97 protein-coding genes and 2 pseudogenes (2 of these 99 running past the window's edge) are annotated in these 115343 nt (G+C 49.6%); 28 read left to right on the top strand and 71 right to left on the bottom strand.

What is annotated here, in order from left to right; translation table 11 throughout:
* Nucleotides 1–762, bottom strand: the 5' portion of a protein-coding gene (locus tag ACYUJT_RS15945; RefSeq protein WP_460323921.1) for a glycosyl hydrolase family 8. It extends 393 nt beyond the left edge of the window; 762 of the gene's 1155 nt are visible here — the first part of the coding sequence; it begins with the start codon at nt 760–762; the stop codon falls past the left edge of the window.
* Nucleotides 763–933: 171 nt separating this feature from the next.
* Here ACYUJT_RS15945 and ACYUJT_RS15940 point away from each other — a divergent pair, with 171 nt between their 5' ends.
* Nucleotides 934–1995: an endonuclease/exonuclease/phosphatase family protein gene (locus ACYUJT_RS15940; protein WP_460323919.1), complete on the top strand. Its 1062-nt coding sequence runs from the start codon at nt 934–936 to the stop codon at nt 1993–1995.
* A 53-nt stretch (nt 1996–2048) separates the two neighbouring features.
* Here ACYUJT_RS15940 and ACYUJT_RS15935 read toward each other — a convergent pair whose 3' ends face one another.
* Together ACYUJT_RS15935 and rlmN are read right to left on the bottom strand one after the other, a co-directional pair.
* Entirely contained in the window at nt 2049–2288 is a 240-nt protein-coding gene (locus tag ACYUJT_RS15935) for a hypothetical protein (RefSeq protein ID WP_460323917.1), read from the bottom strand.
* 64 nt (nt 2289–2352) lie between these two features.
* Nucleotides 2353–3423: a dual-specificity RNA methyltransferase RlmN gene (gene rlmN, locus ACYUJT_RS15930; RefSeq protein ID WP_460323915.1), complete on the bottom strand. Its 1071-nt coding sequence runs from the start codon at nt 3421–3423 to the stop codon at nt 2353–2355.
* A 199-nt stretch (nt 3424–3622) separates the two neighbouring features.
* Between rlmN and ACYUJT_RS15925 the strand changes: the two genes are divergently transcribed.
* Both ACYUJT_RS15925 and ACYUJT_RS15920 read left to right on the top strand, forming a co-directional pair.
* Nucleotides 3623–4528, top strand: a complete 906-nt coding sequence (locus ACYUJT_RS15925; protein ID WP_460323913.1) for a TIGR01777 family oxidoreductase — start codon at nt 3623–3625, stop codon at nt 4526–4528.
* Nucleotides 4529–4561: 33 nt separating this feature from the next.
* Nucleotides 4562–5542: a glycerophosphodiester phosphodiesterase family protein gene (locus ACYUJT_RS15920; protein WP_460323911.1), complete on the top strand. Its 981-nt coding sequence runs from the start codon at nt 4562–4564 to the stop codon at nt 5540–5542.
* A 78-nt stretch (nt 5543–5620) separates the two neighbouring features.
* Here ACYUJT_RS15920 and ACYUJT_RS15915 read toward each other — a convergent pair whose 3' ends face one another.
* The 4 genes from ACYUJT_RS15915 to ACYUJT_RS15900 form a co-directional block, all read right to left on the bottom strand.
* The gene (locus ACYUJT_RS15915; RefSeq protein ID WP_460324194.1) at nt 5621–6409 is read right to left on the bottom strand and encodes an ABC transporter permease; all 789 of its coding nucleotides are present in this window, start codon (nt 6407–6409) and stop codon (nt 5621–5623) included.
* A 17-nt stretch (nt 6410–6426) separates the two neighbouring features.
* The gene (locus ACYUJT_RS15910; RefSeq protein WP_460324192.1) at nt 6427–7221 is read right to left on the bottom strand and encodes an ABC transporter permease; all 795 of its coding nucleotides are present in this window, start codon (nt 7219–7221) and stop codon (nt 6427–6429) included.
* A 79-nt stretch (nt 7222–7300) separates the two neighbouring features.
* Nucleotides 7301–8359, bottom strand: coding sequence for an ABC transporter ATP-binding protein (locus tag ACYUJT_RS15905; RefSeq protein WP_460323909.1), 1059 nt, complete (start codon nt 8357–8359; stop codon nt 7301–7303).
* A gap of 671 nt (nt 8360–9030) precedes the next feature.
* Nucleotides 9031–9528 carry a GyrI-like domain-containing protein gene (locus ACYUJT_RS15900; RefSeq protein ID WP_460323907.1) on the bottom strand — a complete coding sequence of 166 codons (498 nt, stop codon included), beginning with the start codon at nt 9526–9528 and terminating at the stop codon, nt 9031–9033.
* Between the two features lie 248 nt (nt 9529–9776).
* Between ACYUJT_RS15900 and ACYUJT_RS15895 the strand changes: the two are divergent.
* Nucleotides 9777–10201 (top strand): annotated as a pseudogene (locus ACYUJT_RS15895) (GyrI-like domain-containing protein).
* A 58-nt stretch (nt 10202–10259) separates the two neighbouring features.
* On the opposite strand, the gene ACYUJT_RS15890 reads toward ACYUJT_RS15895, so the two are convergent.
* The gene (locus ACYUJT_RS15890) at nt 10260–11021 is read right to left on the bottom strand and encodes an AAC(3) family N-acetyltransferase (protein ID WP_460323905.1); all 762 of its coding nucleotides are present in this window, start codon (nt 11019–11021) and stop codon (nt 10260–10262) included.
* A gap of 155 nt (nt 11022–11176) precedes the next feature.
* Here ACYUJT_RS15890 and ACYUJT_RS15885 point away from each other — a divergent pair, with 155 nt between their 5' ends.
* On the top strand, nt 11177–12007 hold the full coding sequence (locus tag ACYUJT_RS15885; RefSeq protein WP_460323903.1) for a GNAT family N-acetyltransferase: 831 nt from the start codon (nt 11177–11179) through the stop codon (nt 12005–12007).
* Here the strand turns inward: ACYUJT_RS15885 and ACYUJT_RS15880 are convergent.
* Nucleotides 11973–13007: an alpha/beta hydrolase gene (locus ACYUJT_RS15880; protein ID WP_460323901.1), complete on the bottom strand. Its 1035-nt coding sequence runs from the start codon at nt 13005–13007 to the stop codon at nt 11973–11975. The genes ACYUJT_RS15885 and ACYUJT_RS15880 overlap by 35 nt on opposite strands.
* Nucleotides 13008–13259: 252 nt before the next feature.
* On the opposite strand from ACYUJT_RS15880, the gene ACYUJT_RS15875 reads away from it, so the two are divergent.
* Both ACYUJT_RS15875 and ACYUJT_RS15870 read left to right on the top strand, forming a co-directional pair.
* Entirely contained in the window at nt 13260–14072 is an 813-nt protein-coding gene (locus ACYUJT_RS15875) for an AAC(3) family N-acetyltransferase (RefSeq protein WP_460323899.1), read from the top strand.
* 102 nt (nt 14073–14174) lie between these two features.
* Nucleotides 14175–15998: an S-layer homology domain-containing protein gene (locus tag ACYUJT_RS15870; RefSeq protein WP_460323897.1), complete on the top strand. Its 1824-nt coding sequence runs from the start codon at nt 14175–14177 to the stop codon at nt 15996–15998.
* Between the two features lie 54 nt (nt 15999–16052).
* Here the strand turns inward: ACYUJT_RS15870 and ACYUJT_RS15865 are convergent, their stop codons facing one another.
* The 3 genes from ACYUJT_RS15865 to ACYUJT_RS15855 all read right to left on the bottom strand — a co-directional run bounded on the left by ACYUJT_RS15865 (nt 16053) and on the right by ACYUJT_RS15855 (nt 19207).
* Entirely contained in the window at nt 16053–16469 is a 417-nt protein-coding gene (locus tag ACYUJT_RS15865; protein WP_460323895.1) for an alpha/beta fold hydrolase, read from the bottom strand.
* Nucleotides 16470–16664: 195 nt separating this feature from the next.
* Nucleotides 16665–17015: an ASCH domain-containing protein gene (locus ACYUJT_RS15860; protein WP_460323893.1), complete on the bottom strand. Its 351-nt coding sequence runs from the start codon at nt 17013–17015 to the stop codon at nt 16665–16667.
* An 83-nt stretch (nt 17016–17098) separates the two neighbouring features.
* Entirely contained in the window at nt 17099–19207 is a 2109-nt protein-coding gene (locus ACYUJT_RS15855; RefSeq protein WP_460323891.1) for a S41 family peptidase, read from the bottom strand.
* A 160-nt stretch (nt 19208–19367) separates the two neighbouring features.
* On the opposite strand from ACYUJT_RS15855, the gene ACYUJT_RS15850 reads away from it, so the two are divergent.
* Nucleotides 19368–20066 (top strand): 4'-phosphopantetheinyl transferase family protein, encoded by a 699-nt coding sequence (locus ACYUJT_RS15850; protein WP_460323889.1) that lies wholly within the window; start codon nt 19368–19370, stop codon nt 20064–20066.
* Between the two features lie 84 nt (nt 20067–20150).
* On the opposite strand, the gene ACYUJT_RS15845 is transcribed toward ACYUJT_RS15850, so the two are convergent.
* The 6 genes from ACYUJT_RS15845 to deoB form a co-directional block, all read right to left on the bottom strand.
* On the bottom strand, nt 20151–21437 hold the full coding sequence (locus ACYUJT_RS15845) for an NCS2 family permease (RefSeq protein ID WP_460324190.1): 1287 nt from the start codon (nt 21435–21437) through the stop codon (nt 20151–20153).
* 107 nt (nt 21438–21544) lie between these two features.
* Nucleotides 21545–22498, bottom strand: a complete 954-nt coding sequence (locus tag ACYUJT_RS15840) for an ABC transporter permease (protein WP_460323887.1) — start codon at nt 22496–22498, stop codon at nt 21545–21547.
* Between the two features lie 3 nt (nt 22499–22501).
* Nucleotides 22502–23572 carry an ABC transporter permease gene (locus ACYUJT_RS15835; protein ID WP_460323885.1) on the bottom strand — a complete coding sequence of 357 codons (1071 nt, stop codon included), beginning with the start codon at nt 23570–23572 and terminating at the stop codon, nt 22502–22504.
* Nucleotides 23565–25100 carry an ABC transporter ATP-binding protein gene (locus tag ACYUJT_RS15830; protein WP_460323883.1) on the bottom strand — a complete coding sequence of 512 codons (1536 nt, stop codon included), beginning with the start codon at nt 25098–25100 and terminating at the stop codon, nt 23565–23567. Before ACYUJT_RS15830 ends, ACYUJT_RS15835 begins: the two co-directional genes overlap by 8 nt.
* 63 nt (nt 25101–25163) lie before the next feature.
* On the bottom strand, nt 25164–26207 hold the full coding sequence (locus ACYUJT_RS15825) for a BMP family lipoprotein (protein ID WP_460323881.1): 1044 nt from the start codon (nt 26205–26207) through the stop codon (nt 25164–25166).
* 54 nt (nt 26208–26261) lie between these two features.
* On the bottom strand, nt 26262–27452 hold the full coding sequence (gene deoB / locus ACYUJT_RS15820) for a phosphopentomutase (protein ID WP_460323879.1): 1191 nt from the start codon (nt 27450–27452) through the stop codon (nt 26262–26264).
* Nucleotides 27453–27641: 189 nt separating this feature from the next.
* Between deoB and ACYUJT_RS15815 the strand changes: the two genes are divergently transcribed.
* From ACYUJT_RS15815 to ACYUJT_RS15805, 3 genes are all read left to right on the top strand, one after another.
* Entirely contained in the window at nt 27642–28358 is a 717-nt protein-coding gene (locus tag ACYUJT_RS15815) for a Crp/Fnr family transcriptional regulator (protein ID WP_460323877.1), read from the top strand.
* Between the two features lie 186 nt (nt 28359–28544).
* The gene (deoD, locus tag ACYUJT_RS15810) at nt 28545–29249 is read left to right on the top strand and encodes a purine-nucleoside phosphorylase (RefSeq protein ID WP_460323875.1); all 705 of its coding nucleotides are present in this window, start codon (nt 28545–28547) and stop codon (nt 29247–29249) included.
* Nucleotides 29250–29396: 147 nt separating this feature from the next.
* The gene (locus tag ACYUJT_RS15805) at nt 29397–30917 is read left to right on the top strand and encodes a serine hydrolase domain-containing protein (protein WP_460323873.1); all 1521 of its coding nucleotides are present in this window, start codon (nt 29397–29399) and stop codon (nt 30915–30917) included.
* On the opposite strand, the gene ACYUJT_RS15800 is transcribed toward ACYUJT_RS15805, so the two are convergent.
* Together ACYUJT_RS15800 and ACYUJT_RS15795 are read right to left on the bottom strand one after the other, a co-directional pair.
* Nucleotides 30898–32097, bottom strand: coding sequence for a stalk domain-containing protein (locus ACYUJT_RS15800; RefSeq protein WP_460323871.1), 1200 nt, complete (start codon nt 32095–32097; stop codon nt 30898–30900). The two genes, ACYUJT_RS15805 and ACYUJT_RS15800, sit on opposite strands and share 20 nt — an antisense overlap.
* A 178-nt stretch (nt 32098–32275) precedes the next feature.
* Nucleotides 32276–33331, bottom strand: a complete 1056-nt coding sequence (locus ACYUJT_RS15795) for an NAD(P)/FAD-dependent oxidoreductase (RefSeq protein WP_460323869.1) — start codon at nt 33329–33331, stop codon at nt 32276–32278.
* Nucleotides 33332–33453: 122 nt separating this feature from the next.
* Between ACYUJT_RS15795 and ACYUJT_RS15790 the strand changes: the two genes are divergently transcribed.
* Genes ACYUJT_RS15790 through ACYUJT_RS15780 form a run of 3 tightly spaced genes read left to right on the top strand, consistent with a single transcriptional unit; the run spans nt 33454 to nt 36434 of the window.
* On the top strand, nt 33454–34398 hold the full coding sequence (locus ACYUJT_RS15790) for an iron-hydroxamate ABC transporter substrate-binding protein (RefSeq protein ID WP_460323867.1): 945 nt from the start codon (nt 33454–33456) through the stop codon (nt 34396–34398).
* 21 nt (nt 34399–34419) lie between these two features.
* The gene (locus ACYUJT_RS15785; RefSeq protein ID WP_460323865.1) at nt 34420–35430 is read left to right on the top strand and encodes a FecCD family ABC transporter permease; all 1011 of its coding nucleotides are present in this window, start codon (nt 34420–34422) and stop codon (nt 35428–35430) included.
* Complete coding sequence (locus ACYUJT_RS15780; RefSeq protein ID WP_460323863.1) at nt 35427–36434, top strand: FecCD family ABC transporter permease; 1008 nt, start codon at nt 35427–35429, stop codon at nt 36432–36434. The genes ACYUJT_RS15785 and ACYUJT_RS15780 overlap by 4 nt, the downstream gene beginning before the upstream one ends.
* 85 nt (nt 36435–36519) lie before the next feature.
* On the opposite strand, the gene ACYUJT_RS15775 is transcribed toward ACYUJT_RS15780, so the two are convergent.
* Entirely contained in the window at nt 36520–37536 is a 1017-nt protein-coding gene (locus ACYUJT_RS15775) for an SDR family oxidoreductase (RefSeq protein ID WP_460323861.1), read from the bottom strand.
* Nucleotides 37537–37607: 71 nt separating this feature from the next.
* Nucleotides 37608–37979, bottom strand: coding sequence for a winged helix-turn-helix transcriptional regulator (locus ACYUJT_RS15770; protein ID WP_460323859.1), 372 nt, complete (start codon nt 37977–37979; stop codon nt 37608–37610).
* Nucleotides 37980–38279: 300 nt separating this feature from the next.
* Between ACYUJT_RS15770 and ACYUJT_RS15765 the strand changes: the two genes are divergently transcribed.
* Nucleotides 38280–39032, top strand: a complete 753-nt coding sequence (locus ACYUJT_RS15765; RefSeq protein ID WP_460323857.1) for an SDR family NAD(P)-dependent oxidoreductase — start codon at nt 38280–38282, stop codon at nt 39030–39032.
* 130 nt (nt 39033–39162) lie between these two features.
* Here the strand turns inward: ACYUJT_RS15765 and ACYUJT_RS15760 are convergent, their stop codons facing one another.
* From ACYUJT_RS15760 to ACYUJT_RS15730, 7 genes are all read right to left on the bottom strand, one after another.
* Entirely contained in the window at nt 39163–40173 is a 1011-nt protein-coding gene (locus ACYUJT_RS15760; protein ID WP_460323855.1) for an endo-1,4-beta-xylanase, read from the bottom strand.
* A 52-nt stretch (nt 40174–40225) separates the two neighbouring features.
* Nucleotides 40226–41185, bottom strand: coding sequence for a carbohydrate ABC transporter permease (locus ACYUJT_RS15755; RefSeq protein WP_460323853.1), 960 nt, complete (start codon nt 41183–41185; stop codon nt 40226–40228).
* 2 nt (nt 41186–41187) lie between these two features.
* Entirely contained in the window at nt 41188–42147 is a 960-nt protein-coding gene (locus ACYUJT_RS15750) for an ABC transporter permease (protein WP_460323851.1), read from the bottom strand.
* Nucleotides 42148–42233: 86 nt separating this feature from the next.
* Nucleotides 42234–43922, bottom strand: coding sequence for a type 2 periplasmic-binding domain-containing protein (locus ACYUJT_RS15745; protein ID WP_460323849.1), 1689 nt, complete (start codon nt 43920–43922; stop codon nt 42234–42236).
* 135 nt (nt 43923–44057) lie between these two features.
* The gene (locus ACYUJT_RS15740; protein WP_460323847.1) at nt 44058–45593 is read right to left on the bottom strand and encodes a response regulator transcription factor; all 1536 of its coding nucleotides are present in this window, start codon (nt 45591–45593) and stop codon (nt 44058–44060) included.
* A 20-nt stretch (nt 45594–45613) separates the two neighbouring features.
* Complete coding sequence (locus ACYUJT_RS15735; protein WP_460323845.1) at nt 45614–47410, bottom strand: sensor histidine kinase; 1797 nt, start codon at nt 47408–47410, stop codon at nt 45614–45616.
* Nucleotides 47403–48968: a response regulator transcription factor gene (locus tag ACYUJT_RS15730; RefSeq protein WP_460323843.1), complete on the bottom strand. Its 1566-nt coding sequence runs from the start codon at nt 48966–48968 to the stop codon at nt 47403–47405. Before ACYUJT_RS15730 ends, ACYUJT_RS15735 begins: the two co-directional genes overlap by 8 nt.
* Nucleotides 48969–49166: 198 nt before the next feature.
* Here ACYUJT_RS15730 and ACYUJT_RS15725 point away from each other — a divergent pair, with 198 nt between their 5' ends.
* Nucleotides 49167–49808 carry a polysaccharide deacetylase family protein gene (locus ACYUJT_RS15725; RefSeq protein ID WP_460323841.1) on the top strand — a complete coding sequence of 214 codons (642 nt, stop codon included), beginning with the start codon at nt 49167–49169 and terminating at the stop codon, nt 49806–49808.
* 162 nt (nt 49809–49970) lie between these two features.
* Here ACYUJT_RS15725 and ACYUJT_RS15720 read toward each other — a convergent pair whose 3' ends face one another.
* The 6 genes from ACYUJT_RS15720 to ACYUJT_RS15695 form a co-directional block, all read right to left on the bottom strand.
* On the bottom strand, nt 49971–50444 hold the full coding sequence (locus tag ACYUJT_RS15720; RefSeq protein WP_460323840.1) for an SRPBCC family protein: 474 nt from the start codon (nt 50442–50444) through the stop codon (nt 49971–49973).
* 83 nt (nt 50445–50527) lie between these two features.
* Nucleotides 50528–55717, bottom strand: coding sequence for a bacterial Ig-like domain-containing protein (locus tag ACYUJT_RS15715; RefSeq protein WP_460323839.1), 5190 nt, complete (start codon nt 55715–55717; stop codon nt 50528–50530).
* A gap of 199 nt (nt 55718–55916) precedes the next feature.
* Complete coding sequence (locus ACYUJT_RS15710; RefSeq protein ID WP_460323837.1) at nt 55917–56243, bottom strand: type II toxin-antitoxin system RelE/ParE family toxin; 327 nt, start codon at nt 56241–56243, stop codon at nt 55917–55919.
* Nucleotides 56227–56499 (bottom strand): type II toxin-antitoxin system Phd/YefM family antitoxin, encoded by a 273-nt coding sequence (locus ACYUJT_RS15705; RefSeq protein ID WP_460323835.1) that lies wholly within the window; start codon nt 56497–56499, stop codon nt 56227–56229. The genes ACYUJT_RS15710 and ACYUJT_RS15705 overlap by 17 nt, the downstream gene beginning before the upstream one ends.
* 37 nt (nt 56500–56536) lie before the next feature.
* Nucleotides 56537–57367, bottom strand: coding sequence for a GNAT family N-acetyltransferase (locus ACYUJT_RS15700; protein WP_460323833.1), 831 nt, complete (start codon nt 57365–57367; stop codon nt 56537–56539).
* 236 nt (nt 57368–57603) lie between these two features.
* Nucleotides 57604–57978, bottom strand: coding sequence for a YxiJ family protein (locus tag ACYUJT_RS15695; protein WP_460323831.1), 375 nt, complete (start codon nt 57976–57978; stop codon nt 57604–57606).
* Nucleotides 57979–58775: 797 nt separating this feature from the next.
* Here ACYUJT_RS15695 and ACYUJT_RS15690 point away from each other — a divergent pair.
* Nucleotides 58776–58862 (top strand): IS3 family transposase, encoded by an 87-nt coding sequence (locus ACYUJT_RS15690; RefSeq protein ID WP_460324189.1) that lies wholly within the window; start codon nt 58776–58778, stop codon nt 58860–58862.
* A 60-nt stretch (nt 58863–58922) separates the two neighbouring features.
* Here ACYUJT_RS15690 and ACYUJT_RS15685 read toward each other — a convergent pair whose 3' ends face one another.
* From ACYUJT_RS15685 to ACYUJT_RS15645, 9 genes and pseudogenes are all read right to left on the bottom strand, one after another.
* Complete coding sequence (locus ACYUJT_RS15685; RefSeq protein WP_460323829.1) at nt 58923–59549, bottom strand: hypothetical protein; 627 nt, start codon at nt 59547–59549, stop codon at nt 58923–58925.
* A gap of 387 nt (nt 59550–59936) precedes the next feature.
* On the bottom strand, nt 59937–60455 hold the full coding sequence (locus ACYUJT_RS15680; RefSeq protein WP_460323827.1) for a hypothetical protein: 519 nt from the start codon (nt 60453–60455) through the stop codon (nt 59937–59939).
* Nucleotide 60456: 1 nt separating this feature from the next.
* Nucleotides 60457–60636: pseudogene (locus ACYUJT_RS15675) on the bottom strand (toxin C-terminal domain-containing protein); the annotation flags it as partial.
* A 29-nt stretch (nt 60637–60665) separates the two neighbouring features.
* Entirely contained in the window at nt 60666–60851 is a 186-nt protein-coding gene (locus ACYUJT_RS15670; RefSeq protein WP_460324187.1) for a polymorphic toxin-type HINT domain-containing protein, read from the bottom strand.
* 323 nt (nt 60852–61174) lie between these two features.
* Entirely contained in the window at nt 61175–61396 is a 222-nt protein-coding gene (locus tag ACYUJT_RS15665; protein WP_460323825.1) for a hypothetical protein, read from the bottom strand.
* Nucleotides 61397–61909: 513 nt separating this feature from the next.
* Nucleotides 61910–62227 carry a hypothetical protein gene (locus tag ACYUJT_RS15660; RefSeq protein ID WP_460323823.1) on the bottom strand — a complete coding sequence of 106 codons (318 nt, stop codon included), beginning with the start codon at nt 62225–62227 and terminating at the stop codon, nt 61910–61912.
* A 13-nt stretch (nt 62228–62240) separates the two neighbouring features.
* Nucleotides 62241–69278, bottom strand: a complete 7038-nt coding sequence (locus ACYUJT_RS15655; RefSeq protein ID WP_460323821.1) for an RHS repeat-associated core domain-containing protein — start codon at nt 69276–69278, stop codon at nt 62241–62243.
* Nucleotides 69279–69319: 41 nt separating this feature from the next.
* Nucleotides 69320–71458, bottom strand: coding sequence for an S-layer homology domain-containing protein (locus ACYUJT_RS15650; RefSeq protein ID WP_460323819.1), 2139 nt, complete (start codon nt 71456–71458; stop codon nt 69320–69322).
* Nucleotides 71459–71746: 288 nt separating this feature from the next.
* A complete protein-coding gene (locus ACYUJT_RS15645) occupies nt 71747–73858 on the bottom strand; it encodes a pullulanase-associated domain-containing protein (RefSeq protein WP_460323817.1) in 2112 nt (703 codons plus the stop codon).
* 270 nt (nt 73859–74128) lie between these two features.
* On the opposite strand from ACYUJT_RS15645, the gene ACYUJT_RS15640 reads away from it, so the two are divergent.
* From ACYUJT_RS15640 to ACYUJT_RS15620, 5 genes are all read left to right on the top strand, one after another.
* Nucleotides 74129–75217 (top strand): stalk domain-containing protein, encoded by a 1089-nt coding sequence (locus ACYUJT_RS15640; protein ID WP_460323816.1) that lies wholly within the window; start codon nt 74129–74131, stop codon nt 75215–75217.
* Nucleotides 75218–75742: 525 nt separating this feature from the next.
* Nucleotides 75743–76438: a response regulator gene (locus tag ACYUJT_RS15635; RefSeq protein WP_460323814.1), complete on the top strand. Its 696-nt coding sequence runs from the start codon at nt 75743–75745 to the stop codon at nt 76436–76438.
* Nucleotides 76431–77435 (top strand): sensor histidine kinase, encoded by a 1005-nt coding sequence (locus ACYUJT_RS15630; protein WP_460323812.1) that lies wholly within the window; start codon nt 76431–76433, stop codon nt 77433–77435. The genes ACYUJT_RS15635 and ACYUJT_RS15630 overlap by 8 nt, the downstream gene beginning before the upstream one ends.
* 114 nt (nt 77436–77549) lie before the next feature.
* Entirely contained in the window at nt 77550–78311 is a 762-nt protein-coding gene (locus tag ACYUJT_RS15625) for an ABC transporter ATP-binding protein (RefSeq protein ID WP_460323810.1), read from the top strand.
* A complete protein-coding gene (locus ACYUJT_RS15620; protein ID WP_460323808.1) occupies nt 78301–80244 on the top strand; it encodes an FtsX-like permease family protein in 1944 nt (647 codons plus the stop codon). The genes ACYUJT_RS15625 and ACYUJT_RS15620 overlap by 11 nt, the downstream gene beginning before the upstream one ends.
* Before the next feature lie 86 nt (nt 80245–80330).
* Here ACYUJT_RS15620 and ACYUJT_RS15615 read toward each other — a convergent pair whose 3' ends face one another.
* The 4 genes from ACYUJT_RS15615 to ACYUJT_RS15600 all read right to left on the bottom strand — a co-directional run bounded on the left by ACYUJT_RS15615 (nt 80331) and on the right by ACYUJT_RS15600 (nt 84689).
* Entirely contained in the window at nt 80331–82025 is a 1695-nt protein-coding gene (locus tag ACYUJT_RS15615; protein WP_460323806.1) for an AAA family ATPase, read from the bottom strand.
* Nucleotides 82026–82048: 23 nt separating this feature from the next.
* Nucleotides 82049–82966 (bottom strand): ComEA family DNA-binding protein, encoded by a 918-nt coding sequence (locus tag ACYUJT_RS15610; RefSeq protein WP_460323804.1) that lies wholly within the window; start codon nt 82964–82966, stop codon nt 82049–82051.
* 207 nt (nt 82967–83173) lie between these two features.
* On the bottom strand, nt 83174–83314 hold the full coding sequence (locus ACYUJT_RS15605) for a hypothetical protein (RefSeq protein WP_460323802.1): 141 nt from the start codon (nt 83312–83314) through the stop codon (nt 83174–83176).
* Nucleotides 83301–84689 (bottom strand): transcriptional regulator, encoded by a 1389-nt coding sequence (locus ACYUJT_RS15600; RefSeq protein WP_460323800.1) that lies wholly within the window; start codon nt 84687–84689, stop codon nt 83301–83303. The genes ACYUJT_RS15605 and ACYUJT_RS15600 overlap by 14 nt, the downstream gene beginning before the upstream one ends.
* 224 nt (nt 84690–84913) lie before the next feature.
* Here ACYUJT_RS15600 and ACYUJT_RS15595 point away from each other — a divergent pair, with 224 nt between their 5' ends.
* Both ACYUJT_RS15595 and ACYUJT_RS15590 read left to right on the top strand, forming a co-directional pair.
* A complete protein-coding gene (locus ACYUJT_RS15595) occupies nt 84914–85258 on the top strand; it encodes a helix-turn-helix domain-containing protein (RefSeq protein WP_460323798.1) in 345 nt (114 codons plus the stop codon).
* 195 nt (nt 85259–85453) lie between these two features.
* Complete coding sequence (locus tag ACYUJT_RS15590) at nt 85454–85972, top strand: Abi family protein (protein WP_460323796.1); 519 nt, start codon at nt 85454–85456, stop codon at nt 85970–85972.
* Between the two features lie 15 nt (nt 85973–85987).
* Here the strand turns inward: ACYUJT_RS15590 and ACYUJT_RS15585 are convergent, their stop codons facing one another.
* Nucleotides 85988–86566 carry an NAD(P)H-dependent oxidoreductase gene (locus ACYUJT_RS15585; protein WP_460323794.1) on the bottom strand — a complete coding sequence of 193 codons (579 nt, stop codon included), beginning with the start codon at nt 86564–86566 and terminating at the stop codon, nt 85988–85990.
* A 133-nt stretch (nt 86567–86699) separates the two neighbouring features.
* Between ACYUJT_RS15585 and ACYUJT_RS15580 the strand changes: the two genes are divergently transcribed.
* The gene (locus ACYUJT_RS15580; RefSeq protein WP_460323792.1) at nt 86700–87128 is read left to right on the top strand and encodes a MarR family winged helix-turn-helix transcriptional regulator; all 429 of its coding nucleotides are present in this window, start codon (nt 86700–86702) and stop codon (nt 87126–87128) included.
* 119 nt (nt 87129–87247) lie between these two features.
* Here ACYUJT_RS15580 and csaA read toward each other — a convergent pair whose 3' ends face one another.
* The 6 genes from csaA to ACYUJT_RS15550 all read right to left on the bottom strand — a co-directional run bounded on the left by csaA (nt 87248) and on the right by ACYUJT_RS15550 (nt 93763).
* Nucleotides 87248–87577: a chaperone CsaA gene (gene csaA / locus ACYUJT_RS15575; protein WP_460323790.1), complete on the bottom strand. Its 330-nt coding sequence runs from the start codon at nt 87575–87577 to the stop codon at nt 87248–87250.
* Between the two features lie 136 nt (nt 87578–87713).
* Nucleotides 87714–88481, bottom strand: a complete 768-nt coding sequence (locus ACYUJT_RS15570; RefSeq protein WP_460323788.1) for a TerC family protein — start codon at nt 88479–88481, stop codon at nt 87714–87716.
* A 355-nt stretch (nt 88482–88836) separates the two neighbouring features.
* Complete coding sequence (locus tag ACYUJT_RS15565) at nt 88837–89898, bottom strand: LLM class flavin-dependent oxidoreductase (protein WP_460323786.1); 1062 nt, start codon at nt 89896–89898, stop codon at nt 88837–88839.
* A gap of 178 nt (nt 89899–90076) precedes the next feature.
* Complete coding sequence (locus ACYUJT_RS15560; RefSeq protein ID WP_460323784.1) at nt 90077–91009, bottom strand: pentapeptide repeat-containing protein; 933 nt, start codon at nt 91007–91009, stop codon at nt 90077–90079.
* Between the two features lie 119 nt (nt 91010–91128).
* Nucleotides 91129–93198 (bottom strand): methyl-accepting chemotaxis protein, encoded by a 2070-nt coding sequence (locus ACYUJT_RS15555; protein WP_460323782.1) that lies wholly within the window; start codon nt 93196–93198, stop codon nt 91129–91131.
* Between the two features lie 226 nt (nt 93199–93424).
* Complete coding sequence (locus tag ACYUJT_RS15550) at nt 93425–93763, bottom strand: zinc ribbon domain-containing protein YjdM (protein WP_460323780.1); 339 nt, start codon at nt 93761–93763, stop codon at nt 93425–93427.
* Nucleotides 93764–94145: 382 nt separating this feature from the next.
* Between ACYUJT_RS15550 and ACYUJT_RS15545 the strand changes: the two genes are divergently transcribed.
* On the top strand, nt 94146–98102 hold the full coding sequence (locus ACYUJT_RS15545; RefSeq protein WP_460323778.1) for a glycosyl hydrolase family 18 protein: 3957 nt from the start codon (nt 94146–94148) through the stop codon (nt 98100–98102).
* A 101-nt stretch (nt 98103–98203) separates the two neighbouring features.
* Here the strand turns inward: ACYUJT_RS15545 and ACYUJT_RS15540 are convergent, their stop codons facing one another.
* Nucleotides 98204–100114 (bottom strand): family 20 glycosylhydrolase, encoded by a 1911-nt coding sequence (locus ACYUJT_RS15540; protein WP_460323776.1) that lies wholly within the window; start codon nt 100112–100114, stop codon nt 98204–98206.
* A 316-nt stretch (nt 100115–100430) separates the two neighbouring features.
* Between ACYUJT_RS15540 and ACYUJT_RS15535 the strand changes: the two genes are divergently transcribed.
* Both ACYUJT_RS15535 and ACYUJT_RS15530 read left to right on the top strand, forming a co-directional pair.
* Nucleotides 100431–101165 (top strand): hypothetical protein, encoded by a 735-nt coding sequence (locus tag ACYUJT_RS15535; RefSeq protein WP_460323774.1) that lies wholly within the window; start codon nt 100431–100433, stop codon nt 101163–101165.
* A gap of 43 nt (nt 101166–101208) precedes the next feature.
* Nucleotides 101209–102483, top strand: coding sequence for a polysaccharide deacetylase family protein (locus tag ACYUJT_RS15530; protein ID WP_460323772.1), 1275 nt, complete (start codon nt 101209–101211; stop codon nt 102481–102483).
* Between the two features lie 133 nt (nt 102484–102616).
* Here ACYUJT_RS15530 and ACYUJT_RS15525 read toward each other — a convergent pair whose 3' ends face one another.
* The 15 genes from ACYUJT_RS15525 to ACYUJT_RS15455 all read right to left on the bottom strand — a co-directional run.
* A complete protein-coding gene (locus ACYUJT_RS15525) occupies nt 102617–102850 on the bottom strand; it encodes a hypothetical protein (protein ID WP_460323770.1) in 234 nt (77 codons plus the stop codon).
* A gap of 195 nt (nt 102851–103045) precedes the next feature.
* Nucleotides 103046–103699 carry a ThuA domain-containing protein gene (locus ACYUJT_RS15520; RefSeq protein ID WP_460323768.1) on the bottom strand — a complete coding sequence of 218 codons (654 nt, stop codon included), beginning with the start codon at nt 103697–103699 and terminating at the stop codon, nt 103046–103048.
* 26 nt (nt 103700–103725) lie between these two features.
* Nucleotides 103726–104427 carry an SDR family NAD(P)-dependent oxidoreductase gene (locus tag ACYUJT_RS15515; RefSeq protein WP_460323766.1) on the bottom strand — a complete coding sequence of 234 codons (702 nt, stop codon included), beginning with the start codon at nt 104425–104427 and terminating at the stop codon, nt 103726–103728.
* Between the two features lie 39 nt (nt 104428–104466).
* The gene (locus ACYUJT_RS15510) at nt 104467–104922 is read right to left on the bottom strand and encodes a VOC family protein (protein ID WP_460323764.1); all 456 of its coding nucleotides are present in this window, start codon (nt 104920–104922) and stop codon (nt 104467–104469) included.
* Between the two features lie 68 nt (nt 104923–104990).
* Nucleotides 104991–106031, bottom strand: coding sequence for a LacI family DNA-binding transcriptional regulator (locus tag ACYUJT_RS15505; protein ID WP_460323762.1), 1041 nt, complete (start codon nt 106029–106031; stop codon nt 104991–104993).
* A gap of 251 nt (nt 106032–106282) precedes the next feature.
* Entirely contained in the window at nt 106283–107944 is a 1662-nt protein-coding gene (locus ACYUJT_RS15500) for a glycoside hydrolase family 9 protein (RefSeq protein ID WP_460323760.1), read from the bottom strand.
* A gap of 106 nt (nt 107945–108050) precedes the next feature.
* On the bottom strand, nt 108051–109424 hold the full coding sequence (locus ACYUJT_RS15495) for an amino acid permease (protein WP_460323758.1): 1374 nt from the start codon (nt 109422–109424) through the stop codon (nt 108051–108053).
* A gap of 188 nt (nt 109425–109612) precedes the next feature.
* Nucleotides 109613–110314: an urease accessory protein UreH domain-containing protein gene (locus ACYUJT_RS15490; RefSeq protein WP_460323756.1), complete on the bottom strand. Its 702-nt coding sequence runs from the start codon at nt 110312–110314 to the stop codon at nt 109613–109615.
* Between the two features lie 81 nt (nt 110315–110395).
* The gene (locus ACYUJT_RS15485; protein WP_460323754.1) at nt 110396–111220 is read right to left on the bottom strand and encodes an urease accessory protein UreD; all 825 of its coding nucleotides are present in this window, start codon (nt 111218–111220) and stop codon (nt 110396–110398) included.
* Complete coding sequence (gene ureG / locus ACYUJT_RS15480; RefSeq protein ID WP_460323752.1) at nt 111221–111832, bottom strand: urease accessory protein UreG; 612 nt, start codon at nt 111830–111832, stop codon at nt 111221–111223.
* A gap of 37 nt (nt 111833–111869) precedes the next feature.
* On the bottom strand, nt 111870–112553 hold the full coding sequence (locus tag ACYUJT_RS15475) for an urease accessory protein UreF (protein ID WP_460323750.1): 684 nt from the start codon (nt 112551–112553) through the stop codon (nt 111870–111872).
* Nucleotides 112546–113001: an urease accessory protein UreE gene (gene ureE, locus ACYUJT_RS15470; protein WP_460323749.1), complete on the bottom strand. Its 456-nt coding sequence runs from the start codon at nt 112999–113001 to the stop codon at nt 112546–112548. Before ureE ends, ACYUJT_RS15475 begins: the two co-directional genes overlap by 8 nt.
* Before the next feature lie 13 nt (nt 113002–113014).
* A complete protein-coding gene (gene ureC / locus ACYUJT_RS15465) occupies nt 113015–114727 on the bottom strand; it encodes an urease subunit alpha (protein ID WP_460323747.1) in 1713 nt (570 codons plus the stop codon).
* Entirely contained in the window at nt 114724–115047 is a 324-nt protein-coding gene (locus ACYUJT_RS15460; RefSeq protein ID WP_460323745.1) for an urease subunit beta, read from the bottom strand. The genes ureC and ACYUJT_RS15460 overlap by 4 nt, the downstream gene beginning before the upstream one ends.
* A 30-nt stretch (nt 115048–115077) precedes the next feature.
* Nucleotides 115078–115343 carry the 3' portion of an urease subunit gamma gene (locus ACYUJT_RS15455; protein WP_460323743.1) on the bottom strand. The gene runs 37 nt beyond the window's last position, so only the last 266 of its 303 coding nucleotides appear in the window; its start codon lies beyond the right edge, outside the window — the gene reads right to left on this strand; it ends in the stop codon at nt 115078–115080.

Genomic DNA, 115343 nt, shown 5'->3' with positions numbered 1-115343 from the left:
ATCGAAGGTTACTGGATAGAACACGCCGTCATCCGGCATTTCGGATAGCAAACGAACGTATTGCTCGTAAGTGCCTGAATCGATAAGCTGGTGATCCTTCATTAGCTTAAGCACACCTATATCCACATAAGCCAGGCTCAGCGTCGTTGGAGATTCATCCCTCGCGAAATCATGGAAGTCGACGAAGTAGCCTTCATTCTGCCCGTACATCTGCAGCGTATCCGAGATTTCTCTTGCTGTAGCCAAATATTCGTCCTTCTTCCAAAGCCGTGATGCCTCCAGCAGACTGCCGATAATACGAAAATCATCACCGAGCGCATTCGTATTTACCTTCACCCGGCCATCTGACTCTACCTTCCAGACAATATAGTTCTCCGACGTCAAAAATCGGCTATTCAGAACTTGGTAGCTGCGCTCAAACAACGTTTGATTCCGCTTCTTTACGGCATATTGCATCCAAAATCCCAACGACTCGGAAAGCGCCTCGCGCCCAGCCACGATATCCGGATCGGTTGAGGTTCCCGGCTTTAAATAGGTGGCTATAGTTCCATTCGCATTCGTCATATGCTTCGTAATGAACTTCTCTGTGGATGAGCCTGTATTCTTCACGGCCTCCTCCTTGGAATACGCGCCGACGGCAGCGGATAATCCTAATACAACTATCGTTAATACAATCAGCAGCTTTGTCCAGCTATAGCGCCGTACGGTCATTATTCTCACCTTCTCGCGTTTGGGTACAAAATCCTTTTTAGCCAATTTCACTATAACCAATGACCTAAATCTTGGATTTCCACTTTCATTCTATCCTATATTCTCTAAACACGCTGTAAGTATTTATAACTAAGTCTGGAACCTCATCTGACTTCATGGTAAGTTTTCAGTAGTATGAAGAGGAATGGCATAAATACATAGAAATAACGAGGAGGAGAAGCAGTGGCAAAACGCTGGAGACTGTGGATTGGTATGGCCGCTCTGCTGCCTGTGTTGATCATCGGCGGTTTTTTGCTCTATATTACGATAACAGACTATAAGCCTGATGAAGTGACCCCGTTGAATGTGCAGCGGAACCAGGAGCGGAAGCTGAAGCCCGGCGAGGCGTTTACGATTACTACCTTCAATATCGGGTATGCGGGTCTCGACAAGGATCAGGATTTCTTCATGGATGGAGGAAGGCAATCCCGCTCCCGCAGCGAAGCACAGACAAAGGCGAATATGGACGCCATCGCTGCGTTCATGACCGAAGCCGCTTCCGACATATTCCTTCTACAGGAGGTGGATATAGCTGCTTCCCGCAGCTATCATCTGAATGAAGCCGGCTACTTGACGGGCCAGCTGCCTGGCTACGGCCATACATTTGCACTGAATTACAAGGTGCCATGGGTTCCGGTTCCCCTTTTTAAACCTATGGGATCCGTAAACAGCGGCCTATTAACGCTGGCAGCAGTGCATAGCACGAGTGCCCGTAGGCTCGATTTGCCGGGCAAGGAGAGCTGGCCGCGCCAGCAGCTTGATTTAGACCGGGCCTATATGGAGATCCGGCTCCCTGTAGACAACGGACGGGAATTGGTTCTCGTTAATTTGCATCTATCCGCCTTTGACGAAGGGGGACGAATTCGCCAGCAGCAATTGGACTATTTGTTGAACTATCTTAAGACCGAGCAGAAGCAGGGCAATTATATCATATTGGGAGGAGACTGGAACCACTCCTTGCCGGGTACGGACCCCGGTGCATTCCCGGCATCCCAACCCTGGCCCGAATGGCTGCAGAAATTCCCGGACGACTTCCGCCCCGACGGCTTTAAATGGGCCGTGGACCCAGAAACACCGACCGTCCGTACGCTGGATATCCCTTATCAGGACGGCGTGAACTTTCTTGCGATTATCGACGGCTTTCTCGTGTCTCCTAACATCGGGGTGGTGTCGGTACAAGGCCATGAGCTTGGTTTTGCACACAGCGACCATAACCCGGTCTCAGTGACCCTCACTTTGGAGTAACCCGGAGCATACAAAAAAACTCTCCTTAGAAAGGAGAGTCTTGATGGTCATATTTAAATCAGTGCGATCGCGAGCAGCGTGAACAGGCTTAACGTCAGAATCTGATTGCCGTAAAATCCCGGGCGAAATGCCGAGGTTCTGACGACGCCCCTAGCATCGGGACGCAAATAAACATTTTGGTAGTCTACATTCGTAATTGTCCCTGTATACCACTGTCCGCCGGTAGTCAGAATGCGAACCCTCTTATCTTTGCAGTGCAAACAAGTATAATAGGTTTCAACCACAACCCTCATCCTCCTTTTTAGGTCACATATTAGTCTATGAGGAGAATGAGGGACGGTAACGGCATAGGTCTACTTATGATATTCTTCTGTCCTTCTTAATTTGCTTGCTCCGCAGTTGGCCGCAGGCCGCATCGATGTCCGTACCGTGCTCCAGGCGAACGCTGCAGTTGATTTGCTGCTTCTTCATCACATCGTAGAAGGCCAGGATCGACTCCTTGCGGCTTCTCTGGTACTGGCCGTGTTCATCGACCGGATTATATGGAATGAGGTTGACTGTGACCCCGTTTCGGCGGTCGCCAATCAGTTCGGCAAGTTCCTGAGCATGCTCCGTTCCATCGTTAACGTCTCTTAGCAAAATGTATTCCAAGGTAACCTTCCGATTCGATTTTGCCAAATAGTAATCTATCGCCTCCATCAGCTCTTCGATCGGGATGGCCTTGTTGATCTTCATGATGCGCGTCCGCAGCTCATTGTTGGGGGCATGCAGTGAAATCGCCAGATTGACCTTCAGGTCGGAATCGGCAAACTCAATAATTTTGCCCGCGAGGCCGCTTGTGGATACGGTAATGCGCCGCGGCCCGATAGCCAAGCCCTTGTGATCCTTCACCGTACGAATAAAGTTGGATACATTCGTAAAGTTATCAAACGGCTCGCCGATGCCCATAATCACAATATGGCTTACCCGCTCCTCTTGTCCGGCTTGATCCAAATGGAACTGTACTTTCATAATTTGTTCCACGATCTCGGCACTCGTTAAATCACGGCTCTTCTTCAACAAGCCGCTCGCGCAGAAGCTGCAGCCGATATTGCAGCCGACCTGAGTAGTAACGCAGACGGAAAGACCGAATTTATGCCGCATTAAGACCGTCTCGATCAGGTTGCCATCCGCCAGTTTAAAGAGGAACTTAACCGTTCCGTCCGCAGATTGCTGCTTCACCTGCTCCGTCAGTGTCTCCATCACGAAATGCTCTTCCAGCAATGCAAGAACCTCCGGTTTGACGTCATTCATATCTGCAAAGCTGTGTACCCGCTTACGGTAAAGCCAATCCCATACCTGGAGCGCGCGTGATTTTCTGTGTCCCCGCTCCTCCAGCCAGGCGACTAGCTGATCTAGCGTAAATCCATAAATGGATGATGTATTCATAATATTTATCCTCTTTTCAGAACTTCAAATTCTGTTTATTATTGTCCCAAATTTTTTTTATGAAAACAAGGCTCTATTAATGAGAAATATATCCGAAAGTGTAACTTTGTGAGCCTGTTAACGTCTACATAGTTAAATGGACGGCGATTTAGTCAATTTCAAGGGACCTTTCAGGGTAGAAATGGAGTTGTTTGCGCTTATGACCGGAAAAATCGTCTTGGCCGGAGGAACCGGCTTCATCGGAACTTATCTTAGTAAGAAGTATCAACAGCAAGGGTATGAAATCATACATATTTCAAGGCAGCCAGACCATATTTCGTGGCAGGACCACAAGGGAATCGTCAAGGCATTGGAGCAAGCGGACATTCTGATCAATCTGGCGGGAAAATCCGTCGACTGCCGTTATACCGACAAAAACAAAAAGGCCATCATGGACTCGCGCACGGAGACAACCCAGCTTCTCGGCGCTGCGGTGCTTGCCTGCAAGCAGCCGCCTGCCCTCTGGATCAATTCCAGCACGGCCACGATTTACAGGCATGCCGAGGATCGGCCCATGACGGAAGCTGGCGGCGAGATAGGAACCGGCTTCTCCGTCGAGGTAGCCCAAGCATGGGAGCAGACCTTTTTTGCCTTTAAATTGCCGGCAACAAGACAAGCGGCGCTGCGGATCTCCATCGTCCTTGGAGAAGGCGGGGGCGTCATGACACCGTACAAAAATCTCGTCCGGTTCGGACTTGGCGGTATCCAAGGTCCGGGAACTCAGCGCTTCAGTTGGATTCATATCGAGGACATTTACGGAATTATTTCGTTTCTGCAGACCAGGGAGGATTTGAGCGGCGTGTTCAACTGCGCTTCTCCGAACCCCGTCACCAACCGGGAGCTCATGAGCGAATTGCGGCGGACGATGAACCGCAAGTTCGGCCTGCCTTCGCCGAAATGGCTGCTGGAGCTCGGCGCCGTCATGATTCAGACGGAAACCGAACTCATCCTAAAGAGCCGCTGGGTGATTCCGGAGCGATTAGAGCAGGAAGGTTATGAGTTTAAATTTCCTCGTCTCGATCAGACGCTGAGCAGCATATTGCATTCAACGACGGATCGAGCTTAAGCGGTCAATTTTATAGAGGGAAGGAATGCGAGGATGAAACTTAAAAAGGGGTGGAAACGCACTTTTGTAGTTCTGCTTATTTTGTTGGCATTCATCTATTTGAACAATACCTCCCTGCTGACTAAGGAGCGCAGTGGATCACCTTTCCTGCTGGCGCACCGCGGTCTGGGGCAGACGTTCAGCATGGAGGGCATCGAGAGTGATACTTGCACGGCCACCCGAATTTTCGAGCCGGAGCACCCTTACCTGGAGAACACCATCCCTTCGATGCAGGCTGCTTTCGATGCCGGAGCGGACATGGTGGAACTGGACATTAAGCCGACCAAGGATGGCCGGTTCGCCGTGTTCCACGACTGGACGCTGGAATGCCGAACGAACGCCCAGGGTATGGTCGGTGATTACACGATGGACGAGCTGAAGGAAATCGATATCGGCTACGGCTATACGGCGGACAATGGCGCGACATACCCTTTTCGCGGGAAAGGCATCGGACTGATGCCGTCGCTGGATGAGGTGCTGGAGCATTTTCCGAAAGGAACTTTCCTGATTCATATTAAAAGCAATGATTCGGCGGAGGGCCGCCAGCTCGCGCAATATCTTGCGGATCTGCCAGAGGATCGTTTGCATGAACTGACAGTTTATGGAGGCGATGAACCTATAGCTGCTTTGCATGAGGAATTGCCCGGGCTGAGAGTGATGTCGAAGGCTACGCTCAAAAGCTGTCTTCTTGCGTACGAAGGGGTAGGCTGGAGCGGCTATATGCCTTCAGCATGCAGGAACACACAGCTGCATATCCCCGAGAAATTTACCCCGTGGCTATGGGGCTGGCCGAATAAATTCCTTAACCGGATGGATGCCGCCGGCACGCGCGTGATTGTTGTAGCAGGCAGCGGAGAGTGGTCGGAGGGCTTTGACACTATAGAGGACTTAACGCAGCTTCCCAAAGGTTATACTGGCGGAATATGGACGAACCGCATCGACCGGATCGCACCGGCTTTACTGTACAATAAATGAAACAGGATACGATGACATAGTAAACACCCCGCTAATTGCTTAGCGGGGTGTTTATGCGTAATGGATTTACTCCGGCCACTAGGAACCTGCACCTTTATAGCGTTTGACCCCCATGTTCCATGCCAGCAGGCCGATAGCCAGAAAAATTGCCCCCATCACCGGGGTGAGCAGTGCCATGCCCGTCATCTCTTCGCGATGAAGGAATAGCGCCGCTGGATAAATGCCGACGAAGGCGAACGGGATAACCCAAGTCAGCAAAATTTGGATCGCCCGGTTATAAATCGTCACGGGATAGCGCCCATAGTTCTGGATGTTGAACATGAGGGGCAGAATCCCGGTCGGTGCGTCCGAATAGAACGACAACGAGGTGAGCGCGGTATAGATCCCTGTATAAATTGCGACCGCGCTAAGCGTCAGAATAATCAGAGCCGGAATGGTCCACCATTCAAACGGCAGCCCGAGCTGCCCGCCGCTGATCGCCATAATAATGATGCCGACGAGGCCGCCGATCAGGGCTGGCGGATCGATATTTTCCAAGAAAATTTGAAATAAATGATGCGCCGGACGCGTCAGTACGCGGTCCATCTCCCCCTTGACGATGTAGCGCTCGCTAAAATTCCACATGTTAACGAAGCAGCTGAATACGGCATATGGCACCATGAAGAAGCCATAGACAAAAATAACCTCGTTCTGGCTCCAGCCGCCCAGGCTGTCGGTGTGCATAAACACAACCACGATGAAAATAAAATTCGTCGCCTGGAACAGCAAATCCGAGATGACCTCAACCCAGAAATCGGCGCGATAAGTGAGCCGGGTTTTCATATAATTTTTGAAGTATTCCATAATTAATCCCAAGTAATACAACATCCTCGTCATGCCTCTCGTTAACCTCCTTGCACGAACAGGCGCTGCCGCGCCGCCCGGTATAACAGAATCATCGGGATGATTAAAGCCGCGAACCAGAACACCTGAATGCCCAGTACGTTCCAGATACCTACGCCTTGCACCCTGCCCGTAAAGACAGAGCCTGGCAAATAGGTGATCGCCTGAAAAGGCAGCATCTCAAGCACTTTGGACAGCCAGCCAGGGAACAGGCTGATCGGCACAATAAGCCCTGAGAAGAGATCGACAAGCACTCGCTTCATCCGCATGACGCCTTCATTATTCTCGATGAAGAAGGCCGAGAGACCCGTAATGACATTAATCTGCGAATTGATCAGGAAGCTGAAGAGCAGCATCACAAGAAAGCCGGCCCATGCCGACGGGGCAGTTGGCAGCTGCACCGGGAACAGGAGCATGGCGATAGCCATGCCGGGAATCATGAACAATAGGAAGCGGAACATGCCCTCCCCGAGCCCCTGCATCATTTTGGCGAATACATAGTTATAAGGACGTATGAATTGGATGGCAATGCTGCCGTCGCGGATGTCGGACGAGATTTCACGGTCCAAATTGTTGAAATAAAATGCCCTGGCCATCCAGGATACCGCAACATACGTCGTCATCTGTACGGCGGTAAAGCCGCCCAAGGAATCACCATCGCCGTAAATGGCTTTCCAGGTGAAATAGTTGACCCCGATATTGAGGGTGTAGATTAGAATGCCGGTGTAGTAATTAATTCGATAAGCAAGCATCGTCAGGAAGCGGATGCGGATAAAATCCAAATACGCGTCGAGCAGCAGGCGCTTTCCGCTATTACGTGGCTTCCGTCCTTCCGGGCGGGTCGGTCTGGAAGAAGCCTGCTCGGACGAAAGACGTTTAGACATGGCTGACCTCTTTTGTTTCAGCCGTCAGGGAACTTGCCGATTCTTCGGCCTTCTCCGCCGAACCGGATTGGTATATGCTGCGCACAATTTCATCGGTATTCGTCTCAATGATTTTGATATCCGTAATATCTGCTTGTCCCACCACCCGGCTGAGCACATCGGATACGTTGAGCTCCAGCGGAATCCAGACCTTGGCATTGAGATCGTTCTCGGCTGACCATTCCACCGCCAGCCCCGTGGTCCACTGCCGCAACGTCTCCAGCTTCGTCGCTCTCCCGAATTGGAACAGCACTTCGCGCCCCGTTCCCCAGCGCTGCTTCAGCTCCTCCAGTCCGCCGTCGTAAATGATCCGCCCGTCATCCAGCATGATGACACGAGAGCAAAGCGCCTCGATATCCTGCAAATCATGCGTCGTCAGCAGGATCGTAGTACCATGCTCACGGTTCATATCCTTCAGGAAGTCGCGAATTTCCGACTTCACCACGATATCGAGCCCGATCGTCGGTTCGTCGAGGAACAGGATCGATGGATTATGCAGCAGCGCGGCGACCAATTCGCAGCGCATGCGCTGTCCCAGGCTGAGCTTGCGGACCGGACGGTTCAGCAGATCCTGGAGCTTCAAGCGCTCCACGAGCTCGTCCAGCCGCTTCTTGAAATCCTGCTCGGATACCCGGTATACCTTCCGCAGCAGTTGGAACGATTCGATGACGCCGATGTCCCACCACAACTGGCTGCGCTGGCCAAAAACGACGCCGATATTCTGCACGAAGCGCTCCCGTTCCTCATAGGGAACGTATCCGCCGACGGTAAGGCTCCCGGAGGTCGGCACCAGTATGCCGGTGAGCATCTTGATGGTCGTCGATTTGCCCGCACCGTTCTCCCCGATATAACCGCAAATTTCGCCCTGAGGAATGGCGAACGTAATGTCTTTCACGGCAACGACCTCTTGATACTGCCGCTTGAATAAGTCTGCGAAAGCCCCTTTGAGGCCTTCCCGGTTTTTTTGTATTTTAAATGCTTTGCGCAAATCCTGTACTTCTATCGCGTTCATATCTACCTACCTCGCTAATATAAGTCTTGATGTCCCGTCCCAAGCTCCTATTATAAATTACAACTTCCGAAACCTCTACAACAAATGATCAACTGTGTGTAAAGTGAGCGTTTCATCGGTAGTTTGCGGGATAATCGGTGACTGCTGCTAGTCGAGCACAAGCGTGAAGTGTGAGCATGGCGGCTAGTGTGGGTTAGGGTTACTGCTAAAGTAAAGTTATACGGTGGTTAATTTGGGTACGATGGGTAGTTGAGTAGCCCCTTTTACAGTAGAGTTAGTGAGGAGGTAGCTCAGGCAGCATGGATAAGTAGTATTGAACTGGCGGAAGTACTGATGGTTGCGGGGTAGGGCAGGACTAGTCTTGACGGGTGAGTTCACACTGATTTGCAGAATGGTGGCAGGCTGGGCAGTCATACTTATCGGACAGAAAATCCGCTATTTTCGGTTTCCGCCCATTAATTAGGGTCCTATCGGACATAGGATCCTCTATTTGTGAAAATACGCTCCTTATGGCCTTTGTTTGAGCGGAATAGCGGAAACAGGGGCCGTAAGCTCTATGCTTTACGCCATTTTCGACGAAATAACGGAACCAAGGTCCGTTGACGCCCCCCCGAAAAAAAACGCCTCACGGCGCTTTTTTACAGGGTTATGCTATTAAGTAGAGCAGTAGGCTAATCCTCCAGAACAGGGATCATGATCGTAAATTCGGGGGTCGTGCTGTAAGGATGCTGCTCGCTCGGGAATATTTCGAAATGCGTCAGCTCCTTGCCTTCCTGCGGAAGCGCCTTGAGTCCCTGCTGCTCGATCCAGGCATATATGCTGTTGTACGATTCGTCGATATTCTGCTCCGCCCGGTGCTCGCACTTCGCATATTTCATTGCCGGAACATGAACCTTGACCATGCCTTCCGGTACTTGCTCATCGGCATCGGCTACCTCAAATACCGCGCAGTGTGCGAAGCCGGTTCCACCCGGATAAGCATGGTAAGATAAGCCGTAGAAATTGCCCAGATCTACAATACCGCGGATTTCTCCGCGCCGCCGTTGCAGTTCCTGATGAATTACGCGTATGCCGCCATCTCCCGCCTCGGCAAAAGTTCCCTCCCAATGCAGCCCAATCGCGCTGAAAGCCTGCTTTGTTACGATTACCGTCTCATTCACCTGTTCCATTGCCACCTCTCCCCATCAATGAATTTATCACTTGGCTCGACGAGTACTATTCTACTACATCATTTTTGCAAATTATGTGGTTATTTGTCGACGTCTTATCAGCAGATTGTTTCTCATCCCTTTAAAATTAAGGTACCATATAAATAACTACACTCTCTAACTAGAATCTGTTCGCAAATAGCATGAAAAGACAGGTAAGGCCCTGCCCTAAGGTGATACGATGATATGCATAAGGAGGGGTTGTGCGTTTGGAAGGACTATTACGTATAAAAGATGCGTTAGAGCTGATCGAGCAGAGGCTGGAGGGACGGCTGAACATCGATGAAATAGCCAAGGCGGCCTGCGTATCCCCATTTCATTTTCAACGAATGTTCCTCATATTGACCGGCATGACGGTAGCCGAATATACGCGTAAGCGCAAGCTGACCTTAGCTGCACAGGAGCTGGCGACGACATCTTCTAAAGTAATCCCCGTTCTACTTGGGCGGTCTTTAACGCGGTTGGCCCGGTTCCCCATGCCATTCAGCACGTGTTTGAGCGGATCTTCCAGGAATGGTTCCCGGCTACGGGCTATGAAGTAGCGGACGCGCCTGAACTGGAGGTTTACTCGCCGGGAGACATTTCTGCCGAAGACTACCTTTGCGAAATTTGGATTCCTGTCAGCAAAAAATAACCGCAATAAGCCGACTGCCAGACGCAGTCGGCTTATTGCGGTAGATACTTTCTTCTGCTTACTCTGCCAAAGGCTCGTTATCCGAGAATAAATCCGGGTTCGCCCGCAGCATATCCGAAAGGATATCCGTTGTTTTCACCGTATCGCATACCAGAACTTCGGCATCGCCTAGACGGGCGCGGTAGAGCGCTCCCTGTTCTTCGAGCACGCCTTCGACCTTCCAGAAGTGCTCCGACCAGGACAGGCCGCAGTGGCGGCGGGAGGGTACCAGAATCTCTCTACCGTCCGGAAGCACCGTGTACAGCTGCTCATGGTCATCCGTCATTCTTCCCGGGATATCAACCCATTCCTCAATGCCGTGAATGAACGTATTCCTGCGCAGATCGACACCTACGAGCAAAATCGTGGCTTTACGGTCCAACAGGCGGCCCCAAGCGGATTCCCGGTGGCACGGCGTATCCCAGCGCTCATCCCCGGCGGTAAACTCAGCCGCATCCTTCCCTAGCGCCGCTACAGAATGCGTCGGATGCCAAGAGCGGATCACACCTGGACGCTTGCGGAACAGTTCAGGGAGAATACCGACGCAAACCTCAGACGTCTCTACATAAAACTTCGGATTATCCTTCTTAATATAAGACCAGGTGTGGGTAGGCAAGACTAGCAATCCGTCCTTCATATATTCCGAAAGGGCATCCAGAACCGTGTCCGCTCCTCCCTCTACTTCGCCGATACTTTTCATGGATGAATGCATCAGCACGGTTCCATGCCGGTTAATGCCAGCGCTTTCAAGCTGACCCATCAAACTTTGCTTCGTGTGCATGATAAACCTCCAACTGTTGGTAATTGAATGATTCATCACCATTATACCTGTCCTGCCTGGAACAACAAGCCCGGAATGGGCAATTGCACAAGGAAAAGCCTTACAAGATGTAGAATTTATCATAGATCAACCATACAGAAACCGAGGACAAAGAAATGAGTAACGAATACAATGAAATGAATAAGCTGAAGCTCGCTAGGGAAATCGTCGACAGTACGCAGCAGGCAGTTCTTCCTTCGTTCGCCGACGCGATATTAAGCGGCAATTTGCCCGGACAGATCCACCTTGAACGTTCGGGGAGAAGTGTCTTAATTGGAACGCCCTCCGGAATTTACCTCGCGGCAGGAGACGAGCAAAGCAAAGAATTCCGTGACCTGCTGCTCGAGGTATACAAACGCAGAAAAGAAACGAGCAGCCGCTTCACCTTGTTCTCGCCGTCCGAGCAGTGGAGCCGGGCAATCGCCACATGGTTTGAAGACGAGCTGAGACAGTTGCGTAGGCACTCCTTTCAATTCAATAACGACAAATATATGGCTAGAGCAAGCGTCATGGGACAAGAAAATGATGCTGCCGGTCCGTTTCAATGGGCCAAAATCACGGCGCAATCCTTAGCTCAAAGCCCAAATTTTAATGAAGCCTACATCCTGGAGTATTGGGGATCGGTATCCCGCTTTCTCGAACACGGCTTCGGATACTGCTTGCTTCACCGCGATACGGTCGTGAGCGAATGCATTTCCATATTCGCCTCACCGCGTTATGCCGAGATAGATATCGCCACTCACCCTGATTACTGGGGAAGGGGCCTAGCCCAGCGCGCAGCCGAGCTGTTCATAAATCATTGCCTGGAGCATCGCCTAGTACCCAGGTGGGATTGCGACATTTCCAATGCCGCCTCGATTAAGCTGGCGGAGAAACTAGGGTTTGACAATCCCCGAGTTTATACCATCTTCGCTAGCGTGCGTACCAGTCCGAAACCGCCCGAATGATATCGTCCATCCTGAAGCTGCAGCCATGCCGTTCATCCGGGTATTCAATCAGCAGCCTGTCAGCGGTTATTCTCCGATAGAACGAGCGGATCGCTTCGTCCTTGACCCACTCATCCTTCCTGCCATGAATGAGAAGCATTGGCCGGTCGCGCTCGATGCTCTCCTCATTTAATACGAGAAAGTTCTCCCCTTCCTCGATCACATTGGACATCCGCTCCTTGAAATAATCGGGCATCCATATCCCGCCCCCCAGTACAGGGCTGACTGCTGCAACCCTGCCAATCTTCGAATGGCTTCCGCCCTCGATCGCCCAGGAACCCCCAAAGCTGGTACCAAATAAATGCAGCGGCAGCTCCGGAAATTGCTGTGCCGCAAACCCGATCACCTCATGCACAAACAGCCCCCAGCCTCTCCGGGTGGCCAGGCAGTGGTTAAACACATACGTTTCGCCTTGTCCTGGACCATCGAAGCTGACTGTGACGAAGCCCTCTCTTGCGAAGCCGATTTCATACTTAATGGACTCCTCTTTCGACGAATCGATTGGATTCAATATGATAACGCAGCCACGAGGGTGCTTTGGAATTCTTACTCGGCCCCGGCACTTCTTTCCTTCAACTTGAATCTCCGCTTTGGAAATCATGTCTGCCGCCAGCTTGTCCGCTTCCATGTGCATGCACTTGCAGCGCTCATACCACATTTGCTTGTCTGGTCCAGTATAGGGAAACATCCATTGGATCAGGTTGTAGTTCATCGCTGCGTTCCGATAAAAGTACTCCGCTTCACTGATCAAATGCTGTTTCAGCATTTTAATCGCTAGCTGCTCATGCACATCAGCATGACTCTGCAGCACCTCCATCCAATCCTCAATGCCGTTGACCCGTTGGCGCAGCTCATATACCGTCGGTTTCGGCAAACCGCTTCCCAACCACCGATCCCAGAATGACTCGAACACAAAGCTTATCGATATTGTCTTCTCTATTGTTTGATTGGCATAATTCATGCGAGAACGCCCCCCCTTTATTATTTATACGTAACAGACTTGTATTTTCAGGGGTAGTACTGTATATCCATGAACGCAGCGAGCTTGTCCGAAACATCCATTGAAGCTGCTTTCCTTTTTCAATATAATGTAAGGAAACGCAAAAATTTAAGGGCAATGCTTTTCTGGCATCACCAGAGACAACCCCTCGGGCTTAACGAGGGATTGTCTCTTTTTTGTTAAAATCTTAAAACCAAAGAAGGAGTGAGTATGATGGAAAATTCCCGTTACACCGAAAGACCGATATTGACCAAAAGCGATCTGACTGAGCAATTCCGTCGCTGCGGCGTATCGAATGGACAAACGATAATCGTACATACCTCGTTAAGCAAAATCGGATTCGTGGTCGGCGGGGCCGAGACTTTAATCCGCGCTCTGCTTGAAATTGTCGGCGAAGAAGGGACGTTAATGATGCCCTCTCAAACCTGGAAAAACCTTGACCCTGCCACCGGCGTTCATTGGGAGGTGTCCCCTATACACTGGCCTATCATCCGCGAACATTGGCCGGCCTACGATAAAGAAATTACGCCAGCCATCGGCATGGGCGTTGTGGCAGAAATGTTCCGGAAATGGCCCGGATCCGCTAGATCCGACCATCCTGCCAGGTCATTTGCTGCCGTAGGCAGACATGCGGAGTATCTTACGAAGGAGCATGATTTAAGCCAGATTTTCGGAGAAGGATCGCCGATTGATAAATTATACAAGCTTGATGGCCATATTCTGCTTATTGGAGTCGGATACGATAAGAACACCTCACTGCACTTAGCAGAGACTAAGGCGAGCTTTCCAGCAAAGCAGTTTACAGAGGAAAGCAGTGCGGTCATGATCGACGGGAAGAGAACATGGGTGACCTATCACACTCAAGCTGTAGATGATGAGGATTTCACCGAACTGGGTCAGCAATATGATAGAGCCCACGATGTAACGATTTACAAGGTTGGGGAAGCAGAAGTACGCTTTCTGAGGCAAAGACAGCTCGTAGACTGGGCCGTCCAGTGGATGGAGACGAATCGGAAAGGGAGATAATCTTCAATTCTCTCATAATATAATTGCCAGATGTACATCGTTAACCTAGAATGATTGATAGACACAAAATATACATAAATTTCATCTTAAGGAGGTTTGAATTTGAACAAAAAACTTTTTACCAAAGTCATCACTACGGCAGCATTGCTCGGCACATTAGCGACGCCAGCGTCCGCGACGATGTTCTTTGTGGATGTTAATGGTTCCTATGCCCAGAATGCCATTCAAGAGCTGGCCGAGAAAGGAATTATTAATGGCCGCGGGGATGGAAAATTCGATCCAACTGGAAATATCGAGAGACAGGACTTCGCAATCATTCTCGCAAAGGCTCTGAATCTGGATATGAACAATGCGCCAGCAACCGCTACATTCAGCGATGTTCCTACAGGTCATTATTCTTATGCCGCCGTCGAGGCCGCATTACAAGCCGGGCTGATTCGCGGATACGGCGATCAGCAATTCGGCAATGGCGCCAATTTATCACGACAGGATATGGCTGTCATCTTCACCCGAGCTCTCGGAGTAGATGTTAGCGGGCAGGGAGACAAGCTTGCCTTCACCGACAAGGACGACATTTCCAGTTACGCTAGAGATGCGGTAGCGGCAGCCGTCGAATTAGGACTCATTAAAGGCAATACCGATGGCAGCTTTAGCCCGCTCCAGAGTGCTGACCGCCAATCCGTGGCTCTCGTAGCCAATAAGTTCATACGGAATATCGAAGAACAGCGTAACTCCCAGCTACCTCCTACCACACCACAAGACGGGGATAGATCTGCAGTACCAAGCTCACCTACCACACCCGAGACCAAGACACCAACATCAACAGGAAGCAGCAATAACAGCAGCGGCAGCTCAGGCTCTGGAAGCGGCGGCAGCGGAAGTGAAAGAGATACGACTGCGCCTATCGTGAGCATCCTATCGGATACTCCTATGTTTATTGGCAGCGACCTAATCGCTACCAGCAACGAGACCGGCTTTTTATACCTCGCTCCGAGAGGATATCAACAACCGGTAACTCTAGCAGACCTGGAAGGACTCGTAGCTGAAAGGTTTGCGAAAAAGGTACAAGTTAGATCCGCCAACATCCCAACACCAATCGAAACGGCTCAGTTAGAGGCTGGAATCTACAACGTATTTGCCGTGGATCAAGCCGGAAATCTGTCCAGACCTAGCTCGGACATGGAATTAAGGCAGCCTCTATCCTTAACCCTGGCACCGGAAGCTAGCTTTGTACTTAACCCCACTTATGTTTACGATGAGGGCATCGTAAACATTGTGGATGATTCTATGATGGAGGCTAATGATCCTTATAAGAATCGAAATATCAACAGCTTCCTCCAAGTTCAACGAGGGGAGGAATCGCTCTCGCTGCAGTACAACGCACATGAGGGGCATTTTCTTATACTGGAAGAAGGAACAACCGTCAGCTATATTCAGGTTTCGTCAGAGTCTGAGCTCATTGAAACTCAAGAGACTGAACACGGAGTGCAGATTCTCCTTAATGCGGGCGCAAATGAGGACACTGCTGCTTCCTTAAAGCTCACTCTCTTTGAAAATGAAACCGAAATCAGCAGCACTACCCTGCCTGTCATCATGGATGCGACACCGCCGACGGTCACGGACAGCGTCTACAGCGATGGAGTAATTACAATTACCGCCAGCGAACCACTGGTTTGGTATGACAGCTTTGAAATAATCATTTTACATGTCCCGGTTAACAACAGTGGCAGCCGCTATGATCTTATGCCTTTTGAACATTTCACTCCAAGTATCCATAATGGAAATGTAGTTATTACTTTAAAGGACGAGGCTTTTGAATCTCATCCATTGCAGCCTGGCGACCAGTTCGAAATTATATTGAACGGGATCGGGGACTACGCTAGGAATATGATCGGTGATGAAGTGTTTATCGTAGAAATTCCGTAAAATGAACAACGGGAGCTTTGTGGGGGCTGAATTCCCGGCTGTATAGCCGGGGGATCAGCCCCTGCCCATTGGCTTGCTCTCCTTTAACAAGAAGCCTACGATTTCTGCATTTACCCGTTCAGGCTGTTCATGGTTGATTCCATGACCCGCATCCGGAATGACCTTATATTGAAATTTCCCTTCGTCCAATATTTTTAGAAAATCCCGCTGCAGCTCAATCCGATGTTCTGCCACGAGAAAATATAGCCTACTCCCCGCCGAACTCCCCTTTTCCCGGTTGTATGCCTCCACCTTATGAACAAACATCGCCTGCTGATTATGGCTCTTCATAAGCAGTGCCAGATGATCTGCCAGCCAAGGGTATTTCGTGAAAACCCCGGAATGGGGCGAACTAAGTTTTTTCAATATACGAAGCAAATTTTGATGGGTAGGAATGCATATTTCCGGAAACATCATCAACAGCGTCCGCATCGGTAGGATTGAAGCACCAACTGCTCGGCGCGCTTGCTTTTATATACCTTGGCCATTTCCTACTGACCTCCAGCTTCATTTTCTGCTTCTATAAACCCACTATTCGCCAAGAAAAAAATCGCCCTCCATCTGCTTGTCACATCGATGAAGAGCGATTTCATTCTAGCGTATTGCATACAGCCTATCTACATTCACCTACTTCTGCACAGGGTTGAACTCGTGAACCCAAACTCGCATCGTCGGTACCCAGCGCATGCCAGGATGCATGGACAGAATCGACTGCCTGTATTCCTCCAAGTTGTTATATCCTTCCTGCTGGGCTTGCTCTTCGGTCAGATCGCCGAGAGTCTGGGAATAGACCTGCTCTACTACAAAACCCCGCCCCTTCAGCGTCATCACTTCCCCCACATCGGCGTACCGGCCGTTGCGGCGGGTTGCCGTCTTCCGGCCTGCCAGCACTTTCTCCACATCCTCCGGCAAAGTCACTAGCCGTTCAATCGAACAGGTTTTCGGCGGTAATGCCTCATGATCTGCATGATTTTGCATGTAGCAGCCCTCCTCGTTAGTTCTTCCATTTAACTTTACCACAATATCAATGACACGGTTTTCCCGGATGCCCGGACCCTGTTCTAACGGCCCGCTTTAACCGGCTTCATGTACTCCTCCAGCGTAGAGCCTTTAACATAAATATCAGGAGAAATGTAAGAGTTCATAATATTGTTCTGCCGGACATTCCAATAGTGATTTACCGCGAGAATCATCAATTTGCTCTTCTTGTCCTCGAACACACGCTGCCCGACTCCTTTGCCGTACGTATCCTGGCCTACAATCGTCACATTGGGCAAATAAGTGCTCAAACCCATCGTCAACAACTCTGAAGCGCTCGCCGTATAACCATCGACCAGGACATATATTTGCTTGAAAGGGACATAATCGGCATTTGAATAATAGCTGTCCGCATAGCCATCCCGTTCGATCAACATGCTGGTCACGCATTCCGGCAGCAGCGCATCCAAAATATGATTCGCGCTATCCATATTTCCCCCCGTATTCCCGCGCAAATCAATAACCAGCTTCTTGGTTTCGGGATCGGCAATGCGGTCGAGTTCCTCAATAAAACGGTCGTCGGTATTATGATTGAATTCATGAATACGGAAATATGCGATGGATCCTTGGTCTTCATAGATCACGTCCTGACCCGAAGGTGCTGTGAACAGATCGTATTCCTCCCCATAAATAACGGAGGTAAATGCATCCCTCTTATACTGGGCTCGGCTAATAATCTTAGCGATTTCCGCCGGCGTCATATGTTCTTTATCCAGCTTGGACAAAATTTCATCCATGTCCGGAACACTGCTTATGTATAAATAATTATCCTTGAAAAAACTTTTGACCCGCTCCCCAAGCGGCTTGCGGCTGTCTCGTATTGCATCTTGGATACGCAAGGCCGTCGAATTGCCGGAGTATATCTCTAGGCTTTTCTCGCAGAACTCCTCCGCAAGCTCATAGTCCTCCATCATAAAGTAGGAGTAGGCGATCACCGCGTAAGCCTCGTCATCCTCAGGATCCAGCTCGATTACTTGCTCCATCGCCTGAATGGTTTCGTCGTACTGATCCAAATCGAAGTGGCATTCTCCCGTAAACCAGGGGATCAGCGAAGAATTGACCTTGCGCTTCATAACTTCATCGCCAAAGGCGACGCACTGATAATTTCTGCGGCCGTTGTATAACGCCCTCAATTTATTGATCATGCTCTCTTCATCCTGAGGATTGAGCTGAACAGCCTGATCATAATATTTGGCAGCCGGGACATACATGGATCGCTCCATATAAACATCCCCCATAGCTATATGTATATCTGCAAAGGTCTTATCCTTCTGGACGGCAGCATCATAGCTGTTCTTCGCCCGGTCCAGATCGCCCAGCGTGGTATAGGACTCTATCATTTGTACATAGACTTCCATATGATCAGGAAACTTGTCGATCATGCCGTTATAATGCTGAGCAAGAACGTCCAAATCGTCCAAATCCTCGAGCACGGCCGCTTTGATGCGGTACGCATCATAATTATCTGGCTCCTCCCGGATCAAACCATCAGCAAGCTTGCTCGCCTCCTCATACCGGTCTAGCCAGAGAAGAGAGTATGCCTTCATTTCGTACCCATCCATATCCGTATCATCCAAGCCGATATAAATTTCAAATTGCTCCAACGCTTCTTCATACCGCTCCAGATCGAATAATACTCTGCCCTTGCCGTAGTAAGCGAATTTCTCATTCCCCAGTTCCAGCGCCTGATTATAACTCTCAAGAGCCTCTTCATACCGATACAGGCCATACAGAGCATTGCCCTGATTCACGTATTCCCAATCTCCATTCGGTATAATAAGGAGCGATTTCTCGATATACTCCAGGCCCTTCTCGTAATCCTCCAGCTCATTGTAGGCCCAGCTCAAATTATTGAATGGAGCTCCCATGAGCTCATCCAGCTTTATTTCGCGCTCCAAATCAACGAGAGCCGGCTCTATCTCATAAGCATGCTCCACCGCCTTCTCCAAATACTCAATCGCCTCCTCGTACCTCCCCTTCTCAACTAAAAGGTAGCCCTTGGTGTTGTTCGTTTCCATTTCCCCCCTATGAATAGATTCTCTGTAAACACTCGTCGTACAAGCGCTCAGCACGCTTATTGCACAAATGATGGCCACCAGGGCACTAACCCGGATCAAAATTCTCTTCTTCAAACTGTTTTCCCCACTCTTCCCAGCCATAAGCTCTTGATAGAATCATTTCTATCTTATCACGGAGCATTCAGGGGAGGAATTACTTTGGAGTAAAATACTGGGTGTTGCTATAATAGAGGAGTATAAGAGTTACCAATGAACAATTAGGTGGGACAAGCATATGGTGGAAATCTACGGTATCCGGCTGGATACGAATATCGACTCGCTCCCTATTTGGAAGCTAGTTCATGCGCTTCCGCTGGAGAGGCAGGAGCGGATACATAGATTCAGACGTAAAGAAGACGCGCTAAGAACGTTAGCGGCGGACCTCCTCTCGAGGCTCCTCATCTGCAGCAAGCTGAACATACGAAACAAAGATATCCGGCTGACTCAAAATGCTTATGGCAAGCCACGGCTAGAGGACAATGCCGCACTGCATTTCAACAACTCCCATTCCGGAGAATGGATAGTCTCAGCCATCGCCGGCCTCCCGATCGGTATTGATGTGGAAAAGGTCGAGGCGATCGACTTCAGCCTCGCCGAGCGGTTTTTCTCGCAGCAGGAATGTCTCGACCTTGATATGCGGCAGGGTGAGGCGAAATTGAACTATTTCTTTGATCTATGGACGCTCAAAGAGAGCTACATCAAAACCGCAGGCATGGGCCTCTCCATGCCGCTTGACTCCTTTACCATTCGCGCTGGGAGCGACGGCCGCATTGAGCTGATCACCCTGAATAAATTCAGGGACTGCTCCTTCAAGCAGTATCCAATCGGCCCCGGTTACAAACTGTCCGTCTGCACGCAGGATAACCGTTTCCCGAATCACATTGGTCTGTTGAGCATGGATGAGCTGCATGAGCGGTTTATGGCATATGTATGAGTGGAGCGGTCATTAAAAATGAGGAGCCATCCCCTGTCATCTGTGATGACATATGGGACAGCCCCTCATATTTTTCACCAGCTTCTATATCGAGCCCAATATGAAATAGAGCAGGAAGAAGAAGGCGATCAGGTACATCGTCATCGACACTTCCGACCGGCGGCCCGTCACCCATTTCACAATAGGATAGGCGATGAAGCCAAATGCAATTCCGTTCGCAATACTGAAGGACAGCGGCATAATGGCCAGCATCATATAAGCCGGGAATGCCTCAGTGAAATCATCAAAAGGCACTTCCTTGATCGACATGATCATCAGACAGCCCACGATAATCAGCACCGGCGCAATCGCACTGCTCGGGATTACTTTAAATAAAGGCACCAGGAACAGTGCGGGAATGAACAACAGTCCTGCGGTCAGAGAGGTTAGTCCGGTTCTTCCGCCGGAAGCAATGCCGGTCGCCCCCTCCGCCGCCGTCGTCATCGGACTGCAGCCGAGCAGCCCTGCGCTGATCACTGAAAACGAATTGGCTTGAAACGATCTTCTGAATTTCGACTTATTCGGGAGCATGCCAAGCTGTGCCCCCATGTTCTGAAATATAATGACCATCGACAACGAGAACACTGCCGTCCAAAACTGGAAGGTGCCGATTCCGCTGAAATCCAGTGCCAGAAACAGCTCGCCGTAACCGCCAAAAGAGATGCTGAAGTCCCGCAGTACCGAGAAATCCACAATTCCCAACGCGGCACCGATACCAGTTCCCGCCACAATTGCGATCAGAAAGTTCCCCCTGACATTCCGCAAAAATAACGGCAGCGCGATGACCAGCGTCAATATCGTCGTAAGCGCGTGCGGTTCGCTCAGATTCGCCAGAGTTACGAAGGTGCTTTCGCTGGCAATGATCAACCCACCGTTCTTCAAGCCCAAGAAGGCAATAAAAAATCCGATCCCGGCCGTCATCGCATGAATCATCGACTTCGGAATCGATCGTGATAAATAATCCGCCCACTTCGTCACCGTTGTGAGCATGAATACGATTCCGGCTACGAATACTGCAGCGAGTGCCTGCTGCCAGGTCAGCCCTAACGAGAAGACGAGCGTAAACACAAAAAATGCATTGTCTCCCATGCCAGGAACAAGAATCAGTGGCGAGTTAGCCCACAGCGCCATCAGCATACAGCCGATAAAGGAGCAGATGACCGTCACGATCGTGGCCGCCTCATACGGCATCCCCACCATGCTCAGAATAGCGCCGTTCACGGCAATAATATAAGCGACGGTCATAAAGGTAGTTAATCCTGCCACCATTTCCGTACGTATCGTGGTTTTCTCCTCTTGCAGGTGAAACCATCTTTCCAATCTGCTATCCAATAAGAACACCTCTTCATTTTGCACTGCCATCCATTAAAAAAGGCTGGAGGTCTACACCGGCTCCAGCCCTCATTTCTGCTATAATGCCCGGCTATAAGCCGCAGCGACTATCGCTTCCCTACCTCATAAGGCTCCCCTAAGGCCTTCGGTGCGCGAGCCTTACCTACTGCGCCAATCAAGACAAGCATGGTCAAGACGTACGGCAGCATATAGAAAAATTCATTCGGAATACGGGCGGCAAATTCAAAAATTTGCAGCTGATCCTTGACAGCTTGAGCCAAGCCGAAGAATAAGGAAGCCAGCATAGCGCCGATTGGATTCCACTTACCGAAAATAACCGCTGCGAGCGCGATATAACCTTGCCCGGAAATCGTGTTAAACGCAAAGTTGCCGTTCGAGGTTAATACGATTGTCGCTCCGCCTAGCGCAGCAATCGAACCGCTGAGAATAACAGCCATGTAGCGCATCCGGTTAACCTTAACCCCTACCGTATCCGCGGCGCCTGGATGCTCGCCAACGGCACGCAGCCTTAACCCGATAGCCGTCCTATAAATAATAAAGTAAATGACAATCACGAGCGCAATCGCGATATACGTCGTTGGATAGTTGTTGAAGAATGCATTTCCGAGGAACGGAATATCGCCCAGAAGCGGAACTTTATATTTATGGAATACCGTCGTAAGCAGCGGGCTTTCCGCCGAGCCTTCAAAAATCAGCTTCACCAGGAAGAAGGTCGAGCTTGCCGCGAGAATGTTAATAACGACCCCGCTGACCACCTGGTTTGCCTTAAACCTGATTGTAGCAATGGCATGTATACTGGAGAAAATCGCCGTGAATACAAAGGCTCCGATAATGCCAAGCCATGGCGACAGATTGCCTAACCCTGCCGTCTCTGCATAATAAGCAATGACCGCGGAGAAGAAGGCTCCGGACACCATGAAGCCCTCGAGACCAATATTAATGACGCCCGAACGCTCGGAGATGAGCCCGCCGAGGGCGGCAAAGATAAAGGCCGTGGAGAATACGAGCGTCCCATTCATGAGATTGCTGATAATGTCCATCACTTACACCTTCTTCTTCATTTTATTGAATAGCGGACGGAAGAAGAGCTTCACAATGCCTGGTGCGGCAACGAAAAAGATAATGAAGCCGATGACCATCCGAATGATCTCGCCCGGCACTTCCGCACCAAAGCTCATGCCTTGCGAACCATAGGTAAGGGCTCCGATCAGCATTCCGGAGAGGAGCACACCGAGAGCCGAGTTTCCGCCAAGCAGAGCTACCGCGATTCCATCAAATCCAAGACCCGAGGTCACCGAGTTGATGGCGATGTATTTGAAAACGCCGAGCACCTCAAACGTACCGACCAGCCCTCCGAATACGCCGGAAATAAACATCGTGCGTACCATAACTTTCGATACCTTCATCCCGGCATACTCGGCCGCATCAGGACTAAGCCCGACTGCACGCAGCTCGTAGCCCCATTTCGTCTTGTTCAGATAAATGGAGTAGAAAATGACGGCAAGAATCGCAAGCAAGAATCCCCAGTGAATACGGGCGCCGCCCATTAGTTGGGACAGCCAGCCGATTTGAATGCTCGCGGATTCCTGAATCATCGCGGAGCGCTGCGTTCCTGCCTGCGGCATGAAGTACCGGATAAGATAATGACTCAAATACAGCGCTATAAAGTTAAACATAATACTGGTGATAACCTCATTGATGCCTCGTTTCGCCTTAATATACCCCACGAGCGCACCCCACAACCCTCCAAGGATTGCGCCAAAAATAACAGCGACGATAGCATGAAATGGCGCCGGCAGGCTCAGCTTCGTTCCTACGATGAGCGCGCCGACGGAACCCATGATGATCTGTCCATCGACCCCGATATTAAATAGGCCGGCACGAAATGCAATGCCTACCGCCAGACCACACATGACGAGAGGTACGATCGAGCGCAGCGCTTCCCCGAAGTCATAGCTGCTGCCGAATATTTTGGTCACCAAGGATTCGTAGGCGAGCAGCGGGTCATATCCGCCAATCAGCATGATCAGCGCTCCCAATAATAGACCGATAATAATAGAGACAACAGGAATAACAGCAGATTCACGCCTGAAAATACTCATTAATTTATTCATGTGTGCCCTCTCCTTCATGCTTGCCTGCCATCATCAACCCAAGCTGCTGATCATTCGTCGATTCCGGCGTCGTCTCGCCCACGATCTGTCCTCCGAACAAAACAAGAATGCGGTCGGATACATTCAGTATTTCCTCCAGCTCAAAGGATATGAGCAGCACAGCTTTTCCTTGGTCACGCTGGGCAATAAGCTGTTTGTGCACAAACTCAATCGCGCCAACGTCAAGTCCCCGCGTAGGCTGAGCCGCAATGAGCACCTGCGGCTTCTTGTCAATTTCACGGGCGATGATAACTTTCTGCTGATTCCCCCCAGACATGGAGCGAACCTTCGTATTGATGCTTGGCGTCCTTACGTCGAACTCCTTGACGAGGCGCTCGGCCATCTCATCTCTCGCCTTCTCGTTAATGAAGCCACGCTGGTTAAGCTCCGGGTGATTATAAGTTTGCAAAATTATATTTTCACTGACTGTAAAGTCCAGAACGAGTCCATGTTTATGCCGGTCCTGCGGAATATGGGACAATCCGCTTTCCGAGATGACGCGCGGGGATTGGTTCGTGACGCTAGTGCCTTGAAGCAGAACTTCCCCAGATTTAATGCTGCGCATGCCTGTAATCGCTTCGATCAGCTCGGTTTGGCCGTTGCCGTCGACCCCTGCGATGCCAACGATCTCGCCTGCGCGCACGGAGAAGGACAGTCCGTCGACCGCATTTTTTCCTTTTCCGCTTTCTACTATTAAATCCTTAACTTCGAGCAATACATCTTCAGGCTTGGCAGCCTGCTTCTCCGTCTTGAAATTAACTGCTTTCCCTACCATTTTCTCCGCTAATTCCTGCGGATTCGTCTTGGCGACTTCCACGCTCTCAATGACCTTGCCCCGGCGAATAATCGTGCAAGTGTCGGCAATTTCCATAATTTCCTTCAGCTTGTGCGTAATCAATACAATCGATTTTCCTTCGGCAACCAAACGTCTCATAATTTCCAGCAGCTCGCTGATCTCTTGAGGCGTGAGGACCGCAGTTGGCTCGTCAAAAATAAGAATATCTGCTCCCCGGTAGAGTGTCTTGATGATTTCTACTCGCTGCTGCATGCCAACGCTGATCGATTCGATCGTAGCCATGGGATCGACATCCAGCTTATATTGCTCGGAGAGCTTTTTAACCTGTGCGCTGGCTCCTTTAATATCGATCTTCATGCCCTTCTTCGGCTCCATTCCGAGAATGATATTCTCCGTTACCGTGAAAGGCTCGACCAATTTAAAATGCTGATGCACCATCCCGATACCCAGATCAATCGCCTTGTTCGGGCTATCAATCACTTCCTTCTGCCCGTTGACGTAAATGTCGCCTTCATCCGGCTGGTATAATCCGAATACGATGCTCATCAACGTCGACTTCCCGGCGCCATTCTCGCCGAGCAAAGCATGAATTTCACCGCGCTTCAATTGGAAGCTGATCGAATCGTTGGCCACTACTCCGGGGAATCTCTTCGTGATTCCTTTCAGCTCTAACGCAATGTCCGCCTTAGTCAAAGTAGACCCCTCCATCAAAGTTTCCGTCCCCTGACACACCCAGGTGACAGGGGACGAAATTTATTATTTTTCTGGTACGACAATTTCGCCGTTAACGATTTTTTGACGATATTCTTCTACCTTAGCCAGCACCTCAGGAGCTACGTTCTTGCTGGATGTCGGTGCAATATCCACGCCGTTCTCCTTCAGACCCATCAGCGTAACCTGGCCTGCCGGGAAGTTGCCTTCGGCCAAGCTCTTGGTGATTTGATAAACGGCTTCATCCACTTTTTTCACCATGGAAGTCAGGGTTACATCATCGCCAAAGATCAGGGATTGGTCTTTATCGACTCCGATCACCCATACTTTGCCGCCCTTGCTGTTGCGCTCTTTCGCTTCGTTGAATACACCGTTGCCCGTTAGGCCCGCAGCGTGGAAAATGATATCGGCACCGTCGTTATAAATCGTTGAGGCCGCCGATTTACCCATATCTACCCGGTTGAACAAGCCCGTGTAGTTAACGATTAATTTGGCATCCGGGTTTACGGCTTTGATCCCTTCGCGGAAACCGACTTCAAAGCGTTTAATAACCGGGATCTCCATCCCGCCAACAAAGCCGATTTTGTTCGTCTTGGTCGTAAGGCCAGCGATAACCCCGACTAGGAAAGAACCTTCCTGCTCTTTGAAGGATACCGAAGCAACGTTAGGCAGAACCAGATCGGAGTCTACGATTCCGAAGTTGGAATTCGGATTCTCGTTAGCCAGTTGAGTTACCGCATCCGCTAGTGTATAGGCAGTAGCCCATGTCAGGTCATAGTTTGCTTTCACGAATTGATTTAAGTTCGGTACAACGTCGGCATCGGTTTTAGGCTCAAGATATTTAACTTCGAAGCCATAGTCCTTTTTCAGCTGTTGAAGAGCTTCCCATGCGCTTTGGTTAAAGGATTTATCATTGACGCTACCAAGGTCAGTAACCATACCCACTTTAAGCTTCTTGATATTTTCTTGATTGCCGGCTGGGGCGTTTCCTGCTCCAGTGTTCGGATTTGCCGCTTTTTGTCCGCATGCCGTGAGAACCAGCATAAATACGAGCAGCAGAGGTAATACCGTTTTCATTGTCTTTTTCATTGTTGATTTCCTCCCTAATGTTAATTTGTCTTTGGATCCTTACTTAGATGATTGCTAGTCCTGGCTGCGTGCCAGCTGCCCTAAGAAGCTTTCCCCGAGTTCCGGCTTATCCACCCCGAAGTTGTCGGCAATCGTAGCAGCCAGATCCGCAAAGGTGCTTCTCGTCCCGATCGATGCGGCCTGATCCGCAAGCGCAGGATTGTAGATCAGGATCGGAACGTATTCCCGGGTATGATCGGTACCCGGACTCGTTGGATCATTCCCGTGATCGGCCGTAATGATGAGCAAATCACGTTCTCCCGTCCGTTTCATCAACTCGGGAATATACCGGTCGAACTCTTCCAGGCAGGCCGCATAACCTGCAGGGTCACGGCGATGGCCGTATAAGGAATCGAAATCCACCAAATTCGTAAACAACAAGCCCTCAAACGAACGCTCCAGGAGCCGGATCGTTGTTTCAATACCGTGCAAATTATTCTTTGTTGGGAAGGACTCCTTTATTCCTTGTCCTGTGAATATATCATAAATTTTACCAACAGAGATAACATCATAATTTTTGGCCTGCAGCTGATCCAACACAGTGCTTCCAAACGGGGCAAGGGCGTAGTCATGCCGATTCGGCGTGCGTACGAACGCGCCGGGTTTCCCTACATACGGCCTTGCGATGATGCGGCCAACTACGTACGGATCATGAAGCGTCAATTCACGGGCGATTTCGCAAGCACGGTACAGTTCCTCCAGCGGGATCACTTCCTCATGAGCCGCGATTTGAAAGACGCTGTCGGCCGAGGTATACACGATCCAGGCGCCTGTCCGCATCTGCTCCTCTCCGTACTCATCAAGAATTTCCGTACCCGAGGCCGGCTTGTTACCGATAACCTTGCGGCCGGTCATCTCCTCGAATTTACCGATCAACTCAGCCGGGAACCCGTTCGGATAGACTTGAAAGGGTACCTCCACCTTCAGCCCCATCAACTCCCAGTGTCCCGTCATTGTATCCTTGCCGACGGATACCTCTGCCATCTTCCCGTAGCTGGCTAGTGGCCTCTCCACCTGCGGGACGGCAGACAGCGGTGAAATGTTCCCGAGTCCAAGCGCGGCAAGATTCGGCAACTGAATCGCCGGAATCCTATCGCAAATATGGCCGAGCGTGTGGCTGCCTTCGTCCCCGAAGGCTGGCGCGTCCGGCAATTCACCGATTCCTACGCTATCCATGACTATGACGCATATTCGTTCAAATTTCATAATTTTACCTCGATTCTGGAAATATGAAAAGGAAGCTGCTGCTTCATTTTACTCATCCTAAATAACGCCTTAACAAAAAATGCCGCTATGCTTTGTTTTCGACAAATCATGATACAATAAACGATAGGGCTGCTTTACAATCTCATAACCAGGCTGTTCATATAACGAAACTGAAAGGACGTAGAAATCATGATTGATAACCTCTCAGACATTCACATTTTTGCCGGCCTATCCGAAGAGGATTTACAATATATATTCCCGTTCCTCAAGGAACGGCAATTCAAGAAGAACCATATTCTAATGTTTGAGAATGACGAAAGCGATGAAATTTACCTCCTTCGCTCAGGCATGGTTAAAATTTATCGCATGTACGAAGGTAAAGAAGTGGTCCTTAGCATTACGACGCCCGGCGATATTATCGGCGAGGTTGAATCTCTGGCGAATAACTATCATCGGATTTCATCGATCGAAGCGTTGGAGAATGTATCGGTCTGGCAAATTTCAGGCCAAGACTTCATGCACATCGTCGATAAATATCCTATCGTCTTAAGAAACGCTTACAAAATCCTTGTAGAGCGTACCCGGATGCTCAATCGCATGATCCGCTACTTGACCTTCTACGATGTCCGCGGCAAAGTCGCTAACCTAATCATGGATCTGTATTATAATTTTGGGACGACTAAAGAAAACGTTTACAAGATCGACCTGAAAATTAATCAGTCCCTGCTGGCCAACATGATCGGAATCACCCGAGAATCGATCTCCAAAACCCTTGGTGATTTCCAAGCCGAAGGACTCATCGATATTCGTGATAAGCATTTATACCTCCTTGATATGAAACTGTTAGAATCCATTTGTCATGAGACGGAAGAGTTCCCTACGCTTCGCAAGTGGTATAACAATTAGGCGGCTTATTGCTCTCAATATATCAAATGGCAGCGCTTCACTTCCGTTAACAGCGTAACGATATTTTTGTTAACCAATTCACAGAGATGAGGTTAACCCCTTAACAGTTCCCGATGCTTGCATTGTGCTATGCTTTTCGTGTAATGTTGCAACAGGCACAATATAACTGAGCTGGAGGGAATTTACATGAGCTTTCACATCGAAGCTAAAGTTGGCGAAGTCGCAGAATCCGTCTTACTGCCGGGAGATCCGCTGCGCGCGAAATATATTGCCGAGACTTTCCTGGAGGATGCTGTTTGCTACAATCAGGTCCGCGGTATGCTGGGCTATACGGGAACCTACAAAGGCAAGCGCGTATCGATTCAAGGAACCGGTATGGGGATGCCTTCCGCTTCTATTTACATCCATGAGTTGATTAACGACTACGGTGCCAAACATCTTGTTCGTATTGGAACATGCGGTGCTATTCAGCACGACGTTAAAATCCGTGACGTCATTATCGCTCAAGCTGCCGCTACCAATTCCGCGATCATTCGCAACCAGTTCCCCGGATACGACTTCCCGCAAATTGGGAACTTCGATTCCATTAAAACCGCTTATGAAATCGGTGTCAGCAAAGGACTGAACCTGCGCGTTGGCAACGTCCTTTCCTCCGACCTGTTCTATACAGACAGCAGCGATGAATTCAACAAGCTTGGCAAACACGGTGTGTTGGCCGTAGAGATGGAGACAGCGGCGCTGTACTTCCTCGCCAACAAATTCAGCGTAAAAGGCTTAAGTCTGCTTACGGTGAGTGACCATATTCTGACCGGCGAGCAAACCACGGCTCAAGAGAGACAAACAACGTTCAACGACATGATTGAGGTTGCTCTGGAGACCGTATCAAAATAAGGTCAAGGCCTTGGCCTTAAATGGAGCAGATCCCATCACAAACAACAAGAGGGCTACCGGATAAGCAGTGTGGGTACTGCTGCCGGGTAGTCCTTTTTAACGTTGACCTTATGTGGGGAGGTTATTTATATTCGATTCTTAATTAGCATGCTGCTGATTACTATCATCTGCTGCTTCGAACTACTCCCAGTTAGGACCTCTAGCGCCCTCGCAATGACGATCCATAAAGATAGTTTTCAAAAGATAGATGAAGAAATTACGCAGAACATGCAGCGATTCAACATTCCGGGCATGGCCTTCGTGCTGGCCGATGAGAACGGTACTGTCTATTCCAAAGGTTATGGCGTGCTGAAGCAAGACAGTGCCTTAAAGGTTAACACTTCGACCAATTTTCACATCGGTTCTATCTCTAAAGTCTTTACCTCACTGGCTATCATGCAGCTTCGAGACGCAGAATTAATCCAACTAAATGACCCAGTCACAAAGTATTTACCGTGGTTCACAACGAAAGATCCTATTCTCTCCAGCCGCATTACCATCCGTGACCTGCTAAATCATACAAGCGGGCTTCCTGGACGGCTCAATACCCATGATATAACTGGAGCAAGCTCAGAGACGATTAGGCAGCAACTCAGCCGCAAGCTGCAAAACGTATCTCTTGTAGCCGAACCGGGCATCACCTATGAATATTCCAACATAAACTATGATTTGCTCCAACTTATTATAGAGGAAGTCAGCGCTCTTTCTTTCCCTGACTATATGAGTCAACAGATTTTTCAGCCACTCGGCATGAAGCGAACTTTCTTCAACCAAGATGACGAACTTGAACCTAATTCAGCCACCGGGCACCGATACCTCTGGGGAAATCTCCGGCCTTTTCATGAGAATCTTACCTACGCTACATTGGGCTCTGCTGGTTTATCGACGAACGCCAAGGATCTAGGCATTTACATTTCCTTTCTCTCAGCAGCTTCAGACGATTCTGTTCTTCAATCGAACAGTTTGCGTGAAATGCGCTCAGCAGCAATTTATGATTCTTCGTCAATCGGTTATGGATACGGCTGGGAAATGACCAGAAATACGATCGAGAAAAAAGGAGGTTTACCTGGGTTCACTGCGAATCTCATTATAGTTCCAGGTAAATCCTACGGCTTTGCCCTGCTTGCCAACTCCAAGCAAAATATAACGGATGAAACAAACTTTAATATTTATCGGATACTGGAGGGGGACTCGCCTATCCATTTGGCCAAAGCCGATTATCCCGCCATTTCGCCTATAAATAAGAGTCTTCTATATATAAGCGGACTACTTATCTTAATTGTATTACTTATGTGGCTGCCCACACTCATTGGCTGTCTAGCCAAGAAAGGCGGCTGTTTCCTGATAAAACCCACAACCGCAACCATTCTCATCTGCTTCGTGCTGAACATCATTATAAATTTAGGAGTCCAATATTACATTTACGTATATGTTCCTTTCGCCAGCGGTGCTCCATCTCTATATCGGTTTACAACGGCTCCCGATACGGTGAACGGATTGACGCTGCTGTCCATAGCCTGGCTCGTCTTTAGCACTTCAGTCGTGTGCAAATCCGTAGTTCGCGTAAACGCAAAGGTACCACACAGGTTCAAAAAACCTGCTAAATCAATCATTCCGCCTCGACAATGAACTCAGCCCAGTTCGTCGCTACCGGCCCGCGTTCAGGGGCTGCGATGTAGTTCGGGCTGTCGATTCTGATTAGGTAGTTACCCGGGACCTCGACTCGAACTGTCCCTGAAAACTTGCCGGCCTGAATCGGGAGCCTCTTGGTGCTGACTGTCTCGTATACAACATAAGAATCCTCAGGCTTCAGATTATATTTCTGTACTACTACAGTAACTTGGTCGAATAAGTCATGAGGCTTTACAATCGTCCCCTCAATTGCGACTTCGGCTCCGCTCTTCACCTTTACATATCCGGATGTCGGTGAATGAAGTGTAACGTATTGCTGGCCTTCCTCTGTCATTCTTACGGGCACCGCAGCAGGATCGCTAACCTTGCGCAATATAGTGAAATCAGCCGTGCCTGCAGAAATGGCGTATAACTTTAAAGGATTAATGCCTGGCCGCAGCTCGGCCTCAAACTCCATACGGTTGTATAGGCGGCCATCCTGCGATATGCCTTTGGCCGTCACTCGGCCCGTCCCTCCTCCCCAAGCTCCGCTGCCAAAAGAGAATAAAAATTGAGGGGGGTACATCTCCTCCTGATACAGCATTGAGAACTTGGCCGTCTCATTACCAGTTTCCCAACTCGGGGTTAGCACTTCAATGATTTTCTCACTCCAATTCCAGGTGACCGTTCCCTGGTCCAGCGACGCAGTAACGCCGAGCCATGCCAGCGGTTTCACGGGAATATATGTGCGCCCGTTCGCCAAGAACGGCTTTGGAATTTTCTCGTCTGATATCGTGCCCCCGCCAGGCAGGTAAATTTGATCCGAGCCGATGCGGAACGATAGCTCCTGCCAGTTCGGGGCAAGCTGCGGCTTCATTACGACCTGCGCCTCCCTTTTCTTGGCATCCCATGTCACCGAGACGGCAGCCCCGCTCTCCTGCAGTGTCCGCAGCGGCACGAAGACCCGCCCATCCTTCAGAATCGGCTTATCTGCACGGACAGCCTTTCCATCCAACGTCGCAGAAGTACCCTGCAGATTGAATTTCAGCTCATGCTTGATACGGTACATTTTGGCGATGTCTCCCGCCGGGTCACCGTCCACATTCGACGCAGCGGCAGAAGGAGCGGTTATTGCACTTATGCTAAAAGCCAAAGCTGCCGTGATGGACAACAAAGCGGTTGTTACTTTCTTCATCATCAATGTTTCCCTCCATCCTTTTACTATTTATATAAACTCAATATTCTTTCTAATGTTGCATGTTTATGTATATTTCCAAAATAAAAATCAACTGCATCGTAGACGAATTTAGCCTTTACGTACAGTTGATCTTATATAGATCGGCCTTAATGCCGTGTATCGTCTTACTGGACTGCACTCACTTGATCATTTGTTTAATCAATTCCCGATTGCGCGCCTTGAAAATTTCGTTGTGGGAAGATACCATACCGCTCTTATAAGCGTCAGGCTGGATATACTGCTTCGCCCGGTTGACCGCATTGGCGGCATCCTGAAAGGCTCCTGCAATAAGGTGAAGCTTCCCGTCATGCTTCAAAATGTCCCCAGCCGCATACAACCCCTCGATGGAGGACTCACTCCCGGAACTGCCGGCAATATAATAATTATCCGCTATGTCTATGTTCAGTTCACTATTCTCAAGCAGGGCGGTATCGCGTTCGTAGCCGTGATTAATGATGACTTCATCAATGTCAAGGAACGTCACCTCGCCCGTCTCATGATTCGTCAATTCTACTCGCTCTATCGCTTCGTGGTTCTCGCCGGCAATCAACTTCGTGATCGACGTGTTGAAGTAACATCTTGCAGAGCTGTTCAATAGCTGTGTCACTTGCGCCTCATGCCCGGACAGCTCCTCTTTCCGGTAAGTCAAATAGACCTGGCCGGCAATCGGTTCCAGTTCATTCGCCCAGTCGATCGCGGAATTGCCGCCCCCGGAGATAATGACGGTCTTGCCTTTGAAACGCTGGAGCGATTTTACCGTGTAATTAAGATTGGACACCTCGAATCTCTCCGCCCCTTCGATCTCCAGCTTCTGCGGATTCAATATGCCGCCGCCCACGGCGACAATGACTGTGCGGGAGTAATGCTTCTGTCCTGAAGCAGCCTGCAAAACAAAGATTCCCTCTCCATCGCGAGAAATAGATTCTACCTTCTCATTCAGTACAACCTCTGGATTAAAGGTCAATCCCTGTTCAACGAGCTGCTCGATTAATTTCGCACCGGGAACCGGCGTCAATCCTCCAACGTCCCAAATCATCTTCTCGGGATAGACATGAACCTTTCCGCCCAGCCTTGGCTGGTATTCTATCAGCTTGGCCTTCATTTCCCGAAGCCCGCTGTAAAAGGCGGAGTAAAGTCCTGCAGGCCCCCCGCCAATGATCGTTACATCAAATATCTCCTGCCCTTGCTCCTCCACATTGACTCACTCCTCAACAATATTTAAAGACCTAAAAAATGATTGACAACAATACAAAGCGATTTTATAGTAATTATATTGAAATTGATAATCATTATCAAGTAGAAAAGGGGATTAATGAAGTGAAGAAGTTATGGATTCCACTGATGCTGTTATTTGCACTCCTAGTTAGTGCATGTGGCAGCCAGGCTGCAGATCATACAGGAAACAACGGGGGAGCCGGTCAAGATACGGGCGCCACTTCAGAGAATACGGGAACAATCACATACCAATCCGAGAATGGACCGGTTGAAGTACCTGCAAATCCGCAGCGCGTTATCGTGCTGTCCTCTTTTGCCGGTAATGTCATGGCTCTGAACGTAAATCTGGTTGGCGTCGATTCGTGGTCGAAGATGAATCCGCGATTTGCCGATAGGCTAAAGGACGTGGAGGAAGTCTCCGACGAAAGCCTGGAGAAGATCATTGAGCTTGATCCCGACCTAATCATCGGTCTATCCAATATTAACAACGTCAACAAGCTGCAGGAGATTGCCCCTACTGTTACGTTTACCTATGGGAAGGTCGATTATTTGACCCAGCACCTGGAGATCGGCAAGCTGCTGAACAAAGAGAAAGAGGCCCAAGCCTGGATTGACGATTTCAAGCAGCGTGCACAACAAGCTGGGGAAGATATTAAAGCGAAGATCGGTGCAGACGCCACGGTATCGGTCATCGAGAACTTCGATAAGCAGATTTACGTATTCGGCGACAACTGGGGACGCGGCACGGAAATTCTGTATCAGGAAATGAAGCTGGGAATGCCGGAGAAAGTCAAGGAAATGGCGCTTAAAGACGGCTACTACGCCTTATCTCTGGAGGTTCTGCCGGAATATGCCGGAGACTACCTGATCATTAGCAAGAACCCCGATACGGACAACTCCTACCAGGAGACCGATACGTACAAGAACATACCGGCCGTCAAGAACAATCATGTATATGAAGCTAACGCAAAGGAATTTTATTTCAACGATGCGCTCACTTTGGACTACCAGTTGGAGTTCTTTATCGATCACTTCTTGAACAAGTAATCGTAGAAAGATGAGAGACTGATGACGACAAATAAACGAAAAACCATCCCCTTTCCTTACAAGCTCTTGGCCGGGACCATAGTATTCATCGGCATGTTCGTCATTTCCATGGTCTTTGGAGCCGCGGATACGACGCTCCAAGATGTTTGGCTGGCGCTCACTTCCAATGCTGCAGGCGATAAAATTTCCATGATTCGCGAAATCCGCCTGCCTCGTGAAGTTGCAGCAATTTTCGTCGGCGCTGCTCTGGCGGTAGCCGGGGCCATCATGCAGGGCATGACGAAGAACCCGCTCGCCGATCCCGGCTTGCTTGGCCTGACAGCCGGGGCAAATGCGGCCCTAGCCGTAACGATCGCCTTTATTCCTGGCGCCAACTATTTCGGCATTATGATCGGCTGCTTTATCGGGGCGGCTGTCGGGGCCGCGTTGGTCTTCGGGATCGCCGCTGTCAAGAAGGGCGGCCTGTCCCATTTTCGAATCGTGTTGGCCGGTGCTGCGATCTCGGCATTCCTGTATGCAATCGCTGAAGGCATTGGGATTTATTTCAAAATATCCAAGGACGTATCCATGTGGACGGCCGGCGGCATTATCGGCACGACCTGGAAGCAGCTCCTGATCATTGTGCCTTTTATCGTGCTTGGTATCCTGGTGTCGTTATTCCTCTCCCGCCAGCTGACCATCCTCAGCTTAAGCGAGGAGGTTGCCGTGGGGCTAGGCCAGAACATCGCGGTCATCAAAACGGTGCTCTTCATCGTGATTATTCTGCTGGCCGGAGCTTCCGTGGCGCTTGTCGGGAACATGGCGTTCATCGGCCTGATGATTCCTCACGTCGTCCGGGCCATCGTAGGTACCGATTATAGGTACATCATTCCGATGTCGGCGATTTCAGGAGCATCGTTCATGTTGTTTGCCGACACGCTGGGCCGGACCATCAACGCTCCTTACGAGACGCCCGTGGCCGCCATTGTAGCGATGATGGGGCTTCCTTTCTTCCTGTTCATCGTGCATAAAGGAGGCAAAGCATTCTCATGATACAACGGGCATTATTGCGCAAACAGCGCCTCATTCTGCTAATCCTGCTGGCACTGATCATCGTTACGGTCGTTATTGGCATGGGGATCGGCTACTCCTCCTTATCCTATGATCGGCTAATCCCTACCCTGCTGGGGCAAGGCACATTCAAAGAGGATTTCGTACTGTTCTCCGTCCGGCTGCCGCGAATCGTTATTACGCTGCTGGCTGGCATGGCGCTGGCCTTGTCGGGAGCCATCCTGCAAGGGATCACGCGCAACGATTTGGCTGACCCCGGGATTATAGGCATTAACTCCGGAGCTGGCGTGGCTATTGCGGTGTTCTTTTTATTTTTTCCGATAAAGGCCGGGTCGTTTGTGTACTTGCTTCCTTTAGTAGCCTTCATAGGGGCTTTTCTAACGGTATGCGCTATCTATTTGTTCTCATATAATAGGACGGCTGGCCTTCAGCCTGTACGGCTGGTACTTACCGGGATCGGCTTCTCCATGGCGCTGTCCGGGGTAATGATTGTTCTGATCTCCTCCGCAGAACGGGCAAAGGTCGATTTCATCGCCAAATGGATTGCCGGCAACATCTGGGGCTCCGATTGGCCCTTCATTTGGGCGATGCTGCCCTGGCTGATCGTTCTCATTCCATTTACCTTATACAAAGCCCATCGTATGAACCTGATGGAGCTGAGTGAGCCAGTGACGATCGGCGTAGGCGTATCGGTTGAAAGAGAGCGGATCGTTCTGCTGCTGACTGCCGTTGCCCTTGCGGCATCTGCCGTTTCCGTCACAGGCGGAATCTCGTTTATCGGCCTAATGGCCCCGCACATTGCCAAAGCGCTTGTCGGGCCGCGCAACCAGCTGTTCATGCCTATCGCGATTCTCATCGGCGGATGGCTGCTGCTCGTAGCCGATACCATCGGCCGGAACATCGTTCAGCCGGACGGCATTCCGGCAGGGATTATGGTTGCCTTGATCGGCGCCCCCTACTTTGTATATTTGCTGCTCAAAAAGTAACCTGTAAATCAAGAAGCCCCTAAGTGCTAGGCTATCGCCTTCTACTTAGGGGCTTTGAATGTGCTGCTGATTTACTTGGACTCTCCTATTCAGTTACTGCCTTCACAGCTTGGTCCAAGGCATCGATAACCTTGTCGCACCATGCATCAAATTCTGGATCCTCGAGCTGAAGCTCTGGATGGGCCAGTATGTGCTGCACGGTTTGCTTGATGCCCTGATCAAGCCTAGTTGTTGCCACGAATTCCGGAACAAGGCGTTTCAGTTTAGAATTATCGAACACGACCGAATTCGCTTTGTCTCCCAGCAGGCTGCCCCGTAAATCATCCGAGCTGCATGCTGCCAGAAATTCAGAGGACACATGAACTGCATTCAGCTTCACGCCCAAAGCATCCGCAATAATTTCATAGATTTGGTTCCAGGTGACCGTCTCATCGGATGTGATATGAACAGATTCGCCGATCGCATGGATGTTGCCCATCAAGCCTATAAAGCCCTTGGCAAAATCGCTGTTATGCGTCATCGTCCATAGAGAGGTTCCGTCCCCATGAATGATGACCGGCTTGTTCTCGAGCATCCGCTTAGCCACCTGCCAGCTTCCCTTGCCGCCATGCACGCCCAGCGGGATGGAACGCTCGCAATACGTATGGCTTGGCCGTACAATCGTAATCGGGAAGCCATTCTCCCGGTACTGCTTCATCAGATACTCTTCGCAGGCGATTTTATTTCTGGAATACTCCCAATAAGGGTTCGATAAAGGCGTTCCTTCAGTAACTCTATAATCCGACAATGGCGTCTGATAGGCTGACGCCGAGCTGATGAAGATAAACTGCTTCGTTCTTCCGTTGAACAGGCGATAATCTCTCTCCAACTGCTCAGGGTGAAAGGCGATAAAATCAGCCACGACGTCGAAATGCATATTCTCGATAAGCCGTGCTACCGCGGCTTCATCGTTGATGTCTGCTTGCAGAATGTTGACTCCGGCAGGCAATCCGCTATTTCTTGTCCCTCGATTCAATAAATACAGCTCGCAATCCGTTTCTGCCAGCTGCTGCGTAATCGCTGAGCTGATCGTTCCCGTTCCGCCGATAAATAGTACTTTCATTAGGACACCTCCATCAATGGTTGATTCCACTTTCAAGATATCATGCGCAGTCCGCCAAGACAATTACTTGCTCATTCCATGTGTCCATTTAAAACATTCTCTTCCAGCATAGCAAATTTATTGCCGTACACCTTGGTGATATGCTTATCCCCCCATGCGCACAAGGCATCCAATATTCCTCTCAGGCTCTGGCCGTATTCGCTTAGTTCATACTCCACCTTTGGAGGCACCTGGTTATATATGATTCTATTAATTACGCCGTCCGCCTCCAACTCGCGCAATTGCTGCGTCAGCATCTTCTGCGTAATTTCCGGCATAAGACGCTTCAATTCGCTGGTCCGTTTCTTGCCGTGCGTCAAATGACACAGAATCACGCATTTCCACTTGCCCCCTATGACCTCTAAGGTCGCTTCTACGGAAATATTATATTTCTTCTTTTTCAACTCCACTTCCTCCTGACTTTTAAGCCCCCATAGGGTACAAAAAGGTTGCTATATCCAAATAGGTATCTACAGCATTTTATAGTGCGTACTACCGCAAGTCACCTTCAACTCTCATAATAGCACTTGTCGGTGTGTTATCAAAATCGCTCTAAGCGGGCATGAAGCGCATCGGACCGGATTCCAATAACTTCGACATTTAATCACAGAATGATAGGATATCCCCGTGCAAAGTAATATAATAAAGCTGCTGGGTTACAGAAATTTCCGTCTGAATAATCATGGTCTAAAGGAGACGATACGATGGTAAACGTCAGAGGAAGATGGGCGCTGATCACAGGCGCAAGCCGGGGAGTTGGTTATCAGATTGCTATTTTCATGGCCAAGCAGGGCTGCAACCTGATTTTGCACAGCAGAAGTCTTGAGCATACCCGGAAAGTCGAAGATGAGGTTAAGGCATTGGGCGTGGAGGCCTATTGCGTGCAAGCCGAGCTGGCTAACCATGAGGAAGTAGTGGCCATGCTGGATGAAATCGAAGCGAAAGGAACCGAAGTCGACATCATCTTCAACAACGCAGCAGTCCAAATAGCGTACAGAACCGATTATTGGAGCACGCCCGTCGAGGACTTCGAAATGAGCTTCCGCATTAATTTCATTTCGATCGCCACCATCTGCAACAGGCTGATTCCAAAAATGATCGAACGCGGCTTCGGACGGGTCATCAACACGACAAGCGGCATCCGTAACGAGCCCGAGCAAGCCGGTTATGCCGCAAGCAAAGCGGCCCTGGACAAATTCACGAAAGATCTAGCTTCCCGTTTAGAGGGAACCAATGTGATGATCAACATTACCGATCCAGGCTGGTGCCGAACCGATCTAGGCGGGCCGCAGGCTCCATGCGCTGTCGAGAGCGTTGTTCCCGGCATCGCGGTAGGCGCATTTGTAGACGATAAGAAAAGCGCGCGGTTCTTCCCTGCGCAGGACTTCGTCGGCATGACGCTTGAAGACGCGGTATCCAAAGCCGAGAAAATCGAAGCGAATCCATATACCATTTAGCCGTAACGCGCAAAAAAGGGAGTCCGGAGGACTCCCTTTTTTATAGAAAATAGATATCGACTTCCCCGTATACTCTGCCCTGGCACTATGCTTCACTCCATAGGACCCCAATATCCTAAAGCGAAGTAGATTAGCCTTTAAGCGCAGCGATCCGATGAAAAGCCGATTTGGGATGATGATGTTCATCAAATAGGAATGGCCAATTTTTCCGCCCGCGGACAGGAAAATCGTCCAGCCAGGTATAATCATCCGCCGCTCCCCAGAAGGTCACGGAAGTTATCGCATCCCTATATTCCCTTAGCAGCTTGAAGACAGCTTCGTAGCGCTCCGCCTGAAGCTCGAGCATCTCTGACGTGGGCTCCGACAAATCCGTACGCTTGTCATCAAACCGGAACATCGACATATCCAGTTCAGTCAGCTGCAGCTGCAAACCGAGGCTGGCATATTTGTCCAATGCGGCGCGAATATTATCCAAGGAAGGATCGTAGAGATTCCAGTGTGCCTGAAGACCGATGCCGTGAATAGGCACACCTTGATCCAGCAGCGATTTCACCAAAGTATAGATCTTATCGCGCTTCCCTGGATGAGATTCGTTGTAGTCGTTATAGAAAAGGGCTGCGCCTGGGTCGGCTTCATGCGCATATTCAAACGCCCGTGCAATGAATTCTGGTCCGGCAATATCCAGCCATTTCGATCGCCGCAGCAGGTCATCCCCTTCGTCCGCTATAACCTCGTTCACCACATCCCAAGCGTAAATCTCGCCTTTATAACGGCCTACCACCGTGTGGATATGAGACTTCATCCTCTCGAGCAAAGTTGCCCGATCTACGGGGTTCCCCTGCTTATCTTCAAACAGCCAGCCAGTGGACTGGTTATGCCACACCAAGGTGTGTCCCCGCATAGCCATGCCGTGCTTCCGGGCAAACGACGCTATTCGATCGGCCTCGTCGAATGTATAGGCCCCCTCTTCCGGCTGCACACTGGCGAATTTCATTTCATTCTCCGCCGTAATGCTATTGAAATGATAAGCGAGCAGTTCCTCCTGCGTCCGTATAGTCAGCGGGTTAACGGCAGCACCGATCTGAAAATCGTCTGCAAAAATATCCTTCAATGCCGCTTCCGTACGTGTTCTATTCGTCAAAATAGCTTCCTCCTGACTGATGATTCGTCCAGTAATGCATTCCTCAATTCCGTTACTCCTTAACGCTTCCTACGTTCAAGCCGACGACGAAGTATTTCTGCATGAATGGATATACCAGCAGAATAGGCACGGAAGCCACAACCGTCACCGAAGCCCGAATCGATAAAGGCGTCACCATTTGCGCGGCCGCCCCCTGAGTCATGCCTGCCCCTGCAGCTACTGAAGGATTGTTATTAGCATTCATACTCGAGGATAACAGCTTCATCAGTTCGTATTGCAGGGTGCTCAGTTCCTGTTTAGAAGAGGTGTAGATAAAGGCGTCAAACCAGGAGTTCCACGCCCCGACAGCAACAAACAATGCAATAGTGGCCAACACCGGCTTGCAGAGCGGGAAGATGATCTGCCAGAAAATTTTGAAATCACCGGCTCCATCGATCCTCGCCGACTCGACCAAGCTTTCGGAAATAGATCCGATAAAGGTACGGATAACGATCATGTTAAACGCGCTAATCATCGAAGGGATCACGTACACCCAGAACGTATTGATCAAGTGCAGATCCTTCATCAGGAAGTAGCCTGGAATCAGACCGGCGTTAAAGTACATCGTCAGGATGAAAATGAAGGTAATCGGCTTGCGGAACACATATTCCCGCCGGCTCAGCGTGTAAGCCAGCATCGTGGTCAAGAACAGATTCAGCAGGGTCGAAAGCACCGTTCTGGCTACCGAAACCACAAATGCGTTATATATCGTTCCCGAAACGAAAACCGCCTTGTAGTTCTGCAAGGTGAATTCCCTTGGCCAAAGATATAATCCGCCACGGATCGTATCGCTCCCAGCATTAAAGGATACGACGATCGTGTTCAGAAATGGATACAAGGTGACTATGACCAAGATGATCATGAATATCGTGTTAAGTGTATGGAAGATGATCGGCTCTATCCGTCCTCTTCTTATACGTTTATTGACTGCCGCAGCAGTTGCTGGTCCTGGGGTGGTTGAATAATTTGCCATAACTATAACAGCCTCTCTTCCCCTAGTCGTTTAGCCATCCAGTTTGCAAAGAGCAGCATGGTCACGCTAACAACCGTTTTAAATATACCAGCAGCAGTAGCTAGTGAGTAATTGCCTTGAGCAAGCCCGTATTTCAACACGAAAATATCTATGGTCTGCGACCAGTCGAGCACAAGGCCGTTGCCCAGCAGATATTGAACTTCAAAGCCTGCTTCGAGAATATGACCGATCGACATGATCAACAGAATAATAATCGTTGGTTTTATGCCCGGCAGCGTAATATGGAGCATTTTCTTATAACGGCTTGCTCCATCAATATCTGCGGCTTCGTATAGTGCGGGATCGATCGCGGACATGGCGGCCAAATAGATGATCGTATTCCAGCCGACTTCTTTCCACACATGCGATGCACCGACAATACCCCAGAAATACTTGCCTTCGCTGAGCCATTGAATGGGCTCTTTAATCAGATTCAGCTTAAGCAGGACGTCGTTGACAATTCCGTCTGAAGCTAGCGAAGTCGCTACAATTCCAGTTACGATAATCCAAGATAAAAAGTGCGGCAGATAGGATATCGTCTGCACGGTTCTTTTCCAAAATATTTTCTTAATTTCATTCAGCAATAAAGCCAATATAATTGCGGTTGTAAAGCCGAGAATTAGATTAATAATACTCATTGCAAGCGTATTTCGTAGCACCTGCAAAAAACTGTCGTCTTTAAACAAAAATTCGAAGTGTTTAAAACCTACCCATTTCTGATCACTGAAGCTGCGCGCCGGCTTATAGTCCTGGAAGGCCATGGTCCAACCCCAAATTGGAACATAGGCGAATAAAACAATGTAAGCCAGAAGTGGCACTGACATATAGATTAGCTGACTCTGGCTTTTAATGAGGGACCAGGTCATTTTCTTTTCTTTTTTAGATTTCCGGACGGTACGGTTTTTCGATAATGTCTCATCCATAAGCGTTTTCTCCCCAAAACCTGTAATTACGGAAGGCGGGAGACAAATGCAAGTAGTCCTCCACCTTCCGATTCAACCCCAATGCCTTATTTCACTGACCAGGTATCCGTTCTCCACTGCAATACTTCATTAATGCGATCTTCATACGCCTTGATGTTCAGCTTGCCGATTTCGGACACATACTCGTTCCATACTTTATCGAACTCGCTTGGCTTAGCAAGAATGGCTTTCGGCAAATACTTCGTCGACAATTCATTTTGCTTCGTATTTACAATTTTCGCTTCGGATCCATCCACCAAGTCTATGGACCAAGCCGGATAAGCAATGTCATTCTCCGGTGCCTCACTAAAGAATTGAACAGGGCTGTCAAAGCCGTAAGCTTCAAGGAACTGCCTATCATACGGTTTCAACCCAGCCTTGAATTCCTCAGGTTGAGCGGCTGCATCCGTGGAGTTCCCATCGGAGAAGAAGCCTTCCATTTTCGGTGCAAATTTAACCCAAGCATCCGCTTTGTTGCCCAATTTCCAGGTGCCGTCATTAAATTTATCGCGCTGCTCTTGCGTTTTCATGAAGCGGCCTTCCTCATTGACATAGTAGTCCTCGTCTGGAATTCCCCAAAGGAGAATTTTCTGCCAATCCTCTTCTATCAAGCGATCCATTAATTTAATAATCTTGACAGGATCCTTCGCGTTGACACTGATGCCAAAACCGTTGTTGAGGTTCAGTGCCGCACGATCCTTATAGTGATCCCTGATGCTTGTATCGTATACGAGAGGAAGACCGATATAAGTTCTTTCGAGCTTCTCCTGTGTAATCAAAGACTCCTCAGCCTGTTGGAAATTCCAATGCTGGTCAAACATGCCGAGAACGGCGCCGCTTGAAATTTTGGCCATATACTGGTCAAAGTTTTGCGTAAATGCCTCTTTATCGACCAATCCGGCCGCATTCATTTCATTCAGCTTCTGATAGTATTTCTTGGCGTAATCCTTATCCGCAAAAATCTCCGCTTTGCCGTTTTCTACAACAACGCCGCCGTTATTCGGATGACCGATCAAATGCTGCGGAGCGTTGAACAATCCCCAGTTTCTCCAGTCGTAGTTCAGGATTTCGAAACCAATGGTCGGGGTTCCGTCAATCGTTGGGTGTTTCTCCTTGTATTTGGCAATCAAATCAAAGTATTCATCCAACGTTTTGACTTGAGGATAACCTGCATCCTCCAATACCGCCTTTTGGATCCAGAAGGCCGGTCCTGCATACCAGTTGCTCGTAGGGTCACCGTTCAAAACGCCATAGTTCGGAAGAATATAAATGTGGCCGTCGTTTGGATCCTTCATCATATTCCAGTATTTTTCATAATGCTTTTTCAAGTTTGGAGCGTGTTCCTCAATCAAATCCTCTAGAGGGATATAAGCCCCTGCTGCAGTCAGCTTTGTATTTCCCGTCATCATATCAGGATAGTCCGAGCCTGCAATCATAACGCCCAGCTTCTGATCAATGTCACCCGCCAAAAATTCAAATTTGAAGGAAGCACCGGTCTCTTCTTTAATCATCTTGTATATCTTGTTGTCTGGTGTTGGCTGTTGACCGGCCTCTCCAATAAAGACGCTGATTTCAAATGGTTCTACCTTACCGCCATTGTTCTCGCCCGCTGACTGATCCGGATTATTTTTGCCTCCACCCGACTTCGTGCCGCCGCTGCATCCTGAAAGAATGACGCTGAGCGACAACAGCAGGATTGTGCCGAGCCGAAACAACGATTTAGACTTACCCCCCATGTAAAAAAGCACCTCCGCAAATTTTTTAGCTACACAAGCCACTATTTTGTAAGCCCTTTCATGTAACCTATCTTTATTTTAGAATTGCTGTCAGGGCCGAACTATAGCACAATTAAAGGATTAACCCTAAAAATATTAGAACCTAGTGTTTTTATATTCGCTCGGCGACATCCGCATCCGGATTTCGAATTGTTTGAAAAACTGGCCATAATGGCTGTACCCTACCTGTTCAGCAATTTCGCTGTTCTTCAGCTCGCTCTGTTCGAGCAAGCGAACCGCTTCCTCAATCCGCAAATTATGCACGTGCTCATTAAAACTGATTCCGTTCCTCTTCAACAGCAGTTGACCAAGATAAGCCGGATGCATATAGAAAATTTCACCCAACTTTTTCAATGTCAGACGTTCGCGATAATGCTCGCGAATGTAATCGTTGATCTCCTGCACGATGCCTTGCGCTTGCTTGGACTGCTCCCTTTGAAGCAATTCGATGCCATCCTTGCCGAAAGCCAGCAGAAGCTCCAGCAAGTCGTTCATAATAAACACGGAATCGGATAAGCCGGGAAGCCGGTATTTCTCAAACAGCAGCTCCGACTCCTGCTCGCCCGTCTCTTTTAAGTACTTCAAAATTCTCCACATGACATGTATGACGACCTTCTTGACCATTTCCGGTGCCACGAGGAGCTCCCGGAAGGTACGAGCCGCCGAATCTACCGCTTCCCTAAAGGCATCCTGATCCAGAAGCGAAACCGCGCCGATGATCCCTTCTGCCAGCTGCAGCTGGTCATAATGATAATTCAAAGGACGCTTGGCAATCTGCTCATACCTCAGAACGCGGTCGTACCCTGTGTCATAAAATTTATACATCATCGCTTCCTTTGCGGTACGGTAGCTATGGCCGATCTGCAGCAAGGTATTCCCGCCCTCGCCCGCGGCCATAAAGACGCGCTGTCCGGCATAAAGCTGCACCAGCTCCTGAAACAGCCGGTCTGCAGCACGCGCCTCTGCGTGACAACGTTCGCCGTATACGATGCCGAAGCGGTTCATCTCCAAATCGATCAAATACATCGCTTCTTCCTGATACAACAGGGCAGCCGCCCTGCTCCGCAGCTCGGCAAACGCGGCTCCTTCTGTCTGCACGAGGCAGAAATTCCACGTCTCCCGTGCTTGTGATACGCGATTTAGTACCGAGCATGCCACCTGGTCCTGCGCCTGGCCCTGCAGCACATCCTTGATGCAGGATACGATCTCCTCGTAAGACGCGATTTGGCTCAAACTCTGCCTTTCCTTCTCCTGTGCCAGCTCTTCATGGATTTCCGCCAATTCATCCAAGGCCTCTTCAGGAATGATCGGCTTCAGCAAGTAGCGATTGACGCCATAACGGAGCGCCTTCTGAGCATATTCAAAATCACTGTATCCGCTGAGAATGACGAAGCGGACATTGCGCGCACCCTCCGCTTGCCAGGCCGCAATCATTTCCAGTCCGTCCATAAGAGGCATATTGACGTCCGTTACGACCAAATCCGGCTGCAGCTCCCGGATCAGCCGCAGGCCTTCAATCCCGTTGCTCCCGGTTCCGCACACCTCAAACCCGATGCCTGGCCAGTCGATCCATAGCTGCATCCCTTCCAGCGCACCGGGCTCATCGTCGATCAAGAGCACCTTGAAAGTCATATCGTTCCCTTCCCCCTTGGTTATGTATGATCTAGAAGCTTGAGCGGAATTTCATAACTTACCTCAGTTCCTTCATCAGGCCGGCTGACGATGTCGAAGCGAACCTGATCGTCGTAATACAGCTCCAGCCTGCGATACACGTTGCGAATGCCGATGCTCGTTCCCGAGGAGTTTTCGTTGCGCACAGCAAGAATGACCTCCCGCAGCTTGGCGGCCTCCATTCCCTTTCCGTTATCCGCGATGACAACCCGCAGGCAGGCATCCTTCACCGTGGCGCTAATTCGTACTGTGCCCAACCCATCGATTGTCTGGATACCATGCTTGCAGGCGTTTTCAACGAGCGGCTGTATGCTCATTTTCGGAATTTTATAGCTCAGCGCTTCCTCGTCGATCTCGAACTGGTAATCAAACTTCTCTCTGAAGCGGAACTTCTCTATTTTTAAATACATTTCAATGAACACCAGCTCTTCCTCCAGGGATACGAGATCCTCCTTCCAGCTAAGCAGGCGCCGCAGCAGCTTAGACAGACTCTTGATAATATCAGTCACGTCTGAGTAGTTGTTCTTCGTACAGACGACCAAAATCGCGTTAAGCGTATTGAACAAGAAATGAGGATTCATCTGGCTCTGCATAAAGTTAAGCTCCGCGCGAACACGCTCCATCTCCAGATTCTTCTTCTGAATCTCCAGCTTGTATACGTTGTTGATCAGAGCGTTGATCTTGGCGGTCATCCCGTTAAAATTGCGGATCAACCCGCCGATTTCATCGCGCCCCTCGTCGATCTGGATCAGATCGAATTTCTCATTGGATACCTTCTGCATATGCCGGGACAGCCGTTTAACCCGATAGTTGTAAGACCGCAGCATGACATAGATAAACATGGTGGCCATCAAGGTGACAGCAGCAGCTATCGCGCCGATGAATAATCGCATATCGATCATCGCCTTCGTAATCCGCGTGCCTTCCGCCATCCCGATCAGCCGCCAGCCCTTTACATATTTGGCCGTACCGATCGAAACCATATGCACATCCTCGTTGCTGTACTGCTCTGGAAGCTTGAAGACGGTGTAGGGATCGGCGCTGTTTCGCTGGTAGCCGCTTTGAGCTGACATAATGATCTGATTATGCTCATTGACCAGGTACAGGTTCAGATAGTCCCTTTCCCGCACGATCACATCGTAAATTTTGCTTAAATCGATATCGATGCGAAGCAGCTTGTCGTACGTATCGAAATGATCGATGTAATCCATTTTCTCAATGACGCTTAAATAGGGAGCCGTTAACGCCTTATCACTGCTGTCCGTCGCCTGATACGCCGTAACCAGCACGCGCTCGTTCGACTTCTTCCACAGCTTATACCAGTCGCTGTTCTTCACTTCCTCGTTGATGACCTGGTAATTCCCTCCGCTTACGATGGACTTATTATCCGTAAAAATCGTAATGCGCTGAATCTGGTTATTTACCGGCATATAGCTCGTTACCCGATGTCGAAGCTGTTCGTCAAACGCCGTATAGAAATCCAGCGGATCCTCGTATGTCTGATCCAGCATCTCGTACAGCGTCTTGTCCCTGCTCAAAGCATGACTGACAGCTACGCCGCCATCAAGATAATCATGAATATCCTTTCGGGCCCGCTCTAGCGAAATCTCCAGGTTCTGCTCCTCCCTTGACTTGATCAGATCAGACATGCGATCCATGAATAAAAGATTCAAGAGGATAATCGGCAGAAGCACGCCAACAAAAAAAATGAGCAGAAACTTAAAGTTCAACGGGATATCGTTTACGATTTTTCTAAGCTTCCACTTTCTCTCAAGCATCTGCGGCTCCTCCTTGTTCCGGAACAGCCTTTGTCCCGGCATCCTGCTTGTAGGCTGAGGGCAGCATCCCTGTACCTAGCTTGAATTTATTAATAAAATAGTCCGTGTTGGGGTAACCGACCTGCAGCGCAACATCGGAAATTTTCATCTGTGTTCGCTTTAGCAGGCGCTTGGCTTCCTCAATCCGCTTCTCGTTCAAATAGGCATTAAACGATTGCCCTGTGTTCTTCTTGAACAATTGCCCCAAATAAGTCGCATTCATATGAAACTGCCGAGCCAGCTCCTGAAGCTGCAGCTTGCTGCGGAACTCCTGGTCCACGTACTGAATGACATGGAATATCGTGTTGGATTCGTTCTCCCGTTTAAGCTCGTTTAACCGGGAGGCCCCGCGGACACATAACTGCAGCACATATCGCTCAATCATGCTATAATCCGCTAGTTCTCCCAAGAAGCCATACCCGTTCTGCAGCTCTTCCATCAGCTTATCCGGGTCTCCGCCCAGTTCAGCGATCCTCTCGAAAATGATCCATTCCAAATTCACGACGTAGGCCTTAGTCAGCTCAATATCTGGCACACGGCAGGCAAAAGAAGCGATGAATTCCCTGGCGCAGCTGTCGATGTTCTCCTCATGCCCAGCCATGACAGCATCTAACAGCTGATCGAGCTTCTCTTTATGGGCCTCAAATTTCGTTGCTCCCTGATAATCGCCGCAAAAATAAAACAGGCCGTCTCTGCCCTGGCCGCGCTTCACCTGCACCACTTGAGCCGCCTGCCTGTACAGTTCCCTGATCGAGCCGATGCCGCAGCCTTTGCCGCTGATCGTTACCAGGACGGGTTCCCCGGCGCCGGCGGATACATGCTTATGCAGCTCCATAGCGGCTTCCTCCACTCGGCCTGGGAGGCATTCCGATGGAACCAGCAGACCTGCTCTGCCCGAGGAGTCCTGGAAAGCATGAACCCTATCGTCAGGGAACGACGAGGCGACCCAGGCGTTCAAATCCACAGCCATCGAGGCGGCATCAACCAGAAGACACTGCAACTCCGAATCCTCCCGGATTTTCATTGCACTGGCCGCCTGCTGCCATAGGCGTTCGCCGGACTCGCCCTGGATCAAACGGTTAATGATATTGTTTACGATGAAGGCCTGCTGCTTCCTCTGACTTTGCTCCGCGGCCCGTTCCTCCTGAAGACTCGCATTCAGCTTGACCAGCAGACTATATATATCTTCATCATCGATCGGCTTGAGCAAATATTCCGCGACCTTCTGCCGCATGGCGATGCGCGCATAGTCAAAATCATCGTAACCGCTCAGCACGACGAATTTAGGCGGCTTCGGCAGCAGCCGGTTACACTGCTCAATCAGCTCAAGGCCGCTCAGGTTCGGCATATTGATGTCTGTGATCACCAGCTCAGGGCGATGTTCCTGTATCATTCGGAGCGCCTCGCTGCCGCTTAGCGCTTCTCCGCAAATGTGAAAGCCATATCGTTCCCAGGCAATCATCGTTTTTAGCCCTTCCAAAACCAAGGGCTCATCGTCCACCAGCAATACGTTCAGCATATAAATCCGCCTCCTCAGTTAATTCCCATGCGAATTGAAAGCGCATTCATGAGTAGTAGTGTCTTGGCTGCGTTCTAAGATACTTAAGTAAGGCTGATTCTATCAAAGGAGGATTAAAAAAGAAACATCCAGAATTTATTATTCGGTATACTATTAGCATTGATTAATGACAGGCGATTAGAAAGGGAGGCTGATATCATGTCCAGCACCACATTAGTTCATAAATTCGATACCGGGAAGAAGGTCATTGCGTTTACTTTTGACGACGGGCCGAATCCAATGTACACCCCTCAAATTCTAGATATTTTCCGCGAAGCGGGTGCCGATGCCAAGGCAACCTTCTTCATGATCGGCAGCCAGATCGAACAGTATCCCGAGCTTGCGCGCACCGTTCACAGCGAGGGTCACGAGATCGGTAATCATACTTATACGCATCCTTATTTATCGAAGCTGAGCGCAGAAGAATGTGCTGATGAAATCATCCGGACAGAACGCTTGATCCAGGAGACGATTGGCGTCAAGCCGCTGACCTTTCGGCCTCCGTACTTTGACTTTAATGAGCAAGCCTTGAAGTTGATAAGCAGCCGGGGGTATACGGTGGCTGGGGCGGTAAACGGCGAAGCCATGGATTGGGAGCAGCCGGGCGTGAATCACATTGTCGAGAAGACGCGGGAAAGTCTGTCCCCGGGCAGCGTGCTGCTCTTTCACGACGGCTTCGGAGACCGCTCGCAAACGGTAGAGGCCGTTCGCATTCTCGTAGCAGAGCTGGTTGCGGAAAGTTACCGCTTGGTCACCGTCAGTGATTTAATCAAGCTATCCTCCTCGGCCAAAGGAGTGTAACCTTGTACAAGGGAGCTGCAATTCATGCAACATGCAGTTCCCTTTCTTATTGAACGACCCGATCCGTCTTATACAGTTTATACACTTGATACTCACAACGATTCCTCATCATCTTCAAATAGTTGTTGAATACACAAAAAAAGAAGGAGAGGCGAACCCCTCCTACTTCAGAATAATTTGCTTGTATTTTTCATACCATATTTTCCACTCTTCATGGCGTCCTTCTACCGTCTGTCCGTCCATTAATTTCTGGATGACGTTCAGGCATACATGCCAGCCAGCCAGATCCTTCGGGGTATGATCCGTAATTTGATCTAATTTCTCAATAAAGACAAGACGGCACCCGCCGGCGTCTGGATATAACTCGAAACGTACTTGATCTTCGCCGCCCCATGCGTATTCCAGCATAGAGTTGGGCTTAAGTTCGATGATTTTGAGCTCCTCGAACGTTCCGTCCTGCATATCGAACTTAACGGCACCTCCTTCACGGAAATCGTCAATCCGAAGCTCCGGGAACCACTGGGCCAGCTTGTCATTTTCCGTCAACCAGGACCAGACCTCTTGAACGGAATGCTCGAAGCGCCGCTCGAAGCACGCGGTATATCCTTGCCCGGCTTGCCGGATGTCTGCTAACAATGAAGTTCCTCCTCATCAAGCGGCGCTGGCGCCGCAATGGAATATCCATATTATACAACGCAGCGCCCTTGTTATGCCCGGTTCTATTTACGATCCAGAAGCCGCAGTATAACCGTTATCGCTTCAGCACGTGTCGCCGTCTCCTGTGCCGCAAATCGGTTGCCGTCGCGGCCGGCAATAAGTCCCTGCTCTTGCATTGCAGCTACGGCCCCTTTCGCCCACGCCGGAATGTCCTTATCGTCAGCAAAGCCAGTTACGGCTCCCGCGGTCGGCTTCAGTCCTGCCGCCCGGGCGAGCATCGACATCATTTCGGCACGTGAGACCTCCCTGCTTGGCCGGAAGCTGCCGTCCTCGTAACCGCTGATGATGCCTGCCTGCAGGGCTAGGGCTAGGGCATTTTGCGCCCATGGACGGATGTTATCGCGATCGGAGAAATTAAGCTCCGAAGCCGCCTCCTCGCGCTCGTTCAGCTTAAGCCCTTTAGTAAGCATAACGGCGAATTCGGCGCGAGTAACCGCTCCATTCGGCTTGAACGATCCATCGGGATAACCGTTCACTATCCCTCTGGCGACAGCTTCTTGAATATGGGCTTCCGCCCAGTGTCCCGCCGTGTCAGTAAGAGTGATGGAGGACGGCTTGGACGGAATGCCCGGATCGTTGTCCTGATCCCCATTTCCACCCTCTTGCCCCGGCGAAGAATTGTCCGATTGATCCTCCTGCTTGGTGCCGCCATTGTCTTCTAAGTTACCCGTGCTGCCTGTACCTGTGCTGCCACTGCCTGAACTACCTCCAGAGCTGCCTCCTGGGGTGCCGCCGGAATTTCCGCCGCCAGGACCGCCTTCACCGGGATTGCCCGGCTCCTGGAAATCGATAAATTTCAGGAAATCACCCCAGATGACATTGCCTTCTGCGTCCCGTTCGTAGTCAACGACCGGGTCCAGGCTGGCAAAGTTGGCATCGGTCAGCTCCTTGCCCGACTTGTTCTTGGAGACCTTGCCGTCGAACATAAAGTTATTGTCCGCCGCAAGTGATGCCGGATAGCTGTCCTTCGCAATGTCGATCGTCCGATAGGACAGGAAGCCATCGATTGTGAAGTCCGGCGTAATATGCGAATACGTCGTAAAGCTCAAGTTCCCTCCGTCATTGTTGAAACCGATATTGTTGATCGCTATGACGCCGGGATTGCTGTTGCTGGTGAAGCCGTAGGCGCCGTTGCCGAAAGCGATAGAATTGCGGATCACGTGCGGAACGTGGATACCTTCCCCGCCCAGCTTGAAGCCGTTCTTGTCGCCAGCGCCTACCGTGCCGTCAGTCAAAAATCCGTTGTTGAACGCGGCGCTGTTCTCAATCACCACCGCGCCGATCGCGCCTGTTCCCGCCTTCGCGTACAAGTCCCAGCCATCGTCAATATTGTTATGGGACAAGCAGCCCCTGAACACATTGCCGACGCCTGATGTCAGTTTGGCAGCAAAGCCGTCGGCATTGTTGTCGGACGGATCACGATTATCAAACGCCGTGCTGTTGAGAATTAGATTGTAGGACGGCCATTCCGCCAGCTCCTGAGCGCTCATATCCGTACGGCTGATTTGCAGCCCCGTGTCTCCGTTGGCATAGAATCTGCTGTTCTCCACAATGTTGTGGCTGCCCCCTACGGTGAAGCCTTTGGTGTTGCCTGCGGAACGGGTGAAGTCCAGCCCGAGTACATGCCAGTAATCTCCGCTCAGCACAACGCCCTCCGTTTTCTTGTCAAAATCGATTACAGGTCTTGCGCCGTCCGCTGCCACCAAATACTTCATCGCACCGGGCTTCCCGTCGTTGTACTTCTTGATTTCGATTTTGGAGCTGCGCACGTATCTGCCGTCCTGCAGCACGATACGCTGGCCCGCCTTCACGAAATCGATCGCCGTATCGATATCCAGCGGACGCTCGGTCGTGCCGTCACCGCCGCTCGTGCCGGCCGGGGATACGATAATGTCTTTGCCCGCTGCATACTCCCTCACCACGACCGTGAAATTCCGGACAATTTTGTCATAAGAGGTTAATTTCTGCGTATCATCCGGCACAAACACGATGCTAAAATTCGTGTCACTTTGCGCCGCCAGTGTGGCCGCAGCCGCCAAACGCTGCCCCGCCTCCGCAGCAGCATCCTGTAGAATCACCATCTGTCCTTGCTTAACCGTCACCGTACCATCTACATTCGGCCGCAGAACCAGCTCATAATCGGTTTCCGGCGTCCTTTCCAGAGAAAGCACATCAAGCCGCGGCTCTACCGGGTCGGCTGGCGGTACCACTCTCGGCGCATCCGTATCCGCAGCGGTAACGGCCAGCTCCACATTACTGACGACAATTGTCGCCACTCGCGCCACATAGAAGCCCACATACATTTTGGAATCCTGTACATTTAAAATATCCGGCGTAAAAATAATCTCCTCTTGCCCGTTGTTCAGCTTGCCGGTAAAGCCGCTATTCGTCTTGGCAAGCGTCAAGCGGTACGGCGCAGTCGGATGGGTATTGGCCGCTGCCGGGCGCTCATTTTTCAGCATGATCTTCTGAATTCCCTGGCTGCCTGCGCCATCCGGCGTCTCAACACCTGTACGCACGAACAGCTGCGTGCCGTTATCATCTCTCGTACCGCCGCTAAATCCGCCAACGGCCGCGATGTTGGAAGCAAACACACTACTGTTGCCTTGCACCCCAATAGCATCCCTTGCCATCAGCCCAAACGACTCTTGACCATCATGCGGATTTTTCGCATAGGAGACGACCTGAATGTCCGCTGACAATACGAAATTATCCTTAGCCGCATCCAGTTCGATGTAGTAGAACGTAATTCCGTCGTGGTCTCCGGTCACTTTACCGCCGTCCGCAGCCACAAGCTCGATCGAACCGTCGTCACGGACCGCAGCATAATTGTTCTTAGCCGAAGTGGATTGGCCAAAATGAGTGAGCTTCCACTCAGGCGCCAGCTTCTCTCGCACTGTAACCTTATATGTGATCGGATGGATCGACGCGTCAGCAGGAATCACGCCGATTTCATAGGCTCCCGCCGTCTGTCCGTCGAACCGAGAGGTATCAAGTGTGAAGTCCGTCAGTTCCTCCCTGTCGCCGTTGTCGAACACCTTCGAGACCTTTAAGCCGGTATGTTCGAAAGCATCCCCGCGATCAAAGGTCGTCTTCGGATATTTCGTCACTTCGATCCCGACCAGCTCTTTAACCTTCACCGTCACCGGGAAGGAAGCCGTCAACCCCTTGTGATGCAAAGTCACTTGCTTCTGCCCGGGAGTAGCGGTATCCAGGGAGGATACTGTGTATTCGCCCCTCATCAGCCGCACTTCCGAACCGTCGCTATATTTGGCGTACAGCAAGAGCCCGTCCAAATCCAAGGCATCGCCGATAAAATAAACCGTTTGCTCCGGCTGCTGCCTAACCTCCAGCCCCGTCAGCGCCGCTGCCTTCACCGTCACATCAAAAGCCGCCCCCACTCCCGGCGTCTCTTCGGACATGATCGCCACCTCCACGCTTCCTGGCTGATTGAACGTATACGGCGACTGCTCCGTAATCTGCTGCCCCCCGATAGATAGCGAGTACTGGTCGCTCGTCAGCTCCGCCGTCTTGAAGCCATTGTTATATTCCGCCCGAATCACCAGGCCTTCAGGGTCAAAAACATCGTCCAAATAGTAAACCGTTTTAGCTGGGTAGTATTTCACCGCCAGCGAAGTGACCGTTAGCGGGACGATCTGCAGCGGAACCGTCGCCGCAGCGCCGTTATAATGGACCGTAATTACATTTGTCCCCACCTGGCTGCTGTCAAAGCCCGTAACGATATACTCGCTTTGCGGCAACATCTCTTCGCTGCCGTCAGAATATTGTGCTGTTACCGCAAGCCCCGTCAAATCCAGGCTTTCACCTACCAAATACGAAGTTCTCATCGCACTCGAGTCCGCGAGCAGCGCACTCACCGTTCTGCTCTCCACCCGAAATTGGATGTCGCTAAAGGCAACTGTGGCATCCCTCGCCGCATATACCCCCGCAAAAAGCGTATCCGTGAACATATCTTGCAGCATCAGCGTTTCGGTCTCCTGATTAACGCTTAGCAAGTAGGTCGCTCCTGATTTCTTGATGCGTAGATCATATTCTTCTCCCGCGGCAGGCGCAGGAACGCCAGACAGCGGGTTCAGCTTCGTTTGAGCGCCCTGGCTCTTGTAGAAGCCTTTCATTACCGTGTCCAATGCACCAATCGCGACATAGTTGGATGTCATCGTACCGGCATCGCCATGGGCACCCACGCTGTCTCGAAGCATCAGCCCAAACGACTTCTGGTTCGGCGTACTAATGCCGCTGTCGCCGTTGAACGACACTACCCTGGCCTTCGCGCTGAGCTCGAAGTTCGCCGCAGATGGCAGCTCCTTAAAGTAAAAGGACATGCCCTCGTCGCCGCTGGCTATTTTCCCGCCATACGTCGCCAGCGTTACCGAGGTCTCGCTTTGCTCCAGGGGGCGTGGATTCTTGGTATCGCTCGTATTGCCACCGAAGGCGCTGAACTGCCAATCGCCGAGCTCTACAGAGCCTTCCGCGCTTAGCTTCACGTCTTTGAAGGTCACCGCTACATTCCGGGCCGTATATAATCCGGCGTAACGAATATCCCCTATGAAATCCGTAATGGCTGCCGTTTCATCGCCGATTTTCACGACGTACAGGCTGCCTGATTTCTTAATGCTCAACCGATATTCTTCGCCTGGCGCCGGTGAAGCGGCTGAGGTAAAGGCCTCTATCTTCTGCAGACCGCCCCCCTGCGATTTGTGAAGCGCTTTCATTTTTTGGTCCAAAGCACCCGCGGCGACGTAATCCCCGGTAAACGTTCCATCATTCTCGTTATCCAATACATTGCTGCGAAGCATCAAACCAAACGACACCTGATTATTGGCCGTCCATGCATCCACCTGTGCTGTAGCTGTCAGCTCAAAATTGGCATCCGGTGCCACTTCCTTGAAGTAATAAGCAATTCCTTCGGTGCTGCCCGAAATTTTGCCTCTGTCATTCGAGCTCCGAAGCGTCACTGTGCCTCCGGCATTTTCAGCAATTTCGAAATTCACGGGCGTGATCTTATCCGCTCCGCCTACATCCCCGAAAACGCTGCCTCGCCAATCACTCGTAATTTGCATCAAACCGGCAGACGGATCGCTGCCCTGTGCCGCACCAACCGTCAAAGGAAAAGAAGATACAATCAGCAAACATGATACAATTACAGCCAAATACCGTTGTAGTTTTCTCAAATCGCCATACTCTCCTTTGTTCAAATTTTGGTCAAGCTGCGGTTCACCCTCCGTAGATAAACTAATTTAGTAAATTTATCTCTCCTACCTAATTTATGATTCTATACTAATTCCATCTATTTGTCGCCACTAAATTAGTAGATTCAGGAAGAAAAAAACCGCAACTCCCTCAGATGAGGCGAATGCGGTTTGAAATTTATTATTCGAAGGAGCTCAGCAGCTCCCGTAAATAGTCACGGCGTCCATGCAGAATACGATAAATAATAATTTTATGATCAATTATCCTATAAAACACCAAATAAGGATGTACTAAAATATAACGGTAACCTCGTTGTACAAGACTGTACTCATCATCAGAAAGGACACTTCCTTTATTCGGAAAATCGGCCAGCCCTGCTATTTGACGATTTAACTTATTCAAGAGATCTTCCGCCGCAGACACATTGTCGGTACTGATATATGAGAAAATCTCATCCATATCATCAACAGCTGCCGGAGTGTACATCACCTTATTCTTCGGCTGCATTGATTTTCCTCCGCATTCTAGCCATAACCTGATCATGCTCCATTAAATCCGCACCTTCGGCAACCTGTTGTTCGGCAACAATCAGCTTAGATTGCAGCTTGATGCGAGCTTCCATACGCCGAAACGCCTCATGGCTCATAACAACTAAATCGGCTTCCCCGTTTCGGGTTAGTATTACCGGTTCGTCGATCTCATGACAATACTTTGAGAAACCATTATAGTCCTGCCGAATCGTTGTAGACGGCTTGATATGCATTTTTTCAACTCCTTTGCATGGCATTATTCTGACATTATTATATCATAATATTGTTATATCCCCTAAATTTAAACTCCGCAATTTTCCCTGCTTCAACAAACCCAATCTTCCGATACACTTTATTAGAGTCCGGATTTTTTAAATCGGCATATAACATCGGCACCAGATTCTCCTCATGAAGAAGGAAACACAACTCAGAAACAATCGCGCTGGCATAACCTTTCTTACGATGCTCTGCCGGGGTGTATACGGCATTAATCCTGGCGTGTCTAGGGGAGCGATGGGCAATATTGGCCATCGAAACGGGCTGGTCATCTACGCACCACACATACAGATTCTCTGTACTGATCATTCTCTCGGCGACGGGAATTTGACTCTCCTTGGTCACCACTGCGCCGAAGGCCGACTCAGAAAACCCAGCCAAAAAGTCAGCTACGATATCCACGTCTTGCTGCTCAGCCCGGCGCATTTCACCGGTTACGCCTATAGGCTTCTTAACCTCAGGGCAATAATACGACTCCATCACCATATAGGGTTCGTAGTGAATACGTTTGGCCTCCGAATACATTTTGGCGAAACACTCCGCCGTCTCCGGTTCTCCTGATACGCCAGGTAAATCAAGCTCCGGGTGGTCGTCTATAAGTTGCCTAAATAGAGCTTCTCTTCGGGCCACGGTCACTTCCTTCGCCAGCCACAACCAAGCGTTATACCCTATCGTCTGGGTAAAAACCATCGTGCCGTCAACGGCTTTTAACCTCAAGTTATCGCCTGATTCACAAATCAAGTGCAACAAATTATATGGAACTTCATCCGCAATAAATTGCTTCCCTTGTAGAACGGGATCTCCCGTACCAACTGTCTGGAACATACCGCTTCCCCTCCCGTCTGAGTAGCCTGCGCCTATTGCTACAGTGAAGATAAATTTAAGTTAGTTTACCACTTTTACCCATTCCTGTGTAAAAAATAAAACCACATGAAATTATTACTCACATGCGGTCTTCAAAACTACTCTATATTAACCATCCCCTATTTGATTCGGCACTGGGTGGGGATAAAAAAGACCTTAAGGACAGAGCCCTAATGTCAGCAAAATTTAGTTTACAACTAATTGTGCAAATAATTAAGTATTAGCTTTCTTAATTTCTCATGATTATTGTATTCATTTTGAAATTCAGGATATTTATCCAGACTTGATTCAAAAAAGTTGTACTTAGGAAACAGCTCAAAAAAACCATTATTCATCAATTCAATTTGCCTTTTAGGGATTTTATCAGAGTGTCCGTTCAAAATATAACTTGTCGTTCCTGCAATCACGGTACAATAGTCATTAAAGTCCGCGTTTAAACTTTCATCTTCAAGTAATACAAAATCTCTTTCAAAATCAACCTTTATTTTACTTGTTCCCTCATATGGAAATGGATTCACCATTATAGATTTATGTTTTTCTGATATTAATGATAGCACTTCTTCTTTATCCAAACCCGAAGACCTCCTAATATTAGGACTTCCCAAAAGAAACTATCGTCCCATCCGGTGCAATAACGATATATTTACCGTTCTTTTTACAACGAATTGCACCTTCAACGGCCCCATTAACATACCAGTATTATGCACCCAAATGCCCAATATCCGTTTCATTAGAAAAGTAAATATGGATTTCCACTACTAATTATTTATTGACTCAAAATCTCCCTTCATATCAGATGGCACATGTTCAATTCCTTCATTCACGGTAACTGCATTTTGGGTTACGTCAATAAATATTAAATACTTTAAATCGATTAGATATACAGAGCTTTTTTTCTTTTTATACTGTTTAATTGTGTCTATGACATTATAAGGTGGTTCCTTGCTGTGATCATATAATATGATTGAATTTGTAGACCCGGCTCTTTGCAATTGTAAGGTGCCATCCCCAAAAGACTCGACAGTATCTCTACCTGACGCATGCTTTTCTTTAATTGAATTGCACCCTGGAATAATAATTAATATGATAGCAAAGCACAGAATGAACTTCCTAATCGTTTTAATCCTTCTCCCTTCGACGATCTATAATTATAACACTTACCTTTAAATTCATTATTAATACCTAAATTCTCAGTGAAACTCAAGCCATTTGCCCCAATCCATCCCATTCATTTAGCGGATCTTCAGCGTCTACTATTATTTCGATTATTGAATCAGCATCGATTTGAAGATCATCATAAGAGACATAATAAGTGTAAAAAATCATCTTTGGGATACACCCGCTGATGATGCCCTCATAGAGTCGTTTCATATTACACTACTTTCATAACTCAATTCGTATTCAAACGGAACTAAAAAACCAGTCGCCGATGGATTACCGACGACTGGCTACTTAAACTTGTAAGGTGCTTTGATCCCTGTCTCATAAACCGGGGCAACCCCAGTCACACTCACATTCAGTTAGTTTTATAGGCAACCCCTTTGCCTATAACTACTTCATACCTCTCCTGTGGTAATTTTAGTTCGCTCGTTGTAGTAAGGTAGTATACACCTTCTACATCGGTTGAGTCTAACGTAGCCCAGACCATATCTTTATTGATCATTAGAAATTCAATTTTACGCGTTTTAATTTCTGTCTTTATTCGTTTTTCACTCCCCGATGAGGTGTCTTTTATATATAACCGTGCATAACTGTTCCTTTGAAATAAATTGATGATTTCTAAATGATATTCGTATTTTCCGTCATCAGTTAATTTCATCGAATCATTTGTTACATTTTCTGTTATCCATCCATTGGTACTGACACTTTGGATTAACTGGAATGAGAGAAACAAGCTTAAGACTATCGCAATTACTAGTCCGAAAGAAGTGATAACATTCGATGGATATATTTTTTTCACCAACAGTACAATTAAGATTGTAATCAATAATATATTTGGAATCCAAAAAAATAATAGTTTGAAAGTGTCGATAATATCAAGAGAACGTTGAAAAACAGCAGTAACTCCAATAATAAACAACACAATAGACCCTACACCTACAATTATAGTGAACAGCAACACTGATTTTAATAATAATTGCATGCAATCATCCCTTATTTTTTCAGTATAGGCTCCACATGTTTTTCCCATACCTTTACATTACTATGCATGGTTGAATGGGAGTCTATAGGCCCTCCCGTTGATGTTCGGATTCCCGTTTTCTCGGCTTCTTTGACTCTTACATTCTCAGCATTTTTAAATGTTCTTCCGGCATATATTTTATTCCACGGCCCCCTAGCAACTTGTATCGCATCCTCTCCATTATACAGATGGTGGATATATTGCCCTACTTTTGTCTCTAACTTGTATTCACTAACTGGTATAAATGATGAGGGCTAAATTCCTTCGGGACGTCTGCCGCCCGATTCATTCGGCACTGGGTCGGAGTAAAAGAAAGACCTTGAGGATTTCCCCAAGGTCTTAGTAAGTTTAGTGTTTCTCAACAAACAAGCCAAGTTGTTCAATCGATGGTATTAATGAATCAATTGATTTTGAAGTATGAATTCCCATCAGAAAATCGTACCCTATAAAAATCTTCATCCTTCTAGGATAATAAACCTCAGAACCAATATCTTCTCGTAAGAGCAATCTACAATAAGGATCCACCCTCCCTTTATCTAATTTGTCCAAATCTTTAGCATTAGTATAAATCCCCAGTACATCTTGAGAATATAGTTCGCGGAAATTTTTCCTGATTTCCGTAAATCTGTCGTAGGAAAAACTTCGTTCAACGTTGTTGATTATCAAGAAGGGAATTTCCAAGTACTCCATAACGAGATTTATAACCTCAATATAGCGATCTTCAACTTTCTTATAGCCGTCAATTGTCAGTAATTCACCGTCAAAAGACTTGCCAATATCACCAATTGCAGTCCAGTCTTCCTTTAGATATCTTCTGTTTTCATCACGATAACTCGGATTGTATTTTGTAATTTCATACTTGTACAAATTAATCACCTATTCGATTTAAGTTAGCATCATAAGTTCCCGTTCTAGTATCTTTGCTATTTAGTGCTTCGGGGGATTTTGCCATCTTCCAAACACCACCATTATGCGATCCCATACCGTTACCACTGCCAATATCTTGACTAATATAAGTCTTTGTTTTTTGGTTATAAACTACCTTTTGCTTTATTCTTGGTTACATAATTTGTCGGTTCATAGCCAAGTATTGTGCACCCAAATCCCTATATCCGTCACATAGTACGTATGGTAATCAGCAACTGTAAAGTTATAAACCGTTACTGGTTCATCCAGTTTAACAAACTTTATCTTATCAATCGTCAGGTTGCTTCCATCAGCCTTTTGAAGCTTATCGCCTACTTGAAGTTCATCTGCGAAGATTTACCCTTTACCTTCAACCCAAAACGGATGGTTATATGTCGTCTCGATGACTTGTTCACCAACATACAACTTAATAATATCATCACGCTGGTTACGATATAAACCAGTTACCTCCTTGTAGGCCAATTCCCCTTCAGGGTTATTTTATACGGCGCTGATGAGGGCTAAGTCTTTTTGGGACGTCCGCCACCCGATTCATTCGGCACTGAGTGGGACAGAAAGAAAAAAACCTTGAGGATTGCCACCCTCAAGGTCCAATGCACATTATTATATGTCCGTTTCTTTTCTGTTAGGAAAATATTCTTTCTCAACATTACTTCCAGTCAGATGTAAAGTTCCGTGTATGCCGGTGACATTTTTTTGTCTACTTTATTTTTGTAAACCCTAGACCAAAATCGATGGTCATCAATGAGATGAACCAAATCATCCAAAAAGGCAATATCAGTTCCTCGTTGAAAAATGGTATTAAATACCTCTCCTTCAACCTCATAAATTTTATAAACACTGTTTATAGCCCCATCAATTACTTGAATATTTTTCTTCACTTTATCACCCTTTGAACTTAATCAATTGGAACAAATACATTCTTATGTTTTGTGTACTTTGAGCTTTTTAACTGAACATCAAATTGTAAACCTCCGTGGGATTCACCAGCTTTCGCAGGGATCCATATATTCCCGTCTTTATCCTTCAAACCATATCTCCCCTCATATTTACCCTTTAGTTCTTTTGTTGTAGACAGGAAGATAAGAAAAACACCAGACATACAGAAGCGTAGGACGATTCTTGAATTTGTCACATTGGATTATTTCATCAATAATAAGAAATCCTAGATAATGACGGTAAGTCACTAGTTGATTTGATTAGATAGTCGCACTCCGTCGCACTAATGGTAATATTCTGAATCGGTTCAGTCTAAGCAGAGCATGAATAGCCAAATTTGCTTGGCTTCGTTTTCTCCCGCCCGCCTTATATGCGGTGCGTGGTGCGCGGGTGGTGGCGGAACTCATAAAAAACCACATGGAGTTGTTACACTCGCATGTGGTTTTCAGACAGTGTTATTTTTTAAAAAACAATTTATATTTGTCAACAAGAATGTAAGTCAATCCTACTATACCACCTATAACCAAACCTTGAGTTCCTCCAAGAAGTAAAGCTATGATCAAACTAATTAACAAATTCAATATAAGATGGAGATATTTCTTCTTCAAATTCACCTTATTCAGCAAATAATCACCAATTGCTAAGAACAAAGTGAAAATAAGTAGCATTATCCCAAACACCAGTCCGTAGAGCAAAAAAAAGAATTTTTCAGGATAAGCAACTGCAACTACAACGCAAGAAATTATCCAAGTAGTCGAAATTCTAAATACCATATATGCACCCCTGTTATGGTCGGTATGTGAAAGAATGACTATCCTTTCCTCGACTATTGTACAAATTCCCAAATCCCCCAACTGCATCATACTGATACAATGTATTAAATACGCCACCATTAATGCTAATATACCCTTCATATGCTGGGAACAAATCCGTTGTGGTTGTCACTGTTACTTTTCGATAGCCAGTTATCTTTACATTGGTTATATAATCTATTGTTGGTGCGCCAACCACTAATGGATTACCAGTTGAGGCTGAAGCCCCCACGCTAGTGTAACTACTACCACCATTGCGTGCTAGATTACCCTCTGACCATGACATGCCACTGTTACTAGCCCTCCCAACACGACCATTATCTTGATGCGTCTGACCGACATAATTGAACCCAACTACGGAATTATAATCAAGATTAACAACTCCATATTGTAAGGTTCTTACAGATAACTGGTTAACTCCAAATTCTCGATCTGAACCATCACCTAAAAATGTTGCATCAAAGACATTACCAAATCCACAAGAAACACAAACAGGAGCAGTTCCAGAATCTACTGGAAGGAACGTGGCCAAACTAATAATTGCATAATTATACCCACCATCTGCCATAGAACGTAAATAATTTGCAGTAGCATGAATTTCTGCTTGCATACCTTTATTACCTGCAGCGGCTTGCCATGCTTCCCCTAAAAATTCTAATTGACTATATACAAAGGAATTATATTTTTGATCCCCTTCCATTATATGACCAGTAGGATCTGTGTAAATTAATGGATTATTAGCCACATACGTATAGAGATTCAACGTCAACGGATTTCTAATATCCCCCTCATACGTATCCTGACTCACAAATCGACCAAGTCCAGAATCAAAATACCGCGCACGAGCGTAGGAAAGGCCGCTGTTGAAATCATAGCCAAGTCCCGTATAGCCAAACAGGTTGTCCGGTCCAGGATAGTTCAGGTCGAACTTCTCTGGCTGAACAGGAATGCCGAACGCGTCGTAATGATAGCGTGCAGCTACCTGTCCGTCTCTGTTCAACAGTGCAAGCGGGCTGCCCAAAGCATCATCTAGGTAGAACAACGTCTCTGGTACCGTGTTGCCCACGGCTCCGCTTGCTCCCGGTGTTGGCTCCCAATTGTTGCTGGTATCCGCGCTTGGCAGATAGCTCATGCTGATTCGCTCTTCGCCTGCCCCGTATACGTAGGATTGCTTCCATTTTGTACCGCTAGCATCCGTTGCGAACAATGGCTGAGGCAAGGAAGTTGTAATATCATTCGTGAAATAGATTTCACTTTGCTGCTTCTTGTATTGTGGTTCCCAGCCAATACGCGGTCCTGCTGGGTGCCCTAACAAGTAGCTGTCCTGGATATTACCGCTGCCTATCGTAACTCCCATATAGACTCGGTTATCATCCCCGTCATAGCGATATACCGTTTTATCCCCGGAAGGATTGATATGACTGACCAGTCGATTAGCCGCATCCCAGCCATACGTCTCTAGCACCCGTGGTCCAGCTAAGGCCGCCGCCGAAGCACTGAACAGCAAATCTGCCCCATACACTTGATCTGTAACTGCCATCTGATCAGGTGCAATATTCGCTAGAGGGTCAAAGTCAAAACTCGGTATGGACGGCGAGGCAAAGTTATTCGGCGCCAGTGCGTCCCGTGTAATTGCTGTACCCGGCACACCCAGCACACTTGCCGATCCTCCGAATAAATCCGGCGCAAGTAGGTCAGTACTGCCATATACATCATCCGCCACGCCGCTAATCATCATCAGCGAACGGATACCGATTCTCAAGCTGGTGGCTGCCTGATCGATTCCTTCAACCTGAAGCAAGTTGCCACGTAAATCATACGTGTAGTCTCTGTAATCCGTCCCTTTGTCCCAGCGGATTAACTTATTCGCCAGGTCATAGGTATAGTTTTCGATTTCCGGCACACCTTGTACCGTCTGCGTCTTCTGCAGACGATTACCCGCCGCATCATACGAATATTGGGTCGTGGAGCCATTCATCTGTTGTACTTGAATCAAGCGGTTCAAAGCATCGTACGTATAATCTTCGATATCTGCCGGCTTCGCAGAACCAAGTGGCCTATCTTCATCAGAGCCCTGCTCCTGCCGTTCCTTGCGAACAATGTTCCCCGCTGGATCATAAGCATATTGCAGCTGCTCCAGCAATTGCCCATTTCTATTACGATGTTCAATCGCTAACAATTGCCCGATCGCATCATACGTATAATTACTCTCCGCACCATAAGGCAATGTTTTCTTGATCACCCGTCCAGCTGCATCGAAGATATAGTCAGTCCTCTGCTGCTGTCCGTCAATCAGATGATTGATCTGGCCCTCTCGATCATACGTGTAATTAACTGATGTGTTGTCTGGATAAATGATTCGGCTGCGCTGCCCCATCACCGTCCATTCATAACGAATGTTCTGGCCCCGCGGGTCAATGACCTCTGTTAGGCGGTTCAAGGCGTCATAGTTATACCGGGTTTGCCCATTCCCATCTTCCATCGTCATACGGCGTCCGATCAGATCATAAGTATATCTCGCTTGCTGTCCGTCACTATAAGTAACCCCAATCAAGCGTTCAACGCGGTCATAACTGTAATTTGTTGTCGTACCGTCTGAAGCGATAACCGATTTGAGATTACCGTTTCCGTCATAAGTCATCGCCGTTGTTTCCACGAGCGGATTGACTGTACTCTCAACGAGACCCCGTTGATTATAACGATAGCTCGTTACTGCACCGAGCGCATTTGTTTTTGTAAGCAAATTACCCATCGCATCATAGTTATAGGACGTAGTGTTACCAGCTGCATCAGTTACACCAATTAACTGTCCTAACGCGTCATAGTCAAACTTCGTTGACTGCTGGTTAGCATCCACTATTTCTGCCACTTGACCAAGTGCATTATACGAATAAGTTGTACTATGCCCAAGCGCGTTCTGGACTACCGTTGTTCGATCTAACGCATCATATTGGTACCTGGTAATGCTTCCTGCTGCATCTTTATATTCCGTCATTCGTCCCCGGCCATCCCTGACCAGGAAAGTCTCGCGCAACAAGGAATCAATCGTGCCAGTCTCATAACCTCGCGCATCAAACTTCGTATTCAAAGTGGTGCCATTGGGCCGTGTTGTTGTCACCAGATTTCCGGCGGCATCGTATTTGTATTTTGTCGTGTAGCCTAGGGCATCCGTCTGACTGATCAATCTGCCCAGCTTATCGTAATCGTACCAGGTGCCATTGCCGAGCGCGTTCGTCTCTTTGGTCAGCTGCCCATTTGCGTTATAGCGATACTGGGTAACAGCTCCAAGTGAATCTGTCATCGTTAACATCTGACCCAAATGATTATACGTATACCGAGTCGTGTTACCTAACGCATCTTTATAAGTCGCAAGGTTACCGTTAGCGTCATAGGTATAGCTCGTGCTGTTTCCATCCGCATCTGTGGACTCGATGATCCGTCCCAGACCGTCATACCTATAGCGGGTAACACCGCCGTTAGCGTCGGTCTCCTCTACCAGATTGCCGACTGCATCATAAGTCTTGACACTACGATTGCCAAGGGCATCCGTCATGGACGTCATTCTGAACACATCATACCCGTAAGACGTCAGCGATCCAGCTTCATCCTTGAAGGTCAGCATATTTCCATTATCATCAAAGGCAATTTCCGTCGTCTGCCGCAAAGCATCAGCTTGAGCTTGTGCCCGATCCTTGGCATCGTAAGTAACCTCGCCGATGATCCCATCCCTGTCACGCGTAACTGTTACGCGGTTCAGCGAATCACGTGATAGCTCCATGACATAACCGGCTGGGTCTTTAATCGTTTGTAAAAATCCTGCCGAATCATTCGTAAAATAAGTCGTTTCCCCTCGCTCATCCGTCGTTTGCGTAGGTACGCCGCGGCTATCCCTTAAGGTCGTCCAGGTTTGCCCCAGTGCATCCTTACCTCCGGTCAGGTTACCGGCAGCATCATAATTGTATGCCGTCGCATGACCGAGTGCATCAACTACCTCTACGGGGCGGTTCAAGCTATTATAGCGAATTACCGTCGATGCTCCGCTGCCGTCTATCGTTTGTACTAGGTTGCCTTGCTGATCATAAGCAGCTTTACTGCGATATCCATTGCCATCTGTTACGGCCACTAACCGGTTTGCATCATCATAATCGTATTTCCACAATGAACCGTCAGGCTGCTGCATTTCCGACAGCAAGAAACGGTCACCCCAGACATAAGTCGTCTCATGATCCAGCGCATCCTTCCGCTTCGTCTCGCCTGATGTTTGCAGCGTAGCGGAAACTCCCGGCATCACCGCGGCCAAAGAATAATTCACTGCCGCTGCCCTAGAAAGTGTTCCTAGACCTGGAGCGGTGTTAACGATGTTATCTGGATAAATCAGAATCGTCTTTCCATTGCCAACACCCGCCCGAACCGTTGGAGTCTGGTTCGGAGTCATATCGCCGCCGATTGCAAATACGCCACCTGTGGTTACGGACAATTGATTATTCACATTGACATTGTCACGTACGAACAGGTCCCCGCCTGTAATCGTAAGATCAGCTACCTGATTGTTCGAGACAATCCCGCCGAGCGTCATCTCCTTGGCAATATTCATGATGACCTTCGTATTGATCGATAGATTGCCTTGCACGATTAAAGTCTGTGCATCCACCGTAAGCTGGCCGCTGTTATAAGTCAGGTTGCCTGCATACAGCGTATCGTCCACTTTGACTACAGAATCGTTGTTTAAGTGAATCGTGCCCTTTGCCCATACGTTTCCGTACTCCCCGCCAACTTTATGAGCGTTTAAATTCAGCTTCGTATTGGCGTTCAGACCCTGCTCTAAAATCAGATTACCGTAAATACTGACCGTAATTTCCTTATTTGTATTTATCCCTTCCGCGATCAAAATGACCGGCTTGCTGCTGCTGCCAAACGTCACGCTATCTTCGACATTCAAATATCCTGCCCGGATAATGACGGGTCCGCTGCTGCTTGCAATCTGCTGATTAATCGCCGCCACATCCGATACGCTGCTATTCCGTGCCGAAGCCTTGAATGCATCGACCTTCGTAGTAATGCCTGCCGAGAGGCCCGACAAATACGCCGTGATTACAGGCTGAAGTCCAGGCACGATTTTATAGGGAGGCGCATTCCGTAAATTGTGCATCGTCCCTGACAAAATAACCTCATCCGATTCAGGAATGTCGTGTCCATTCTGCGGATCAATCGCAACCGGCCCTGTCGGCCCCTCATCTTCCTCTTCTCCACGCTCTACGGGAGCCACTTTGCCGCTATAGTTCGCCGTTTCTGTAGAACCATAATAATCCGTCAAGCCCGTTACCCGCTGATGCTCGTCATAAGTAACGCTCATGACCGCGGTTTGCGCCGGGTCGGTGACTGAAATAACGTGATTGCTGCCATCATAAGTAAATTTAGTGACTGCTCCATCCACATCGGTAAAAGAAACCATATTCCCTGCCGCATCATAGCCGAACCCTAATGCGCGTCCAGCATGATCCGTTACAGAGGCCAGCTTGCCGCTAGAATCATACGCCAACGAGAAGGAAACGCCGGTCGTGCTTACTTGCTGCAGCTGCTCTCCTTGATACGCTAGATCGATTTGATTCCCATTCGTATCCTGAATTGCGGTCAATAGGCCGCTCGCATTGAATTGATAGCTCGTCCCCCGCAGCGTCTGCAGTACATGGCCTGAGCCGTTCTGCTGCAGGGTCAGATCCGTGCCGCGCGGCGTCAAATAAGCTCCGCCGGACAGCGGGACGAACTCGAAGCGCGAACCGTCAGGCAGCATTAACTCCTGCTTGCCTTCTATCGAAACAAGACGCCATTCATAAGAATGGTGCCACCCCAAACCAAAGGCTCCCGCATAAGGGTCACGGCTCAAATAAGTCAACCCAAAGCTCAGCGGCAATAGCGCCTGCAAAGTCAACTCGTCTGTAGCATAGGCAAAATCCCCCCGGGCTGGCTCGACATGATCACTCCAAGACGGATTGACGATCCGCAGCCTTTTGTGGATAGCCTCCTTCGTAAATTGCGACAGATCGCTCTGCGCCAGTGGCCGGCTAATCTCCGGATTGACTAGCAGCAGTGAGGATGCTCCGCTGATACTGGCATCTGCGCTGGCCGCCTGAAGCCCGTTCCAAGCGGCAATCTCCCCGATTTTGGCGTTCACCGATTCCTCGGAGTCGAGTTTATAGTAATAGGCGGCCAACGCTCTCCAGGTCACCGGGAATCCCGGCACCGAATAACGCATGGCTTCCTGCAGCTCCGAATAACTCGAAGCCATTCCGCCCTGATGAGCCTGAGCAGCAATTTGCACCCGTTGCCCGGCATTCAAAGTGATCGCCTGACTCCATTGTCCCTGCCGGTTCACCGTAATATTGTCATGCTTCTGCAGCAAGCTTCCCGAGGGATTGCGCAGCTCCACACTAACAGTGCTGCCCGTCTCGGACGTGCCTTTAACCGTCGTGCTGCCCGAAGGCCCCGCCTCGACCGTGATCGATGCAGGGGGCTTGGGCTGAGTGCTATTGATGATTTCAAAGCTGCCTATTTGCCCGTAGTATACGCCTCTGCCATCATAGTCGGCAGGAGAGACGGCAATGTAATACCGTCCCTCTGGCAGAGGCACGCCGCCGATTTTTCCGTCCCATTCCACTTCGTGAACAATGTACTCGCCTTGCGCGTTTTTTGTAGGGTACACGCCACTGGCAATAAGTTCTCCGAGCACGGGAGGACCGCCGATTATGCTTGGTGTGCTTAAATTGATCTTCGTAGCATGCTGTGTCTGGCCGTTGTCTGCGGCGCTGAAGCTGAAGCTGATGACCGTCTTTTCTCCCTTGTCGATATTAATCTCGCTTGGCTCAATACGCAGGTTGGTCGACGCCTGCGCCTTCCTTGCCTCCATTCCCGGAAAAACAGGCATAGAGGTAACCAATAACACCATGACGAGCAGGCAGGACACGACAGCTCTTGCCGCCTTGCCCCGTAATCTATATAAGTGCTTAAAATTCATTTACTTATATCTCTCCATTCATTCAATTCGTAATAGAATCATCACAAGAGCTGCAATTGCTCCATAAGACGATAAATCACCGCGGCGGCCTCTGCCCGCGTTGAAATCTGCTGCGGATGCAATTGATTCCCGCTGCCTTTTACGAGCTGCATCGCCAGCGCCTTCTCAACATGCGGCTTCGCCCATCTGCTGACTTTCGCATGGTCTGCAAACTGCAACAGCTGTGTTCCCTGCTTCGTTTGCTGCAGCGCCTCGCCTTCCTGCCGGGCTTCGATGGCTCGAACCAGCATCGCCATCATCTCTTCGCGAGTGAGCGCATCATCCGGCCTAAAGCGGCCCTGCTCTCCCTTAATGAGACCTGCCGCTGCAGCGGCCTCCACCCAGCCATAGCTCCATTTCTCTGCCTTAACATCCTGGAACGTCGGCTGTTCAGGGAATACCGGCGAAATGCCGACCGCACCTGCCAGCATTTTGCTAAACTGAGCGCGCGTCAAGGTCCCCTTAGGCGCAAACGTATCTGCGCTTATACCATCAACAATGCCGCGTGCTGCCAGCACCTCGATCGACCCGGAAGCCCAATGCTCCGCAGCAACATCTCCAAAGCTCACATTGCGCAGCAATACAGCATATACCCCGGAGGATGTAATCGGAGCGCGGACATACCGTTCATCTGCATGGCCGCTGTTCGTCACTCCGCCGACATAGGACCAGTATCCAAGTGTCTCATCGTACTGATAAATGCCCAGCTTCTCGCGATGCTCCAACCAATAATCGCCTTCCCCAAAAGCTAAGGTAAGCTGTGCTGCCTTGCCAAAGTCAGCCAAGGCTTGTATACGCCAAGCCGAGCCTGCCGCCTCCAACGTACGGCCGGACTTATCCTTTAAGGTGAATTGAGATGCATCCAGTTCGCCTATATTCAGCTCGGTTGCTGAAGCAAAAGTTCCTGCAGCTACATCCAGCCGAACCCGGCCATCTGTAGTGCTGAAGCTTCCGCCATCAGCGCCCACCGTAAACTTGCTGACCGTCTCTCCTTGCGAATCCGCCGGACTTCCTGCTGCTCCCGATGACGGCAATCCCGCTGAAGATGAACCAGAAGAACCCGGACCCCCTTCTGATGGAACCCCGCCAGCCAAGTTCATCGAGCCCAGCGTTCCGTCTGCGGAGCGGTAAACCAGACGATCGCCCGCTAAGCCTATATATTTCTTGTTTGCATCGGCTTCGCCGATTGAATACACCCGGCCCGTGGATAATCCAACTCCCTTAAGTACGGCTCGGCCGCCTTCGTGCTCCAGGAATACCGCCTGGGTATCGCCGATTGACATAAAGGCATACTCCTCCGCCTTAACGCTCATCGTAGTGAGATCTTGAGGTGTAACCATTGTATGATTCAGTGCCGCTATGGCAAATTTGCTTTCCTTTGAGCCATTCTTCTGTTTCCACAGCACATATTCCCCATTCGTTACGAACCAATCGACATAGCTGTCCCCGCCGAGATCAATGAGCGAGCGCGTAACCCCGCTGCTCAGCTCCAGTACGCTTAATCCTCCATCGCGGGCATTTTTGTAAACGACAAACCCATTGCTGAGTACGGGATAACGCCCTTCCCCCAGCGAGGTTTCGGCCCCAGTGATCAAATCGTGGTAGATCATCTGCTCATACTGGCGCTGTTCCGACCAAACAGCCGCCCTTCCGTCCACCGACGGATTGGCATACTTTCCGTTGTAATTATTAAGCTTCTTCTCGATGCCAGTTAGAAGGTCATAGCTGTAAATGTCCCAGTATTCCGAGGAAAGATCCTGATTTCCTTTGTCCGCCCATACCACAGTTGCTCCCTTGATGACAGGAACATCCTTAGGCGAACTGCGGCTCGTCAGCGCCTTTTCTTCCCCCGTAGCTTCGTTACGGGCGTAAATTTGCCGCTCCCCATTGCTCTCCGTATTCAACCAGACAACATGGCCGCCGGAGACACTATAGTGAGATTGGCTAATCCCCCCTGCCGCCGACATCAATGCCGCGGGCATGGCTGTTGTCGTTGCTGCAGCTGCCGAGGCGCTCTGCGAGCTCGTCCCCTCAGCCCAAGCTTTTCCCGGAGTCAATTGCACGCCTCCGTTTCCTGCCGCAACAGCGATTACTAGGAGAGGGATAACGCCCCATCTCTCCAATGCCTTCCTTTTCCTCATCGCTTAAATCTCCCTCATCTTTCTTTTCAGACACAGCAAAAAATCAGGGCACAGCAATCGGGTACCCATAATTCCTAGTTCTTATGGATCAATTGAGTTTGGGCAACCGATGACTTCATCCTGATTTTGTAACCGTTGTCTTATTTTAATATCGGAAGAAATAACTATATTTCGAAGGATATTTTTGAAATCAGGAGTTTAGTCTTATAAACATACCGGAATAGTGCCATTAAAAAAGACTTCCCCGTGCGCGGTTGTCTGCGCTACAGGAAAGTCCGGTACTTCATGTTATTTAGTGAATATGCGATACTCCCACGGGGCAAGCTCAAAAGCTTGCTGGGGTTGAAGCTGGACGGTCTTCCCGTCAAAATACGACTGATACGATCCCTGCGCCGAACCTCCATCCACCACCGTCGAGACGCGGTCTCCAGACAGGTTAAGCACGATCACTACTTTATTGCTGTCCTTCTCCCTAGCAAACGCGAGAACGCGTGAATCGGAGCTGCCTAGGAACTCGACTTCTCCGCCTTCGCTGCCGTTCCAAAGCGCAGGGTTCTGCTTCTTGAGGCGAATGAGCTTCTCATAGAAGGACTGCATCGTCAGGTCGTTCCATGGGATCTCGTCTTTTTCAAAAAACGCCAGCCTCTTATCCAACCCGGCCTCCTGCCCGGAATAAATCAGCGGCATTCCCGGCAGTGTGAAGGAGAGAATGTCCATCATTGCCGCGGCTTCGCCGAACATTTCCGCGGTCGTGCCCTCCCAGGAGTTCGTATCGTGATTCGTCGTGAAATGCATCGGATAGGAGCCCTTAGGATACAGCTGCTTGCTGCGGTCGATATAAGCTTGAATATCTTTTGCGCCTTTTTCGCCGCTAGGTAGGCCCTTCATGATGTTATAAAAAAGATCCCACCCATAGTTCGCGTTAAACGCTTCGGACAGCAAGCCGTACTGGGTATCGTCCTCGGCCAGCATATAGACAGGCTTGATCCGATCCAGCTCCCTTCTCGCCGCCTCCCAGAAGTTCTGCGGCACGCCGGCCGCATAATCCGCGCGGTATCCGTCAATATCGGCTTCCCGAACCCAATAGGTCATGGCATCAATCATAGCCGCCCGCATATCGGAATTGGCGTAATTGAGCTGAGCCACGTCCGACCAGCCCTCCGGGGACACAACGTTGCCCTGGCTATCCGTTACGTACCAGTCCTTATTCCGCAGCCATGGATGATCCCATCCGGTATGGTTAGCCACCAGGTCGAGTACGACCTTGAAGTCCATTTCATGCGCTTTCTGAACCAAACGCTTGAAATCCTCCAGCGTGCCGAATTCGGGATTCACCGCTTTATAATCAGCGACGGCATAATAAGAACCTAATGTACCGACGCGCTTCTCTTTCGATATGGGATGGATCGGCATAAACCACAGAATCTCCACGCCCAGCTCCTTTAATCGCGGGAGATGCGCTTCGAACGCCCGGAAGGTGCCTTCCGCAGTATACTGTCTGACATTCACTTCATAAATGGTGGAATCCTTCGACCAATCGGGGAAATATGCCTTGCTCTCCCCTACGTTTGTAATGTACGGCGATGTATGAACGGCTGGATTTCCTTCTCTAAGGAACAAATGCTGGACATCGCCAAGCTGGGCGAATGATCTCTCAGCGCCGTCTTTCTCGCCGTCCGTGCGGCGAACGACCAGGAAGCTGATTTTGCCCGCGCCCTTTTTAAACTTAACATCGATATAAGCGCCGTACCGGTCGACCTGACTATTGGAAAAAGCCGCAGCCCCCACAGGCCAGCTCCCCGCCGCCTCCGAAGGCGTCTCTACGTCATCCCACATCCATAATCCCCAGGAGCTATAATCCTGATCCGCCCTCTGATAGTGAATTCGGATCGTGTTCTCGGGCAAATTCACCGGCTCCCACAGAAATACTTCATCCGACCCTTGTTTGATCCACACCTCGTTCATTTCCGGAGCACTTAACACCACTGTTTTCTCATTCCCGTCTTTATCCCCTGTCTTCTTGTTGACTGCTATGAAATTAACTTTACTGGCCTTCTCTTGGAGATGAATGTCTACATACGCTCCGTAGCCAGTCGTCTGAGCAGCCTGAAAAGAAATTGCCCCTGTAGGCCACGCTCCCGCTGTTTCCGATGGCGTCGCTACATCTCCCCATAACCAGAGCCCATAGTTCTCGAACTGATGATCCGCTCTTTGGTAATGAACTCTTAACGTATTGGCAGGGATAGCACCAACGTCATTCGTTATGGCCGTCCCCTGCGCCCGGGCATCCTTAGACCACGGAACGCATCCTACAGACAGCAGCACCACCAAGAACAACAGCATCATTTGCTTCCCGCCTACATACCGTTGGCGATTGAATACAACCTGCTTTTTCTTCACTAGTCCGCCCTCCTCAAATATGTGGAATCCGCTTCCAAGTTCAATATAGCATCGGAGGAATTTTCCCGGGTTAGAGGATTTGCGTGAATCAGGTTGACTTTTTATTGAAAAAATAAACACTTTCCGAAGAATACCTATCCTGTTTTCGGATGATTTTCTATCTTTTAACTATCCTATATTCGTTGGCGTCCGGAAATAAATGGTACACAACTAATCCAGCTTGTCCTCGTCCAATTATATGAACATAACAAACAACAAGGTGATGGACATATGAAAAAAAATCAAAACTTGCTGCTGCTCGTGCTTGCAGCGTCTCTGCTGTATGCCGCTCCTGCGCAGGCAGAGGCGGGCACGCCCGCTCAGGCCGCTACCCAGACGCAGGATCAAGTTCAATCCCAGGCTCAGCCGGAGTCTAAACCGATCGCCATTTTCCTGGACGACCGCCGGCTTGAGCCTGAAACGGAGCCGCTAATCGTGGACGGCACCGTGCTCGTCCCGATGCGCGGGCTGTTCGAGGCGCAGGGCGCCAAGCTGGTCTGGAACGGTGCCAGCAAGACTCTTACCGCAACCAAGAACGATCAGACGCTCACCTACCGGATAGGAGAGGCCTCTGCCGATCTCAACGGCAAACGGGTGAACCTGTCTGTACCCGGCCGGATTTCAGACGGTTACACCTTAGTGCCGCTACGATTTGTCAGCGAAACGCTCGGCAGCAGCGTCAAGTGGACCCCGGATACGCGAACGGTCCATATTTCCTCCCCGGTGAACTATGAGACAACCATTCTCTGGGGCGTGAATCTGCGCAGCCGACCGGACACTGCGGACGGCTCTGCTACAGGAGAACTGCTTCCTACTGGCAAGAAGGTCCATGTCGTCCGCGAGGTTGATGCCCTCTGGCTGGAGGTGCGCACTCAAGATCAGAAACACGGCTACATCTCGGCCAAGCCGAAATATACCGATTATACGAGTCCTTCGCTCATTGAACGGCAAGGGGAAGCGCTGATTGCTTATGGCAAGCAATACTGGGGCACACCGTATGAATTCGGGGCTTCGCCCGACCAGACGAATACGTTCGACTGCTCTTCGTTTGTGAAGCGCGTCTTCCAGGATACGCTGGGCATCGAGCTTCCCCGGGTATCCTATAACCAAGCGACGGTCGGCCAAGAAGTCGGAATCGACGAACTGCGTCCTGGAGACCTGCTGTTCTTCGGCGCGCGTGACCTGGACATTGGACATGTCGGGATCTACGCAGGGAACAATCAGATCCTGCATACGTATTCGAAGAAACTGGGCGTACATATTGGGGAATTCAGCGGCCAGTGGAAAGAACGGTTCGTTACGGCTCGCAGGGTGTTTTAAATGTAAAGGGGATGCCCCAAAAGTCATCATAGAATGACGAAGGGGCGCCCCTTTTTTAGCTTCTCTTTTATAAACTGTCGGACACTAAGCTGATGTACACTAAGCTGATGTACACTAAGTCGCACACTAAATGGAATTCATGTATCTAATTACGCTCTAAACGAATGGTTCCGGGAATTAGATGGATTTTATGCACCTAAAATCAAGAATCCAGCCCATGATGGCCATCTCCCTTCTTCTAACGACATGAAATACACTTAAATCTACTTTCCCTTCTATGGCACAGAAACTAACTACTATAAATCCATTTAGATAATTTGAACTATTAGCAGCCCCTTATATTTATCCGGTCAGGTCACCACATCAACTATAATCATCAGCAAGCCGGCTGTTGTGGTTGGATAACCTCCGCGCTTAACAGCTTGTACGACCGCAAGCGATTTACAACCGCTGCATTTCATGTGAAGATGAAGTGAGGAATAGGAAATATCCAACAGTTATAAATCAACTAATGGTGGTGACGCCATGTTCAAAATTATGCTGATCGAAGACGATGCCAGCCTGTTCGGCGAAATCCGGGAGCGCCTGCAGCAATGGAGCTATGATGTATATGGAATCGAGGATTTCAGCAGCGTAATGCAGGAGTTCGCAGCGGTGAAGCCCGATCTCGTGCTCATCGATATCCAGCTGCCGAAGTTCGACGGCTTTCACTGGTGCCGGATGATTCGCGCCCATTCCCATGTGCCGATTATCTTCCTGTCTTCTCGCGACCATCCTACGGACATGGTCATGTCCATGCAGCTGGGGGCGGATGATTTCATTCAGAAGCCTTTTCACTTCGAGGTGCTTGTGGCCAAGATCCAGGCCACCCTGCGCCGCGTCTATGATTACAATACCGAGGCAGTCTCACTGCGTACGTGGTGCGGAGCGACGGTCGATTATGAGCAGAACACGGTGACAAATGCTGCAGGCACGGTCGAGCTGACCAAAAATGAGATTTACATCTTAAAGCTGCTCATCGAGCAGAAGAACAAGATTGTCACCCGGGAAGAGCTGATCAAGAGTCTCTGGGACGACGAGCGCTTTATCAGCGACAATACGCTGACAGTTAACGTGAACCGGCTGCGCAAGAAGCTGGACGAGCTTGATTTAGGCCGCATGATCGAAACGAAGGTCGGGCAAGGCTATATCGCGATCCAGGAAGGTGATGGCCGTGATTAGAAAATTCCTGATCGAACGCCGCAGCTGGATTCTGCTCGTCATCGTTCTGCAGCTGCTTACCTTATCCGTGGCCTACCTGGATTCGGAGATCCCGATGGATTCGCTGCTCTACATCGTTTTTCTATCGACGATGATCTTCGTTATTTTCTTGGTCGTCCGTTATCATCAAGAGACCCGCTTCTATAAAAATCTGGAGCAATGGGAGCCGCACCTTGACGTTGCGGGCTTAGCGGAAGGCCGCCGCCCTTTCGAGACGGCCACCCGCACCCTGCTCCTACAGCAGACGGATCGGCTCAGGCAGGAGGCTGCATTTAACCGCACGGCACTTGAGGAAGAGATGGATTATCTCTTGTCGTGGATACATGAGGTGAAGACGCCGCTGACCGCTATGCACCTCATGCTGGAGCGGCTGGAGGAAGAGCCCCTGAAAACACAGCTGACCTACGAGTGGCTGCGCATCCATCTTTTGCTCGACCAGCAGCTGCACCAGAAGCGAATGCCGTCCATGGAAAATGATATGTATGTCGAGGAAATCGACTTGAAAGCTCTGCTCTTCGCAGAAATTCGTACACTGCGGTCATGGTGCATGCAGAAGGGCATCGGCTTTGACGTCGATTTAGAGGCAACCCGGATACTTAGCGATGCCAAATGGCTCGCCTTCATTCTCCGCCAGCTGCTGACCAATGCCGTGAAGTACAGCGAGGCCGGAGACATTTCCGTGAAGAGCCTTACCCTCGGCGACCACACCGTTCTGGAAGTACAGGATCAAGGGCGCGGAATTGATCCGCGCGATCTCCCCCGCATTTTCGATAAGGGCTTCACTTCCACGACCAAGCATCATGAGGATAAGGCGACGGGGATGGGACTATACTTAGCCAATAAGGCCGCCCAAGCGCTCCATATTCGCATCGAGGCCGAGTCAAGGCCGGGAGCCGGCACGACGATGAGGCTTACCTTTCCGCAGCGGAATGCGTTCGTGCAAATTCAAGGCGAGTAGCACAGGCATGTGACAGCATTGTCACATGCCTTGTTCATTTGTTCGGCGAAACGAAGGAATGTGGCAGGCGCTCCCTTTTATAATAGAGCTACCGAATAATAGGAGTGTGGAGAAATGGCGATACTGGAAGCTACGAAAATCCATAAAAGCTACGGCAATAAATTCAATAAACAAGAAGTATTAAAAGGAATTGATCTGAGCATCGAACAGGGGGAATTCGTGAGCATCATGGGAGCGTCCGGCTCCGGGAAAACAACGCTGCTGAACGTCCTCTCTTCCATCGATCAGGTGAGTGGCGGCATCGTGCTCATCGAAGGCCAGGAAATGACGGGCATGAAGGAGAAGGAGCTGGCGGAATTCCGCAAGCGGCATTTGGGATTTATTTTTCAGGATTATAATTTATTGGACTCGCTCACGGTGAGGGAGAACATCCTGCTGCCGTTGTCGATTTCCAAAGTATCTAAGAAAGAAGCAGACCGGAAATTCCAAGCGGTCGCAACCGAGCTGGGCATTTATGAGCTGAAGGATAAATATCCGAACGAAATTTCCGGCGGGCAGAAGCAGCGAACCTCAGCCGCCCGGGCGTTCATTCACGAGCCGAGCATTATTTTTGCGGATGAGCCAACGGGGGCGCTGGATTCCAAGTCCGCTTCCGATTTGCTGAACAAGCTGAATGAGCTGAACGAGAAACGGCAAGCGACGATCGTCATGGTGACCCATGATCCGGTTGCTGCGAGCTACTGCAGCCGGGTGATTTTCATCAAGGACGGGCAGGTTTACACGCAGTTAAATAAAGGGGAAGAGACGAGGCAGACTTTCTTCAAAGACATCATGAAGACGCAAGGCTTGCTAGGAGGGGTACAGGTTGAGCATTAATTACATTATCCTCCGCAACCTTAGGAAGAACGCCAAAAACTACTACCTTTACGTCTTCGCCCTTATTTTCAGCGTTGCGCTCTATTTCGCTTTCGTCACGCTGCAGTACGACCCAGCCATGGACGAAATCAAAGGAAGCGTCAAGGGCAGTGCGGCGATAGGTGCCGGATCGGTTCTGCTAGTCGCCATCGTGTCGATATTTCTGCTATACGCCAACAATCTGTTCATCAAGCGGCGCAGCAAAGAGATCGGTCTGTTCCAACTGATCGGGCTAACCAAGAACCGGATCTTCCGCATCCTGACGGCGGAGAATTTTATTCTGTATTTCGGTTCGATGCTGGTCGGGATGTTCGTGGGGTTTTCTTTTTCCAAGCTGATTATCATGATTTTGTTTAAAATCACCGGCGTGGAGTCCGGGGCAGCGCTAAGATTCTCTATCCAGGCCTTCATCCAGACGATCATCGTATTCCTGGCCATTTATGTGCTCATCATGCTGATGAATTACGCGTTCATGAAGCGGCAAAGCATTCTGTCCCTCTTCCGCGTGATGTCATCGACTGAGGAGAAGGTAAAGAAGGTCTCGGTGTGGGAAATGATTCTCGGCATCTTCGGCTTAGCGTTGATCGCACTCGGTTATTACATTTCAACGAGGCTGTTCAGCGGAGACTTTGTTGAAATGAAGCAGCTGTTCCTGGCGATGATCGGCATCCTTGGCTCGGTCATTCTGGGTACGTACCTGTTCTATAAGGGATCAGTACGGTTCATCTTCTATCTGATTCGCAGGCAAAAAGGCGGATACCTGAACATCAACGAGGTTCTGTCGCTGTCATCGATCATGTTCCGCATGAAGTCCAACGCCCTGCTGCTGACCATTATTACGACGGTATCGGCGCTGGCTATCGGCCTATTGTCGCTCAGCTACATTGCCTACTACTCTGCCGAGCAGTCGGGGAAGAACGACGTGCCTAACGACTTCGCCTTTACGATTCAGGCAGACGCGAACAAGTTCGAAGCAGCTTTGACTTCTGGCGGCATTCCGTTCCAAGAGACGTTCATTGAAGTGCTCCGGGTCAAAGGGAACTTCGGTCAGGTTATGGAGAACCACTTTGAAGGTATCAAACCCGATGCCCAAAATATATTCGTCAGCGTTGTTAGTGATGCAGCGGTCGATCAGCTCGATCTGTCCGAAGGGGAGACGCTCTTGACGGGGTATAACGACTTAATGCAAAACTTCTTTGTCATTCAAGATAGCGGTGAAATCCAGCTGATGGGGCGGGAGAAGTCCATTCCGCTGCAAATCCAGGCTTTTGAACGCCAATATCCTGTCTCCTGGCATTACACCGGCGGTTTTCCGATCGCGGTAGTAGACCAATCCGTATTCGAGCGATTGAAGCAGGATGTAGACCCGGATATTCAAAGAGATTCCCCCGCGTATATCGGGATCGATATTGCCGATCCGGCCAAACTGAAAGAGGCGAACGCCGTCTTTGAAGAACTGGCGCTGGGCCAGTACCGCATAAATGATTCGCAAATGGCCGTTATACGCGATCAGCAGCAGACGATGGGACTGATTATGTTCGTGGTTGGCTTTCTGGGTCTCACCTTCCTGATGACCTCCGGCTGTATTCTGTACTTCAAGCAAATGGACGAAAGCGAGGAAGAGAAGCCGAACTACACGATATTAAGAAAGCTCGGCTTCACCCAGGGAGATTTGTTAAAAGGGATTCAAACCAAACAATTGTTCAACTTCGGCATTCCGCTCCTGGTGGGACTGCTGCACAGCTACTTCGCCGTTAAATCAGGCTGGTTCCTGTTCGGCACCGAGCTGTGGACACCGATGATTCTAGTCATGCTGCTGTATACGGTGCTTTACTCGATCTTCGCGATTCTATCGGTGCTGTATTACAAGCGCGTGATTCGGGAGTCCTTATAGGAGGGGACCCCATACCATGACCTGGCGGCATGTTAAAAGAACCGAGCAGATGTTATATCTGCTCGGTTTATTTGTATTGTGATCGCTTAAAAATCGATTGTTCTTCCTCCACGTTTAAAACGCACGTCGTCGTCCCCCTGATCTTGGCTGCCCGGAGCCGGATTGCCGCCGTCCAACATAGCGTCCTCCTTCACATAGTCCTCCAGGTCTTCCTTCGGCGTCGCGGTCACTGCACGCACATTGGCCCATTCACGGATCGCCCGGATTTGCTCGGCTTGGGTAATCGACAGCGGAACCGTGTTGACGATGGCCCGCTTGAAATCCTCCAATCGAATCGAACGATCCACCGCGTAAGCTTCGAACAAGGCATCAATGACCAGCTGCTCGATCTCCGCTCCGACGAAACCCTCGCATTTTTCGGCTAAGTCGTCCAGCACCTCATCCGTGAACTGGAATTCCCCAATGACTTCCGGGTGGGTCAAGCGTCTGCCCATATGAACCTTCAGAATTTCCTTCCGCTCCCGTTTGGTCGGCAGATCAACAAAGAAAATTTCATCAAAACGGCCTTTCCGCATGAGCTCCGGAGGTAACCCGGCAATATTATTAGCCGTCGCGACCACAAACACCTGGCTTGTCTTCTCCTGCATCCAGGTCAGGAACTGGGCAAATACACGGGCGGATGTACCGCCGTCACCGCCGCTGGAAGTCGCACTGAAGCCCTTCTCGATCTCGTCGATCCACAATATACAAGGCGAGATCGCTTCGGCGGTCTTGATCGCCTTACGCATGTTCTCTTCACTGCTGCCTACAAGGCCGCTGAAGATCTTCCCAATATCGAGCCGCAGCAGAGGCAGCTGCCACATGGAGCTAATGGACTTACTGATCAGGCTTTTTCCGCAGCCCGGAACGCCTGTGATCAGCACCCCTTTAGGGGAAGGCAGGCCATATTTGCTAGCTGACTCAAGCCAGGACTTATTCCGCTTCGTCAACCAACGCTTCAGGTTTTCTAAGCCGCCGACATCCTCCATTCTTAGTTCGCTGCGGATGAATTCCAGAATGCCCGTCTTCTTAATGATTTGCTCCTTCTCCTCAAGAATGACCTCGACATCCCGGATGTCCAGCTGGCCGTCTTCCACCATCGCGCGGGCAAACGCGTTCTCGGCCTCCGATAGCGTCAAGCCGAGCGCTGCTTTGGCGATACGCTCCCGCTCCTCGGCCGTAACTTCGATTTGAATACGCCCTCTATTTTCGTTAACGGCGATCATCTCATCCAGTACGGCTTTGATTTCGCTAAAGGACGGCAGTTCAAAGTCAACGATAGTGATATCCTTCTGCAGCTCCTCCGGCAGGACTAGAAACGGCGATGTAAAAATAACATTGATCGGGTTAGGGTTTTGCTTAATACGGATCAATATATCACGCAGCTTCCGAATCACTTGATAATCCGCTGCTCTCCCTTGACCTCCGAAATAAATATGGAAATCCTGCAGCACAACAATGCTGGGTCTATCGCATTTCTCAATGAACTCCAGCGCCTTCAAAGGCTGCTTGGTGTCATCGCGGGAATGGCCGTTCACATCCACGATGCCTGTCGTCATACGCCAAATCAGCACTTCCCTTGGGGTCTTGATCAGCGCAATATCTTGAGCAATGGAACGAATAACCGACATGATGCGGTCTTCCTCCCAGGTCTGAATATATAGGTAAGGGAACCTTGCCTTCAGCAGATTGGCCAGCAAAGTTCTGGTTTTCAATTGAGTTCCTGATACGGGTACAGTCATTGGCGTTCTGCCTCCAAATCATATTAATAATCGATGATCCTGCCCGACGTAGGTGAATTTATATGGTCATTGCCCTTTTGCGAGAAAAAAACAAGCGGCGCGATCCGGCCAAGGGTATACTCTTTCAGCTCCATGACATCCGAGAAGTGCTCAAAGGATTTGAATTCTCCCAGCTCCTCGCGCTTCATCATGACACGCTTGGCGAGGATTATTCCGATTCCCGGAAGCGAGGCAATTTGAGCTTCAGATGCCGTATTGATATCCATGATGTTACCCTCCAGCAGAGGCCTCTTCATCGGCGGCGGCATCGTGCCGGATGTCGGCGAAACGTGATCCATTGGCGTGAGCATGCCTCCCGGCGAAGGTGATCCATGGCCCGTCGGCGGGCGCATCCCGCCTAGCGGAGGCGGTACATTACCCTGCGGTGGGGGCATACCTCCAGATGGAGGCGGCACGTTACCCAGCGGAGGAGGCATGCTACCTGATGGAGGTGGCACGTTACCCAATGGAGGAGGCGTACCTCCCGGTACAGGCATATTGTAAGGCGGCGGCTGTACCATCCTTGGCGCTGGCGGCATATTATGCGGCAAAGGTCGGCCATAGGGTGGTGCAGCATTGAAATTGCTCTGCTGCTCCATCTCTTTACTTGCAGCAAGCTGAACCAAATAATCCTGGCGAATAGTGAAGGCATGGATAATAGATACGATCCACATCGTAAAAACAATGCTTGCCCCGACCCCCGAGCCGGACATAATAAACGCCCCTATAAGCAGCCCAAGATACATAAACCCGAAATTTCGCCAGACACGATTCTTCACTTTGATCCCGGCATATAGAAAGGCCACAAAACTAGTAAGCCCGAGGGGCACGAAAGTCGCCGCAATCCACCAGCTTGCCGCAATCCCCGAAGGCTGACTTTGGTTCGTATATTTCTGACTCACATCATTCCCCCCTTGCCGCTATTCTTCGACTATGTATGTAATCTATATCGAGTTACCCGTCTAATATGTATTTTTAATAGATATATACGAATCTCATCCAAAAAGGAAGCAAAAAACACCCTCTAGAATTTTATCGGATGAACCAAGGAGATTCTCCAATAAACATTCCAAGGGTGCGTGTCACGATTATTCAATTGTCCCTACAACCTATCCTCCCAGGCCATGAATCAGCGGTTTGATTCCGGATTCGAAATTCATGGCGCCAGCCAGACCTCCGACTCCTTCAGAAACAGCCAAAATCAATACAAGACTACATACAACCAGCAGTACGGATTTACCTTTTCTCATGGTTTCTTTGCACCTCGCTTATTAATTTGGCATACCTCATCTTCATTTCCGGCGTGGCCCAAGCCCGATACTTCTCAAATAACCCCACGCACCTAATGACGACCGATTCATTGTAAAAATCAGCGCAGCACTCCAAGCAGGCCAGAATATAATTCATGCCTGTCTCAGCACGTTCTGTAGATAAATAGTACGCGGCCAGCTCAGACAACAGACGCGCATGCTGGTCGGCTGCAATTTGCGCATGATAACTCCCGAAGGCATGCCCCCGTCCCTCGAATTTCAAATGCGGGCCGAAACGCTCCAGAATATCATCCACTCGAAAATGATGGCGGTTAGCCGCCTCCGTAATTTTCAACAGGGCCGACACACGCTCGCTATCGTGAGCAGCAGCGTATTTCACGTAATCCGGCAATACTTCCAGTTCCCCGGCCATCAATCGATATAGACAAGCATTGGCCCGGCCCCATTCCTTAAACTGCTCCATCATGATGCGCTCTGTCTCACTGCAGCTCTGCACCCAGCTCAGCTCCGTATATAGCGAAACGAACTCAAGAGCCTGCTCGTAATCTTCCCGCCCCTCGCATACGTTAGCCTGCAGCAAATAAGCATAGAGAACATAGAAAAGCAGTGGCCTTCGCATTCCTTGTTGAACGGATGTAGAAGGAAGCCCGCTTCGCGAATTCGCACCGGAACTCATTTCATACTGAATTCTCGCTTTACGCCCCAGTTCCTCCGCGAGCTCCTCAACCTTAGCCCAGCGCTGATTGGCAGCATAGATATCCGCCAAGCTCTTAAGGGCATCCAGTTGATCACGTTCCTCCAAGCGTTCCACGTAAGGCTCAAAAGAAGCCGCCAAATTCATATTGGCCTCCCGGTCATCGCTCAGATGAATCGTAAATAAACGGTACTGACAAAGGGCCAACCGTTCGGAATGCTGGTATTTCTCACTCTCGGCGACACATTGGTATAACAACGATGCCGCATCTTTCCTCCCTGCCTGATACCACTGCTCCGCCAGCTCAAACAAATACGGGGCGTATGCTAAATTATCCATGATCGCATGGATGATTCGCTGGATGCAGCCTAGCTTGTCCAACTCAGCACAGCGCCGGAGCAGCGCCCCCAGCCTGCGCCAATTGGGCGAGGACTGTACCAGGCACTCCTCAACATACAACTCGTATAAGCTGCCTTCCGCCAATCCCATGCCCGCACTAATCCGATCGACCTGAAGCATCGACATCGGCTTGCGGTGGTTAATCAGACTGCTAAGCGTCCCGGCATTAACACCTGAAAAATCCGCAAATTGATGAAGCGTTAGGCCTTTCCCTTGAATATAATTCTCCAAAAGCTGTCGGATCGTGGTGGCTGGTTGCATGGATAGAACCTCCTTTCGAGAAGATGGGAATTTAGTTATGATAAAAACTCAACGTAGAAAAACAGATAAGTAAAGATTGTGGGTATATGGAAAATTATACCTTAAAACTCAGGTAATTTCAATATTAATACGACTTTAAATTTACTTGACAGTCGCATTAATAGACTCCAACCCTCTCTTTCCTTCGTCTACACTTTTGATATAGAGAGGTTGTGGAAATTATTATGGAATTATCCGTATCTATTACACAGCGAATCGGTGCAAAACTCCGACTACATCGCATGGCAAAAAATTGGACACAAGAGGAATTAGCAGAAATGATTGGCTCTACAGCATCCTATATTGGTCAAATTGAGCGCGGCGAAAAAAACATACGCCTTGATACAGTTGAAAAAATAATTACTGCTTTAGATTTATCTATCGAGCAGTTATTTGATAATGAACATGAAGCCTTTCTGCAATCTAAGAAGTGGGTTTGGGATAGTATTAATCTGATGCTTCAGCAGGATGAACGGACTCAACGTAAAGTTTATCGGGTGATTCGGGAGATGTTGTCGGAAGAGGATTGAGTGATTAAATGGCGGAATAATTTGTTTAAATTTGAGAAAAGGACAAACTTGAGCTTAACAAGTTTGTCCTTTCTTATTAGCATCTGAACTTTCCTCCTCCAACTGTTGCAATTTTTATGAGTAACGATAAACTATGATTTTATATAAGGTAATCCCCCTAATATATGGTATAATTTTCATTTAGGAGGGGATTTTATGTCTAACATTAAGAGCATAGATTCTCTTATGAAATATCTTAGGGATCAACATAATATTTCCATATCAGGGAGTTATCAAAAAAGAAAGCTCCGTAATATTGGCTATTATCATGGATATAAAGGTTATCATTTTATAAATACCCCTGCAAATAAAATTGCATACACGGATTTTAATCAAGTACTAGCTATCAATTCTTTTGACCTAGAGTTAAAATCAATTTTTTATCCTCATATTATGTTCATTGAAACAGCCCTCAAAAATTACGTGCTTGAAGTAACTTTAAAGCACTCGAACACCGGAAACTTCAATGAGATTTACGATTCCTTACTAACATATTATAAAACCTTCTCTACAGGATCAGATGATTATAAAAAGGCATTAAGAAGAAGGCTCAGTTTGAGAGAAAAATTTTATAATACTTTGACACGGGACTACAATAACAACAAGCAAGTGGTTCAACATTTTTACCATAGAGACGAACCAGTACCAATTTACGCGTCCAATTCCCTTTTTTAATTGTTATTGAAGAAATTACCCCCTAAAATACCGATACACCCTCTCCAGCTTCTCCTTTTGCTTACCCCGGGAGCTCTCCATATTGCCGAACTCAAAAAACTTCACCCTCTTGATGCCGACATAGTTAAACAGCGCTTTGCGCATCAGTGTCTTATGGGCGTTGTTCAGCCAGAACAGCGGATAATGGGTCGGTCCCATCATCGTCGAAATGCAAACGACGGATTTTCCTTTCAGCAATCCCTCTGGAAAGATTCCGCCTTTATCTCTGTAGGCAAACCCCGAAGCAAACATCTGGTCAATGTATCCGAGCAGCATGGCTGGAGGCCGTCCCCACCATATCGGATAAATAAACACGATCTTGTCCGCCCACGTAAGTTGATCTCTGTATGGGGCTAAATCGGGATCGGTATGCATATCCCTTCTACGCTTATGTTCATTGAACATCAAGACCGGATTGAAGCCTTCTTCGTATAAATCGAGTACTCTGACCTCTTCAATCGCCGCATTCTCCTGGCTGCCCCGGATGACCTCCTGCAAAAACGCATAGTTCAAGCTTTGATGATTCGGATGCGTGTATATTATTAATAATTTCATCGCTAAGCCCCCTTACTTATCAATTGATAAGCAAAGGGTAGCACAAACTACATTTTATTGTCAAATGATAATTATTATATGATAATTGTTTTATGATAATCACTTTGCTATCGTGTATCGTAGAGGTGATCTTGTGGACAAGACAGCATTGTTCCAAAAATTTGTGGCCTTTACAGCAGCCATGCATGAAATAACGAGTAATATGACAAGAGATGTCAGATCCGAAGACATAACGCCCCTTCAATATAAAATGCTCGAATACATTGCGATCACCCAGCCGGTAACGCTGAGCGAAATCAGTGAGTGCATGCATATTTCTATGCCAAATACGAGCCGGGAGCTCCGAAAACTAAGTGAGAAGCAGCTATGCGATAAGGTGACGGATGAAGAGGATCGGCGAAAGCAATATATTCGACTGTCCCCGCAAGGGGAGAAGATGATGACTGAGGCCTTCGGTCGCGTGGAGTCTCGTTTTGCAGAGCGAATCGCTCATATCTCCGAGGAGGAGCTGCAAGAAATCGAGCGGGCGCTGGATATACTGCATAGCAAAGTTTTTTACTGAGGACAAAATAACAATGGAGCCCAGCGGCAATACCGCTAGGCTCTTCTAAATTCAGGCCATATTAAGGCCTTGTTGCGGAGCTATCCATATCTTGAATGGAACCCCCTGACCAAACGCTCTTATGCAATGGGTGTACCATTTTTAACAGGCTGATCCGGCATTAATAACACAACGTCACCTTCCTCGGGAACGCCCCCAATGACCAGCACTTCCGATTCAAAACCGGCAATCCGCCTTACTGGAAAATTGACTACGGCGGCCACTTGCCGGCCTATAAGCTGCTCTGGTTCATATCTTTTCGTGATTTGAGCTGAAGAACGCTTGATGCCGATCTCACCGAAATCAATCTCTAGTTTTATCGCAGGTTTTCGCGCTTCCGGGAATGGCTCTGCTTTAATCACGGTACCTATGCGAATATCCAACTTCAAAAAATCCTCTATCGTTGCCACTTCTAGTACTCACTCCAATTTCTAAAGATGGGATACACTACTGCCTTGTAGTTCCCCTACTTCGACACCGCGTTCCCATAATCCTTGCCGATCTGTCACATTCTAATCCCTGGCAGACCGGTATTTACCTTATGTGTTATGACCCAGCCACGGACGGCTTCTTCTCTTTGGAGAGGAACCAGCCCGACGCGCCGATGACGATAAGAACAAAATAAAAGATCAACTTCCAGAGCGTGGAATGCGCAAACTCATGCGAAATGATGCCTACATCCTCATGTCCCAGCGTTAAAACGGCGAGTTTAACGCCAACCCAGCCGACGATGGCGAAGGCGGCAATTTCCAAGCCCGGTCTAGATTGCAGCAATTTCACGAACAGGTTGGCCGCAAACCGCATAATGACCAACCCGATCAGCCCCCCTGCGAACACAACGATAAATTTGCCCCCATCCATGCCGCCAATCGCCGGAAGCGGCGTATCCGGAAGCGTCATCGCCATCGCAACTGCTGCCAAAATCGAATCTACCGCAAACGCAATATCCGCTAATTCGACTTTGATGACCGTCGTCCAGAAACCGGATTGCTTCTTCTCTTTTTCCACCTTGGCCGCTTGCTTCTTGATGAATACCTTTCTGACAATGTGGTTGATCGCGATAAATAACAGATACAATGCGCCGATCGCTTGAATCTGCCATACATCGACCAGATAAGAAATGATAAACAACGAAGCGAGCCGGAAAATGAAAGCGCCCGCGAGCCCGTAGAACAAAGCTCTTTTTCTATCCGCTTCAGGCAGATGCTTTACCATAATTGCCAGCACCAGCGCATTATCCGCGGCTAGAAGGCCCTCCAGAGCGACCAATAATATTAAAACCCAGCCATATTCCAACAACATTGAAAAATCCATTCTCCATCTCCTCTCCTGAACCGCTTTTTACTTTTACTATTGTTGGCCTTTTGCCTTATAAACCATCCATGCAGATATAATCGAACAGCCTGATCCCCCCTTACGAGCCTATAAAACAACTAAAACCTTTGCCAGACCGGCAAAGGTTTCCATCAAAAAAGACCCTTGCCGAAAAAACATTGGCAAAGGTCTTGCTAACAACAATTCTGCTGCCAACAAAGCCGGAAGACACAGTCTTCGAAATGACGACTTTGCTGTATTAGCTACTCCCCTTTTGGAAGAATATTAATTTGTTTAAATATAACGGCTTCACTAGGGTTTTGTCAATGGACATGTTCGTGTCCAAGCTTATTATTTAAACGTTCCCCTCATTCTCCGCTTCCCAGCGGGCCACTTCCTCGCGCACGCGCGGAGCAACCTCGGTACCCAACAGCTCAATAGCCCGCATAACATCCTCATGCGGCATCGTACCGAGCGGGACGTGCAGGAAGAAGCGGGTGATCCCGACATGCTTGCGCAAGTTGATGATCTTCTGGGCCACTGTCTCCGGGTCGCCGACGTACAGCGCTCCATCCGCACTCCGCGCGGCGTCGAAGCTCGAGCGGTCGTAATGGCCCCATCCCCGCTCGCGGCCGATCACGTTCATGACTGCCTGGGTGGAAGGGAAGAATTTGTCCGCCGCTGCATCTGTATCCTCACCGACGAAGCCGTGCGAGTGCGACGCGATCGGCAGCTTGGATACATCATGCCCGGCCTTAGCTGCTGCCCGCTTATACAGCTGCACGAGCGGTGCGAACTGGATCGGGCGCCCGCCGATAATTGCCAGCACGAGCGGCAATCCAAGCAGCCCGGCGCGGATGACCGATTCCTGGTTCCCCCCACTGCCGATCCATACCGGCAGCGGATTCTGGACCGGACGCGGATAAACGCCCAGATTATGAATCGCCGGACGATGCTTGCCGCTCCACGTCACTTTCTCGGACTCGCATATTTTGAGCAGCAGTTCCAGCTTCTCGTCAAACAGCTCGTCATAGTCCTGCAGATTATAACCGAACAGCGGAAAGGACTCGATGAAAGACCCCCGGCCCGCCATAATCTCCGCGCGCCCGTTCGAAATCCCGTCAAGCGTAGCGAAGTCCTGGAATACCCGCACGGGATCATCCGAGGACAGCACCGTAACCGCGCTCGTCAGCCGAATCCGCTTCGTCTGAGCTGCTGCTGCAGCCAGTACGACAGCCGGTGAAGATGCGGCATAATCCTTGCGGTGATGCTCGCCAACGCCATATACGTCAAGGCCTACCTTATCGGCCAATACGATTTCCTCAACCACCTCGCGGAGCCGCTGAGCATGGCTCATCACCTCACCCGTATGCACGTCCGGCGATGTCTCTACAAAAGTGCTTATGCCTATTTCCATGGTTAATCCCTCCGGATTCATCTATTTCGCTTCATTTTAGCTTTCTAATTAACTTTCGAAATGTAAGATTCATTCGAACGGTAAGTTATCATTGCCCTCATTGTATCCCATTTCTAACGGGATGGCTATCCCTGAACAAAGCGGACTATAGATAGACTTCAGACAGGATTATTCTTTGCTAGGCAGGCGACAACCAGTGCGCCGGGCAGTCTAGAGCCGTCGGCAGCTTGGTGTGGGTGTCTCCCTTCGCAGAGTTGATTTGGGCCTGGGTGAGAAAAATACTATCCGTAAGATCAGCCCCACGAAGATCTGCATCCCGCAAATCCGCGCCGATGAGATCCGCTCCTCTCAAATCTGCGCCCCGAAGGTCGGCGGCAATCAGGTACGCCCCTCTTAAATTGGCAGCTCGAAGGTCCGCACCTTTAAGCTTAGCCCCGATCAGATCCGCGCCCCGGTTAAAGGCTTTGGGACGAGCAGCCGAACCCTTCAGGGATTGCAATACTGCCGATCTTACAAGTTCGCTAGCTCGGAGGAGCAGCTTATTCACTTCAGCCCGGTGTGCAGCTACGTCCAGTTTCAAGAGAGTGTCAGCGTCAAGATATGTCAGTTGTTCCGTCTCTTCTAACGCTATCCGAACGTCCTCATGAATAGAGCGTGCAGATGGGATGGTCAGCACCTCGGCCAAATACCATAAAAGCTCATGAAGCTGCCACATCACCGGAAACACTTCGAACATCGTCTGAGCCGCAGCCGGATGCTGCCGCCAATCCTGCCCCCCGAAAGTCCCTTGCGAGACCTGTTGGCCCGCACCGAAGCAGTCATATACTGTACAACCCCGAAAGCCCTGCTGTCTGAGATTCTGGTGAATGCCGCAGCGGAAATCAGTCTGTAGATTCGGGCAGGGCTGCCCAGCATTCTTATGGATCGCAAAGTCAACCGAAGCCGCATAAGGAAGCGCGACACAGCACAGTCCGAAGCAATTTTCGCAGTCGGCCCGCAGAATCGATTCCCGCCCAAAGCCGATGGGTGATGAAGCTAATGTATTTTTATTTTTATGATGCCCATAAGTTGTTAAATTCCTTTGCCGACGATCGCTATCGCTATCAGACATGCTTATTCTCCTTCCTAGAAACGTTATTATTCTATTACAATCGAGGGGTTCATGCATCAAAAAAAACAAGATCCCTCCAGATGAAGGAGGTCTCTTGTTCTCTCAAATATCTTCGTATATCAAGCTTTCAACTTAAATTTGCTTAAGTCCTCTTGAAGCTGCTGCGACATGTCGCGCAGCTCCTCCGATGAAGCTTGAATTTCTTCCATAGAGGCCAACTGCTGCTGAGCGGCGGCGGCCATGGTTTCCGCTTCGCCGGATGTTTTCTCCGAAATGAGGGCCACTTCGGCAATGGATGCCGTCACCTCTTCCATTTCAGCAGACAGCTCTTCGGAGGAGGCGGACACCTCCTGAATTTGCTCGCTCACGATCTGAATATTCTCCAGAATGTGGTCGATCATCAGCTTGGATTTATCGATCGTATCCATGCCTTGATCCGTCTCCTGCTGCATCTTCAGCATAGCTGCAACCGCCTGTTCCACCAAGCCTTGGATATCATTCAACAAACCCGAAATAACCTGGCCGGATTGCGCTGTTTCTTCCGCCAGCTTGCCGATCTCCTTCGCGACGACACCAAAGCCCCTTCCAGCCTCTCCCGCCCGGGAAGCCTCGATATTCGCGTTCAAGGATAGCAGCTTGGTCTGCTGGGCGATATCCAATACCGCTTGAATGATTTTGCCGATTTCCGCCGAATGATCATCCAGCTTCGCAATGACCTGAGCAGATTGCTCCTGGGTCTGCTTGATGCTCTTCATTTGCTGAACCGTCTCAGCAAGCTGCTCATCGCCTTGTGCGGCGCTTTCGCTAGCCTTGATGGCAACATCCGACACCTCAGAGGCCGCCTCGGCTATGCGGGAAACCCCAAGCGACATCTCGTTCATCGCCGTAGAAACCTCACCGATCGTCCTCCGCTGCAAATCCGTACCCTCGGATACATCCTGCACCGATGCCGCAATTTGCTGCATGGCCTGGGTGGACTCCTGGGAAATCGCCATCAATTCCTCCGAAGAAGCGGCCGTCCGATCCGAAATCTGCTGATTCTGTCCAAAGATTCGGTTCATATCCTGCTGCATCCAAATCATTGCCTTGCTCACATCACTCAGTTCATCCTTCGTATTCACCTGAATATCCTTGGAGAAATCGCCGGAGGCCATTTCTTCCGCTCTTATTTTTAACGTTCTTACCGTATCAATTACATTGGTATAAAATGCGATATAAAACAAAATCACTACGATCAGGACAGCAATCGTCATGATCATCATATAGGACATGTAAGTTTGGAGCATGCTTCTCTGATGATCCAACAGGCGGTTCAGCTCATTGTGCGATAAACCGTATAACTCATTGGCCACCTCTATTGTTGCACTGCCGAAATCAAAAAACTCCTCCGGCTTTACCGTAAAAGATTCCGCACCCAAAATTTCAAGATCAAAAATGCTGAGGTAGCTTTTTGTGGACTTTACAGCCAGCTCCGCCTTAAGAGCCAACTCCTCGTCTAGAGAATCCGTCTCACGGATGATGTTGGCTAATGACTTCTCCAAGCCTTCCAGCGCCGAATACGTCTGGGCCTCGGCCAGCAACAGCTCAATTTTTGTATCATCGGCTAGTTGACCCGAGGCGAGTATACCGTTCCCCAAACCGCGGATGACCGCCGAATTTTCCATCAGCTGGGGAAGCTCTTCGACCAGCATATTCATCAAATAATAAATGCTAATATCGTTGGATAAAGACAGCCCGGTCTCATCGGATATACTGATCATCAGCTGTCTGATATTCTCTATAAGCTGGCTATGCTGCCGGAAGTTCTCATCGGGCTTCATGGCCTCGCCGGACGTTCGCAGCGCTTCCCACTCTTCCTGGACTTCCTCCCATTTTTCCACGCTATCCGGAGTCTTTGATGCCTCCAGTTGCTGGTTCAACCGCGATATGATATCCGCAATTTCAGCTTGGCGCGCCTCGATGGTTGATTTGGCAGATTCATTTCCATTGAGATAACCGTTCATTAACCCTCGATGCTGCTGCACCTGCAACATCAGCGGCATGACCTCGGTAACCCGTTCAATGCCGTAATGATCGTCCGCGTTCTCCCTTAATTCGGCCATATTCGCTGTAATAAACGTATATAGCAAAATGGCTATGGGAATCAGGAACAACACACTAACTACGGTGAATTTCATACTGTACTTCATTCTTGAGACAAGGGTTACAAATGGCTTTAACAATTTCTTCACTGGGAGTGCCCCCTCTTAAGTTACTTTCTATGCTGCTACCTTCTTTATCGGCAGTTTATTTGCTGTAAATTAAAATTTAAGGGAGTGTTCACCCAATCGCCTTGTTTGCATGATTGGCCTGATTCCTTTCAACAAAAAAGGCAGCCCCTCACACGATAAACGTGCAGGAACTGCCTTTTAGCAACTATATCTTCTTCACAAACTCCGACTTCAGCTTCATCGCTCCGAAACCGTCAATCTTGCAATCGATATCGTGATCCCCTTCAATGAGACGGATGTTCTTCACCTTCGTACCGATTTTGATGACCGAGGAGCTTCCTTTCACCTTCAAATCTTTAATGACGGTAATAGAATCGCCATCGTTTAGAATATTGCCATTGGCATCCTTGACGACTCTCCCCCCTTCACCCTCCGCGCTTTCGCCATTTGCCGGCCACTCATGGCCGCACTCCGGGCATACCAGCTGGTCTCTATCTTCATATGTATATTCAGAATTACATTTCGGGCAATTTGGCAGTGGCATAACTTCCATGTCCTCCATTCATTATGTTAAGTATTTGCGCGCCCACATGACAAACACACAGGAGCACCCATATGCTCTATATAGTGTCATACCCTGCCCATATTGGCAAACATCGCTGTAATTATAAGATTTTATCCCTTTTTTGTGAATATTTCCCCCTTCCCAATTTACTGGGTAGATTCCATGATTAAAGTGTTAACATTTTATGAACATCCATGAGAATTCAAAAGGGACTCCATCCAAATTGGCAACCTGAAGGGAGGCTGATGCGAAACACTGCAGCAACTATGGTAAACGCTTTCAAGGAAGTCGATAACCTAATAGGGGTGAAAATGTGAATTCAATGGTACCCAGGAAACACTTAAATTGGATGGTATGGTTTTTGATTTTTGCAATAGCTTTTACACCGCTGCTTAGTTCAATGACTGCCCATGCTGCAGATGGCTCAACTCCTCAGTCTACAGGCTCGTCCGCAAATGCCCCTGCGACAGTAACCAGCTCCACTTACGCACCTCAAGATCCGCTAGCACCGCAAAATTTAATCGTTATTCCAACCTCGATTACTTCCACCGAAGCTACCATAGAATGGGATTATGATCCCAATGATCCGAATCACAACGCAGATATCGATGTATGGCACGCCGATACCGACGAGTATTTCACCTGGGGGAACGGCGGCAGCCGAACGCTTGACAACTTAAAGCCAAATACAACATACAGACTATATGTAACCTGGTATGAAAGACCAGACCCCGGCGCAGCATTGCGGCACAAAAGCAATGTCGTGGAGTTTACAACTCTCGACGGCCCTGGAAAGCCCGTGAAGACAGCTGGACCTGCGAATCTTCGGTTGGTTGAAGCAACCCATAACCAGGCAACCTTCGAATGGGATTATCTCCCGAATGATCCGAATGATATCGACGTCTGGAGTGCAGATACAGATAGGTATATCACTTGGGGAAATCTGACTACGCATGCGGTCACAGGGCTAGAGCCGGAAACGACCTATCGAATCTACATTACCTGGTATGACCACAGGCCTTCTAAAGATTTCAAGAGTAATATTCTCGAATTCACGACTACGCCTGATAACACCGTGTACGAGGAAGCACCTTTAGCGCCGCCAAGCTATTTAAAAGTCACCGATGTCTCCGCAGATACGGTAACCCTAAAATGGGGTTCGAGTCCACGAGCGGCTGGCTACAATGTCTATGTAAACGACATTTTGGAAGATACAACCTCAGGCCATAACAACACTACCATAACCTACAGCCCGCTTATACCCGGTGAAACCTATACTTTCGCAGTAACAGCGATAAATGATAACGAGCCTCCTTCAGAGTATAGCAACCTGGTTTCCATCGAATGGGGCGAGCTTGCGCAGCCAAGAGGCTTGCAAATCGTAACGGCAACAAGATCTTCGGCAGCCTTAGGCTGGGCGCCTGTACCTGGAGCTACAAGCTATGACATCTATCAAAATGGAATCAAGACCGGCTCCAGCAGCGAGAACCGTTACTTAGCCGAGGGGCTTAAGGAAGGCAATGCCTATCATTATACGATCATTGCCTCCAACCGCTTATGGTCCTCTCCTAAGAGTGAGGAGATCAAGGTAGTACCGGGCAGCAATTATAACAATACTACTTATTACTCCTCCTGGTCTGCTAGTCCGACAGGACGTAATTTCCACCCAAAAGATATTGATGTATCGCAAATCACGCATATTAACTATGCCTTTGCCGATCTTTGCTGGAAGAAATTCGGCAGCGCTGTAAGAGCTTGTGAAGACCCTGCTATTCCCGCACAAAATCGCTACGTCTATAATGGCGAAATGATCATTGGAGATCCGGAATTCGATTTCGTGAATTTCAAATCCTTGGCGGAGATCAGAGACCAGAACCCTCATTTGAAGCTGATGATTTCCGTAGGTGGCTGGTCCTGGTCCAACCATTTCTCCAATATGGCAAGTACAGAGGAAACCCGTCGCTCCTTTGCGGACTCTGTGGTTAATTTCCTCCGTGAATACAAGCTGGATGGATTAGACGTGGACTGGGAATATCCTGTCGAAGGCGGTGAAGAGGACAACTCCAAAAGCCCAGAGGATCCGATAAACTTCACGTTGTTGATGAAGACCGTCCGGGAGGCGCTGGATGCAGCCGGCTCTGAGGACAACAAATACTATTTACTGACGATCGCCTCCGGTCAGGGCGACAATTTCGTTAGAAACGCCGACCTCGCCAACTCCGTTAAGTATCTCGATACCATCAACATTATGAGTTACGATTACAGCGGAAGCTGGGAGACGCTTGCGCACCACAATTCGCCGCTGTTCTATGACAAGGAACATCCGCTGGCATCGAGTACAGCCCCGAGAAATCATGTGCTTGGCGGCCTGCTCGGCCATTTGAACGGCGGGGTGCCTAAGCATAAATTAGCTGTGGGTGTACCTTATTACGGCAAAGCATGGGCGGATTGCCCTGCGAACGGCCAATATCAGACCTGCGACAGTATTCTGCCGGGAACATGGGAAGCAGGCATACTGGATTTTACAGATGTTGAAGAGAACTTCTTGAACAAAAACGGCTATGTCCGTTATTGGAACGAAGCTGCCAAGGTACCTTACCTTTACAGCGAGGACACCAAAGGCTTCGTAACCTATAACGACACAGCAACCATGATGTATACCGCTTCAATCGTCAAATCTCTGGATATCGCAGGCGTAATGAGCTGGGATGTCAGCGGCGATCGCAACCGGACACTGACTACACAGTTAGTACATGACCTGCCGATTGACGGCAGCGTAAATTCTTCCGCCTTAGCAGCCCCTGGCCAGCTTGCATTGGCTTTCAAATCGGCAAATTCACTTCAAGTCCAATGGGAATCGGTTACAGGAGCGACCGAGTACGAGGTCTATGTGAATAACGCGATGGTCGGGACTACAACAGCCAACCAATACGCCATCAATTCCCTTAATCCAAATACCACTTACCAAATCCATGTGCTGGCGATTGCAAAGTCGGATGAGCAGATCGAGAAGGTGTCAGCAGCTTCTAACGTGCTGAGTGCGCAGACTTCAGCCGGTGCTGGGTCAGGTGGCTCAGGAGGATCGGGTGGCTCTGGTGGAAGCGGCGGTTCGGGTTCGACTGCACCAGCCCCGCAAAAGCCTAAGCCAGAAGGCCAGCTCGACGTCAAAGTCGTTCTTGATGGAGATAAGGCCGTGGTGACCGTACCAGCCGGTACAGCAGTTGAAGCCATTAATAATTCGAACTCTTTGAACTTCCAAATCTCTGCTGGAGATCAGGCGAAGCAAGTAGAGCTCGAAATCCCAGCAGAAGTAATTGCTGCACTTGCCGCAAAAGGCTCGCAGAGCAGCCTATCACTGCTTATGGACGGAAGGGAGCACCGAATTCCTGCAGCTCTGATCTCCGGAGAAGGAAGCGCGAGCATTTCCATCGTAGCTCCGTCCCAAGCTGAAACTGCTGCCATAAAGGAACTGCTGCAGGGTAAGAAATTGCTGACAGAGCCTACTGTGCTCAGAATCGAAAAGCGGAGCGCGGATAACACGGCAAATGAGCTCAAGCATTACGGCAAATCCATGGTAAGCGAATTTATTACACTGGATGCAGGCGGCATCGACGTCAAAAGTCTCGTTGGTATCGTCTATATTCCAGGCACCCATGAAATTCGTTCCGTGCCTACCGTCGCTAAAGTAAATTCCGATGGTACAATCACTGTGGAAATCAAGAAAACGGGCAATGGCATTTATGCACTGGCCCAATCCAGCCTCCCTAACCTTCTCGATGTCTCGCCATGGGCCAAAAAGGATGTGGCTGAGGCTATAGCCAAGTTGATCGCGGCAAGCGAGAATGCCCAACATTTTGGAGGCAAGCAAGAAACGACCCGTGCCGAAATCATATCGATGATTATAAGAGGCCTGGGGATTATTCCCGAAACGAGCGAATCGGTATTTACCGATGTAGACCCGCAATCGAAGTACGCGAACGATATTGCCGCTGCTTATGCTGCAGGGCTGATCAAGGGCAGAACCGGCACGACCTTCGATCCAAACGGCCTGGTTACCCGTCAGGAGCTGGCGGTGATGCTCGCCAATGCGATGAGCTATGCAGGCAAGGAGAATGCTGCTGGGGGGGCTGCACTAGACAGATTTAAGGATCGGCAGGCCATTTCTTCCTTTGCCCGAGAGGCTATGTCGTCCATGGTGGAGCACAACATTATTCATGGCATGTCGGCTGACGAACTGGCTCCTGGGGCGCATGTAACCCGCGAACAGAACATAGCTACCGTCATGAGAATGCTGCGCGCACTGCAATTATCTAATTAACTGCTCTACGCAATCATCTGTACAACCCAAAAAGCAGCAAGTCCTCTAAGGCTTGCTGCTTTACTTATTACGGTATGACAGACGACCGTTGGCCTATAGTTTTAAAATGGATTGATGACATGGAAAAAGACGTTTGGCGAAGCCATGCGGTAATAATAACTGCACCAGCCCGCTCCCTTCTGATTGAAGCGGTTGACCGAGCTGTACACCAGCCGTTCTTGCTCCAGCTCTTCAATGGCCGGAATCCGGCCGTCTACGTAGTCAAGCAGCCTTAACGCGGCCGTATCCAACCGATTCAAGACTCCGCCATAGCGGATATCGATAACCTCCCAGCCGAACGGCTTGAACATTCGCAGCCATTGAGAGCGATGTGCGGCTCTCAGCTCCTTGACCGCCGCCGCGATGGACGGCAGCACCGTCTCCGCCAAGCGCCGCAGCTCGGCTTGATCGCCTAAGTCATAGGCCCGCTTCAGCTCAAGGCCAATCTCGCTTTTCTGCTTCAGCACCGCGCACAGCTTCTCCGGTACGTCGAATACATAATCCAGTTCGGCATCCTTTACGCGCACCCGGCGAATTTCCTGCTCCAGCTGCGCATAATGATCCGCCATGGCCAGCCCCTCGATCTGCTTATCAAACAGCCCCAGCAGCACATCCTGATACAGCAGGAACTTAGACGGATTGCTCTGTTTGCTATTATTGGGCTCCGAACCGGGCGTCTCATCCAGATCCTTGAACTTCAGGAACGCCTCGGCCTCGATACCCGTACAGAACTTCACCCGTTCCGCCACCTGGCTCCAGGCCAGCTCTCCTTCCGTGTAGGCATGCTCCGCGTAAAATTGCAAACCGAGCAGCGCCGCAACCGGATTCCCCTCCATGCCGTCATCGCCCCACATCGTGGCGTAGACCTCGCGAATGCCCTCTTGCTTACACACCTGGAGCGCCGAATCCGTAGCGTTCAGGGATAGCCCATAGTTCACGCCAAAAGTGTTGAACACCCATATTCCCCCGGCAAACGCCAATTTGCTGCCAAGCGGCCGATGCTTCGCAATCAGCTTCTCATAATCCTCTTTGTCGATATGCGCGTAGTCCCAATACACCATATCCACGTCCTTTGGAATTCTACGCGCCATTTCCTCAGGAATCTGCGTCTCGGTGTCATAATGCTCTGCCCCGTCCCTCGAGGCAAATTTAAGGAACATGTCGCTCCACATCATCGGCTTCAGCCCCCGGCGGCGCACCATCTCGAGCACCTTCTCCAAATGGCCGGTCATGATCTCGAACCGATCCACATACCCGTTTCGATCCAGATAGTTGCCTCGCCCAAGCTCCTCCGCTTCATCCATGCCAATATGGATCTTCCGGCTGCGGAACGGGGCGCTGGCCGCTTCGATCATGCGGTCGACCAGTCCCTCGGTCTTCTCGTCCCCGACCAAGAGCGCTCCCTTCGTGTCTTTATAGAAGGATACCGGCTCCCATTTTAGAAACTCCTCCAGATGCGCAAGGGTCTGGATGCTTGGGAATGCCTCAATTCCGAATTGATCCGCATAATCATCGATTTCCCGGAGCTCATCCTGCGTATAACGTCCCCGCATATAACCGAAGTAAGGCTCGCCGCTAATTTCATATGTATCCTCGAGATATAACATCACGGTGTTAAGACCCATCAAAGCCATTTTGCGCAGCAAAAATTTGAAGCTGTCCAGCGTCAAGACACCATTGCGGGACAAGTCGAACATCGGACCGATCGTGTCAAACTGCTGGGCTTCCCGAATCGCAAAAGGCCTGCCGCTTCGGCCATACTGCACAAGCAGCCCCAAGCCCCGAAAGAATTGGTGTTTCTTGCCGAAGCGGATGTATGCCCCTCCTTCATTCAATCCGACTTCAAGATCACCGGCAGAGGATTCTACCTGAACGGGAAGCCCGGCCTCATCTTCCGTAAAGGCAATTTCCTTCGACAAGGCCTGAATTCCAGACCGCAGAGACGTCAATTCTCCTTCAAAGCGCAGCTTCATTTTTTCCCCTCCTAGATATATAGGCTTTTCCACGCTATCCAGAATATAAAGCGCTTTACTACCTACTATACTAGAAAAAATATAGCCAAAAGGGGGAAATTCCTCTGATCATTTTCATTTTTGCTGCTAGAATAAATAAGATATACGTAGTAGGACATTGGCATTATATTGACATTATTCCACATAATTATACAATGTCATTAGATAGATTTATTTTTGATACGTCATATTTCATACATAACTATTACTTTAGTAATGTTTTTCACATTTTTAGGAGTAAAATGTCTTAAACTATTTTATTTTAGGAGACGAAGCTATGGCTAGGGATACTAAAAATAAGTCAATGGGTTGGTTCAAAGGCGTTCTTTCTAATTCAAATGAACCTGTTCAAGCTGCCAATGAAGGGGTAGAAGAACCTCTAGCGCTAATCGAAGATACCGCTAGCTACAAGGAAGTACCCAGTCCATCGGAAAGCTCTAGCAAGAAATACATGCTATCTAAAGAGAATCTCGATAAAGTGTCTCTGGACTTAGTCGTGTCTCTTGAGAACATGCTGAATGAACGGCAATTGATTTTGTACAAAAACGAAGATTACGAACAGCAGCTGCAGGCGGCCAATGAAGCGGTCAGCCGCTTAAAGTATGATCTGGTGAAGAAGGAACAGATTATTCAGGATAAAAACAAGGAAATTCGCACGCTGGAAACTAGCCTTACCAACAAACAAATGGGATATGACCAGCTTCTCGAAGACTATAAAGAGTATCAAAGTACGGCAAACCATGACTTCGAGAAGGTATCCAGCCAGTTGGAGAAAGAAACCAACAAATATAACCTGCTCAAGGAAGAGTCTGCCAATATTCAGTATCAAACCATGCTAACTATGAGAGAACTGGAAGAGAGAATCAGAGAGTTGGAAGCTGAGAACACAAAGTTCGAGGCTCAATACGCAAAAATTGTGGCGGAAAAAGCCGAGTTAATGCAGACGATCAACGATTTTACAGAGCGGATGTCGTTCTCCTTCTCATCAAAATCCACTACCACTTCCGAATAATGACTACCTGCTCTCTAGTCACTGCTAGAGAAAGGAGATATCTATGTCCGTGCAAGTCTATCAGGTGAAGCTGTTAGAGCTTCACTCCGTCCATAAAGAGCTAAATCACTCCTATTTGCGTGTCAAGCTAACCTCTGATCAGGAAACAGAGCTGCTGTGGCATATAGACGAGGAAACAGCAGAAAGCCTGCTGTCCATCATTGATCCGGAGGGAGTCTATAAATATAGATTATCCTTCCACAGCTCATGGAATTCCGCCAAAAACCAATATGAAAGCTTCTTGACCAAAACCTACCGCGATCAAAGTGAGAGAGTCTATTTCTCCTGCTCGGAAGCCTATGTAAGCGGATTAAACGCAATCAAGAACAATGAGCCCGCAAGTGAAATCCAAACCCAGGCGGCTGTATCTGAGGCATCGGCTCGGCAGGAGTCCCGAGCAGCGAAGGAAATCCGTCCGCCTAAGCTCCAGCGTAAGCTGACCTGGTCGGCAGTTGCGTTATTGAGCCTGGTCTTCACGATTCTGCTGGGATCTTCCATGCCAACCTTTATCTATAGAGCAGCCAGCGGCGAAGAGGTAAACGCAAGTGTCGGCAGTGTCGGCGAAAGTGAAATCAACAGAAATATCGCGGGGTACGTGGCTGGCCACAGAGCTGTTACCGTTAGCTCACAATTCAAAGCGAGCTCTAACAACGAACCGAGAAAATCGCTGCAGGAGCCGGTTCAGCTGGCCTTACCGTCTGTAGCTTTGGAGGAAGAAGTCACTTTCGGCCTTCCTAAGGGTAAAGCAGCGCTAACTTTTGACGATGGCCCCTCGAAATATACCAAGGCCATTGCCGATATCCTGACGGAGCATGAAGTTGGGGGCACGTTCTTTTTTATTGGGAAAAACGTCAAGAAATACCCCGACTCGGTGCAATACGCCAAATCAAGCGGATACGCGGTCGGCAGCCACAGTATGAATCATTTGGAACTACCCAAGCTGTCTGGCGATAAACAGAAATATGAAATCACGCATCCAAATGAGCTGATCGAAAAGATCACCAAAGAGCCGGTCGTGTTGTTCCGGCCTCCTTATGGAGCCCACAATGATTCCGTCACCGACATCGTACGTGGAATCGATAATAAGATGGTGCTTTGGAACGTCGATACCAAGGACTGGGAAAGTCGGGATGCCGAGAAAATCTACAATTCCGTGGCCAAGTCCAAAGTAAGCGGATCGATTATTCTTCTCCATGAGTCCCAGGCAACGGTCGACGCTTTGCCGCGAATCATTCAGTTCCTGAAGGAACAAGACCTGGAAATCGTAAATTTGCAATAACTATTAAGACCACAAAGACCACCCGAAAGGGTGGTCTTTTTTAGATTTCTACAGCTCACTCACTTTTACAAACGTATATCCCTTCTGCCTCTAATTCTCAATTACTGACGGAAGCGCCTCAATCGTATGCAAATCATCCAGCATATGCAGCAAAATGATGCTGCCGCCCTTCGCCTGCTCCATAATCCTCCGGGTAATTTCGGCAGCGGATCGGCTCTCCTGCGTATCTTACAATCGGCTGCCTAACTTTATAGGATTCATTCCCGTCCTTGGCACTGTTGCTTTTAGCCATGCTGCAGCCGGACAACATGATGCCTAAGAATATTAAAAGCACGGCCATCGCCTGGATTCTCCAGGGCTTACTCATGCTCCCTGCTTCCATTTTCCTTGCTCCTTTGGTATATGAGTCTTATTCCGTCTTCATCTTTAACCAATGAACTGAATATATCCCATCCCATGAAGCCTAGAAAGCCGCAATATATTCCTTGTATTCCAATTGCCTGCAGTTTCTGATTACTCGCCGTCACGCAAATAACGGACCATGGCAGTATTCCGTCTATAACTACAGCTTAGCGCACCAGGCAACCAGGCTCCTCATCACCATAATAAACCACGGCATCAGCAGTCCGTCGGATAAATGAGCCGGCGTTATGCAGCCGACACGGCCAGCCCCGTAGCTGTGATGCCAGCCGGCCACGGCTTCCCCGTCCCTGGAAGACGAGCGTATAAATATATTCGTCTCTTCCTTCTTGCAATCAACAAAATAATGCTCGTCCATGAAGCTGAAAGCTTCCCCCAAGTCGCCCAGTTCCGTGCCGGCCAGCGGCGTGTAGGTCACGATGCTATGCTGCTCCGGATGCATGAGGAAACGTCCGCGAAGCATTCTGACATAGGCTCCGTCTTCCGGATAAGATGCCAGTCCCGAATGCCATGCCAGCCAAGCCCCTCCGCCGGCAACATATTTCTCGATCTGCTCAGCCGCCTGTTCTGTCATCCAGCATCTAACCTGCTCCGCCTCAGGATCGATGCGGTTCTCGGCAAACAGTACAACCAAATCCGGCAGCTTGTTCAATTCCTGTCGAAGCTGCTCCACACCCGCATATGTGAACTGAATTTGGGCACTCCTGACATACGGCTCTACCACCTGCTCCCAAGATTGCCTAGCTAGTCCGGCATCATGATAATAATCACCAGCGACTACCAGTATATGCTTCATCCGTCACCATCTCCGATCCGCCCTGCTTAATAAGGCATAGGCTCTCCTTTATGAGTAATCATCCAGCTCTCCTGCGCGGGTACGACCTTTCTCTCGGCCAGATTCAGCAGGCCAATAGCCGTATCCCCGGGGTCTCCTGGCGCCTGCTCTCCCCCCATCGGCGTTCGGATCCAGCCCGGGTGGACGTTGTACACAGCGAATCCTTGAGGTGCAAGCTCCTTGCGCAGCTGCGCCGAGAAGAACGACAGCGCGCTCTTGGACAGCGCATACGGATAATCCTGGCCATATGCCGCCGTAAAGCATCCCGCCTCCGAGCTGATATTGATAATGCAAGGTCTCTCGCTGCGACGAAGCAGCGGCAGGAAATGCTTGACCATTTTCATCGGACCATAGAGATTTGTCATCATCGAGCGCTCTACTTCCGTCATTTCCAGCTCCTCCAGCTTCTTGTCGCGGGCAACCAGAATTCCTGCGTTGTTAATCAGCACATCCACCGTACCGAAGCGCCGCTCAACGGCATCCCTTGCTTCGGCAATCTCGCTTTCTTCATTCACATTCAGCTGAATCAACTCCAGTTGTCCGGGATACTCCCGGCGCATAGCCCCGAATTGCTCACTGTCCTGCTTCAAATTCCGAATACCCGCAATGACATGATGCCCACCCTTGAGCGCTTCCTCTACCGTAGACAATCCCAGCCCCTTGCTTGCGCCCGTGATTAGAATATTCATCTTCACTCGCCACCTTCTTCAGCATTCTGTCTAGCTCTATTAGTTGTCGTTCTCAAGCAGTTCCACCATAACCTTCAATTCCTTGAACGTATCCATATACGCATATCGGCCGCCCGTGTACTCGCCCTTCTGGATCAGCGGCATTTGATTCGCCTCCAGTACCGCGATCTTCTCCTTCATACCCTTTATGACAAAGGCAATATGGTGCACCCCTTCGCCATGCTCGTCCAGGAACTCCCGCCAGGTTGAAGGATGCTCGTCCGGCTCAATCAACTCCAACTGCAGTTGGCCGCAATCGAAAAAAGCCAGCTTGGCGCGGGCCTCCGAGGACGCTCCATTAAATTCCGTTTGGGCCACATCTACGGTATCCGTCCAGAACCATTTCGGCTTCTCTATACCGAAGAAGTCCGCATAACTTTGGGATACTTTATCGATGTCGCGTACAATGATGCCGATCTGCGTAATGACGTTTGTACCTAATAAGCCTTTTTCCATGGGAATATGCTCCTTTTCGCATTGGTTTATATTTATATTTGTATTTATATTTATATGCAGCGCTGTCTCTAGATCTCCCTGCAGGATTCCCTAATGATCAACTCCGTCGTGCCCACATACTTCTTGAATTCCTTGGCTGGCGCTTCGATCGTCTCGATTAATTTCCTCGCCAGCGTATCAACCATTTCGGCAAAATCAACATGGATCGACGTGAGGGCCGGCTGGATCCGCGAGCTGAGCAGATGATCGTCAAAGCCGACTAAGGAAATATCCCCTGGTACGGTGAGGCCAGCCTCCTGCAAGGCCGCCAAAGCACCAAAAGCCACGCTGTCGTTGCAGGCAAATATCGCCGTAGGCAGCTCTTTTACGTTGCTGAGCCACTGCTTCACGGAGTTATATCCGCTTTTCTCACTGAAATCAGCCGGTATGATCCATTCCGGTTTCACTACAAGCCCATGAGAACGCATGGCAGCCTTGAACCCCTCCAGCCTCTCGTGCCCCGAGCAGCGCAGCGGATCTCCGGCAATGAACCCGATCCTGCGATGGTTCAAGCTTGCGAGGTAATCGACGCCTTGCTTCATGCCCTGATGATTGCCGAAATTGCATATCACCCGATTAGGCTCATTCCGCCCTTCGATATGCTGGTCAATAATACCCACCACATAGCCCTCAGCAATAAGCTCTTCAATCAACGACTCATGATTTGCGGTACCGATAAAAACCCCTCCGTCAATCCGCCGCTGGTAGAAGGTTTCCTTGACTTTACGCAGCACCTCGCTGTCCCTCGTGTTTCTTATGATGTGGGTTAAGACATAATACCCCTGGTTGGATGCGCTTTCAATAAGCCCGGTAATTAACGAATTCGTAAGCGAATCGTGACATATTTCTTCCGGGGAAATCATAAACAGGCCAACCGTACAAGTCCTCTTCCCGGACATAATCCTTGCCGAAAAGTTCGGAGAATACTTATACTGCTCGATGACCTGCATCACCTTATCACGCGTAGCCTGCGGCACATTCGGGTAGTTATTGATGACCCTGCTTACCGTACTTCGCGACACGCCTGCAATCCGGGCGATTTCAATGCTATTGATTTCGGCTTTCCTCATAGCACCCCTCCATTTAACACGTGTTCGCAATTTTCTAGCACTAAAATTTAGAACTAGCCTGCAAAAGTCGTATTGCTGCAGCTATTTCCTCCAAAACACCGCGCCCAAAAATCCCCATTTCGTGAACACGTGTTTACAAGCACAATTTACCGCAGCCTTCATGCATTGTCAATAACATTTGTGTGCACTGCAGAGATAAATAGCAAGCAAAGAGCCCCGCTCTCAGCAGTGCTCTTTGCTTGCTTTACTTTTTATACAAAATGAGACAGCACGAACACCGCGGGAGAATTCCAATAGATCGTAACCTCATTGGTCGCGTAGCTCTCCATGACATCGGCAAAGGATGCGGCCGGCGCCTTGTCTGCCAAATGCTCGCGTGCATACTCATCCTGCTTGCCATGGTTCGGGCCGCCCGACACCAAACCTGGAACGGGCGCTTCGACGCCGTCTCCTTCGGAGGGGCGATGATGCGGATGCAGAATCGGCCGGCTGCCAAGCCCGGTGACATAACTCATGCCTACCACATTGGCTCCAAACAAGTAATGTACGTGCTCGAGCGCGCAGCGCTCATACGTTTGGGAACCCGACAAGCGGTCGGCAATTAGCAGCAGCATGGCATGATTCATCACCAGCATGTTGCTGCCCCAAATATACTGCTCCGGCTTAAGCGATATGCCGAACCCGTCTTCGCGGCTTACCGCCGCAAGCTCATCGGCCCGCTGCTGCAGACCAGCCAATAGACGAGTCGCTAATTGGGGGTCATTCTCCCGCTCCGACAGCAGGTAGGAAATCGTACCGTATCCGCCCATGTCCGCCCAGCCCAGCTCGTATTTATCGAACGCATCCTGACCGCCAAGCTCTCGGAAAGCTTCATGATAGCGCGCTTCTCCGGTAGTCCGGTACAATTCAGCCGCTGCCCAATAGCGTTCATCCAAATCCTGCTCGTCGCCGTATTCTCCGGTGAGGATCTCAGGCGGATTGCGGAACCCTGGATATTCGGAGTGACGCTCCAGCCAGGCCCAGGCTCGCTCCGCCGCCTTTAGGCACGAAGCTGCAAAGGCAGCGTCATATGGAGCGTAAACCCGCGCCGCCATAGCCATAACGCCGGTAAAACATCCCGTCGCCGTAGCCGATACCGGGGATATGTACAGCTCCGCTGTATCTTCCTCCGGCATCACATCCGGGCCTGGGAACTGCAATGTTGTGAGCTTATGGAAGGCACCGCCGCTCTCGCTATCCTGCATGCGAAGCATCCATTCGAGCTCGTACCGGCATTCATGCAGCACATCCGGCATGGCGCCGTCGCTCTCCGGCACCGGCAAGGCCCTCTCAAAGACCTGCGGGTAACATTCATAAGCTAGCAGCAGATCCGCTACCGCCTTAGCGCCAGGTGCTACGTATTTGCCGTAGTCCCCGGCATCGTGCCACCCTCCCCAGGCGTCGACTCTCCGCGGTTCCTCCCCATAAACGATGGCAGGCGTAAGGTGACAAGCCGCATGCTTCCACGGACCTGCGTATTTATCCTCCAGCTCCATTCCGCAGCGAAAGAAATAGAACGCTTTCAACAATGCCTGATGGGCTTCCTCATATACGGCATCTGAGATCACAAACGGATATGAGCTATGCCCGTCTCCGGCCTCAATCCGATACGTACCCGGCTGACTCCAAACGGAGAAGTCGCCCCGGCTCACCGTAATTTCGCTGGCTTTGTCGGCAACCGCAGGCATCGTATCCCCCTGCCAAACCACTGCACCGCTTACATGATCGACAAGTCGAAAGCGGCCTCCTTCCCCTGTAACCATGGCGATCTTCGCATCTTTACTGCGATAGCCAAGCTGGTTCACGGCTATGCTTCCTTGCTGCTCCATTTGCATGCGTCTATGCCCTCCTTCTTCTTCCAATTTAGAACCCATGATATTTCCTTTTTATATTTTGGTCAATTGCATTTTGCGAACAAAAAATGACCGTCCTCCGAATTTATCGAAGAACGGCCAATTTCATTGAACAATATTTTCGCTGCTACCTCTGTACCTTCTTGAACTTAACCAGTGACCAAAGATACAGAAACAGCAGGAATGCCAGACAAACACCGATGCTAAGCACATTTTGACGGTCAAAGAGGAACAGTACTGCAATCACCGCCAAGCTCACCACAGCCAATATCGTAATATACGGAAACCCCCATACGCGAAAGTTTGGCTGCACTGGATAGCTGCGGCGCAGCTTCAGTTGGGATAAGCAAATGCTGATCCACACCAGCAGCACAACAAACCCCGGCACCGCCATAAGGAAGCGGAATAACCCGTCCTGAAAGAGGTAGGCCAGAATAGCGCCCCCGATTAATACCGCTGCACACAGCTTCAGGCTGTTCATCGGCACTCCCCGTTTCGTCGTACGGGCCAGATAAGGCGATGCTTCTCCGCTTGCTGCCATCGAATGGAGCATACGGGTGGCCCCGTAAATGCCCGAGTTGGCTGCGGACAATACCGCCGTAACGAGAATAAAGTTCATCACGTGCGCCGATCCCTGCATCCCCGTGCTGGCCAGCACCTGTACGAAAGGACTGCTCTCGCCGTTCAACTGATTCCAAGGAATCAGGCTGCAAATAACGAGAATCGGCAGCGTATAGAAAAGAATGACCCGCAGAATAAAACTCTTGACTACCTTGGGCAGCACTCTGTCCACATCTTTTGTCTCGGTCAAGGTAAGCCCGATCAGCTCCGAACCTCCATAGGAGAACATTACTACCAGCAGGGCAGCAATGATCGCCGTCCATCCGTTCGGCAGAAAGCCGCCGTAATCCACCAGATTATGCAGTCCCCCCGTGCCTTCCACAGTCCATACGCCGGACAAAATCAACACGCCCAGCACAATAAACACTATGATCATGCCAATTTTAATACCCGCCAGCCAAAACTCTGCTTCCCCAAAACCGCTGACGCTCAGCATATTTACCCCCAGAACCAGTACCGCACATCCCAAGGTTAACAGCCATAACGGCGCATCCGGAAGCCAATATTGCAAGAAACTGCCCGCGGCAAGCACCTCTATGACGCATACTGTCAGCCACATAAAGCAATATAGCCAGCCGATAATGAATGACAACCGCTCGCCGAACGCCTCACGAATGAAGTCCTTCATATTGCGATTCGGATACACCATCGCCATCTCGGCAATGGCTCCCATCACAATGAGCAGCAGCAAACCTGCCAAAATATATGAAATGACGATTCCCGGTCCCGCTATACTAATCGTCTCGTAACTTCCCTTGAATATTCCCGTACCGATCACGCCGCCCATGGCCATAAAGGTAATATGACGAGGCCGCAGTTTCTTGTGCAGCGTCCCCTGTTCCTGTTCATTCTCGTTAGCTTGTACCCTCTCCTGCGACATTTCCTGACTCCTTCCAATGCTCCATCTCTTTTGTTACACCTAAATTTACAGTTTACTCTTATTCCTCAAAACATGCACGCTCAAAAACACATTCTTTCAATGACCCCTCTACAGAACACAAAAAAAGCCGCTGCAATCAGCGGCTGTTCAAATCAATCCACTAAACAAAGGAATACTCCGGTTTGACTCTAGCCCAGCCACATACGGAACAAGCCATCCGTAACCCCAAGGCTGTACATGTAATACAAGCCAAATAACACGCTGACTGCGCCGGTAATTCGCGTTAAGGTCATTTTTAGGCTTCGGTTGTTGGCGCTCAGCACAAATGGAATCCCTAAGATCGTGGTGAAAATCAGCATCCCGGCAATCGTGCCCAGTCCGAAGAATAAAATATACAACGTTCCATTCCACACGGTATGTACGGTCGTCATGGTGAGCAGAACCATTGCCGCGCTTCCCGCCAATCCATGTACCAGACCAATGACCATGGATTTAAGATAGGAGGTTTGATGATGGGTTGGATCACCCTTGCGAAGAAAGTGCTTATGCTGTTCGCCGCTATGCTGATGCTCTACTAATTCGGCTTTGTTCTTGCCGACGGAAATCCAGTTGACAACCCCGAGATATACGAGCATCCCTCCGACGATAAACTCTAATAAGCCCGCCCACTTATCGGGAAGCGTGCTCTTCGTGAGGATGAGGATCAGGCCCACTGCCAGCAGTGTAGCGGTGTGGCCAATTCCCCAGAATATGCCGACCAGCGATGTTCGCCACAGTTTTTTCGTATGGCTTGCAATGGTGGATACGGCAATGATGTGGTCAGGCTCTATGGCATGCTTGATTCCGAGAATAAAGCCGATGCCAAGTATAGAAAGCAAACCGATTTCCATGAGAAACCCACCCCTTTTCGTAAGGACTATTTTATCCTTATGCAGGGTTGCCCACGATAATAACTACAGCCCGTCATCCGCTTAATACTTCCGGAACGAGACGGTTTTGCTCCCTAAGAAACGCTCCCGAACCACCCGCCGGCATTGCTCGAACACGTTTTCGATTTGCAGCGTTGACATGGCTAGTACCCGTAGAGAGAACCCGGATACGGCTAATGCGGATATTCCGACTCTGCACAAATGTCCAGCGGCTTCAAGCTCTTCGCCAAGAGTCTCCGCCATACCACGAGGCACGTTATCTCCTATGACGAGTAGGGATCCCAAGTGGGTGTAGCCTTCAAGAAGCCCTAACCCCTCCATCGATCGGGTCTCCGGGGTTAATGGGAGGTTATCGAATACAACCAGCTCATCCTCTATGTATACGACCGTTCGCAGCTGCAGCCTGTTGTATTGGAACAAAGCCCCGTCCGGGGACCAGCCCGGGGTGATGATCTCCCCGTAGACTAGGGTTGCCCCCCGAGCCATTCGTACGACGGTTTCCTGCTTGTATCTTGCATGCCGGTATGCAATCAGGGGATCAGATATAAACTCCAGGTAACTGCCTTGCTCCAATCGAATGTCCATTTCATGCAAGACAGGCACCTTTAGCGTCTTGTAGATTTTGGTCGAGGACTGCGTAGTCAGCAGCATATGAGCATCATCGCAAAGGTGGATATCCGTTTTGTACCTGTCTCCGTCAACGTAACCTCCGCCTAGATTCAACATGTAGAAGCACGGCAAGCCGCTGTCATCGAGATATATAGGGGGAGTTACTTTGGATGCTCCCTGGTTATATACTTCAGCCAGTACCGTCCTTTCCTGTTTTCGCTGAACCGTAAGCTGAAGCACTCCCGTCCATTGCTCCATCTATCTGAGCCCCTCTAGCAAGGCGTTTGCCTCAATCCATTCCACCACGTTGCCCAGGCCGACATCTTCTTTTAAATTCGTGAACACGAACGGCTTCTCTCCGCGAAAAGCTCTAGTATCGCTCTCCATCACATCGAGGCTTGCGCCAACATACGGGGCAAGATCGATCTTATTGATGATGAACAAATCCGACTTGATCATGCCTTGGCCGCCCTTGCGCGGGATTTTCTCTCCCTGGGCAACGTCGATGATGTAAATGGAGAAATCAACGAGTTCCGGGCTGAACGTTGCCGCTAAGTTATCTCCGCCGCTTTCCACGAAAATAATTTCAACGTCAGGATGGCGGCCCTTCAATTCCTCAATCGCCGCAAAGTTCATGGAGGCATCCTCCCGGATCGCCGTATGGGGACAACCGCCGGTCTCCACGCCAATGATGCGGTCCGCGGGAAGAATTCCATTTTTAATGAGGAAATTGGCATCTTCCTTCGTGTAAATATCGTTGGTAATCACCGCCATACTGCGATCTTTATGCATCTGCCGCGTGAGCTTCTCCAGAAGCAGCGTTTTCCCAGCTCCTACAGGTCCTCCGACCCCAATTCGAATCGGCTCCATCTTGCATCGTCCTTTCTCATTGTGAAAATATACAAATCTACGACATGAACAGCCGGATATGCAGCCGCTCATGCCTCATTTGCGACAGCTCCAGCCCCGGAGACGTAACCCCGAACTCATCCTCATCCAGCGCTTCGATCTTCTTGACGGCCTGCCGAAGCTGTGCGTGCATATCCTGAATTAACCGCTGGCCGTCCGTCTGGCCGAGCGGAATTCCACGCACGCCGTTCTGAATCAAGCTGGCCGTACACGAATGCAAATAAGACAGCAAAGCGACGGGCAGCGGAACATGGAGATATTGGGCGATGATCGCAAAGGCGATTGCCGGATGGCCAAAGCTGCGCTGCGCCTTCAACCGCTCCTGGTATGCAGCCAGGACGGGTGAATCATACAGCTCAAGGCCAAGCTGAACGAGCCGTTGTCCCATCCTTGTGCTCCCTTCCCGCGTCTCCTGCGGGAAGCTCTGGACCGAGATCATACGGTCCCATGCCCATACATGCTCCTGCTCCGCCCGATCCAGCGCTTCATAAACTAGCCGGAACGCAAGCCCGTCCGTATAAACCAGCTGTTCGGCAATATATGCGCTGATCCATTCCGCAAACGTCGGCTTATCGACCACTTTCCCTTCCTGAACATACGTTTCCAGTCCGAAGGAATGGCTGAATGCGCCATTTGGAAAGTTGGAGTCGCATAACTGCAGCAGCGGCAATATATCAGCCATGACTATGTCCGATTGGCCGGAAGGGCTGCTTCACTTTTAATTTCTCACAGGTGTAAGGAACGTCCGATTGCTTCAGCAGATCCTCTACCAAATAATCATACTGAACCAGCATCCGCTCCTCTTCAAACTGCGCCGGCAAATGGCGGTTACCCAGCTTATGAGCGATATCCCCCATTTCTTGCATATTGCGCGGACGAATGGCCAAGACCTCTTCCGGCACAACCTCAACGACGATAAGACTGTTGTCGTCCATATATAAGACGTCGCCATGATTCAGGGAAGTGCTCTGAACCAATGAAATGCCGAGCTCCCTGCCATGGTCCGTAACGACCCGCTGGATTCGCTTCAGCAAGTCGTCGCTATGCAAATAAACTCTCTCGAGATGGCGCTGAATACGGTTCTCAGGACTTATATCGTCGAGACTGGTTACGATTTGTTCTATAATCAATTGAACTCACCTCTCAGAATAAGTAGTAGCGCTGTGCCATCGGTACAACGTCGACCGGTTCACAGGTCAACAGCTCGCCGTTGACGGTAACCTCGAATGTCTGCGGATCGACCTTGATTTCTGGGGTTTCTGCATTATGCTTCATCGCCTGTTTGGTCAGATTGCGAATGCCGCCAACCGGCAGAACTTTTTTCTGCAGGCCCAATTCCTTATGCAACCCCTCATCGTAAGCGACCCTCGATACAAAAGTAATCGTGCTGCTATGCATCGCTTTCCCGTAAGAAGCATACATCGGACGCAAAAGAACCGGCTGAGGCGTAGGTATGGCGGCGTTAGCATCACCCATGCAGGCATGAATCACCATTCCGCTCATGACAACAGCTTCAGGCTTCACTCCGAAAAACGCCGGATGCCAGATCACTAAATCGGCGATCTTCCCGACCTCAATGGAGCCAACGTAAGAAGAAATGCCGTGGGCAATCGCCGGATTGATCGTATACTTGGCAATGTACCGCTTTACACGATTATTATCAGCGACCCCTTCGTCTCCCTGCAGCTTCCCTCTTTGCTTTTTCATTTTGTCCGCGGTCTGCCAGGTCCGGCAGACCACCTCGCCAATCCGGCCCATCGCCTGGGAATCCGAGCTCATGATACTTAAGACGCCAAGATCATGCAGAATATCTTCCGCGGCAATCGTCTCGCGGCGAATCCGGGAATCGGCGAACGCGACATCCTCGGGAACCTTGATGCTCAAATGGTGACAGACCATCAGCATATCGATGTGTTCATCAAGCGTATTGACCGTGAACGGCTTCGTCGGATTCGTGGAAGCGGGAAGCACGTTCGATAAGCCCGCCATTTTAATAATGTCCGGAGCATGGCCGCCTCCAGCACCTTCCGTATGAAAAGTATGGATGACCCTGCCATTAATTGCAGCGATCGTATCCTCGACAAAGCCGAATTCGTTCAGCGTATCCGTATGGATCGCGACCTGAACATCGTATTTATCCGCCACGCGCAAAGAGTGGTCGATGGCGGAGGCGGTAGCTCCCCAATCCTCATGTACCTTCAGTCCAATGGCGCCGGCACGTATTTGTTCCGCAAGCGCCTCCTCGGATGACCCGTTGCCTTTGCCTAAGAATCCTAAATTGATCGGCAGACCGTCCGCCGCCTCCAACATACGGTGCATATTCCATACGCCCGGCGTACAGGTCGTCGCCTTCGATCCTTCCGTCGGTCCCGTTCCGCCCCCGATCAGCGTAGTCAAGCCGGAAGATAGAGCAACTTCGACTTGGAACGGATTGATCATATGAATGTGAGTATCGATCCCACCCGCCGTTACGATCAAACCTTCCGCAGATATAATCTCAGTTCCGGCCCCGATAATGAGGTTGACGCCGTCCATCACCATAGGATTGCCGCTTTTGCCGATGCCAGCGATTTTTCCGTCCAGAATACCGATGTCCGCCTTGTATATTCCGGTATAATCTACGATGACGGCATTGGTAATCACAACGTCAAGCGCTCCTTCGTCCCGGGTCGCCAACGGATGCTGTCCCATTCCATCCCGAATGGATTTGCCTCCCCCGAATTTGCACTCATCGCCGTATGTAGTGAAATCCTTCTCGATTTCGATGAACAAGTCGGTATCCGCCAACCGGATGCAGTCCCCCGTCGTCGGGCCGAACAAATCGGCGTATTGCTTTCTTGTCAAACGCAGGCTCATTTCGCTTCCTCCTTGTCCAATGGCCCATCTGTCTTATTGTTCAATCCGTATACGATCCGCTCTCCCCCGAAGGGTACCAGCTCGACCTCCTTGGCATCGCCCGGTTCAAACCTAACAGCAGCGCCCGATGGAATGTTCAGATGCAATCCGAAGCTGAGTTCCCGGTCAAATTGGAGGGCCGAATTCACCTCATAGAAGTGATAGTGAGAGCCGACCTGGATCGGGCGGTCGCCGGTATTCAATACTTTTAACGAGCTTACGGGCTTGCCCTCATTGCAGATAATATCGTCTTCGCGCAGCACATACTCCCCTGGTATCATCGAACCTTCTCCTTTTTCTATTGAAATTATTCAGCTGATCGGATAATGAACCGTGACCAGCTTCGTTCCGTCCGGGAATGTCGCCTCTACCTGAATGTCATGAATCATTTCTGGAACCCCCTCCATGACGTCGTCCGCGGACAATATTTCCCGGCCCTTCTTCATTAGTTCGGCAACGGTTTTGCCTTCTCGGGCACCTTCCATAATTTCATAGGTAACGAGTGCTACCGCTTCCGGATAATTCAGCTTTATGCCTCTACTCTTTCGTCTGATCGCCAAATCGGCGGCAACAACGA

It is taken from the genome of Paenibacillus sp. YSY-4.3 (genome assembly GCF_054767475.1).
This window is presented reverse-complemented; position numbering and strand designations above follow the sequence as displayed.

What these genes read in the sequence shown, in the direction of transcription:
- ACYUJT_RS15805 (WP_460323873.1), top strand. Translation starts at nt 29,397, where the DNA reads ATGCTGCTGATTACTATCATCTGCTGCTTCGAACTACTCCCAGTTAGG.
- ureC (WP_460323747.1), bottom strand. Translation starts at nt 114,727, where the DNA reads ATGAGCCTGCGTTTGACAAGAAAGCAATACGCCGATTTGTTCGGCCCG.
- ACYUJT_RS15725 (WP_460323841.1), top strand. Translation starts at nt 49,167, where the DNA reads ATGTCCAGCACCACATTAGTTCATAAATTCGATACCGGGAAGAAGGTC.
- ACYUJT_RS15800 (WP_460323871.1), bottom strand. Translation starts at nt 32,097, where the DNA reads ATGATGAAGAAAGTAACAACCGCTTTGTTGTCCATCACGGCAGCTTTG.
- ACYUJT_RS15765 (WP_460323857.1), top strand. Translation starts at nt 38,280, where the DNA reads ATGGTAAACGTCAGAGGAAGATGGGCGCTGATCACAGGCGCAAGCCGG.
- ACYUJT_RS15625 (WP_460323810.1), top strand. Translation starts at nt 77,550, where the DNA reads ATGGCGATACTGGAAGCTACGAAAATCCATAAAAGCTACGGCAATAAA.
- ACYUJT_RS15640 (WP_460323816.1), top strand. Translation starts at nt 74,129, where the DNA reads ATGAAAAAAAATCAAAACTTGCTGCTGCTCGTGCTTGCAGCGTCTCTG.
- ACYUJT_RS15515 (WP_460323766.1), bottom strand. Translation starts at nt 104,427, where the DNA reads ATGAATATTCTAATCACGGGCGCAAGCAAGGGGCTGGGATTGTCTACG.
- ACYUJT_RS15585 (WP_460323794.1), bottom strand. Translation starts at nt 86,566, where the DNA reads ATGAAATTATTAATAATATACACGCATCCGAATCATCAAAGCTTGAAC.
- ACYUJT_RS15745 (WP_460323849.1), bottom strand. Translation starts at nt 43,922, where the DNA reads ATGGGGGGTAAGTCTAAATCGTTGTTTCGGCTCGGCACAATCCTGCTG.
- ACYUJT_RS15915 (WP_460324194.1), bottom strand. Translation starts at nt 6,409, where the DNA reads ATGTTGTATTACTTGGGATTAATTATGGAATACTTCAAAAATTATATG.
- ACYUJT_RS15735 (WP_460323845.1), bottom strand. Translation starts at nt 47,410, where the DNA reads ATGCTTGAGAGAAAGTGGAAGCTTAGAAAAATCGTAAACGATATCCCG.
- ACYUJT_RS15685 (WP_460323829.1), bottom strand. Translation starts at nt 59,549, where the DNA reads ATGCAATTATTATTAAAATCAGTGTTGCTGTTCACTATAATTGTAGGT.
- deoD (WP_460323875.1), top strand. Translation starts at nt 28,545, where the DNA reads ATGAGCTTTCACATCGAAGCTAAAGTTGGCGAAGTCGCAGAATCCGTC.
- ACYUJT_RS15525 (WP_460323770.1), bottom strand. Translation starts at nt 102,850, where the DNA reads ATGAGTAAGCCCTGGAGAATCCAGGCGATGGCCGTGCTTTTAATATTC.
- ACYUJT_RS15890 (WP_460323905.1), bottom strand. Translation starts at nt 11,021, where the DNA reads ATGCACACGAAGCAAAGTTTGATGGGTCAGCTTGAAAGCGCTGGCATT.
- ACYUJT_RS15730 (WP_460323843.1), bottom strand. Translation starts at nt 48,968, where the DNA reads ATGCTGAACGTATTGCTGGTGGACGATGAGCCCTTGGTTTTGGAAGGG.
- ACYUJT_RS15825 (WP_460323881.1), bottom strand. Translation starts at nt 26,207, where the DNA reads ATGAAAAAGACAATGAAAACGGTATTACCTCTGCTGCTCGTATTTATG.
- ACYUJT_RS15900 (WP_460323907.1), bottom strand. Translation starts at nt 9,528, where the DNA reads ATGGAACAGGTGAATGAGACGGTAATCGTAACAAAGCAGGCTTTCAGC.
- ACYUJT_RS15495 (WP_460323758.1), bottom strand. Translation starts at nt 109,424, where the DNA reads ATGTCGCAGGAGAGGGTACAAGCTAACGAGAATGAACAGGAACAGGGG.
- ACYUJT_RS15560 (WP_460323784.1), bottom strand. Translation starts at nt 91,009, where the DNA reads ATGTCTGATAGCGATAGCGATCGTCGGCAAAGGAATTTAACAACTTAT.
- ACYUJT_RS15590 (WP_460323796.1), top strand. Translation starts at nt 85,454, where the DNA reads ATGTCTAACATTAAGAGCATAGATTCTCTTATGAAATATCTTAGGGAT.
- ACYUJT_RS15615 (WP_460323806.1), bottom strand. Translation starts at nt 82,025, where the DNA reads ATGACTGTACCCGTATCAGGAACTCAATTGAAAACCAGAACTTTGCTG.
- ACYUJT_RS15835 (WP_460323885.1), bottom strand. Translation starts at nt 23,572, where the DNA reads ATGAATAAATTAATGAGTATTTTCAGGCGTGAATCTGCTGTTATTCCT.
- ACYUJT_RS15780 (WP_460323863.1), top strand. Translation starts at nt 35,427, where the DNA reads ATGATACAACGGGCATTATTGCGCAAACAGCGCCTCATTCTGCTAATC.
- ACYUJT_RS15660 (WP_460323823.1), bottom strand. Translation starts at nt 62,227, where the DNA reads ATGGTATTTAGAATTTCGACTACTTGGATAATTTCTTGCGTTGTAGTT.
- ACYUJT_RS15905 (WP_460323909.1), bottom strand. Translation starts at nt 8,359, where the DNA reads ATGAACGCGATAGAAGTACAGGATTTGCGCAAAGCATTTAAAATACAA.
- ACYUJT_RS15925 (WP_460323913.1), top strand. Translation starts at nt 3,623, where the DNA reads ATGACCGGAAAAATCGTCTTGGCCGGAGGAACCGGCTTCATCGGAACT.
- ACYUJT_RS15700 (WP_460323833.1), bottom strand. Translation starts at nt 57,367, where the DNA reads ATGTTCCAGACAGTTGGTACGGGAGATCCCGTTCTACAAGGGAAGCAA.
- ACYUJT_RS15505 (WP_460323762.1), bottom strand. Translation starts at nt 106,031, where the DNA reads ATGAGGAAAGCCGAAATCAATAGCATTGAAATCGCCCGGATTGCAGGC.
- ACYUJT_RS15710 (WP_460323837.1), bottom strand. Translation starts at nt 56,243, where the DNA reads ATGCAGCCGAAGAATAAGGTGATGTACACTCCGGCAGCTGTTGATGAT.
- ACYUJT_RS15550 (WP_460323780.1), bottom strand. Translation starts at nt 93,763, where the DNA reads ATGCCACTGCCAAATTGCCCGAAATGTAATTCTGAATATACATATGAA.
- ACYUJT_RS15460 (WP_460323745.1), bottom strand. Translation starts at nt 115,047, where the DNA reads ATGATACCAGGGGAGTATGTGCTGCGCGAAGACGATATTATCTGCAAT.
- ACYUJT_RS15815 (WP_460323877.1), top strand. Translation starts at nt 27,642, where the DNA reads ATGATTGATAACCTCTCAGACATTCACATTTTTGCCGGCCTATCCGAA.
- deoB (WP_460323879.1), bottom strand. Translation starts at nt 27,452, where the DNA reads ATGAAATTTGAACGAATATGCGTCATAGTCATGGATAGCGTAGGAATC.
- ACYUJT_RS15705 (WP_460323835.1), bottom strand. Translation starts at nt 56,499, where the DNA reads ATGCATATCAAGCCGTCTACAACGATTCGGCAGGACTATAATGGTTTC.
- ACYUJT_RS15885 (WP_460323903.1), top strand. Translation starts at nt 11,177, where the DNA reads ATGAGTAACGAATACAATGAAATGAATAAGCTGAAGCTCGCTAGGGAA.
- ACYUJT_RS15655 (WP_460323821.1), bottom strand. Translation starts at nt 69,278, where the DNA reads ATGAATTTTAAGCACTTATATAGATTACGGGGCAAGGCGGCAAGAGCT.
- ACYUJT_RS15485 (WP_460323754.1), bottom strand. Translation starts at nt 111,220, where the DNA reads ATGGAGCAATGGACGGGAGTGCTTCAGCTTACGGTTCAGCGAAAACAG.
- ACYUJT_RS15555 (WP_460323782.1), bottom strand. Translation starts at nt 93,198, where the DNA reads ATGAAGTACAGTATGAAATTCACCGTAGTTAGTGTGTTGTTCCTGATT.
- ACYUJT_RS15650 (WP_460323819.1), bottom strand. Translation starts at nt 71,458, where the DNA reads ATGAGGAAAAGGAAGGCATTGGAGAGATGGGGCGTTATCCCTCTCCTA.
- ACYUJT_RS15605 (WP_460323802.1), bottom strand. Translation starts at nt 83,314, where the DNA reads ATGAGAAAAGGTAAATCCGTACTGCTGGTTGTATGTAGTCTTGTATTG.
- ACYUJT_RS15850 (WP_460323889.1), top strand. Translation starts at nt 19,368, where the DNA reads ATGGTGGAAATCTACGGTATCCGGCTGGATACGAATATCGACTCGCTC.
- ACYUJT_RS15600 (WP_460323800.1), bottom strand. Translation starts at nt 84,689, where the DNA reads ATGCAACCAGCCACCACGATCCGACAGCTTTTGGAGAATTATATTCAA.
- ACYUJT_RS15785 (WP_460323865.1), top strand. Translation starts at nt 34,420, where the DNA reads ATGACGACAAATAAACGAAAAACCATCCCCTTTCCTTACAAGCTCTTG.
- ACYUJT_RS15755 (WP_460323853.1), bottom strand. Translation starts at nt 41,185, where the DNA reads ATGGCAAATTATTCAACCACCCCAGGACCAGCAACTGCTGCGGCAGTC.
- ACYUJT_RS15860 (WP_460323893.1), bottom strand. Translation starts at nt 17,015, where the DNA reads ATGCAAAATCATGCAGATCATGAGGCATTACCGCCGAAAACCTGTTCG.
- ureG (WP_460323752.1), bottom strand. Translation starts at nt 111,832, where the DNA reads ATGGAGCCGATTCGAATTGGGGTCGGAGGACCTGTAGGAGCTGGGAAA.
- ACYUJT_RS15880 (WP_460323901.1), bottom strand. Translation starts at nt 13,007, where the DNA reads ATGAATTATGCCAATCAAACAATAGAGAAGACAATATCGATAAGCTTT.
- ACYUJT_RS15920 (WP_460323911.1), top strand. Translation starts at nt 4,562, where the DNA reads ATGAAACTTAAAAAGGGGTGGAAACGCACTTTTGTAGTTCTGCTTATT.
- ACYUJT_RS15840 (WP_460323887.1), bottom strand. Translation starts at nt 22,498, where the DNA reads ATGGACATTATCAGCAATCTCATGAATGGGACGCTCGTATTCTCCACG.
- ACYUJT_RS15535 (WP_460323774.1), top strand. Translation starts at nt 100,431, where the DNA reads ATGGCTAGGGATACTAAAAATAAGTCAATGGGTTGGTTCAAAGGCGTT.
- ACYUJT_RS15540 (WP_460323776.1), bottom strand. Translation starts at nt 100,114, where the DNA reads ATGAAGCTGCGCTTTGAAGGAGAATTGACGTCTCTGCGGTCTGGAATT.
- ACYUJT_RS15935 (WP_460323917.1), bottom strand. Translation starts at nt 2,288, where the DNA reads ATGAGGGTTGTGGTTGAAACCTATTATACTTGTTTGCACTGCAAAGAT.
- ACYUJT_RS15635 (WP_460323814.1), top strand. Translation starts at nt 75,743, where the DNA reads ATGTTCAAAATTATGCTGATCGAAGACGATGCCAGCCTGTTCGGCGAA.
- ACYUJT_RS15490 (WP_460323756.1), bottom strand. Translation starts at nt 110,314, where the DNA reads ATGGAAATCGGTTTGCTTTCTATACTTGGCATCGGCTTTATTCTCGGA.
- rlmN (WP_460323915.1), bottom strand. Translation starts at nt 3,423, where the DNA reads ATGAATACATCATCCATTTATGGATTTACGCTAGATCAGCTAGTCGCC.
- ACYUJT_RS15750 (WP_460323851.1), bottom strand. Translation starts at nt 42,147, where the DNA reads ATGGATGAGACATTATCGAAAAACCGTACCGTCCGGAAATCTAAAAAA.
- ACYUJT_RS15500 (WP_460323760.1), bottom strand. Translation starts at nt 107,944, where the DNA reads ATGGGTTCTAAATTGGAAGAAGAAGGAGGGCATAGACGCATGCAAATG.
- ACYUJT_RS15595 (WP_460323798.1), top strand. Translation starts at nt 84,914, where the DNA reads ATGGAATTATCCGTATCTATTACACAGCGAATCGGTGCAAAACTCCGA.
- ACYUJT_RS15875 (WP_460323899.1), top strand. Translation starts at nt 13,260, where the DNA reads ATGGAAAATTCCCGTTACACCGAAAGACCGATATTGACCAAAAGCGAT.
- ACYUJT_RS15775 (WP_460323861.1), bottom strand. Translation starts at nt 37,536, where the DNA reads ATGAAAGTACTATTTATCGGCGGAACGGGAACGATCAGCTCAGCGATT.
- ACYUJT_RS15865 (WP_460323895.1), bottom strand. Translation starts at nt 16,469, where the DNA reads ATGCGGACGCTGTTGATGATGTTTCCGGAAATATGCATTCCTACCCAT.
- ACYUJT_RS15740 (WP_460323847.1), bottom strand. Translation starts at nt 45,593, where the DNA reads ATGACTTTCAAGGTGCTCTTGATCGACGATGAGCCCGGTGCGCTGGAA.
- ACYUJT_RS15510 (WP_460323764.1), bottom strand. Translation starts at nt 104,922, where the DNA reads ATGGAAAAAGGCTTATTAGGTACAAACGTCATTACGCAGATCGGCATC.
- ACYUJT_RS15565 (WP_460323786.1), bottom strand. Translation starts at nt 89,898, where the DNA reads ATGGAAATAGGCATAAGCACTTTTGTAGAGACATCGCCGGACGTGCAT.
- ACYUJT_RS15570 (WP_460323788.1), bottom strand. Translation starts at nt 88,481, where the DNA reads ATGGATTTTTCAATGTTGTTGGAATATGGCTGGGTTTTAATATTATTG.
- ACYUJT_RS15475 (WP_460323750.1), bottom strand. Translation starts at nt 112,553, where the DNA reads ATGGCTGATATATTGCCGCTGCTGCAGTTATGCGACTCCAACTTTCCA.
- ACYUJT_RS15520 (WP_460323768.1), bottom strand. Translation starts at nt 103,699, where the DNA reads ATGAAGCATATACTGGTAGTCGCTGGTGATTATTATCATGATGCCGGA.
- ACYUJT_RS15530 (WP_460323772.1), top strand. Translation starts at nt 101,209, where the DNA reads ATGTCCGTGCAAGTCTATCAGGTGAAGCTGTTAGAGCTTCACTCCGTC.